This window comes from Crossiella sp. S99.2, assembly GCF_023094165.1.
GTDB lineage: Bacteria > Actinomycetota > Actinomycetes > Mycobacteriales > Pseudonocardiaceae > Crossiella.
This window is the reverse complement of the sequence record NZ_JALMDK010000003.1, coordinates 283121-395638: the sequence shown is the minus strand read 5'-3', so window position 1 is coordinate 395638 and position 112518 is coordinate 283121. Positions and strand designations below refer to the sequence as shown.

General features: G+C 71.1%; 113 protein-coding genes (2 of these 113 only partly in view). 65 read left to right on the top strand and 48 right to left on the bottom strand.

Features of this window, described 5'->3' with window-relative positions; all coding sequences use genetic code 11:
* The 5 genes from MZC64_RS13100 to MZC64_RS13080 all read left to right on the top strand — a co-directional run.
* Positions 1-286: the end of a FadR/GntR family transcriptional regulator gene (locus tag MZC64_RS13100; protein ID WP_247756938.1), read on the top strand. Its footprint begins 464 nt before the window's first position; only the last 286 of its 750 coding nucleotides appear in the window; its start codon lies off the left edge, out of view; it ends in the stop codon at positions 284-286.
* Between the two features lie 94 nt (positions 287-380).
* A complete protein-coding gene (locus MZC64_RS13095; protein WP_247756939.1) occupies positions 381-1754 on the top strand; it encodes a glutamine synthetase family protein in 1374 nt (457 codons plus the stop codon).
* Positions 1735-2469: a gamma-glutamyl-gamma-aminobutyrate hydrolase family protein gene (locus MZC64_RS13090; protein WP_247756940.1), complete on the top strand. Its 735-nt coding sequence runs from the start codon at positions 1735-1737 to the stop codon at positions 2467-2469. Before MZC64_RS13095 ends, MZC64_RS13090 begins: the two co-directional genes overlap by 20 nt.
* Positions 2466-3833, top strand: a complete 1368-nt coding sequence (locus tag MZC64_RS13085; protein ID WP_247756942.1) for an aldehyde dehydrogenase family protein — start codon at positions 2466-2468, stop codon at positions 3831-3833. The genes MZC64_RS13090 and MZC64_RS13085 overlap by 4 nt, the downstream gene beginning before the upstream one ends.
* Positions 3833-4597: a 3-oxoacyl-ACP reductase gene (locus MZC64_RS13080; protein ID WP_247756943.1), complete on the top strand. Its 765-nt coding sequence runs from the start codon at positions 3833-3835 to the stop codon at positions 4595-4597. Before MZC64_RS13085 ends, MZC64_RS13080 begins: the two co-directional genes overlap by 1 nt.
* Positions 4598-4664: 67 nt before the next feature.
* Here MZC64_RS13080 and MZC64_RS13075 read toward each other — a convergent pair whose 3' ends face one another.
* Positions 4665-5105 (bottom strand): S8 family serine peptidase, encoded by a 441-nt coding sequence (locus MZC64_RS13075; protein WP_247756944.1) that lies wholly within the window; start codon positions 5103-5105, stop codon positions 4665-4667.
* Here MZC64_RS13075 and MZC64_RS13070 point away from each other — a divergent pair, their 5' ends adjacent.
* Complete coding sequence (locus MZC64_RS13070; RefSeq protein ID WP_247756945.1) at positions 5106-5735, top strand: hypothetical protein; 630 nt, start codon at positions 5106-5108, stop codon at positions 5733-5735.
* 2 nt (positions 5736-5737) lie between these two features.
* On the opposite strand, the gene MZC64_RS13065 is transcribed toward MZC64_RS13070, so the two are convergent.
* Positions 5738-6577 carry a pentapeptide repeat-containing protein gene (locus MZC64_RS13065; protein ID WP_247757440.1) on the bottom strand — a complete coding sequence of 280 codons (840 nt, stop codon included), beginning with the start codon at positions 6575-6577 and terminating at the stop codon, positions 5738-5740.
* Positions 6578-6646: 69 nt separating this feature from the next.
* Between MZC64_RS13065 and MZC64_RS13060 the strand changes: the two genes are divergently transcribed.
* Positions 6647-7258, top strand: coding sequence for a flavin reductase family protein (locus tag MZC64_RS13060; protein ID WP_247756946.1), 612 nt, complete (start codon positions 6647-6649; stop codon positions 7256-7258).
* Here MZC64_RS13060 and MZC64_RS13055 read toward each other — a convergent pair.
* The gene (locus tag MZC64_RS13055) at positions 7216-8379 is read right to left on the bottom strand and encodes a Cmx/CmrA family chloramphenicol efflux MFS transporter (protein WP_247756947.1); all 1164 of its coding nucleotides are present in this window, start codon (positions 8377-8379) and stop codon (positions 7216-7218) included. The genes MZC64_RS13060 and MZC64_RS13055 overlap by 43 nt on opposite strands.
* A 190-nt stretch (positions 8380-8569) precedes the next feature.
* Between MZC64_RS13055 and MZC64_RS13050 the strand changes: the two genes are divergently transcribed.
* Complete coding sequence (locus tag MZC64_RS13050) at positions 8570-8998, top strand: protein-tyrosine phosphatase family protein (RefSeq protein WP_247756948.1); 429 nt, start codon at positions 8570-8572, stop codon at positions 8996-8998.
* Here the strand turns inward: MZC64_RS13050 and MZC64_RS13045 are convergent.
* Positions 8979-9686, bottom strand: coding sequence for an SDR family oxidoreductase (locus MZC64_RS13045; RefSeq protein WP_247797699.1), 708 nt, complete (start codon positions 9684-9686; stop codon positions 8979-8981). The genes MZC64_RS13050 and MZC64_RS13045 overlap by 20 nt on opposite strands.
* A 181-nt stretch (positions 9687-9867) precedes the next feature.
* Between MZC64_RS13045 and MZC64_RS13040 the strand changes: the two genes are divergently transcribed.
* On the top strand, positions 9868-12162 hold the full coding sequence (locus tag MZC64_RS13040) for a GH92 family glycosyl hydrolase (RefSeq protein ID WP_247756951.1): 2295 nt from the start codon (positions 9868-9870) through the stop codon (positions 12160-12162).
* A gap of 65 nt (positions 12163-12227) precedes the next feature.
* A complete protein-coding gene (locus MZC64_RS13035) occupies positions 12228-13091 on the top strand; it encodes an alpha/beta fold hydrolase (RefSeq protein WP_247756952.1) in 864 nt (287 codons plus the stop codon).
* A gap of 600 nt (positions 13092-13691) precedes the next feature.
* Here MZC64_RS13035 and MZC64_RS13030 read toward each other — a convergent pair.
* Positions 13692-14684: a tyrosine-type recombinase/integrase gene (locus MZC64_RS13030; RefSeq protein WP_247756954.1), complete on the bottom strand. Its 993-nt coding sequence runs from the start codon at positions 14682-14684 to the stop codon at positions 13692-13694.
* A 188-nt stretch (positions 14685-14872) separates the two neighbouring features.
* Here MZC64_RS13030 and MZC64_RS13025 point away from each other — a divergent pair, with 188 nt between their 5' ends.
* Positions 14873-15874, top strand: a complete 1002-nt coding sequence (locus MZC64_RS13025; RefSeq protein ID WP_247756955.1) for a DUF695 domain-containing protein — start codon at positions 14873-14875, stop codon at positions 15872-15874.
* A gap of 18 nt (positions 15875-15892) precedes the next feature.
* Here the strand turns inward: MZC64_RS13025 and MZC64_RS13020 are convergent, their stop codons facing one another.
* Positions 15893-16720 carry an MOSC N-terminal beta barrel domain-containing protein gene (locus MZC64_RS13020; RefSeq protein WP_247756956.1) on the bottom strand — a complete coding sequence of 276 codons (828 nt, stop codon included), beginning with the start codon at positions 16718-16720 and terminating at the stop codon, positions 15893-15895.
* A gap of 90 nt (positions 16721-16810) precedes the next feature.
* Positions 16811-17767: an AraC family transcriptional regulator gene (locus MZC64_RS48635; protein WP_247756957.1), complete on the bottom strand. Its 957-nt coding sequence runs from the start codon at positions 17765-17767 to the stop codon at positions 16811-16813.
* Positions 17768-17905: 138 nt separating this feature from the next.
* On the opposite strand from MZC64_RS48635, the gene MZC64_RS13010 reads away from it, so the two are divergent.
* From MZC64_RS13010 to MZC64_RS12965, 10 genes are all read left to right on the top strand, one after another.
* Entirely contained in the window at positions 17906-18346 is a 441-nt protein-coding gene (locus tag MZC64_RS13010) for a DUF1772 domain-containing protein (RefSeq protein ID WP_247756958.1), read from the top strand.
* Between the two features lie 732 nt (positions 18347-19078).
* A complete protein-coding gene (locus MZC64_RS13005) occupies positions 19079-19588 on the top strand; it encodes an SRPBCC family protein (protein ID WP_247756959.1) in 510 nt (169 codons plus the stop codon).
* 57 nt (positions 19589-19645) lie between these two features.
* A complete protein-coding gene (locus MZC64_RS13000) occupies positions 19646-19972 on the top strand; it encodes a DUF4333 domain-containing protein (protein WP_247756960.1) in 327 nt (108 codons plus the stop codon).
* A 176-nt stretch (positions 19973-20148) separates the two neighbouring features.
* Positions 20149-21051, top strand: a complete 903-nt coding sequence (locus MZC64_RS12995; protein WP_247756961.1) for a GNAT family N-acetyltransferase — start codon at positions 20149-20151, stop codon at positions 21049-21051.
* Between the two features lie 59 nt (positions 21052-21110).
* A complete protein-coding gene (locus MZC64_RS12990; protein WP_247756962.1) occupies positions 21111-21905 on the top strand; it encodes an LLM class flavin-dependent oxidoreductase in 795 nt (264 codons plus the stop codon).
* Between the two features lie 60 nt (positions 21906-21965).
* Positions 21966-22745, top strand: coding sequence for an enoyl-CoA hydratase/isomerase family protein (locus tag MZC64_RS12985; RefSeq protein WP_247756963.1), 780 nt, complete (start codon positions 21966-21968; stop codon positions 22743-22745).
* A gap of 42 nt (positions 22746-22787) precedes the next feature.
* A complete protein-coding gene (locus MZC64_RS12980; RefSeq protein ID WP_247756965.1) occupies positions 22788-24008 on the top strand; it encodes an MFS transporter in 1221 nt (406 codons plus the stop codon).
* Positions 24009-24049: 41 nt separating this feature from the next.
* The gene (locus MZC64_RS12975; protein WP_247756967.1) at positions 24050-24391 is read left to right on the top strand and encodes a metalloregulator ArsR/SmtB family transcription factor; all 342 of its coding nucleotides are present in this window, start codon (positions 24050-24052) and stop codon (positions 24389-24391) included.
* Positions 24388-24822 carry an SRPBCC domain-containing protein gene (locus tag MZC64_RS12970; protein ID WP_247756968.1) on the top strand — a complete coding sequence of 145 codons (435 nt, stop codon included), beginning with the start codon at positions 24388-24390 and terminating at the stop codon, positions 24820-24822. The genes MZC64_RS12975 and MZC64_RS12970 overlap by 4 nt, the downstream gene beginning before the upstream one ends.
* Before the next feature lie 496 nt (positions 24823-25318).
* Positions 25319-25609, top strand: a complete 291-nt coding sequence (locus tag MZC64_RS12965) for a hypothetical protein (protein WP_247756969.1) — start codon at positions 25319-25321, stop codon at positions 25607-25609.
* Positions 25610-25813: 204 nt separating this feature from the next.
* Here the strand turns inward: MZC64_RS12965 and MZC64_RS12960 are convergent, their stop codons facing one another.
* The 3 genes from MZC64_RS12960 to MZC64_RS12950 all read right to left on the bottom strand — a co-directional run bounded on the left by MZC64_RS12960 (position 25814) and on the right by MZC64_RS12950 (position 28074).
* A complete protein-coding gene (locus MZC64_RS12960; protein ID WP_247756970.1) occupies positions 25814-26368 on the bottom strand; it encodes a GNAT family N-acetyltransferase in 555 nt (184 codons plus the stop codon).
* A 148-nt stretch (positions 26369-26516) separates the two neighbouring features.
* Positions 26517-27455 carry a PDR/VanB family oxidoreductase gene (locus MZC64_RS48630; RefSeq protein ID WP_247756971.1) on the bottom strand — a complete coding sequence of 313 codons (939 nt, stop codon included), beginning with the start codon at positions 27453-27455 and terminating at the stop codon, positions 26517-26519.
* Complete coding sequence (locus MZC64_RS12950; protein WP_247756973.1) at positions 27448-28074, bottom strand: FMN-binding negative transcriptional regulator; 627 nt, start codon at positions 28072-28074, stop codon at positions 27448-27450. Before MZC64_RS12950 ends, MZC64_RS48630 begins: the two co-directional genes overlap by 8 nt.
* 105 nt (positions 28075-28179) lie before the next feature.
* On the opposite strand from MZC64_RS12950, the gene MZC64_RS12945 reads away from it, so the two are divergent.
* Positions 28180-29517 carry an aminotransferase class I/II-fold pyridoxal phosphate-dependent enzyme gene (locus tag MZC64_RS12945; RefSeq protein WP_247756975.1) on the top strand — a complete coding sequence of 446 codons (1338 nt, stop codon included), beginning with the start codon at positions 28180-28182 and terminating at the stop codon, positions 29515-29517.
* A 70-nt stretch (positions 29518-29587) separates the two neighbouring features.
* Here the strand turns inward: MZC64_RS12945 and MZC64_RS12940 are convergent, their stop codons facing one another.
* From MZC64_RS12940 to MZC64_RS12930, 3 genes are all read right to left on the bottom strand, one after another.
* Entirely contained in the window at positions 29588-32581 is a 2994-nt protein-coding gene (locus tag MZC64_RS12940) for an LGFP repeat-containing protein (RefSeq protein ID WP_247756977.1), read from the bottom strand.
* 155 nt (positions 32582-32736) lie between these two features.
* Positions 32737-33882, bottom strand: a complete 1146-nt coding sequence (locus MZC64_RS12935) for an epoxide hydrolase family protein (protein WP_247756978.1) — start codon at positions 33880-33882, stop codon at positions 32737-32739.
* A gap of 52 nt (positions 33883-33934) precedes the next feature.
* The gene (locus MZC64_RS12930; RefSeq protein WP_247756979.1) at positions 33935-34507 is read right to left on the bottom strand and encodes an HhH-GPD-type base excision DNA repair protein; all 573 of its coding nucleotides are present in this window, start codon (positions 34505-34507) and stop codon (positions 33935-33937) included.
* 30 nt (positions 34508-34537) lie between these two features.
* Here MZC64_RS12930 and MZC64_RS12925 point away from each other — a divergent pair, with 30 nt between their 5' ends.
* The gene (locus MZC64_RS12925; protein ID WP_247756980.1) at positions 34538-34918 is read left to right on the top strand and encodes a VOC family protein; all 381 of its coding nucleotides are present in this window, start codon (positions 34538-34540) and stop codon (positions 34916-34918) included.
* Between the two features lie 34 nt (positions 34919-34952).
* Here the strand turns inward: MZC64_RS12925 and MZC64_RS12920 are convergent, their stop codons facing one another.
* Positions 34953-35570, bottom strand: coding sequence for a TetR/AcrR family transcriptional regulator C-terminal domain-containing protein (locus tag MZC64_RS12920; protein ID WP_247756982.1), 618 nt, complete (start codon positions 35568-35570; stop codon positions 34953-34955).
* A 67-nt stretch (positions 35571-35637) separates the two neighbouring features.
* On the opposite strand from MZC64_RS12920, the gene MZC64_RS12915 reads away from it, so the two are divergent.
* Positions 35638-37026 (top strand): FAD-dependent monooxygenase, encoded by a 1389-nt coding sequence (locus MZC64_RS12915; protein ID WP_247756984.1) that lies wholly within the window; start codon positions 35638-35640, stop codon positions 37024-37026.
* On the opposite strand, the gene MZC64_RS12910 is transcribed toward MZC64_RS12915, so the two are convergent.
* The 3 genes from MZC64_RS12910 to MZC64_RS12900 form a co-directional block, all read right to left on the bottom strand.
* Positions 37011-37400, bottom strand: a complete 390-nt coding sequence (locus MZC64_RS12910; protein ID WP_247756986.1) for a VOC family protein — start codon at positions 37398-37400, stop codon at positions 37011-37013. The genes MZC64_RS12915 and MZC64_RS12910 overlap by 16 nt on opposite strands.
* A 50-nt stretch (positions 37401-37450) precedes the next feature.
* Positions 37451-38236 carry a S9 family peptidase gene (locus MZC64_RS12905; RefSeq protein ID WP_247756987.1) on the bottom strand — a complete coding sequence of 262 codons (786 nt, stop codon included), beginning with the start codon at positions 38234-38236 and terminating at the stop codon, positions 37451-37453.
* Between the two features lie 65 nt (positions 38237-38301).
* Positions 38302-38577 carry a hypothetical protein gene (locus tag MZC64_RS12900; protein ID WP_247756988.1) on the bottom strand — a complete coding sequence of 92 codons (276 nt, stop codon included), beginning with the start codon at positions 38575-38577 and terminating at the stop codon, positions 38302-38304.
* Between the two features lie 69 nt (positions 38578-38646).
* On the opposite strand from MZC64_RS12900, the gene MZC64_RS12895 reads away from it, so the two are divergent.
* Positions 38647-39021 (top strand): hypothetical protein, encoded by a 375-nt coding sequence (locus MZC64_RS12895; protein ID WP_247756989.1) that lies wholly within the window; start codon positions 38647-38649, stop codon positions 39019-39021.
* Here the strand turns inward: MZC64_RS12895 and MZC64_RS12890 are convergent.
* The 3 genes from MZC64_RS12890 to MZC64_RS12880 form a co-directional block, all read right to left on the bottom strand.
* A complete protein-coding gene (locus MZC64_RS12890; protein ID WP_247756990.1) occupies positions 39018-42176 on the bottom strand; it encodes a UvrD-helicase domain-containing protein in 3159 nt (1052 codons plus the stop codon). The two genes, MZC64_RS12895 and MZC64_RS12890, sit on opposite strands and share 4 nt — an antisense overlap.
* A gap of 37 nt (positions 42177-42213) precedes the next feature.
* On the bottom strand, positions 42214-42564 hold the full coding sequence (locus MZC64_RS12885) for a nitroreductase/quinone reductase family protein (RefSeq protein ID WP_247756991.1): 351 nt from the start codon (positions 42562-42564) through the stop codon (positions 42214-42216).
* 72 nt (positions 42565-42636) lie between these two features.
* Positions 42637-43383 carry an SDR family oxidoreductase gene (locus MZC64_RS12880; protein WP_247756992.1) on the bottom strand — a complete coding sequence of 249 codons (747 nt, stop codon included), beginning with the start codon at positions 43381-43383 and terminating at the stop codon, positions 42637-42639.
* A 117-nt stretch (positions 43384-43500) separates the two neighbouring features.
* Between MZC64_RS12880 and MZC64_RS12875 the strand changes: the two genes are divergently transcribed.
* Entirely contained in the window at positions 43501-43740 is a 240-nt protein-coding gene (locus MZC64_RS12875) for a TetR/AcrR family transcriptional regulator (RefSeq protein WP_185004968.1), read from the top strand.
* Here MZC64_RS12875 and MZC64_RS12870 read toward each other — a convergent pair.
* Positions 43725-44360 carry an MSMEG_1061 family FMN-dependent PPOX-type flavoprotein gene (locus MZC64_RS12870; RefSeq protein ID WP_247756993.1) on the bottom strand — a complete coding sequence of 212 codons (636 nt, stop codon included), beginning with the start codon at positions 44358-44360 and terminating at the stop codon, positions 43725-43727. The genes MZC64_RS12875 and MZC64_RS12870 overlap by 16 nt on opposite strands.
* A gap of 181 nt (positions 44361-44541) precedes the next feature.
* Between MZC64_RS12870 and MZC64_RS12865 the strand changes: the two genes are divergently transcribed.
* From MZC64_RS12865 to MZC64_RS12815, 11 genes are all read left to right on the top strand, one after another.
* Positions 44542-45723 (top strand): cytochrome P450, encoded by a 1182-nt coding sequence (locus MZC64_RS12865; RefSeq protein ID WP_247756995.1) that lies wholly within the window; start codon positions 44542-44544, stop codon positions 45721-45723.
* Positions 45720-46472, top strand: a complete 753-nt coding sequence (locus MZC64_RS12860; RefSeq protein ID WP_247756997.1) for a crotonase/enoyl-CoA hydratase family protein — start codon at positions 45720-45722, stop codon at positions 46470-46472. The genes MZC64_RS12865 and MZC64_RS12860 overlap by 4 nt, the downstream gene beginning before the upstream one ends.
* Positions 46473-46588: 116 nt before the next feature.
* Positions 46589-47437 carry a sucrase ferredoxin gene (locus MZC64_RS12855; protein ID WP_247756999.1) on the top strand — a complete coding sequence of 283 codons (849 nt, stop codon included), beginning with the start codon at positions 46589-46591 and terminating at the stop codon, positions 47435-47437.
* Positions 47438-47522: 85 nt separating this feature from the next.
* Positions 47523-48518 carry an RNA polymerase subunit sigma-70 gene (locus MZC64_RS12850; RefSeq protein ID WP_247757001.1) on the top strand — a complete coding sequence of 332 codons (996 nt, stop codon included), beginning with the start codon at positions 47523-47525 and terminating at the stop codon, positions 48516-48518.
* 75 nt (positions 48519-48593) lie between these two features.
* Positions 48594-49307, top strand: a complete 714-nt coding sequence (locus MZC64_RS12845; RefSeq protein ID WP_247757003.1) for an ABC transporter ATP-binding protein — start codon at positions 48594-48596, stop codon at positions 49305-49307.
* A complete protein-coding gene (locus MZC64_RS12840; RefSeq protein WP_247757004.1) occupies positions 49304-50059 on the top strand; it encodes a hypothetical protein in 756 nt (251 codons plus the stop codon). The genes MZC64_RS12845 and MZC64_RS12840 overlap by 4 nt, the downstream gene beginning before the upstream one ends.
* Positions 50060-50074: 15 nt before the next feature.
* Complete coding sequence (locus MZC64_RS12835) at positions 50075-51670, top strand: sensor histidine kinase (RefSeq protein ID WP_247757006.1); 1596 nt, start codon at positions 50075-50077, stop codon at positions 51668-51670.
* A 126-nt stretch (positions 51671-51796) separates the two neighbouring features.
* Entirely contained in the window at positions 51797-52453 is a 657-nt protein-coding gene (locus tag MZC64_RS12830; protein ID WP_247757008.1) for a response regulator transcription factor, read from the top strand.
* Positions 52454-52576: 123 nt separating this feature from the next.
* Positions 52577-52969: a hypothetical protein gene (locus tag MZC64_RS12825; RefSeq protein ID WP_247757010.1), complete on the top strand. Its 393-nt coding sequence runs from the start codon at positions 52577-52579 to the stop codon at positions 52967-52969.
* A 45-nt stretch (positions 52970-53014) separates the two neighbouring features.
* On the top strand, positions 53015-53410 hold the full coding sequence (locus MZC64_RS12820) for a hypothetical protein (RefSeq protein ID WP_247757011.1): 396 nt from the start codon (positions 53015-53017) through the stop codon (positions 53408-53410).
* Between the two features lies 1 nt (position 53411).
* Positions 53412-55757 carry a DUF4132 domain-containing protein gene (locus MZC64_RS12815; protein ID WP_247757013.1) on the top strand — a complete coding sequence of 782 codons (2346 nt, stop codon included), beginning with the start codon at positions 53412-53414 and terminating at the stop codon, positions 55755-55757.
* Here the strand turns inward: MZC64_RS12815 and MZC64_RS12810 are convergent.
* Entirely contained in the window at positions 55754-57028 is a 1275-nt protein-coding gene (locus tag MZC64_RS12810) for a sensor domain-containing protein (RefSeq protein WP_247757015.1), read from the bottom strand. The genes MZC64_RS12815 and MZC64_RS12810 overlap by 4 nt on opposite strands.
* Positions 57029-57198: 170 nt before the next feature.
* Here MZC64_RS12810 and MZC64_RS12805 point away from each other — a divergent pair, with 170 nt between their 5' ends.
* From MZC64_RS12805 to MZC64_RS12785, 5 genes are read left to right on the top strand one after another with little or no spacing between them, the layout of a single operon-like run.
* On the top strand, positions 57199-57588 hold the full coding sequence (locus MZC64_RS12805) for a VOC family protein (protein WP_247757016.1): 390 nt from the start codon (positions 57199-57201) through the stop codon (positions 57586-57588).
* A 4-nt stretch (positions 57589-57592) separates the two neighbouring features.
* Complete coding sequence (locus MZC64_RS12800) at positions 57593-58507, top strand: sigma-70 family RNA polymerase sigma factor (RefSeq protein WP_247757017.1); 915 nt, start codon at positions 57593-57595, stop codon at positions 58505-58507.
* A gap of 9 nt (positions 58508-58516) precedes the next feature.
* Entirely contained in the window at positions 58517-60061 is a 1545-nt protein-coding gene (locus MZC64_RS12795; protein WP_247757018.1) for a hypothetical protein, read from the top strand.
* A gap of 40 nt (positions 60062-60101) precedes the next feature.
* Positions 60102-60641, top strand: a complete 540-nt coding sequence (locus MZC64_RS12790) for a GNAT family N-acetyltransferase (RefSeq protein ID WP_247757020.1) — start codon at positions 60102-60104, stop codon at positions 60639-60641.
* Positions 60575-60943 (top strand): hypothetical protein, encoded by a 369-nt coding sequence (locus tag MZC64_RS12785; protein ID WP_247757022.1) that lies wholly within the window; start codon positions 60575-60577, stop codon positions 60941-60943. Before MZC64_RS12790 ends, MZC64_RS12785 begins: the two co-directional genes overlap by 67 nt.
* Positions 60944-61314: 371 nt before the next feature.
* Here MZC64_RS12785 and MZC64_RS12780 read toward each other — a convergent pair whose 3' ends face one another.
* Entirely contained in the window at positions 61315-61998 is a 684-nt protein-coding gene (locus MZC64_RS12780) for an HAD family phosphatase (protein WP_247757441.1), read from the bottom strand.
* A gap of 108 nt (positions 61999-62106) precedes the next feature.
* Here MZC64_RS12780 and MZC64_RS12775 point away from each other — a divergent pair, with 108 nt between their 5' ends.
* From MZC64_RS12775 to MZC64_RS12765, 3 genes are read left to right on the top strand one after another with little or no spacing between them, the layout of a single operon-like run.
* Positions 62107-63045, top strand: coding sequence for a PAC2 family protein (locus MZC64_RS12775; RefSeq protein WP_185004950.1), 939 nt, complete (start codon positions 62107-62109; stop codon positions 63043-63045).
* Positions 63042-64184: an MFS transporter gene (locus tag MZC64_RS12770; RefSeq protein ID WP_308301010.1), complete on the top strand. Its 1143-nt coding sequence runs from the start codon at positions 63042-63044 to the stop codon at positions 64182-64184. The genes MZC64_RS12775 and MZC64_RS12770 overlap by 4 nt, the downstream gene beginning before the upstream one ends.
* A gap of 37 nt (positions 64185-64221) precedes the next feature.
* Positions 64222-65019 carry an SDR family oxidoreductase gene (locus MZC64_RS12765; RefSeq protein ID WP_247757024.1) on the top strand — a complete coding sequence of 266 codons (798 nt, stop codon included), beginning with the start codon at positions 64222-64224 and terminating at the stop codon, positions 65017-65019.
* On the opposite strand, the gene MZC64_RS12760 is transcribed toward MZC64_RS12765, so the two are convergent.
* Together MZC64_RS12760 and MZC64_RS12755 are read right to left on the bottom strand one after the other, a co-directional pair.
* On the bottom strand, positions 65016-65576 hold the full coding sequence (locus MZC64_RS12760) for a TetR/AcrR family transcriptional regulator (protein ID WP_247757025.1): 561 nt from the start codon (positions 65574-65576) through the stop codon (positions 65016-65018). The genes MZC64_RS12765 and MZC64_RS12760 overlap by 4 nt on opposite strands.
* An 11-nt stretch (positions 65577-65587) precedes the next feature.
* The gene (locus tag MZC64_RS12755) at positions 65588-66409 is read right to left on the bottom strand and encodes a class I SAM-dependent methyltransferase (RefSeq protein ID WP_247797698.1); all 822 of its coding nucleotides are present in this window, start codon (positions 66407-66409) and stop codon (positions 65588-65590) included.
* 69 nt (positions 66410-66478) lie between these two features.
* Between MZC64_RS12755 and MZC64_RS12750 the strand changes: the two genes are divergently transcribed.
* The 3 genes from MZC64_RS12750 (at position 66479) to MZC64_RS12740 (ending at position 68995) form a co-directional block, all read left to right on the top strand.
* A complete protein-coding gene (locus MZC64_RS12750; protein ID WP_247757027.1) occupies positions 66479-67117 on the top strand; it encodes an RNA polymerase sigma factor in 639 nt (212 codons plus the stop codon).
* On the top strand, positions 67114-68079 hold the full coding sequence (locus tag MZC64_RS12745) for a CU044_5270 family protein (protein WP_247757028.1): 966 nt from the start codon (positions 67114-67116) through the stop codon (positions 68077-68079). Before MZC64_RS12750 ends, MZC64_RS12745 begins: the two co-directional genes overlap by 4 nt.
* A 67-nt stretch (positions 68080-68146) precedes the next feature.
* Positions 68147-68995, top strand: coding sequence for a helix-turn-helix transcriptional regulator (locus MZC64_RS12740; protein ID WP_247757029.1), 849 nt, complete (start codon positions 68147-68149; stop codon positions 68993-68995).
* A 42-nt stretch (positions 68996-69037) separates the two neighbouring features.
* On the opposite strand, the gene MZC64_RS12735 is transcribed toward MZC64_RS12740, so the two are convergent.
* The 3 genes from MZC64_RS12735 to MZC64_RS12725 are packed head-to-tail and all read right to left on the bottom strand — an operon-like array spanning position 69038 to position 70553.
* Positions 69038-69652 carry a GNAT family N-acetyltransferase gene (locus MZC64_RS12735; protein WP_247757031.1) on the bottom strand — a complete coding sequence of 205 codons (615 nt, stop codon included), beginning with the start codon at positions 69650-69652 and terminating at the stop codon, positions 69038-69040.
* Positions 69649-70146 (bottom strand): MarR family transcriptional regulator, encoded by a 498-nt coding sequence (locus MZC64_RS12730; RefSeq protein WP_247757032.1) that lies wholly within the window; start codon positions 70144-70146, stop codon positions 69649-69651. The genes MZC64_RS12735 and MZC64_RS12730 overlap by 4 nt, the downstream gene beginning before the upstream one ends.
* A complete protein-coding gene (locus MZC64_RS12725; protein ID WP_247757033.1) occupies positions 70143-70553 on the bottom strand; it encodes a nitroreductase family deazaflavin-dependent oxidoreductase in 411 nt (136 codons plus the stop codon). Before MZC64_RS12725 ends, MZC64_RS12730 begins: the two co-directional genes overlap by 4 nt.
* A 132-nt stretch (positions 70554-70685) precedes the next feature.
* Here MZC64_RS12725 and MZC64_RS12720 point away from each other — a divergent pair, with 132 nt between their 5' ends.
* The 5 genes from MZC64_RS12720 (at position 70686) to MZC64_RS12700 (ending at position 74975) form a co-directional block, all read left to right on the top strand.
* Entirely contained in the window at positions 70686-71252 is a 567-nt protein-coding gene (locus tag MZC64_RS12720) for a helix-turn-helix domain-containing protein (RefSeq protein WP_247757035.1), read from the top strand.
* Positions 71253-71361: 109 nt separating this feature from the next.
* Positions 71362-72738, top strand: a complete 1377-nt coding sequence (locus tag MZC64_RS12715) for a dienelactone hydrolase family protein (protein WP_247757037.1) — start codon at positions 71362-71364, stop codon at positions 72736-72738.
* Positions 72739-72859: 121 nt separating this feature from the next.
* On the top strand, positions 72860-73246 hold the full coding sequence (locus MZC64_RS12710; protein ID WP_247757039.1) for a hypothetical protein: 387 nt from the start codon (positions 72860-72862) through the stop codon (positions 73244-73246).
* Between the two features lie 13 nt (positions 73247-73259).
* Complete coding sequence (locus MZC64_RS12705) at positions 73260-74780, top strand: alkaline phosphatase (protein ID WP_247757040.1); 1521 nt, start codon at positions 73260-73262, stop codon at positions 74778-74780.
* 18 nt (positions 74781-74798) lie between these two features.
* Positions 74799-74975, top strand: coding sequence for a hypothetical protein (locus MZC64_RS12700; protein WP_247757041.1), 177 nt, complete (start codon positions 74799-74801; stop codon positions 74973-74975).
* Here MZC64_RS12700 and MZC64_RS12695 read toward each other — a convergent pair.
* From MZC64_RS12695 to MZC64_RS12660, 8 genes are all read right to left on the bottom strand, one after another.
* Entirely contained in the window at positions 74972-75751 is a 780-nt protein-coding gene (locus MZC64_RS12695) for a putative protein N(5)-glutamine methyltransferase (RefSeq protein WP_247757042.1), read from the bottom strand. The genes MZC64_RS12700 and MZC64_RS12695 overlap by 4 nt on opposite strands.
* A gap of 176 nt (positions 75752-75927) precedes the next feature.
* Positions 75928-76542 (bottom strand): suppressor of fused domain protein, encoded by a 615-nt coding sequence (locus MZC64_RS12690; RefSeq protein WP_247757043.1) that lies wholly within the window; start codon positions 76540-76542, stop codon positions 75928-75930.
* 17 nt (positions 76543-76559) lie between these two features.
* On the bottom strand, positions 76560-77345 hold the full coding sequence (locus MZC64_RS12685) for an alpha/beta fold hydrolase (protein ID WP_247757044.1): 786 nt from the start codon (positions 77343-77345) through the stop codon (positions 76560-76562).
* Positions 77342-78619, bottom strand: coding sequence for an alpha/beta hydrolase-fold protein (locus MZC64_RS12680; RefSeq protein ID WP_247757045.1), 1278 nt, complete (start codon positions 78617-78619; stop codon positions 77342-77344). The genes MZC64_RS12685 and MZC64_RS12680 overlap by 4 nt, the downstream gene beginning before the upstream one ends.
* 49 nt (positions 78620-78668) lie before the next feature.
* Positions 78669-81587, bottom strand: coding sequence for a BTAD domain-containing putative transcriptional regulator (locus MZC64_RS12675; protein ID WP_247757046.1), 2919 nt, complete (start codon positions 81585-81587; stop codon positions 78669-78671).
* Between the two features lie 5 nt (positions 81588-81592).
* Entirely contained in the window at positions 81593-82834 is a 1242-nt protein-coding gene (gene mshC, locus MZC64_RS12670; RefSeq protein ID WP_247757047.1) for a cysteine--1-D-myo-inosityl 2-amino-2-deoxy-alpha-D-glucopyranoside ligase, read from the bottom strand.
* A 268-nt stretch (positions 82835-83102) separates the two neighbouring features.
* Complete coding sequence (locus MZC64_RS12665; protein WP_247757048.1) at positions 83103-84278, bottom strand: MFS transporter; 1176 nt, start codon at positions 84276-84278, stop codon at positions 83103-83105.
* A gap of 22 nt (positions 84279-84300) precedes the next feature.
* Positions 84301-85188, bottom strand: coding sequence for a patatin-like phospholipase family protein (locus tag MZC64_RS12660; RefSeq protein ID WP_247757049.1), 888 nt, complete (start codon positions 85186-85188; stop codon positions 84301-84303).
* A gap of 266 nt (positions 85189-85454) precedes the next feature.
* Between MZC64_RS12660 and MZC64_RS12655 the strand changes: the two genes are divergently transcribed.
* Positions 85455-87053 carry an ABC-F family ATP-binding cassette domain-containing protein gene (locus tag MZC64_RS12655; RefSeq protein ID WP_247757050.1) on the top strand — a complete coding sequence of 533 codons (1599 nt, stop codon included), beginning with the start codon at positions 85455-85457 and terminating at the stop codon, positions 87051-87053.
* Positions 87054-87147: 94 nt separating this feature from the next.
* On the opposite strand, the gene MZC64_RS12650 is transcribed toward MZC64_RS12655, so the two are convergent.
* Positions 87148-87399, bottom strand: coding sequence for a hypothetical protein (locus MZC64_RS12650; RefSeq protein ID WP_247757051.1), 252 nt, complete (start codon positions 87397-87399; stop codon positions 87148-87150).
* Positions 87400-87549: 150 nt separating this feature from the next.
* Here MZC64_RS12650 and MZC64_RS12645 point away from each other — a divergent pair, with 150 nt between their 5' ends.
* On the top strand, positions 87550-88473 hold the full coding sequence (locus tag MZC64_RS12645; RefSeq protein WP_247757442.1) for an alpha/beta hydrolase: 924 nt from the start codon (positions 87550-87552) through the stop codon (positions 88471-88473).
* A 48-nt stretch (positions 88474-88521) separates the two neighbouring features.
* On the opposite strand, the gene MZC64_RS12640 is transcribed toward MZC64_RS12645, so the two are convergent.
* From MZC64_RS12640 to MZC64_RS12630, 3 genes are all read right to left on the bottom strand, one after another.
* Positions 88522-90486: a VWA domain-containing protein gene (locus MZC64_RS12640; RefSeq protein ID WP_247757052.1), complete on the bottom strand. Its 1965-nt coding sequence runs from the start codon at positions 90484-90486 to the stop codon at positions 88522-88524.
* An 86-nt stretch (positions 90487-90572) separates the two neighbouring features.
* Complete coding sequence (locus tag MZC64_RS12635; RefSeq protein ID WP_247757053.1) at positions 90573-91355, bottom strand: M15 family metallopeptidase; 783 nt, start codon at positions 91353-91355, stop codon at positions 90573-90575.
* Between the two features lie 29 nt (positions 91356-91384).
* A complete protein-coding gene (locus MZC64_RS12630) occupies positions 91385-92782 on the bottom strand; it encodes an ATP-binding protein (RefSeq protein WP_247757443.1) in 1398 nt (465 codons plus the stop codon).
* Positions 92783-92878: 96 nt separating this feature from the next.
* Between MZC64_RS12630 and MZC64_RS12625 the strand changes: the two genes are divergently transcribed.
* The 5 genes from MZC64_RS12625 to MZC64_RS12610 all read left to right on the top strand — a co-directional run bounded on the left by MZC64_RS12625 (position 92879) and on the right by MZC64_RS12610 (position 97194).
* Positions 92879-93607: a polysaccharide deacetylase family protein gene (locus MZC64_RS12625; protein WP_247757055.1), complete on the top strand. Its 729-nt coding sequence runs from the start codon at positions 92879-92881 to the stop codon at positions 93605-93607.
* A gap of 498 nt (positions 93608-94105) precedes the next feature.
* Positions 94106-95203, top strand: a complete 1098-nt coding sequence (locus tag MZC64_RS12620) for a winged helix DNA-binding domain-containing protein (protein ID WP_247757057.1) — start codon at positions 94106-94108, stop codon at positions 95201-95203.
* A 78-nt stretch (positions 95204-95281) separates the two neighbouring features.
* Positions 95282-95602: a metalloregulator ArsR/SmtB family transcription factor gene (locus MZC64_RS48625; protein ID WP_308300996.1), complete on the top strand. Its 321-nt coding sequence runs from the start codon at positions 95282-95284 to the stop codon at positions 95600-95602.
* A complete protein-coding gene (locus MZC64_RS48620; RefSeq protein WP_308300995.1) occupies positions 95595-96032 on the top strand; it encodes an SRPBCC family protein in 438 nt (145 codons plus the stop codon). Before MZC64_RS48625 ends, MZC64_RS48620 begins: the two co-directional genes overlap by 8 nt.
* 25 nt (positions 96033-96057) lie before the next feature.
* Positions 96058-97194, top strand: coding sequence for a hypothetical protein (locus MZC64_RS12610; RefSeq protein ID WP_247757058.1), 1137 nt, complete (start codon positions 96058-96060; stop codon positions 97192-97194).
* Here the strand turns inward: MZC64_RS12610 and MZC64_RS47730 are convergent.
* From MZC64_RS47730 to MZC64_RS12595, 3 genes are all read right to left on the bottom strand, one after another.
* Complete coding sequence (locus tag MZC64_RS47730) at positions 97177-99627, bottom strand: DUF6493 family protein (protein WP_308300994.1); 2451 nt, start codon at positions 99625-99627, stop codon at positions 97177-97179. The two genes, MZC64_RS12610 and MZC64_RS47730, sit on opposite strands and share 18 nt — an antisense overlap.
* A 617-nt stretch (positions 99628-100244) precedes the next feature.
* Positions 100245-101039, bottom strand: a complete 795-nt coding sequence (locus MZC64_RS12600) for an SCO1664 family protein (RefSeq protein WP_247757444.1) — start codon at positions 101037-101039, stop codon at positions 100245-100247.
* Between the two features lie 8 nt (positions 101040-101047).
* The gene (locus MZC64_RS12595; RefSeq protein ID WP_247757060.1) at positions 101048-101614 is read right to left on the bottom strand and encodes a DUF3090 domain-containing protein; all 567 of its coding nucleotides are present in this window, start codon (positions 101612-101614) and stop codon (positions 101048-101050) included.
* 142 nt (positions 101615-101756) lie between these two features.
* On the opposite strand from MZC64_RS12595, the gene MZC64_RS12590 reads away from it, so the two are divergent.
* From MZC64_RS12590 to MZC64_RS12580, 3 genes are all read left to right on the top strand, one after another.
* Positions 101757-103718, top strand: coding sequence for a prolyl oligopeptidase family serine peptidase (locus MZC64_RS12590; protein ID WP_247757062.1), 1962 nt, complete (start codon positions 101757-101759; stop codon positions 103716-103718).
* A complete protein-coding gene (locus tag MZC64_RS12585) occupies positions 103715-104644 on the top strand; it encodes an LD-carboxypeptidase (RefSeq protein ID WP_247757064.1) in 930 nt (309 codons plus the stop codon). The genes MZC64_RS12590 and MZC64_RS12585 overlap by 4 nt, the downstream gene beginning before the upstream one ends.
* A 352-nt stretch (positions 104645-104996) precedes the next feature.
* Entirely contained in the window at positions 104997-106199 is a 1203-nt protein-coding gene (locus MZC64_RS12580) for a S8 family peptidase (RefSeq protein ID WP_247757065.1), read from the top strand.
* A gap of 61 nt (positions 106200-106260) precedes the next feature.
* Here the strand turns inward: MZC64_RS12580 and MZC64_RS12575 are convergent, their stop codons facing one another.
* From MZC64_RS12575 to MZC64_RS12555, 5 genes are all read right to left on the bottom strand, one after another.
* The gene (locus MZC64_RS12575; RefSeq protein WP_374205703.1) at positions 106261-107085 is read right to left on the bottom strand and encodes a serine hydrolase domain-containing protein; all 825 of its coding nucleotides are present in this window, start codon (positions 107083-107085) and stop codon (positions 106261-106263) included.
* A gap of 137 nt (positions 107086-107222) precedes the next feature.
* Positions 107223-107912, bottom strand: coding sequence for an aspartate/glutamate racemase family protein (locus MZC64_RS12570; protein ID WP_247757066.1), 690 nt, complete (start codon positions 107910-107912; stop codon positions 107223-107225).
* A gap of 376 nt (positions 107913-108288) precedes the next feature.
* A complete protein-coding gene (locus tag MZC64_RS12565) occupies positions 108289-109599 on the bottom strand; it encodes a cytochrome P450 (protein WP_247757068.1) in 1311 nt (436 codons plus the stop codon).
* Positions 109600-109605: 6 nt separating this feature from the next.
* Positions 109606-110166, bottom strand: a complete 561-nt coding sequence (locus tag MZC64_RS12560) for an EF-hand domain-containing protein (protein WP_247757070.1) — start codon at positions 110164-110166, stop codon at positions 109606-109608.
* A 129-nt stretch (positions 110167-110295) separates the two neighbouring features.
* On the bottom strand, positions 110296-111438 hold the full coding sequence (locus tag MZC64_RS12555) for a hypothetical protein (protein WP_247757072.1): 1143 nt from the start codon (positions 111436-111438) through the stop codon (positions 110296-110298).
* Positions 111439-111505: 67 nt separating this feature from the next.
* On the opposite strand from MZC64_RS12555, the gene MZC64_RS12550 reads away from it, so the two are divergent.
* Both MZC64_RS12550 and MZC64_RS12545 read left to right on the top strand, forming a co-directional pair.
* Positions 111506-112069: a DUF1349 domain-containing protein gene (locus MZC64_RS12550; protein WP_247757074.1), complete on the top strand. Its 564-nt coding sequence runs from the start codon at positions 111506-111508 to the stop codon at positions 112067-112069.
* 86 nt (positions 112070-112155) lie between these two features.
* On the top strand, positions 112156-112518 hold the 5' portion of the coding sequence (locus tag MZC64_RS12545; protein ID WP_247757076.1) for an L-2-amino-thiazoline-4-carboxylic acid hydrolase. Its footprint extends 282 nt past the window's final position; 363 of the gene's 645 nt are visible here — the first part of the coding sequence; its start codon is at positions 112156-112158; the stop codon falls past the right edge of the window.

Below are 112518 nucleotides of genomic sequence, written 5' to 3'. Positions count from 1 at the left end.
CACCGCCACCCCGGAGACCTACCGGCACCTGGACTCCCGGTTCCACCTGGCCATCGCGCAGATCACCGGCTCGCCCTCGCTGGCCTCGGCGGTGGCGGACAACCGGATGCGGATCAACGAGCTGCTGGACGCGATCCCGTTGCTGGGACACAACATCGAGCACTCGCACGAACAGCACGAGCGGATCGTGGCTGCGGTGCTGGCCGGGGACGGCCCGGCGGCGCGGGCGGCGATGGCCGAGCACCTGGCCGGCACCGCGGCGCTGCTGCGGGCCTTCCTGAGCTGACCCGGTCCGAGCCGGCTGACCTGCGCGCTTGACAGTGGCGCCGGTCACCCACCATCCTGCAAAGGTCCAATCGCAGACCATTACGGAGGCGGTCGTGTCGCAGTCGGGAACCACAGCCCCGCTCTCGCTGGCCCGCCTGCGCGAGCTGGTCGACCTGGGTGAGATCGACACCGTGCTGCTGGCCATGACCGACATGCAGGGCCGGTTGCAGGGCAAGCGGATCGCCGCCCGGCACTTCCTCGACGACGTCGTCCCGCACGCCGCCGAGGCCTGCAACTACCTGCTCGCCGTCGATGTGGACATGAACACCGTCGGCGGGTACCGGATGTCCTCCTGGGAAACCGGCTACGGCGACTTCACCCTGCGCCCGGACCTGGACACGCTGCGCCTGGCCACCTGGCACCCGGCCACCGCGCTGGTGCTGGCCGACGTGGTCTGGGCCGACGGCTCCCCGGTCACCGCCTCGCCGCGGCAGATCCTGCGCCGCCAGCTGGACCGGCTCGCCGAACGGGGCCTGGTCGCCCAGGTCGGCACCGAGCTGGAGTTCATCGTCTTCGACGACAGCTTCGAGCAGGCCTGGAACACCGGCTACCGCAACATGACCCCGAGCAACCAGTACAACGTGGACTACTCGCTGCTGGGCACCTCCCGGATCGAGCCGCTGCTGCGCCGCATCCGCAACGAGATGACCGCGGCCGGACTGCGGGTGGAATCGGCCAAGGGCGAGTGCAACCCCGGCCAGCACGAGATCGCCTTCCGCTACGCCGAGGCGCTGACCAGCTGCGACAACCACAGCATCTACAAGACCGCCGCGAAGGAGATCGCCGCCCAGGAGGGCAAGAGCCTGACCTTCATGGCCAAGTACAACCAGCGCGAGGGCAACTCCTGCCACATCCACATCAGCCTGCGCGGCGCCGACGGCAGCCTGGTCTTCGCCGGCGATCGCCGGCACGGCATGTCCGCGCTGGCTGAGCACTTCCTGGCCGGGCAGCTGGCCCACCTGCGTGAGCTGACCCTGCTCTTCGCGCCGAACATCAACTCCTACAAGCGGTTCGTGCCCGGCAGCTTCGCCCCCACCGCGGTGGCCTGGGGCCCGGACAACCGCACCTGCGCCCTGCGCCTGGTCGGGCACGGCGGGGCCAGCCTGCGGGTGGAGAACCGGGTGCCCGGCGGCGACGTCAACCCGTACCTGGCCACCGCCGCGCTGATCGCGGCCGGGCTGGACGGCATTGACAACGCACTCCCGCTGGGCGAGGCGCTCACCGGCAACGCCTACGCCAGCGAGGCCGAGCACGTGCCCTCGACCCTGCCCGAGGCGGTGGAAGCCTTCGCGGGCAGCGAGCTGGCCCGCGCGGCCTTCGGTGAGGACGTGGTGGCGCACTACCTCAACGCCGCGCGCATCGAGATCGCCGCCTACCAGGCCGCCGTCACCGACTGGGAGCTGTTCCGTGGCTTCGAACGCCTCTGACGCGCCCGTCATCGGGATCAGCTGCTACCGGGAGAGCGCGGCCTGGGGCGTGTGGGAACGCCCGGCCGCCCTGCTGCCCGCCACCTATCTCGACGCGGTCAGCGCCGCGGGCGGCATCCCGGTGCTGTTGCCACCGGGTGCCAGCGCCGCCCGGGTGCTGCCCCGGCTGGACGGGCTGATCCTGGCCGGCGGCGCCGATATCGACCCCCAGCGCTACCAGGCACCACCGCACGAGCACAGCACCGGCATCCGCCCGGACCGGGACAGCGGCGAACTCGCGCTGCTCTACCACGCCCTGGACCGGCGCACCCCGCTGCTGGCGATCTGCCGGGGCGCGCAACTGCTCAACGTCGGCCTCGGCGGCACCCTGCACCAGCACCTGCCCGAGGTGCTCGGGCACCGCGACCACCAGCCAGCGCCCGGCCGCTTCGGCCGCACCACGGTGCGCCTGGAACCGGGCTGCCCGCCGGCCACCCTGCTCGGGGAGAAGATCGAGGTCTCCTGCTACCACCACCAGGCCATCGACCGGCTCGCCCCGGGCCTGGAGGCGGTCGGGCACGCCGCCGACGGCACCATCGAGGCCGTCCGCCAACCCAGCCACCCGTTCGCGCTCGGGGTGCAATGGCATCCCGAGGAGGACACCACCGACCCCGCACACCCCAGCGCGCCGCTGTTCGCCGCGCTGGTGACCGCAGCCCGAGGAGCGACCGCGTGAGCGCCACCCACGACCTGATCAACCCGGCCACCGGCGCGGTCTTCGACACCGTCGCGCTGGCCGATGCGGCCGCCACCGACGCCGCGATCGAGCGCGCGGCCAAGGCATTCCCGGCCTGGCGCGCGGTCAGCCCCGGCGACCGGGCCCGGCTACTGCACCGCTTCGCCGAAGCCGTGGACGCCGACCTGGAGCACCTGGCCGCGCTGGAGGTCCGCAACGCCGGGCACACCATCGGCAACGCCCGCTGGGAGGCGGGCAACGCCAGGGACGTGATCCGCTACTACGCCGGCGCCCCCGAACGGCACTTCGGCCGCCAGATCCCGGTGGCGGGCGGCCTCAACGTCACCTTCCACGAACCCCTGGGCGTGATCGGGGTGATCGTGCCGTGGAACTTCCCGATGCCGATCGCCGCCTGGGGCTTCGCCCCCGCACTCGCGGCCGGGAACACCGTGGTGCTCAAGCCCGCTGAGCTGACCCCGCTCACCGCGGTCCGGCTGGCCGAACTGGCCCACCAGGCCGGGATCCCCGAGGACGTCTTCCAGGTGCTGCCCGGCGCCGGCCGGGTGGTCGGCCAGCGGTTCGTCACCCACCCCAGTGTGCGCAAGGTGGTCTTCACCGGGTCCACCGCGGTCGGCAAACAGATCATGGCCGGCTGCGCGGACCAGGTGAAACGCCTGACCCTGGAACTCGGCGGGAAGAGCGCCAACATCGTCTTCGCCGACGCCGACCTGGACAAGGCCGCGGCCACCGCCCCGTACGGGGTGTTCGACAACGCGGGCCAGGACTGCTGCGCCCGCTCCCGGATCCTGGTCCAGCGCGAGGTCTACGACCGGTTCCTGGAACTCCTGGAGCCCGCGGTCAAGGGCGTGGTGGTCGGCGATCCGGCCGACGCGGCCACCGAGATGGGCCCGCTGATCACCGCCGCGCACCGCGACCGGGTCGCCTCCTACGTGGATGAGACCACCGTGGCCTACCGCGGCCAGGCCCCCGCAGGCGACGGGTTCTGGTATCCGGCCACCGTGCTGCTGCCCCGGGACGAGCGGGACCGGGCCTGGCGGGAGGAGATCTTCGGGCCGGTGGTCTCGGTGCTGCCCTTCACCGACGAGGCCGACGCGCTGCGGCTGGCCAACGACACCGAGTACGGCCTGTCCGGCTCGATCTGGACCCGCGATGCCGGCCGCGCGCTGCGGGTGGCCCGCGGGGTGGAGGCCGGGAACCTCTCGGTCAACTCGCACTCCTCGGTGCGCTACTGGACGCCGTTCGGCGGGTTCAAGCAGTCCGGACTCGGCCGTGAGCTGGGCCCGGACGCCCTGGACGGGTTCACCGAGGTCAAGAACGTGTTCGTCAGCACTGAGGAGAACTGATGGGACGGCTCACCGACCGCGTCGCGGTCATCACCGGCGCGGCCAGCGGCATCGGCCTGGCCACCACCCGCCGCTTCGCGGAGGAGGGCGCCACGGTGGTGGTCGTCGACATCGACGAGGCCACCGGCAAGCAGGTCGCCGACGAGGTCAGCGGCCTGTTCGTGCGGGCCGATGTCACCAGCGCCACCGACGTCGAGGCGCTCTATGCCACGGTGTTCGAGAAGTACGGGCGCATCGACATCGCCTTCAACAACGCCGGCATCTCCCCGCCGGAGGACGACTCGATCCTGACCACCGGCCTGGATGCCTGGCGCAAGGTGCAGGAGGTCAACCTGACCTCGGTGTACCTGTGCTGCAAGCACGTGCTGCCCTACATGCAGCGCGCGGGCAAGGGCTCCATCATCAACACCGCCTCCTTCGTGGCGGTGATGGGCGCGGCCACCAGCCAGATCTCCTACACCGCCTCCAAGGGCGGCGTGCTGGCGATGTCCAGGGAACTGGGTGTGCAGTTCGCCCGCGAGGGCATCCGGGTCAACGCCCTGTGCCCCGGCCCGGTGAACACCCCGCTGTTGCAGGAACTCTTCGCCAAGGACCCCGAACGCGCCGCCCGCCGCCTGGTGCACATCCCGATGGGCCGCTTCGCCGAGCCCGCCGAGATCGCCGCCGCGGTGACCTTCCTGGCCAGCGACGACTCCAGCTTCATCACCGCCTCCCAGTTCCTCGTCGACGGCGGCCTCACCGGCGCCTACGTCACCCCGCTGTAGCCCTGACGTGTGCCTCCCACCCCGGTCCCAGTGGTGTGGGAGGCACACGCTCCGGCTCCCCGCCCGATCAGGGCAGGTGCAGCAACCGGTTCGGAGAGTCGGGTCCGCCGTTGCGCACCACACCCGTGGTGGAGCCGGAGATCAGTGCGGCCTGGACCTGCGCCGGGGTTGCCGACGGGTGGGCCGAGAGGTACCGCGCGACCGCGCCCGCCACGTGCGGGGCGGCCTGCGAGGTGCCGTCATAACTCGTGCTGGCCGTGTCGCTGGTCTTGAACGCCGAGACGATGCCGACGCCCGGTGCGAACAGGTCCACGCAGGCGCCGTGGTTGGCGAAGTCGCCCTTCACATCGGTCCGGCTGGTGGCCGAGACGGTGATCGCCTCGGGCAGGCGGGCCGGGGACTGCTTGCAGGCGTCGATCGGGTTGCCGTGCTCGGTGTGCCCTCGGGTGGGTTGCGCGCGTTGCTGGGGCCGCCGAAACCGCGGGGCAGCAAGGTCCGGCGCTCGCACATGCAGCCCATCGGCGCGCCGGTGCGGCTGAGCGCGGCCACCCAGGCGTTGCTGGCGCAGGTCGACACCAGTTCGGATGCCGCGCTGACCCGGATCAGCCAGCACGATGTGTGCGTGATCGGCGCGGACCGGCGCAAACGTTCGCTGCGGGTCCGCCAGATCCTGCGCGCCGACCGGCAGGGCGCGGACCGCTGGGTGGTCGCCTACTTCGTCGACACCGAGCGCGACCAGCTGCCCGAACTGCTTCCGGTGCGTGGGTGCGCGGTGGGCAAGCAGGTCACCGACCTCGACGCGGGCATCCTGGTCGCCGAGCTGCTCTTCGACGTGCCACTGGCCCGCGGCGACACCTTGATCATGGAGCACGAGTTCCGCTACCACCGCGCGCCGGCGTTGACCGCGACCGAGGACAGCTACACCCGGGGCCTGCGGCTGCCGACCCGCGAGTACGTCTTGGAGGTGCACTTCGACCCCGCGGTCCTGCCCGCCGACTGCCAGGAACACCGCCGGGACGCCGACGGCGGCCCCGCCGCCTGCCGCAAACTCGAGCCGGACCGGCACGGGCGGGTGCACGCGCTGGCACTGGGCTACGGGCCGGGGGAGTTCGGCATCCGCTGGAGCTGGCCGGGCTGACCTCAGCGCCGTCGCCGGGTCCCCGCCGCCCGGCCAGGTCGCGCCGTAGGGGCAGTGGTGCTCCAGTGGGTGGGCCGGTCCAGCCCGGCGGGCAGCCGGGTCGCGGTGTCGCCCTGGGCGGCGTTGACCTGGAACTGGGTCAGGAACAACGCCTCGGACAAGTCCGCGCCCCGTAGGTCGGCGCCGCGCAGGTCAGCCCCGATCAGATCGGCCAGACCCAGGTCGACCTCGCGCAGGTTGGCCCCGATCAGATAAGCGCCACGCAGGTTCGCCCCGCGCAGCCGTTTGCGGCGCAGGTCCGCGCCGATGAGATCGGCCCCGCGCCGCTCCGGGCCCGGCGCCTCGGCCCGGACCAGTTCGCTGACCCGGGACAGCAGTGGATCCGCCCGCTGCCACCGCGAAGCCACATCCAACGCGAGCAACTCGGCCGGGGGCAGCCCGGCCAGCCGCGCCAGCTCAACGCGCAGCTCGTCGAGTTCGGTGTGCAGGGACAGCGCGGCGGGGTGGCGCTGGGCCTCGGTGAGATGCCAGAGCAGTTCGTGCAGTTCCCGCACGATGGGGAAGACCGCGAACATCTCCTGGGCGTGTTCGGGGGAGGAGCGCCAGTCCTGGCCGCCGTAGGTGTGCTGGGCGACCTGCTGGCCGGCGCCGAAGCAGTCGTAGACGGTGCAGCCGGGGAAACCGCGGTCACGAAGCTGGGTGTGGATGCCGCAGCGGAAGTCGGCGAGCAGGTTCGGGCAGGGCGTGCCGGCGGGTTTGGTGATGGCGAAATCAGCCGAGGCTGCATAGGCGGGCACAACACAGCACAGTCCGAAACAGTTGGCGCAATCGGCTCGCAACATCACCCCGCGACTCTAGGCCGCCGGTTGCTTCGGCCCGCGCCGAAGGGTCCCGGTCCTAGCGTCACCGCCATGCGCACCATCCACCCGAAGATCCTCTACTTCGGCACCCCGGTCGTCCTGCTGAGCACGGAGAACCCCGACGGCAGCGCCAACCTGGCCCCGATGTCCTCGGCCTGGGCCCTGGGCCACACCATCGTGCTCGGCCTGGGCGAGCAGGGGCAGACCGCCCGGAACCTGCGCGCGCGGCCCGAACTGGTGATCAACCTGCCCGGACCTGACCTGTGGCAGGCGGTGGAACGACTCGCCCCGCTCACCGGCCGTGACCCGGTCCCGCCCGGCAAACCCGGCCACCGCTTCGAGCCGGCCAAGTTCGCCGCCGCCGGACTGACCGAGCTGCCCGCGCTCAAGGTCCGGCCGCCCCGGGTGGCCGAATGCCCGCTCCAGCTCGAAGCCGTCGCCACCGAGCTGCGGCCCGGCGGCGACGGGGACTTCGTGATCGTGCAAACCCAGGTGCTCGCCGTGCACGCCGACCCCGAACTGGTCGTGCCCGGCACCGAGCACATCGACCCGGCCCGGTGGCAGCCGCTGATCTACAACTTCCGCCACTACTTCGGCCTCGGCGAGCACCTGGGCCACTCCTACCGCTCCGAGACCGCCCGCTCGCCCGCCAGCACCCGCTGAGCCGCGAACCCAGCCACCAGCGCCACACCGGCCAGCCCGGCACTGACCCACAACGGCGCCCGGTACCCGTACCCGGCCGCGATGGCCAGCCCGCCGGCCCACGGACCCAGCGCCGCGCCGACGTTGAACGCGGCCGTCGCACCAGCCCCGGCCAGCCTCGGCGCACCGGCGGCGGCGTAGAGCGCCTGGGAGATCAACGTGGAGCCGACCGCGAAGGACAACGTCCCCTGCACCAGCACCAGGACCAGCGCGAGCACCGGCTCGCCCGCCGTCAGCGCGAACAGCACCCACCCACACACCAGCGCCACCCCGCCCCCGGCCAGCACCAGCCGCGGCCGGGAATCCGCGATCCGCCCACCCAGGCTCACCCCCAGGAAGGAGCCGATCCCGAACAGCGCCAGCACCGCGGGCACCCAGCCGGCATCGATCCCGGCGACCTCGGTGACCGTCGGCGCGAGATAGGTGAACGTGCAGAAGGTAGCGCCGTTGACCAGCGCGCCCAGCACCAACATCAGCCCCAGTCGCGGCCGCCGCAACGCACGCAGCTCACCGAGCACCCCCGGCGCGTTCCCGGCCCGGCCCGCCGGGACCCAGCGCAGGATCGCCACCAGCGCCGGCGCCGAAGCCAGGGCCACCGCCCAGAACGCCGAGCGCCACCCCCATGCCTGACCCAGCAACGCCCCCGCGGGCACCCCCGCCACACAGGCCAGGGTCACCCCGCCCAGCAGCACCGCGGTCGCCCGGCCCTTGGCGTTGGCCGCCACCAGACCGGTCGCGGTCGCCAGGGCCACCGCGAGGAAACCGGCATTGGCCAGCGCCGCCACCACCCTGGTGGCCAGCAGCACCGGATAACTCGTGGTCAGCGCCCCCAGCACGTGCACCACCAGGAACACCGACAGGAAGGCCAGCAGCGCGTGCCGGGGCGGCCAGCGCAGACTCAGGATCGCCATCAACGGCGCGCCCACGATCATCCCGGCGGCAAACGCCGAGGTCAGCGCACCAGCGGCCGGGATGGTGACATGCAGATCAGCGGCGAGGTCCGGCAACAGACCGGACAACATGAACTCCGAGGTGCCCTGCGCGAACACAGCGAGGGCAAGCAGATACAACACAACAGGCACAGCAGGACTCCGCAACCACAGTGGATCGACAAGGAAGATCGACCGCGGTCCGGCCGGTGGCCGTGCAGGAGCACGCCACCGGGGGACCGGTGGCTACCGTCTGGAAGCCTCGGGGCTGCGCACGAGCGGCAGGCTACAACCCTGGCCAAAACCCGGTCGACGGAATTACCACCCGGACTAAGGTTTGATCATGTTGACCGGAGCGATCACCCTGCCCGACGGAGCGGTCGTGCGCGGCCGGGGCCTGCGCCACCCCATCCCCGACGGCCCACAACCCGATTTCGGCCTCTACCTGGGCAGCCCCCGCCTGCGCGCCCGCCACGACGACACCCTGACCTGGCCCCGGCACTGGCTGGAGTGGCCCGACTTCCGGCTGCCCCGCGACCACGCCGAGGCCATCCGCCGGATCACCGCCCTGCACGCCGCCGCCCGCTCCGGACAGCGGGTGGAGGTCGCCTGCAACGGCGGCGTCGGCCGCACCGGCACCGTCATCGCCTGCCTGGCCATCCTGGCCGGCGTGCCACCCACCGAGGCGGTGGCCTGGGCACGCGCGCACCACAACAAGCACGCGGTGGAAACCCCGTGGCAGAAGCGCTGGGTCAGTCGCTTCCCCGGGTAGCCCCCGGCCGCAGCACCAGCTCGGTCGCGCACGCCTCGCGTGGCGCGGCCAGCACCGCGCGCACGGTCTCGGCCACGGTGGCGGGGGAGAGGTAGCGCTCCGGCTGGTACCGCAGCCCCTCCACCGCGCACACATCCCGCTGCATGTCGGTGGCCACCCGCCCCAGGAACACCGTGGTCACCCGCAACCGCGGCTCCTCGGCGCGCAGCGAGTCGGCGAAGGCACGCAGCGCGTACTTGCTCGCCGAGTACGCCCCGCGCGCCGCGTTGGCCTGCAACCCGGCGGTGGAGTTGATCAGCACCACGTGCCCGCCCGCCTTGCGCAACGCAGGCAGCAGCAGCCGGGTCAGCTCGACCACGGCGAACACGTTGACCTCGAAGGTCCGCCGCCACAGCCCACCGTCGCACTCCTCGATCCGCCCGGTGGCCAGAACCCCGGCGTTGTGGATCAGCGCGTCCAGCCGCTCGATCCCGGGCGGCACGTGCAGCGCGCGCGGATCGGCCAGGTTCACCGGCCACGCCTGGGCATCCGGCAACTCCCTGGCCAGCCGGGTCAGCGCGGGCGATCCCCGGCCACCCAGCACCAGCCGGTGGCTGTCCCCCAGCGCGGCGGCGATCCGCGCGCCGATGCCCCGGGAAGCGCCCGTGACCACCGCCGTCGGCTGGTCCTGAGCGCGGGTCGGCGGCACCGGCGCCCCTTCTCCCTCGATGAGCACGGGCAAGTCTGAGTTCGTGCCCCTGCCAGGCGGAAGACTCCCGATGGGTGGTGCCGCCAACCACCCGTTCGACGCCTGTCCGTTACGTCCCCAGCGCGCCATTCTTGTACTCGCACCGGGCTGACAACGTTGTCAGCACCGTCGAGGAGGACGCGTGAGAACTCGCAACCGTCGCGCTGTCATCGGCGCACTCGCCGCCATCACCCTGCTGGCCACCGCCATCCCCGGCGCCGCCGCGGCCGAGGACACCCTCATCGCCGACCCCACCCAGCACGTCGACCCCATGATCGGCACCGGCAAAGGCGGCCCGGTCGTCGGCGAGATCAACACCTTCCCCGGCCCCACCGCCCCGTTCGGGATGATCCAGTGGAGCCCGGACAACGGCAACTACGCAGGCTACAACTACCACCTCGGCCCGATCCGCGGCTTCAGCCTCACCCACGCCTCCGTCGGCTGCGGCGCCTTCGGCGACATCCCGATCCTCCCGGTCGCCGGCGAGATCGGCGCGACCCCATGGAACCGCACCGAGAAGTTCTCCCACCGCACCGAACGCGCCGAGGTCGCCCACTACGGCGTCACCCTCGAAGACTCCGACATCCGCGCCGAACTCACCGCCAGCACCCGCGCCGGACTGGGCACCTTCACCTACCCCGAAGGCGCCACCGCCCAGGTCCTGGTCAAAACCGGCGCCAGCCTGGCAGGCAACAGCGCCGCCACCGTGCGGATCAGCGCCCCCGACGAGATCACCGGATCCGCCACCACCGGCCGGTTCTGCGGCGAGAGCGGCAACCAGTACACCGTCTACTTCGCCCTCAAATTCGACCGCCCCTTCACCGCACACGGCACCTGGGACGGCAGCACCGTCACCCCCGGCGGCACCAGCGCCAACCACCCCAAATCAGGCGCCTACCTCACCTTCGACACCAGCCGGAACCGGCAACTGCGCGCCAAGGTCGCCCTCTCCTACGTCAGCGCCGACGGCGCCCGCGCCAACCTGGCCGAAATCCCCGGCTGGCACCCCGAACCGGTCCGCGCCGCCACCCGCGCCCAGTGGCGCGAACACCTCGGCCGCATCCGGATCGGCGGCGGCACCCCAGCCCACCGCAAGACCTTCTACACCGCCCTCTACCACTCCCTGATCCACCCCAACACCTTCAACGACCTCGACGGCCGCTACATCGGCTTCGACAGCAAAGTCCACCAGGTCGAACCAGGACGCACCCACTACGCCAACTTCTCCGACTGGGACACCTACCGCAGCCTCGCCCCACTACACGGCTGGCTCTACCCCGACCGCGCCGGCGACATGGCGCAAAGCCTCGTGCTCGCCGCCGCGCAAGGCGGCTGGCTACCGCGCTGGCCCATGGCGAATGGCTACACCAGCGTGATGAACGGCGACAACAGCGTCCCGCTCCTGGTCAACCTGCACGCCTACGGCGCCACCGGCTTCGACACCCGCACCGCCCTGAAATACATGCTCAAAGGCGCCACCAAAGCCGAACCCGTCCAGTGGGGCTACGTCGAACGCCAGGGCATCGAGGACTACCAGAAACTCGGCTACGTCCCCAACGACCGCGCCCTGGTCGGCCACGTCCGCAAAGGCGCCTCCCAAACCCTCGAATACGCCGTCGACGACTTCGCCATCTCCCGCTTCGCCCGCACCCTCGGCGACCCCGCCACCGCCGCCACCTACGCCAAACGCGGCGAGTACTGGCGCAACCTGTTCGACCCCAGCACCGGCTACCTGCGCCCCAAGGACAGCAACGGCCAGTTCCCGGCCGGACCCGGCTTCGTGCCACCCCCGCCCGGCCAGTTCGGCCAGGACGGCTTCGAGGAGGGCAACGCCGCCCAGTACCGCTGGTTCGTCCCACACAACATCGCCGGACTCATCACCGCCCTCGGCGGCAAGACCAAAGCCCAGCCGCTGATGGACGAGTTCTTCACCAAGGTCAACGTCGGCCCCAACCAGCCCTACCAGTGGTCCGGCAACGAGGTCGACTTCTCCACCCCCTGGCTCTACAACTACATCGGCCAGCCCTGGAAGAGCCAGGCCGTCATCCGCCGCATCCAGAGCGAACTCTTCGCCCCCACCCCCGACGGCCTGCCCGGCAACGACGACCTCGGCGCCCAGTCCTCCTGGTACGTCTGGTCCGCCCTCGGCCTCTACCCGGTCACCCCCGGCACCGCCGACCTCTCCGTGCACACCCCGCTGTTCCCCGCCATCCAGCTCCGCCCGCACAACGCCGGCGAACTCCACATCACCGCACCCGGCGCCGGATCAGCCCGCCCCTACATCACCCAGCTCCACCTCAACGGCGAGAACTGGGCCCGCACCTGGCTGCCCCAAAACCTCGTGCGCACCGGCGGCCACCTCGACTTCCGCCTGCGCGCCACCCCCGACCCCGACTGGGCGAACACCCCCGACGCGGCGCCACCGTCCTACCAATGACAGACCTGACCGAGATGATGCTTCCGGGCCGATGAGTTTCCGCTCCCGGAAGGGTCTCTACTGCTATGACAACCACGCACACCCTCGAGTTCGCCGGCGCCCAGCTCGTCTACGACGTGCACGGAGAACTGCCCACCGCCGACGGGCGGGCGCCGCTGTTCATGATCGGCCAGCCCATGGCCGCCGACGGCTTCCGGGCCCTGATCTCCTACCTGCCCGAGCGCACCGTGATCACCTACGACCCCCGCGGCCTCGGCCGCAGCACCCGCCAGGACGGCCAGGTGGACCACACGCCCACCGGCCAGGCCGAGGACGTGCACGCCATCATCGAAGCCCTCGGCGCGGGCCCGGTGGAGATGTTCGCCAGCAGCGGCGGCGCGGTCACCGCCCTCGCCCTGGTCGCCGCCCACCCCGACGCCGTGACCACCCTGGTGGCCCACGAACCGCCACTGATCCAGCTCCTGCCCGACGCCGCGGCCGCCGAACGCGCCGCCGACGGCTGGAAGCAGGCATACCACGCCAAGGGCTGGGGCGCGGGCATGGCCGGCTTCATCGCCGTGACCTCCTGGATCGGGGAGTTCACCGACGAGTACTTCGCCCTGCCCCCGGCCGACCCCGCCCAGTTCGGCATGCCCACCGAGGATGACGGCAAGCGCGACGACCCACTGCTCTCCGGCCGCTCCGAGGCGGTCATCCGCTACCAGGCCGACGTCGCCGCCCTGCTCGCCGCATCCACTAGGGTGCTCATCGCCGTGGGGGAGGAGACCGGCGACGCCCTCACCGGACGCACCTCAGTGGCCGCCGCCGCCCTGCTCGGCCAGGAAGCCACCGTCTTCCCCAGCCACCACGGCGGCTTCCTCGACGGCGAATACGGCTACCCCGGACAGCCCGAGGCATTCGCCGCCACACTCCGCGAGGTACTCGGCTGAATCCGTTGCACCCCAACGAGTCCACAAACCGCAGCAGCGGAAAAGGTCGCGGCGGCCCCGGGGAATTCCCCGCGGGCTACCGCGCCCGCCGCTGCACCGGAACCGACCTGGCCGCACAACGCGCACACGCCACCGGCTCGTCCAACAACCAGCCCGCCGCCGACAACCACGCCACCACCGGCCCCGGCAAATCCGGCCCCGCCGCACACACCAACGGGCCATCACCACAACCCTGGCATTCCACATTCAGCACCGGGCCACGCGGCGCACAACCCACACAGAAACGCCGCACCCGCACCACACCCGCCGCATCCACCAGCAGCCACACCACGGACAGGTCAGCGCGCAGCTGTTCCCTTTCCATCCGGTGCGAAACAACCCGGCCACATTCCGGACACGACCGGAGAACCGCGGTCGAACCCTGCGTCAAGCCGTGCCCTGGGCTGGTCACGGCGCCACCTCCAGAGGAACGGGGGAGCGTCACAACTGTGGTTACCCAACCACGATAAGTGACGATCACCCCATTCCCAAGCATCTTTTCCGCAACTCGGTGAACAACGACCGTAATCCGACCCAATTCCGGATGAAACCCACCCAGGATCAGTCCCCGACAACCGGCTCACCACCCACCCCGGCCGCCTCGGCAAGCGCCCGGTAAGTGCGGTTGCCCAGCACCGCCGCCCGCTGTTCCCGCCCCGTCGCCTCGATGTAGTTCTGGCTCGTATTCAGGTTCGCATGCCCCAGCAACGCCATAATCTCCGCCGCGTTCGCCCCGTCCTCGGCCAACCGGGTGGCAAAGGTGTGCCGCAACGCGTGCAGGTTCGCCCCCGTCGGCACCCGATCGTGAATACCAGCCGACCGATAACAACAGCTCACCAGATACTGCAACGCACCCCGCCCGATCGGCTCACCCTGCAGATCCAGCAACAACGCCGACTCCCGCCCGAACCGGGCATGCGGAAACCGCCCCCGGCACGACGCCAGATACCGCGCCACCACCGCCTCCATCGGCGCACTGATCGGAATCGACCGCTCCCGGCTGCCCTTGCCCCGCACATGCAACCGCTGCTCACCCGGCCGCCCCACCACACTGCTCACCAGCAACGCCCGCATCTCCGCCGACCGCAACCCGGTCACCAAACCCAGCCCCACCACCAGCAAATCCCGCTCCGGCCACGGATCCCGCGACTTCCGCTCACCCGAAGCCACCGCCGAGAGCAACTGCTCCGGCGTGTCCTCACCCCGCAACGGCTTCGGCATCGACACCCCAGGCCGCGGCCGCGCCACCGCCCCCATCGGATTCCCCGCCACCAGACCATCAGCCACACAGAAATTCATGAACTGATTCCACGTCGACCAGGCCCGCGACACCGACGTCTTGGCATGGGTCTCCGCGAACGACCCGAACGCCTCCCGCAACGCCCCCGCACCCACCTGCGCCAGCTCCAGCGCCGGGGGAGCGCACCCGGCGGCCCCGGCCAGCAACACCGAGATCCCCGCCAGATCACGCCGATACGCGGCAGTGGTGTGCGGCGAGTCCTTACGGGACCGCCGCGCGAGGAAGAACGACTCCTGGGCCTGCGACAACAACACACCCAGAGGAATACCGCACACCACCGACAAAGATCGACACGGCCGGTGACCAACCCCCTACCCACCCCCGGCCCCGCTCACCCAGCGTCAACACCGACACCCACGCCGCCACACCCCCGAACCACCCCGCATTCGCCCGCCCCATCGGTTACGTTGACCGCGCAAGCGTCCGACACCCACACGGCTGGATGGTGGAGATGCAGGGCATCGAGGACTTCTGGCACTGGTGGCAGCAGGAAGGCGCCACCCTGCTCGCCAACGCCATCCACTCCGGCGACTTCGCCGACCTGCCCGAACAGATGGCCCACCTGGTCAACGCCATCAACAAGGACCTGCAATGGGAACTCGGCCCCGGCCGGGACGCCCAGCACTCACTCTGCGTCACCGCCAACGGCGACCCGGCCCTGCGCCCCCTCACCGAACGCTGGCTACGCGCCGCCCCCGCCCCCGACGCCACCTGGGAATACCGCGCCGCCCGCCAGGCCGACCCCAACGTGCTCAACCAGCAACTCGACTTCGCCGACTGGGAACTCGACCTCGAACAAACCCGGCTCTCCCTCACCGTCGACGAACAATCCCTGCTCGTCGACGTCACCGTGCACCACCCGCAGTTCCCCAACATGCCCGAGGACGCCGCCCTCCAGATCGCCTTCCTCACCCTCACCTGGCTGCTCGGCGAAGACGACCTCGAACGCTGGATCGGCGAGGTCAACACCGCCGCCGAACAACCAGCCGACGCCCTCCCCGCCGACGCCCTGCCGGAAACCGTGCACGCCATGGCCGCCCGCCACCCCGAACCCAGCTGGGTGGTCATGGAAGGCGAAGGCCAGGACGGCGCCCGCCTCACCGCCATCGCCATGCGCCCCATGCGCTGGATCGACCACCCACTGCTGGACCTGCACGCGGGCATCACCCTGCGCTACCCGACCCAGGACCCCCGCGACCTGCCCACCAGCGCCGGCCTCACCGACCTGCAGGACCTCGAAGACGACCTCATGCGCCGGCTCGACGGCGCCGCCCTGCTGGTCGCCCACGAAACCGGCCGCGGCAACCGCACCCTGCACCTCTACTGCGACTCCACCGACACCGCCGCACTGGCCACCATCACCACCTGGGTGCACGGCCAGCCCACCGCCACCCTGGACACCCAGTCCGACCCAGCCTGGGACCAGGTCGGCCACCTCCGCTGACCCAGCCCAGCGGGGGAGTCACAGCTCCGAGGCGCCCCACTCCAGCACCGACAACTCATCGCCGACCGAGAGCTTCCCGGACCGCAGCACGGCGAACTTCACCCCGAAGGCCACCCCGCCCTGCGCCGCCCGCCGGTACTTCGCCAGCGACCGCAACGGCTCCGGCCCCCGCTTCACCCCGGACTCCTGGTCCACCGTGGTCACCGCGCACCGGATGGCCAGCTTGGTGTACCCCAGCTCCACATCCCCGATCCGCAACCGCCGCAGCCCATCCTCCGCATGCGGATCAGCCCACCCGTCGACCACGATGTTCGGCCGGAACCGCGCCATCGGCAACGCCACCGCCCCCGCGGCCACCATCCGCTCGTTCAACCCGGCCAACGAATCCACCGACAACAGGTGCACCGCACTGCTGTCGGCGAAACCCGAGGTCCCCGGCGTCAACCCGTCCGTGGCCCGATCATGCTCCGGCGGCACCCGCACCAACCGGCACGGATCACCCACCACCGCCGACAACCACGCCGCCGCGACCTCACCCTGATCGATCGCCCGATACGGATCGCCGAACATCTCCACCGGCCGCCGCGGACCCACCGCGTCCACCACGACGTCCACCGACTCGAACCCCTCGGCCGACAACCGCAGCACCTCACCGCCGCCCAGCACCTGCGGGCACACCAGCGCCAGCCGCGGATCCCGCCGCTGCGACCGGAACACCCCCTCCGGACTGACCACCATGAAACTGCGGTCGTAGGACAGCCCCGCCGGGTTCACCAGCGCATCCGGCACCGAGACGCCCGCGCAGCCCTTGATCGGGAAGTAGTTCAACTCCAACACCCTCGCCACCACCCGGACGCTACCGGCCGACCCCGTCAACGCGATCCGAATATCGCCGCATTCACCTCCGGCAGAACTAGATCCTCCACCGCACCCGGCCTAGCCCAACAACTCCACCACCGGCCCCGCCCGCCGCACCGACCCGGGGGAGACCCCGGCGATCCGCTTGAACGCCCGGCTGAACGCCGCCTCCGACTGGTACCCCAGCTGCCGCGCCACCGCGGCCACCGACGCCTCCCCGGACCGCAACCGCCCCACCGCCACATGCATCCGCCACCGCGTCACGTACTGCATCACCGGCTCACCCACCAGCTCGGTGAACCGCGCCGCGAACGCCGAGCGCGACATCGCCACCGCCGAAGCCAGACTCGCCACCGTCCACGCCCGCGCCGGCTCCCGGTGCACCAGCGCCACCGCCCGCCCCACCTGCGGATCCCGCAACGCCCCCAGCCACCCCGCCCGCGCCGCCGGATCACTGCCCAGCCAGCTCCGGATCGCCTGGATCACCAGCACATCTGCCAGCCGGGTGATCACCGTCTCGCCCCCTGGCCGCAGCTCCCGCGCCTCGGCCGCCAGCAACCGCAACGTGGCATCCAGCGCCGGATCGGCCACCGCCATCAACCGGGGGAGCCGCGCCATCAGCCCATACCCGGTCGGATGATCAAAGCGCACCGCCCCGCACACCAGACTGGTCGGCACACCACCACCGCCATGCCGCAGGATCGCGTACCGCTCGCTGACGTACTCGTGCGGGATGTCCTGGATCACCGGGGGAGCAGGCAGCCCCGGCTCACTGCACAGCTCATGCCCTTGCCCGTGCGGCACCAGCACCAGCTCGCCGGGGGAGACCTGCCGCGGCGGCTGGCCCGGCACGGACAGCCAGTACCGGCCCGCGGTGACGACGTGGAACCACAGACAGTCAGCCATCGGCGGCAGGTCCAGCCGCCACGGCTCGGTCAGCTCGGACCGGAAGTACCAGGCCCCGTCCATCCGCAGGTGGTGCAGGGCCGCGCCGAGCGGATCGGCGGGCGGCGCCGGGGGAGAGGTGAGGTCCACCCGTCCGAGTATCCGCACCCGGCTGGCCCAGCGTCCACGCCGGCTGGACGAAGGAGCAGGAAACCGCGCGCATCAAGCATGGATCATCCGCCATCTGAGACTCAAACTGGACGCACTGCACAACACTGGGAGGACACCATGATCGCGCTGACCGTCATCGCCGAGACCACCACCGCCATCCTGACCGGCCTGTTCTTCACCTTCTCCGCCGTGGTGATGCCCGCGCTGGCCAAACGCCCGGCCCCGGAGGCCGCCGCGGTCATGCAGCAGATCAACCGCACCATCGTGAACCCGCTGTTCCTGCTGGCCTTCCTGGGCGCCCCGATCACCAGCGCGGTGCTGGCCGTGCTCAACGGCTTCCCGCTGCTGCCCACCATCGCCGCCGTGCTGGTAGTAGGGGGGATGCTCGCGGTGACGGCCATCGTGAACGTGCCGATGAACAACGCCCTGGACGCCGCCGACCCGGCCACCCCGGCGGGGCAGGAGCTGTGGCGCGGCTTCCTGCGCCGCTGGACCGGGTGGAACCACCTGCGCACGATCGCCTGCCTCGGTGCCACGGTGCTGTACGCCCTGGCGTGACGAAATCCGCCAGACTGCTGACTCCCCCGCGATTTTTCTGGTTTCGTGCATAATAGCGGTTATGCACGAAACACCCATCTGACCAGCGCCGATACCGACTCCATGCCCTGCGGGGGATGCGTTCGCCCGTTGGCTGCCCGAGTTCGCCAGAACGCTCGCTCCGACGAAACTCCGCTGACGCACCGACCCGACCTGCCACTGGACGGCTCTGACTGGACGGCCTGGCGGAGACCGTCGGGGGAACGTGTCGCCGCAGAACCTGGGATCACCTCGAATCCGCAAGGTTCCGGGGTCAACTAGCGTCACAGTGACGTAATGACCCGGTATGCCCGGGTTACCCGGAAACGACAAGCTGAGGCTTCAGTGGCCGCCGAAGGCACCCATCGGCTTGGCCGGTCAGTAGAACGCTCGCCCATCGCCGCGCCGCCTGGCATTCCGGCCGCGTGCCGAGCGCGACGGCCGGACCGCGGGTCGGCTCGTCAGCGACGCGACTGAGCGACGGCGCGTGAAGCCAGCGCGCACGTTGACGAGCAAGCCAGAAATCAGCCTGATCTGCCCCTCTCGGCGCCTGCTGGTTTCTGACCGATAATCTACATTATGTTAAGTAGCGGTTCTGGAGCCCACTCCTTCGAGTGAAGCCGCTGCCCAAGCCGGTGAAGTCCACTTGTGTCGTTTCCCTTCCCTGCCGTTCGTCGGACTACCGACAACAACCGCACCAGAGGGAGGAAACCCATGGCTGGCAAGGTGACCGGCGCGCGGACCGAGGTCGAACTGACCGTCGAAGTCTCGCCGGAGAAACTATGGGAGATCATCACCGACGTGTCCCGGATCGGCGAGTTCAGCCCGGAGTGCAAGGGCGGGGCCTGGCTCGACCACGACTCCCCCGGCCCCCGGGTCGGCGCCCGATTCTCCGGTCGCAACGAGTTCGGGAACGGCTTTGTCGGCGAGGTGACCTGTGTGGTGACCGAGTCGGAGCCGGGCCGGGTCTTCACCTGGGTGGTCCTCGACGGCGAGGAGGATCCGGCGCGACCGGGCACGACCTGGCGTTATGAACTGTCCGCCGCCGAGTTCGGCGGCACGATGGTCCGGCAGACCTTCGTGCACGGGCCTGGGGACACCGGACTGAGGGTGATGGTCGCGGAGTTGACGCCGGCAGCGGCCGAAGCCGGGGTCCAGGAGCGGCTGGATCAGATCCGGGAGCACATGACCGAGACGATCACCGCGATGGCCGAGCGGGGTTGAGCCGAGCGGCAGCCAGACGACAGCGAAGCTTCAGACCGGCCAGATACCGTTTACTTCATGATCAGACACGGCCTGGCCAGGTGTGGGGTGCTGCTGGTGACGGCGGCGCTGGCCGGGTGCGCGGGCCCCAGCCGTGGGGCCACTCCCCCGGGCACGCCGCCGGTGCCGGTGTTCGAGCAGGACCGGCTGGAGTTCGCGGTGCGGTCGGTGCTGGTGGACAAGTACGAGGTGACCGGGCTGGAGATGGTGCGCTGTCCTGGCCGGCAGCCGATCGAGGACGCGCGGGTTTTCTCCTGCCTGGCTGTGCTGTCCGGGCAGTCCAAGCAGGTGCGGGTGACGGTGCGCGGGGCCAATGGGACCTTCGAGGTGGATCGGCCCGGGTAAAGCGTTCGTCCCGGACGGGTGAGCTTTGTTAGGGTTCCGGCACGCTCTCCGAGCCGAGGAAAGGGAGGTGGTAACCGTGATCGCACGTCCGTTGTTGATCTGGTGCTCCCCCTTCGCTGCGAGGGCGTCGAAGTTCTGACTGGGGAGCGCTGAGCTTTCCGAAGGGACTTCATTTCATGACCGATCTGGTCATTCGTTCGATCGAGCCCGGCGAGGAGCGGCTGTTCGCCTCGCTCCCGGATCCTGCCCTGGTGGGCAGGGCGCGGTTCGGACAGGACTACCTCACCATGGCCGCTACCGGCGCTTACCGGCCGGAGTGGACCTGGGTGGCGTTGCGGGACGACGTGGTCGTGGCGCGCGCTGCCTGGTGGGGTGGTCCGAAGGACAGCAAGCCGATCATGCTCGACTGGTTCGACTTCACCGATGCCGAGGCCGCGGCGAAGCTGTTGACCACCGCTCCCCTGCGCGCGGAGTACGAGCTGCGGTTGCCGCCGGGCTGGCGGGCTGATCCGGCGGCGCGGGCCGCTGGTGAGGGCCGGATCGCCGCGGCGGAGGTGGCCGGGTACCGGGTGCTGGTGGAGCGGTTCCGGTACCTGTGGACGCCGGAGTGCGGGGTGCCGGAACGGCCTGGCCGGTTGGTGTTCCGGCCTGCTCCGGATGAGGAGTCCGTGCTGCAGGCGTTCCGGTTGATCCATCAGGGCAGCCTGGACGCGCATGTGCGGCTGCGGATCGAGGAGGACGGCCTGGAGGCGGCGGCGCAGGAGGAGCTGGACTACCTCAAGTGGCTGCCGAGTCCGCGCAGTGCCTGGTTGCTGGCGTACACGCCCGCGGGTGAGCTGGTGGGTATCACGGTGCCCGGTCATACCCCGTCGGACCCGGTTGTCGGGTACATCGGGGTGGTGCCGGAACAACGCGGGCATGGTTATGCGTTTGACCTGTTGGTCGAGGCGACGCAGGTGCATGCCGCGGCCGGGGTGGACCGCATCGCGGCCGCCACCGATCAGACGAACACGCCGATGGCGGCGACGTTCGCCCGTGCCGGGTATCCGGTGCAGATGGAGCGCGTCGACCTGGTGTGAGTGTGCGGGGCGGTCCTTCGGGGCCGCCCCGCACTGCTGTCTGGGGCAGGATGCGCGGTATGCGGTTCGCGATCTATGTGCCCTGTTATGGCCCGTATGGGGATCCGGCGTTGCTGGTGGAGTTGGCGGTGGCCGCCGAGCAGGCCGGGTGGGACGGGTTCTTCATGTGGGATCACCTGGTGGCGGCGCCGCCGGTGGCTGATCCGTGGGTGACGCTGGGTGCGGTGGCGGCGCGGACCAGCCGGATCCGGTTCGGGCCGATGATCGTGCCGCTCCCCCGTCGGCGGCCGTGGAAGCTGGCGGCCGAGGCGGGCACGTTGCAGCGGTTGTCCGGTGGGCGGTTGCTGCTGGGGCTGGGCATGGGGGTGCCGCGGGATTACGCGCAGTTCGGTGAGGCTGAGCCCGCCGCGGCGCGGGCCGGGCGGTTCCGCGAGGGCGTGGAGTTGCTGGAGCGGTTCTTCGCCGGTGAGCGGGTGCGGCATGAGGGGGTGAATTTCCAGGTCAGTGACGTGGAGTTCGCGCCGGTGCGGGTGCCGTTGTGGACGAGTGGGTTGTGGCCGCGCAAGGCGCCGTTCCTGTCCGCGGCGCGGGTGGACGGGTTGTTCCCGATCATCCGGGATGAGGAGGGGTTCGTGTTGCCGACGCCGGAGCAGGCGGGGCGGATCAAGGCGGACTTTGTCGCCTCGGGTGGCCGGGCGGAGGCGGATCTGGCGTTGTGGGGCAGCGGGGTGCAGCCGTCGGCGGGGTTGGTGGCGGAGTACGCCGAGGCCGGGGTGAGCTGGTTGTTGTGGGATGGGTGGCGGCGTTCGGTGGCGGAGTTGCGGGCGGTGGTGGCCGCCGGTCCCCCACGGTGAGACTGTCTTGGGTTGAGCCCGATTCCGATGCCCTGCCCCAACAGTTGACGGGAGTCACACGTGCAGTTGCTTCGTCTTGACCGGGAGCCGTCCGGGTTGGCTGTGCTGACCATCGACGCGCCGCCGTTGAACCTCTACACCGCGCAGCTGCAGGAGGAGTTGCTCTCGGCCGTGGACGCGTTGGCGGTGGATCCGCCGCGGGCGGCGTTGCTGCGGGCGGCGGGCAAGGTGGTCAGTGGCGGGGTGGATGTGTCGCTGTTCGCCGAGCAGGCCGATGCGGGGCAGGCGAAGGTGTTGTTCGACCGGATGCTGGAGCTGCCGGAGCGGATCGCGGCGTTGCCGTTCCCGACGGTGTTCGCCGCGCACGGGTTGTGCCTGACGTGGACCTTCGAGGTGGCGCTGGCCTGTGACCTGCTGGTGGCCAGTGAGCGGGCGAGTTTTGGCCTGGTGGAGAACGTGATCGGGTTGACTCCGACGATGGGTGGCACGCAGCGGCTGGCGGCGCGGGCCGGGGTGGCGCGGGCGAAGGAGTTCGTGTTCACCGGGGACCGGTATCCGGCGGAGACGTTGCGGGAGTGGGGTGTGGTGAACCGAGTGCTGCCGGCGGAGGGGTTCGCGGAGGCGGCGGTGGCGCTGGCGACGCGGTTGGCGGGTGGGCCGACCCGGGCGCATGCGGCGACCAAGCGGGTGCTGGCGCATTTCGAGCGTGGTGGGGTGGCGGAGGCGAACCGGGAGGTCACCGGGATCGCGGCGGCGTTGTTCGACACCGAGGATCTGCGGGCTGGGGTGCGGTCGTTCCTGAGTGAGGGTCCGGGGAAGGCCACATTCACTGGTAGGTGAGGTGCGGGACTCCCCCGTGGCGGCTTGGCGCAACCTGTGCTGGTGCCGGCACGTCCAGTGATCATGGGGCTGGGTGCGGGTTTTGCCAGGTTGTGGGTGGTGGGCACGGTCTCGGCGGTCGGCGATGGGGTGACGATGGTGGCCGGGCCGTTGCTGGCGGCGGCGTTGACCAGGGATCCGGTGCAGGTGGCCGGGCTGGCGGTGGCGCAGCAGTCGGCGGGGCTGGTGTTCGGGTTGCCGGGTGGGGTGCTGGTGGATCGGGTGGGCCGGCGGCGGGTGCTGGTGGTGGCGGCGCTGGTGCGGTCGGTGGTGCTGGCGGTGCTGGGGTTGGTGTTGCTGGCCGGGCAGGCGTCGTTGTGGTTGCTGTACCTGGTGTTCTTCGTGGTCGGGTGTGCGGGGGTGGTGTTCGAGAACGCGGCGAGCACGCTGGTGCCCGCGCTGGTGGCGCCCGCGGGGTTGGCGCGGGCGCACGGGCGGTTGCTGGGGTCGGCGGTGGTGGGGCGGGATCTGCTGGCCAAGCCGGTGGGCGCGGTGTTGTTCGCGGTGGCGGTGTGGGTGCCGTTCCTGGTGGATGCCGGGGTGTTGTTGCTGGTGGCGGCGTTGTGTGTGCGGTTGCCGGCGGGGGTGGCGGGGCGGGGTGGGCCGCGGGGGTCGCTGTGGGCTGAGCTGGTCGGTGGGGTGCGGTGGTTGGTGCGGCACCGGGTGTTGCGGATGTTGACGGCGGTGATCGCGGTGTCGAATGTGGCGCTGGGGGCGATGGCGGCGGTGCTGGTGCTGATCGCGCGGGAGCGGCTGGGGCTCGGGGAGGTCGGGTTCAGCCTGTTGCTGGTGGCCGTGGCGGTGGGTGGGTTGCTGGGTGGGTTGCTGGCGGATCGCCTGATCGGGTGGCTTGGCGTGCCGGTGTTCCTGCGGGCGGGGTTCGGGCTGGAGGCGGTGGCGCACCTGGTGCTGGCGGTGAGCCGGGAGGTGCTCGTGGTGGCGGCGGCGCTGGTGGTTTTCGGGGGTTATCTGGTGGTGTCCTCGACGGTGGGGGCGGCGTTGCGGCAGTCGTTGGTGCCCGCTGAGCTGCTGGGACGGGTGCACAGCAGTTATCGGTGGCTGTCCGGGGCGGCGATGCTGGCGGGGTCCGCGCTGGGTGGGGTGCTGGCCCGGTATTTTGGGTTGGCCGCGCCGTTCTGGTTGGGTGCGGCAGGGGTCGGGTTGCTGGTGGTGGTGTTCCCGGTGCGGGTGTTCCGGGGGGTCACCCTCGCCACCACCAGGTGAATCCATTTTTGATTATATAAACCCCATGGTATGTTGCTCATGTGCCAGCCCCATTCGAAGTACTCGCCGAACCCACCCGCCGCCGCATCCTCGACCTGCTCCTGGAACGCCCCCGCCTGGTCGGTGAGCTGACCGAGCAACTCGGCCTCACCCAGCCCGGCACGTCCAAGCACCTGCGCGTGCTGCGCGAGGCCGGCCTGGTCAACGTCCGCCCGGAGGCCCAGCGCCGCTGGTACGAGCTGCGCCCGGAGCCCCTGGCCGAGATCGACGCCTGGATCGCCCCGTACCGCAAGCTCTGGACCGAGCGGCTCGGCATCCTGGAACAGCACCTCGACACCCTGCCCGAAGGCCAGACCCCCAAGCCCCGCAAGGAAAACTCATGACCACCCCCTCCTCCCCCGGCGACACCACCCGCCTGCCCGATGGCCGCCTCGCCCTGCGCCTGGAACGCCACCTGTCCCACTCCAGGGAGAAGGTCTGGCACGCCCTCACAGCACCGGAACACCTCAGCGTCTGGTACCCCTTCCCCGCGGTCGAACTGGACCTGCGCCCCGGCGGCGTGATCCGCTTCGACAACGGCGAGGGCGGCACCCTGGACGGCGAGGTGCTGGAGGTGGATCCGCCGAGGGTGTTCGCCTTCCGTGAGGTGGACGACCAGTTGCGGTTGGAGCTGTTCGAGGAGCCCGCCGGGTGCCGTCTGGTGCTCACGCACACCTTCGCCGAGACCGCGGGCTACGAGAACTACACCACCGGCTGGATCAACTGCCTGGACGCCCTCACCGCCAACCTCACCACCCTGTCCTCCCCCACCTGACCGCCGGGGCGCCCAGGTGCCGGCCCTGCCTCCGGTCCCCTCCCCCATCGCTGCCGCCGGTCCGCGTGCCCAAGCTCCGGCCCGCCCCCTCCGGCAAGTCCCAGTCGGAGGGTGGCAATCCCGCGCGTGGTTCTGCCGGGAGAATCGCGCAGGCGGCCGACGGCGTCACGTCGGCTCCGGTTGCCCGTGCCGCATCCGCCAGCCCGGCCCGGTCGTCGGAGCCGAAGGTGCGGTAACGGATCAGCCCACCCCGGCGCAGCGCGTCCGGCCAGAACCGCAACCGCCGGATCACGGCCGCTGACCCGATCCTCCGCACGAGCACCGTGCTGCCCCCGGGGTCCGGATGTGGGCGGCGGGATCACCGGCAGGTGAATCAACGCGATTCGCCCGCGTACCAAAGGAAAGTTGTGATCGGTAGTCGGACCCGCCAACCAGACTGCTTCCTGGCCGGGGCCCGGAGGAGACCATCGGCCGCGCCTTGAGGGGGACGTTGGCGGTGACCTGGGGGAAGTGGCAGAACTACTGGTGGCGTCTGATGATGCTGGAGGACAACGGGTACGGGGGCTGGCAGCCAATGCGGTCCGAACGCCCATTGCTCAAAGTGCCCAACGCCGATATGGCGCGCATGTCGCTGGAGACGTGGGTGGAGGCGATCCTCGAAGACGCGGCGGACAGCTTCAGCGAGTTCGACGGGGAGGTGCGGGTGGAATGCTTCACGGTGCCTGATCCGGGACCCGATGACGTTCCGGTGATCTCGAAGCAGATGCGGATCTACGAGGAGAACTGACGCAGTTTTCCTACGGTGGCACCGTAGCCACCCCGAAGGACGTGCACGACTGCGACGCGGTCGAGACCGCCGCTGACTTCGTCGCCTACCTGGCGCTGCTCGCCGAGGACATCGAGCCGCAGGAACAGGCCCGGCACGCGGCGATCGCGGCCGGGTACCTACGTGGGGGCCGCCGGGATATGGGAGAGACCTGCCAAGCGGCCGTCACCGGTGCTCAGCGCGCCATTGCGGCGCGAGCACCGACCATACCTCGAGGTCAAAGCGCTTTCCCCGGTGCAGCATGGCTTCGCGGAGCACGCCGTCGCGGGTCATGCCCAGTCGGCGGGCCACCGCGATGCTCGCCAGGTTGCCCGTCTTGACCTGCCACTCCACCCGGTGCGCGCCCCTGGTGTGCACCGCCCAGTCGATGATCGCGCGGGCGGCCCGGGTGGCCAGGCCCTTCCCGGTGCCCGCCGGCTCGAGCCAGCAGCCCACCTCGACGACTTCGTGCTTGAGGTCCATTCTGCGGAACAACACGCCGCCCACCAGGGTGTTGCCGGTCCAGATGCCGTAGATCCGGCCGGTGTCGGTGGCCGCCTTGTCCGCGTACGCGCGCAGCAGTGCCCGGCTGGAGTCCAGATCCGTCGCGCCGTCGGCAAGGGCGATGTACTGCCCGATGAACTCCCTGCCACGATCGAGGTGGGCCAGGAACTCCTCGGCGTGCCACGGTTCGAGCGGGCCCAAGCGGGTGCCATCAGGGCCAAGCGGGACCGAGAACATCACGGGCCTCCATGATCGACAGGATCCTGCCGGGACGCCGGCCCTCGGGGATCATGCGGGAAAACTGGGTTTCGACCGGCGGCGCTTGGGCCGGGTCGTTCGACACCAGCAGGCGGCTGGGCCTTGGCCACTCCTGCTTGGTGGCCGTTCACAGGTCGATGACGACGTGTCCGCGTGCCCGGGAAACGCAGGGGGTGAGCATGTCGTTCCGTTCGTCGTCGGTGAGGACCGAATCACGGTGGTCTATGGTCCCGGATGAGTATTCGAGGACACACGTGCCGCATTCGCCCTTTTCGCAGGAGTAGTCGATGGGCACTCCTTCCCGGAGCAGTGCCCGCAGCATGGTTTCGCGTGCTCCGACCCGCACCACGCGCGCGGGCTCGGCGGTGAAGCGGACCTCGAACGACTCACAGTCAGCCGGTTCCGGGTCCGCGGGCGTGAAACTTTCGCCGCGTACGCGGCCGGTGGGCCAGTCGGCTGTCGCCATGGTGATCGCGTCCATCAGTCCCTGGGGACCGCAGTGATAGACCGTCGAGCCGGTGGGCAGGGACCGGACCAGTTCCGCCACATTCAGGCGAACGCCTGCCGCACTGTCATACACAATGATCCGCCCGCTCGACTCCCGCAGTGCATCGAGATACGGGGCGCTCGCCAGGCCACGCACGCAGTAGTGCGTCTCTGTCGTCGCCCCTTCGGGAAGGGCTTGCAGAAGTCCGAGAATCGGGGTCAGGCCAATGCCACCGGCGATGAAGACGTGATGACTTGCCGAGGTGTCGATCTGCATTCCGTCGACCGGCGGTGAGATGGACAGCTGGTCACCGATCGTCAGATCGTCGTGGAACGCCACCGAACCGCCGCGTCCATCGGCACGCCTGCGGATCGCGATCCGATACCGGGTCAGGTTATCCGGGCAGCTGATCAGCGAGTACTGGCGGCGGACTCCCCTGGGGTGGCGAACCTGGATGTGGGCTCCTGGAGTGAATCCGGGCAGCTCTCCGCCGGCGGCCGGGGACAACGTCAGTTCTCGGACATCGGCGGCGGGGAAATCCTCGGCCCGCACCACCACGGGGATCGCCGGGTCAGGCACTGTCCAGTCCGTTCGCTGTCATCGCCGCCGCGGTGGCTCGCTCAGCCAGAGTTCCGTTCGCCAGACCGCGAATCACCCCGGAGCGATCTTCGGCGGAACGGTTCTGACTCAGCTTCGCCTTGCCGATGACGCGATCGATCCGCAGTTCCACTCCCACGATCCCCCGCAGTTGCATGGCGATGAACTTCTCCGGGGCATCGGTGACCTGCCATTCCGTGGGGCGGCCCGCCTCGTGGCGCCTGGTCAACTCGGTGACGTGGTCCAGCAGCCATTCCTTGTCCTCGTGCGCGTCGAGCTGCCCGTACACGTAGAGCACCTCGTAGTTCCAGGTCGGAACCACCTTGGGGCGGACCGGCTTCGACGGGTAGTACTCAGGCGTGACATAGGCGTCCGTCCCGGGGACAACGGCCAGTGATTCGGCGTGGCCGGTGTACTTCCAGTGTGGATTCGCCCGGGCGACGTGACCGACGAGCGAGTGGTTGGTTTCGTTGTACAGCAACGGCATCGACGTCACCTCGAGTCCCTCCGGTCCGGGTGTGACGAGGTGGCCGAAGGTGCGGGCGTGTAGCGCGGCCACGATCGCCTCCTCCGGCAGCGCGTAGTGGTCGGACAGCTCCATGGTTCTCCCTCCCGCCGCAGTCACCCGACCGCGGCCCGGTTTGTCACGTGACAAAGAGTCAAGCACAGGATTGGCGCTTTTGTCACGTGCCAATAGACTGGCGGCGTGAGTGACGCAGCGGAACCACACGTGCCGCCAGGCATCGCCGGCACCACCGCGGGAGAGATCTCCGGCAGCGTCCGCGACCTGGTCGATGCGGGCAGGCTCCGCCCCGGGGATGCGCTACCCCCGATCCGGGATCTGGCGGATGGTCTGGGGGTGCATCGCAACACCGTGGCCATCTCCTACCGGCTGCTCGTCGCCGCCGGTGTCGCGGAAACGCGTGGTCGCCACGGCACCCTGATCCGCGCGTTGCCCGCGCTGGAAGCCGAAGGCGGGACAGCGTCCGCTGGCCAGGTCGACCTGGCCAGCGGCAACCCCGACCCCCGGCTCCTGCCTGACCTGATGGGCGCGTTGGCGACGATGTCGTATTCGGCACCGCTATACGGGGTGCCGACTACTGACCCGGCCCTGGAGGACTGGGCCCGGGACACGATGGGCGCCGACCTGCCGCACTCCTCGTTCGGGGTGACCGTCACCAACGGCTCCGTCGACGCCGTGGAACGACTCCTGACCGCCCGGCTCACCCGAGGTGACGCGGTGGCGATCGAGGATCCGTGCTTCCTGGCCAGCGTCGGTACCCTACGGATCAACGGCTTCCGCCCCCTGCCCGTCGCGGTGGACACCGAAGGCCCCACTCCCGACGGACTGCGCCGAGCCCTGCAAGACGGCGCCCGAGCGGTGGTGCTCACACCCCGCGCGCACAACCCGACAGGAATGAGCCGCACCGCCGCCCGCACGGCTGAGGTGCGCGCCGTACTGGCCGACTATCCGCACGCCATGATCATCGAAGACGACCACTTCTCCGCCATCTCCCACCAGCCCTACCACCGCCTCATCACCGACCAGACCTCCCAGTGGGCACTGGTCCGGTCGGTGTCCAAGTTCCTCGGACCAGACCTGCGCCTGGCCATCGTGGCCTCCGACCTCGACTCGGCAGCGCAGCTGAACGCCCGCCTGCGGCCCGGCACCACCTGGGTCAGCCACCTCCTGCAGCGACTGACCGCCACCCTGCTCACCGATCCACGGGTGGCATCGCGGCTCAGCCAAGCACGACGCGCCTACACCCAGCGCAGTGCCACGCTCGCGGAATCCCTGGCCGACAACGGCATCACCGTCCACACGCCGACAGATGGCGTGAACCTGTGGATTCCGCTCGAAGTCGAGTCATCGGCCGTCATCAAGGGCCTGGAGGACCAAGGGTGGACGGTTCGCGACGGCGCCCAGTTCGCGGCCACGCCGACGTCGTCCCACAACGCGATCCGGGTGACAACCGCCGCGATCACCCCGGCGCAAGCGCGACGATTCGCCGCGGCACTGGCGCACACACTGCGGGAGCAATGACCTCCTCGGTCAGCGGCGATCGCCCCGGCACTGGGGTGCCGGGGCGATCGCGGAGCAGGCGGGCCCGGGGTCAGCCGCAGGTGCCCGGGGTGATCTTCGGGTTGAGTGGGTCCCGGTAGTCCAGGGTGGTGGTGGAGTGGCACTCCGGGTGGGTGATCTCCAGGAAGCCCTCGTGGCCGCGGCTGCGCAGGATCGGGCCGGAGACCAGCGGTGCGGCGGACCAGTGCGGCTGGGCCTGGCCGTCGATGGACTTGATCAGGGTGTCGTAGTTGTCGGTGGTGTTGAGCTTGAACTGGTAGCGGTGGCCGTCGGCGGTGGTCATGACACCGGCCTCCTGGGTGCTGATCTCGTTGGTGAGGTTGGGATTGCGCTCCCGGGTGCGGGTGTGGAAGGCGGTGAAGTCCATGGTGGTGGACTCGACGGCGTGCAGGACGCCGACCACGCCGTGTGCGGCGCTGGCCTTGTCCACGGAGTTGAGTGCGACGTAGACGCCCAGGTTGCCGCAGGCGGGGGTGTTGAGGTTGAGGAACTCCCAGCGGGCCTCGACCACGCGCTGGGCGCACTCGCGCAGGAACTGGGGCACCACCAGGCGCAGGCCGCAGGCGAAGCCGCCTGCCACGCAGGTGTTGACCCGGTCGCGGTCGGCGGGGCCGCCGCTGTTGTGGAAGCCGTCGAAGCGGATCAGGTCGTCGGTGCGGGTCTCCCGGCCCGGGGTGTTGCGGGTGGGCATCAGGGTGGTGGCCTGGGCGCGGCCGTAGAGCTTGCTGCCGCGGACCTCGTCCATGCCGTAGCCGCTGTTGCCCCAGATCCCGCCCGCGGTGAGCTGGAAGGACGGGGAGCTGGCGTAGATCTCCACCCCGGGCATGGCCGAGTCGGCGGAGAAGCTCAGCTTCGGGCGCGGGCCGTGCTGGAAGGAATGCTGGTAGCCGACGGACTTGTCCATAGCGCGCTGGATCGCCGCCCGCGGCGGCACATAGCCGGAGACGCCGACGATGAGGGCCTCGCCGCTGAACTGGGGCGGGATGTGGTCGCCGGTGTTGGCCAGCAGGCCGGTCCAGAGCTGGAAGAAGCCGGTCTGCGGGTCGGAGTTGGCCGCGTAGTAGCTCTGGTTGTCCGCATCGGCGCGGTCGGCGATGCGGCGGAACGGGCCCGCGCGGCGCAGCTGGTTGCTGCTGAGGGCGAACTTGGTGGTGGCGTAGTCGAGCACGATCTGGGCCGCGGTGCGGATGGCCGGGTCCTGGGCGTGGTCGAACAGGTTGAGCAGCGCGTTGAGCGAGTACCGCTGGTAGGGGCGGGCGTTGTACTCCATGAAGTCGTGCTTGGCGAAGGTCTGCAACTGGCGCAGCAGGTGCTCGCGCAGCCCGTTGGCGGCGTTGTCGTAGCGGGCCTCGCCGGTGGCCTCGCGCAGGCGCTGGTTGCTCAGGTAGCGGGAGCTTTCGATGAGCAGCCGGTGGTTCTCGGTCTCGGGCACATCGACCAGCCCGCAGACGGTGATCTTCTCGTCGTCGACCGAGTGCGGTCCGTTCTCGGTGAGCAGGTGCTGCAGCAGGTGTTTGCGGGTCAGCGGGTAGAGCAGGTCCCAGTACTTGCTGCTGATCACGACCAGACTTTTGAGCACGGCGTCGTAGTCGGCGTCGCGGTGACAGGTGGGGATGTCGTCGGTGGAGGAGCCGGTCATGTACGGCTGGGTGTGCCGCAGGGCCCGGTTGACGAGTTCCTGGCTGGGGGCCTGGTTTCCGCACTGGCTGGTCACGCCCTTGCGGCGGAGCCGGTCCAGGTGCGCCATGAACGCGATGCCGGTGTTCTCCCCGGCCTTCTCCCCCGTCGGGCTGAGCACGCTCTGGCAGGCCTGGTACTCGGTGACCAGCTCGCGGCGCTTGTCCAGGTGCCGGGGCGCCTCAGCGGGCTGGGTGGCGGTGAAACCGCGCAGGTCGACCCCGCCGGAGAAGCGGACGGTGGTGGCGGCGCGCTGGGTCCAGCCCTGTTTGCACTGGGCGCCGCCGATGGCGTTGTCGCAGCCCTGGAGTTCGACCTGGATCTCCCCCGCGACCTCGGCGTCGAAGCTGAAGTGGCCCTCGCGGCGGCGGTCCTGCCGGTACTTCACGTCGGCCTGGCGGGGATCGCGGCCGGGCTGGTACCAGCGCACGATGAAGAAGTCGTAGAAGAACCCGTCGGTGGGGCCCCACTCGACGTAGACCCGGTTCTGCACCGAGTAGGTGGCCACCACCAGGTTGCCGCCCTGCGCCGGTGATTCGGCGAGCTGGCCGTGTGCGAAGCCCTGCACCCGGCCCTTGGGGCCGGTGAAGGCCGCGCCGGTGGGGCAGCCGAGTTTGCCGGTGGCACCGCCCAGTTCCCGCCAGCGGCGGCCCAGGTTGCCCTCGACCGCGGGCCCGGGACAGCCGGTGGGGGTGCCTGCCAGGTCAGGCAGGGTGACGCTGACCGGGATGGCCGCGCCCTGGCTGCACTTGAAGCCGGACTGGCCGGGGCGTTTGTCGCAGCCGGTGACGGTGAAGTCGTAGCGGCCGGGGCCGCGGGTCAGCGGCATGGTGAAGGTGCCCCAGGTGCGCGGGCCGCCATAGACGTCCTCCACCCGGGACAGCCCCTGGTGGAACCAGCTGATCAGGAAGCCGTCGTAGCTCCACGGATCGTTGGTGGGGCCCCAGTCCACGGTGACGTCGTTATGCACCCGGTAGGCCGAGACGACCAGGTTCGGGCCCTGGTCAGGGGACCAGACGACCTCGCCGCGCTCGAAGCTCTGCTTGCGGCCGCGACGGCCGGGCACGTCCTGTTCCGGGCCGGTCGGGCAGCCCAGCGGTCCGGCTTCGGCGTTGAGGGCCTGCCAGCGCTCGCCGATCAGGCCACCCGCGGTGATCGCGCAGGCGAGCGCGGTGGCCGGCTGGGCGGGGGTGGGTGGTGGCGGTGGTGTGGTGGGTGCGGCCGCGGCGCTGGGCACGAGCATCCCGGCCGCCAGCGCCGGTGCGAGCAGCAGCCCCCACCAGCGCCGCACGCGCTGTCCTGACACGGTGGTCTCCCCTTGGTCATCCCTGGGCGCGAACTCGCGCATCCTCCGAGTTTTCCCACCGGAAGTGCGCTGCGGCGAGGAGATGCCGTATTCCGTTTTCCCGGGAAACTCGGGATACCGGGGCGGAGCTGGGGAAAGCGGGATCTACGGGGCCGGTCCCGTGGGTGCCGGGACCGGCCCCGTAGAGGCTTACTTGATCACATCGGGAGCTGGTCGCGGAAGAAGTTCCGCACATCCGACACGAAAAGGTCTGGTTCCTCCATCGCCGCGAAATGCCCGCCGCGCGGCATTTCCGTCCACCGGGTCAGGGTCGGGAACTGCTTCTCCGCGAGTCGCCGGACCGGCTGGGTCAGGTCGTGCGGGAAGACCGCCACGGCCAGCGGCTGGGTGAGCGGGGGCTGGCTGCCCCAGCTGCGCGCGGACTCGTAGTAGAGCCGGGCCGAGGAGCCGGCGGTGCCGGTGAGCCAGTACAGCATCACGTTGGTCAGCAGGTGGTCGCGGTCCACCGCGTCCTCGGGCACCGACTTGGAGTCGGTCCACTCCTTGAACTTCTCCGCGATCCAGGCCAGCTGGCCCACCGGGGAGTCGGTGAGGCCGTAGGAAAGGGTCTGCGGCCGGGTGGACTGGATCTTCATGTACCCGGACAGCTCGTCCTGGTAGCGGTGGAGCGTGGCCAGTTTGGCCAGCTCTTCCTCGGTCAGGTCGGTGACCTCGGGGTCGGGGCGGGTGATGAGCATGTTCAGGTGCACCGCGTGCACGTGCGCGGGGTCGGCGATGGCGATGGCCTGGCTGATCGCCGAGCCCCAGTCCCCGCCCTGCACGCCGTAGCGGTCATAGCCCAGGCGGCGCATCAGCTCGGCGAAGGCGGTGGCGATCCGGGCGACATTCCAGCCGGTCTCGCGGGTGGGGCCGGAGAAGCCGTAGCCGGGGATGGAGGGCAGCACCAGGTGGAAGGCGGGGCTGCCCGCGGGCGCGCCGTGGCCGCTGGGGTCGGTCAGCGGGCCGATGACGTCGAGGAATTCCACGATCGAGCCCGGCCAGCCGTGGGTCATGATCAGCGGCACCGCGTCCGGCTCCAGTGAGCGGATGTGCAGGAAGTGCAGGTGCTGGCCGTCGATCTCGGTGGTGAACTGGGGGAAGGAGTTGAGCCGCCGCTCGTGTGCGCGCCAGTCGTAGCCGTGCCGCCAGTACTCGGCCAGCTCGCGCAGGTAGTCGAGCGGGACCCCGTAGTCCCAGCCCGTGCCGGGCAGCTCCTCCGGCCAGCGGGTCAGGTCCAGCCGCGCGTGCAGGTCGTCGAGCTGGGACTGCGGGATGTCGATGCGGAAGGGGTCGATCTCGCTCATAACCCCACGCTAGCCACCGAAGAGGACAACTTCGGTCCTCTTCAGTCAGCGGTTAAGCCTTGGCCGCGGCTTTGGCCGCTTTCTTGAACTCGCGGACCTCGGTCAGGGTCACGGTGTCCACCACGTCGGCCACACTGCGGCGCGAGCCGTCCTCGCCATAGGCGCCCGCGGCCGTACGCCAGCCGGCCGGGGTCACGCCGCGCTGTTTGCCCAGCAGCGCCAGGAAGATCCGGGCCTTCTGATCGCCGAAGCCAGGCAGCGCCTTGAGCCGCTTGAGGACTTCCTTGCCGTCCGGCTTGCCTTCGGTCCACAGGCGTTCGACCTGGCCGTCGTAGTGTTCGACCAGGTAGCGGGCCAGGTCTTGGAGGCGTTTGCCCATCGAGCCTGGGAAGCGGTGCACGGCGGGAACCTGGGACATCACCGCGGCGAAGGCCTCGGGGTCCAGCTCGGCGATCTGCCGCACGTCCAGCTGGCCGAGCCGGTCGGCGAGCACCCGCGGGCCCTTGAACGCCTTCTCCATCGGGATTTGCTGGTCCAGCAGCATGCCGAACAGCAGCGCCAGGTGGCTCTCGGTGAGCAGGGCGTCCGCGGCCGGGTCCTGGGCCAGGCACAGCGTGCGAGTCATGGCGACAAGGATGGCAGTAGCCTCCGGCGGGTGCGTCCCTTGGGTGTGCTCCAGTGCCTCGTCCTCCACTGCCCGGCCCCGCGCCGGCTGGCCGCCTTCTACCAGGAGCTGCTGGGTGGGGAGGTCAACCGGCCCGATCGGCGGTGGGCGGTCAACGCCGACTGGTCCACGTTGCACCTGCCCGATGGCCGGGTGCTCTGTTTCCAGCGTCAGCCGGGCCATCGGCGACCGGTCTGGGGTGATGAGCGGCGGCCGCAGCTGGCGCATCTGGACATCGATGTGGCCGATCTGGCCGCCGCGCACGAGCGGGTGCTGGAGCTGGGCGCGACCTTGCTGGACAGCGCGCTGGGCCGGGGCTGGCAGGTCTACGCCGATCCGGCCGGGCACCCGTTCTGCCTGCTGGGCCACTGAAACCGCCACGGGTGTGGCACCACGGCTGGGGTGGTCAGCCGGCCAGGCCGCGCACGATGAGCTCCAGGCCCTGCCGGTAGCGGCGGTCGAAGTCGCTGAACAGTTCCTTGCCCGCGGCCACCGTCAGCGGGGTCGCGGCGGCGTCCATCCGGGCGGTGCGGGCGGCGAAGTCATAGCGCGGGTCCCGTTCGGCCGGGGTGGGCTGCACGGCCTGTTCCTCGATCACGAAGCCCACGGTGAAGTGGTAGATCGTGGTCAGCCCGGAGATCGCCGCGGACAGGCTGAACCCGGCTGTGGTGAAGGTCGACAGCGCCCGTTCCATCGACTCGTAGGCGCTGGTGTCGGTGAGGTGGGTGCCGGCGACCATGCGCGCGCCGTCGCGGTGGGCCAGCAGCGCGCGGCGCAGGGTGACCCCGCTGCGCCGGGCGATCTCCCGCCAGTCCAGACCGTCCTCGGGGGCCTCGTAGGTGGCGCGCAGCACCTGGGTGGCCATCTCGTCGACGAGTTCCTGCTTGTTCTTGAAGTGCCAGTACAGCGCCGGGGCCTGGACTTCGAGGCGGGTGGCGATGCGGCGCAGGGTCAGCGCGTCCAGGCCGACCTCGTCGAGCACCTCGAGCGCGGTGCGCACCACAGTGTCGCGATCCAAAGCCATGCTTGACAGCTTAACGCCGTTCAAGCAACCTTAACGCCGTTAAATTTAACGACGTTAAGGAGTTGTCATGGACCCCGTGCTGATCGTGGGCGCCGGACCCACCGGCCTGACCCTGGCCGTCGACCTGGCCCGCCGCGGTGTGTCGTTCCGCCTGGTCGAGGCCAGGACCGAACCCTTCCCCGGCTCCCGCGGCAAGGGCATCCAGCCCCGCACCCAGGAGGTCTTCGAGGACCTCGGCCTGCTCGACGCGCTGGTCGCGCACGGCGGCCCGTACCCGGTGATCCGCGCCTACCGCGGCCGCGAGGTGCTCCATGACCAGCGCATCGACGAGCTGCGCGAGCCGACCGAGCAGGTGCCTTACCCGAACATCCTGATGAGCCCGCAGTGGCGCACCGAGCAGCTGCTGCGCGACCGGCTGGCCGAACTCGGCGGCCGGGTCGAGTTCGACACCCCGCTGACCGGGGTCACCCAGGACGCCGAGGGCGTCACCGCGACCGTGGGCGGTCGGTCGATGCGCGCGGCCTACCTGGTCGGCGCGGACGGCGGCCGCAGCTTCGTGCGCAAGACCCTGGGCGTGGACTTCCTCGGCGAGACCCTGGAAACCCAGCGCATGCTGGTCGGCGATGTCCGGCTCACCGGGCTGGACCGCGAGTTCTGGCACGCCTGGCCCGGCGAGTCCGGGGCACTGGCGCTGTGCCCGCTGCCCGGCACCGACACCTTCCAGATCTACGCCCCGCCCCCAGGCGACGGCGCCGAGCTGCCCACCCTGCCCGCGCTGCAGGACCTGGTCAGCGCCGCCAGCGGCCGGGAGGAGCTGCGGCTGACCGAACTCGTGTGGCTCTCGCTGTACCGGGCCAACGTGCGCATGGTCGACCGGTACCGGGTCGGGCGGGTGTTCCTGGCCGGGGACGCCGCGCACGTGCACTCCCCCGCGGGCGGCCAGGGCCTCAACACCGGCGTGCAGGACGCCTACAACCTCGGCTGGAAACTGGCCGCCGGATCCGAGGAGCTGCTGGCGAGCTACGAGCGGGAACGGCTGCCGGTGGCCGCGGCGGTGCTGGGACTGAGTTCCCGCCTGGTCCAGCGCGACGCCACCGAAGGGATGCGGCGCGGCAAGGAAACCCACCAGCTCGACCTCAGCTACCACGGCGGACCCCTTGCTCCCGCCGGGGTGGAGACGGCGACCGGGCTGGCTGCCGGGGACCGCGCGCCGGATGCCCGGCTGGCCGGCGGCGGCCGGTTGTTCGAGCTGTTCCGGGGCCCGCACCAGACCCGGCTGATCTTCGGCGGGTCACGGCCCGGCGCGGACAGCCCCGGCGAGCGCAGCGTGGTCATCGCCGAGGACTCGGTCCGCGCGATCTACGGCGTGCCGGTGGGCTCGACCGTGCTGGTCCGCCCGGACGGCTACCTCGGCGCGATCGAGGTTCCGGCGCTGACCGGTCAGGGCGCGGGCTGATAGGTGCCGAAGCACCACACGTTGCCCTCGGCGTCGGTGACCGCGTACTCCCGCGAACCGTAGGGCTGGTCGGTCAGCGGCATGCTCACCTGCGCGCCGGCCGCGACCGCCTTCCTGTGGTGAGCGTCCGGATCGGCCACCGCCAGGTAAAGCACCGAACGGCCGGTGTCGAACGGGCTGGGCTCGGCCGAGCGCTGGCCGATCATGATCATCCCGTTGCCCCAGGACAGTTCGGCGTGGCTGATCACGCCCTCGGGCGAGCGGGAGACCATCTTCTCGCCGAAGCCGAGTACCGAGGTCAGGTAGCTGACCGCGGCATCGGCGTCGGTGTAGCGCAGGGTCGGGTAGATGCTGGGCAGGTTCGGATCGGTCATGGCTCTGACGGTAGGCCCGCTGCCGGGTGATCGCTTGAACGAATGGCAGCTCAGAGGTGGCGGCGGAACCAGGTGGTCAGCCCGGTGTCGACCACGCGGGCCAGGGGCAGCTGGGGTGCAGGTTCAATGCCGGGTTCCTCAGCCAGTGGGTGCGCCAGGCCGGGGATGGAGAGCAGTTCGGCTCGGTCCCCGGCCGCCTCGACGAGTTCGAGCGCGTCGGCCCGCAGCGCCGGGTGGTCCAGTTCGCCGCTGACGACCAGCAGCGGCGCCCGCCCGGCGAGGACCTGGGCCTGGGGGATGAAGTCCAGGCTGTCGACGGCTTTCGTGGACTCTTCGTCGTAGGGGTAGTCGCCGGGGAACAGGTCGACGACCGAGCGCATCCGGATGGCGGCGTTGACCACGGCGGCGGCGAAGATCGGGGTGTCGGTCTCGGCGAGCACCCGCAGTGCGACGGCCCCGCCCAGCGAGCCGCCGAGCACGCCGATCGGGCCGTCGGTCACCGGCAGCTGCTCGCGGAGCGCGGCGAGCGCGGCCGGGAACTCCTCGGTCGCTTGCTTGACGAAGGCGTGCAGGAAGGACATCAGCGGGTCCTCGCGGATCAGCGCCAGGCCGGCGTCCATGCTGCCGTCGACCATCCGCGCCCCGCACATCGGCATGCCCAGGTGCACCCGCCAGGCGGGCAGCTCGTGCATCGGCAACGCGGCGGCGAAGGCGGCGTCCGAGCGCGGCGCGTCCAGCATGTGCCAGGTGACGATCAGCGGCGCGGGGCCATCACTGGCCGGGGGCAGGGCGGTGTACGGCACGCCGGCGGCCGTGCCCGTGATCGGTGAGTGCATACGGCCACCGTAGATCCACTGCCGCGGCCCCGGGATCGGTTACGCCACCAGCGGAATCGCCTGGCTCAGTTGAGCGGGACCCACCCGCTGCGCGGCCGGGTGGGGAGGGGCGTTACCCGGCGGGCGGGCCCGGCCGCGGTGCCGGGCACCACCGCGGCGAAGCCGATGGCGCTGAGCACGTGCACGATGCCGGTCTGGATCCGGGTGGAGGTGGACGGGCTGTAGGCGGGCCCGGAGCAGAACCCGCCGCTGCACACCGTCGGCTGCTCCGCCGCGCAGCCGGTGGCGCCCAGCAGCATCGTTGTCGTGAGCACGGTCGCGGACATCCAGCCTCGCCGCATCGGGACCCCTCCCCTTCGTCTGTGGCTACCGTGCCGGACGTTAACCATGGTGCAAGGGGAGGGGTCCCGATGGACACAGCGGTGCGCACACCACGGGGACTGACCGCGGCCAGGGTGATCATGTTCGCCCAGGCGGTGGCCTCGCTGGGCACCTGGGTGGTGCAGCTGCTGACCATCTCCACCCGCCTCGACCACGGCCAGACCGTCACCGGGTTCGCCTGGGTGGTGGTCGTGGCCAACCCGCTGATCGCGCTGCTGGTCTTCCTGGCCGCGCTCAGGCTGCTCGCCAGCCCGGCCTGGGCCCGGCCGCTGGCGGTGACGATGCAGGTGGTCGGCATGGTCACCGCGGCGATCACCGCGTTCACCGGCTTCTACCAGGGCGTGCTCGCGATCGGGCTGGCCATCGCGGTGATCGTGCTGATCAGCCGCCACCCTGCCGACTAGAACAGGCTGATCTGCCGCGGTTTGCGCTTGCGCGGCACCGCCTCGCCGTGCCGTTCCAACAGGTCCGGGCCCAGCACCGCCAGGAACGGGGAGACCGGCAGGTTCCGGTCCGCGCCGTGGCGGTGCCGCTGGGCGGCGTGGCTGAGGTAGAGCCGGTCCTGGGCCCTGGTCATGCCGACGAAGAACAGCCGCCGCTCCTCGTTGACGTGCTCGGCGTCCAGGTCGGTCGCGCCCTGCCAGCGCAGCGGCAGCAGACCGTCCTCGCAGCCGATGAGGAAGACCACCGGGAACTCCAGGCCCTTGGCCGCGTGCAGGGTCAGCAGCGAGACCCGGTCGGCCCGCGGATCCATCGAGTCGACCTCCGCGCCCAGGGACAGCTCGGTGCGGAAGGCGTCCAGGTCGTGTTCGTGCGCCCGGCTCAGCGGGGCCAGCAGATCCAGCGCGGTGTGGATGTCCACGGCCCGTTCGTCCAGCTCGGCCGCCGGGATCCGGCTCAGCGCGGCCTCGGCGGCGGCCCGCACCCTGGCCGGGACATCGGTGGCCTGCTCGGGGCCGACGAAACTCAGCTCGCGCAGGATCTCCGCGACGCCGGGGCGGTGCAGCAGCCGGTCGTGCGAGCGTTTCTGGAACGGCACCCCGGCCCTGGTCAGCGCCTCCACCACGGCGCGGGCCTGGCTGTCGGTGCGGTAGAGCACGGCGAAATCGCTGAAGGACAGGCCACCGTCGCCATCCCCCTGGACCCGGCCGCTGTCCAGGGAGTGGAAGGAGGATCCGCCGAGCAGCTGGTCGATGGTGCGGGCGAGGAAGGCGGCCTCGGTGGTCTCGTCGGCGGCGGTGTGCAGGCCGATCAGCGCGTGCTCGGCGTGGCTGCCGCAGGCGAGCAGTTCCCGGCCCGGCACCAGGGTGGTGGGTTCGATCGCCTGGCGGGCGCCGGTGATGATGTGCTTGCCGGAGCGGTAGTTGCGGGTGAGCTGCACGGTCGCCGCGCCGGGGAAGTCCTGCCGGAACCGCAGGAAGAAGCCGACGTCGGCGCCGCGGAAGCGGTAGATGGCCTGGTCGGGGTCGCCGATGGCGGTCAGGTTGGCCCGTTCCCCCGCCAGCAGCCGCAGCAGCCGGTACTGGAGTTCGTCCACGTCCTGGTACTCATCCACCGAGATCCACCGGTACCGGTCGCGGTAGGACTCGGCCAGTTCCGGATCGGCTTCGAGCAGGGCGACTGGCTGGGTGATCAGGTCGTCGAAGTCGACCAGGTCCCTGGCGCGCAGGGTTTTGGTGTAGCGGTCGCGCAGGTCCGCATCCCATTCGGTCTTGCCGTCGAGGAGTTCGCGGGCGGTCTTCTCCGCGCCGGTGATCTCGGTGAGGATCGCGAGCTGGTGCTCGGTGCCGGCGATGGTGAAGTTGGCCGACAGGCCGAGGCGTTCGTGCAGCTCACGCAGGAAACGCACACCCAGCGCGTGGAAGGTGCAGATGGTCAGCCGCCCGGCGTGCCCGGGGGCGAGGGCGGCGAGGCGTTCGCGCATCTCCTCGGCGGCGCGGCGGGTGAAGGTGATCGCCAGGCACTGTTCCGGTGGCACGTCGTGCGCGGTGACCAGGTGGGCGAGGCGGTGGGTCAGGGTGCGGGTCTTGCCGGTGCCGGGTCCGGCGATGATCAGCAGCGGGCCGCCAAGGCGTTCGGCGGCGGCGCGCTGATCGGGGTCCAGGCCGTCGAGCAGGGACGGCACGGCCACGGGATCGGACTCAGTGGCGGCTTCCGGCGCGAGATCGGCGGGTTCAGTCGTCTCGGGCTCGGGTTCCGGCTCGGCGAACAGGTCCGGTTCCGGGTCGGCGCGGCGGGCGGGTGCGGTGGGTTCCGGCGCGAAGAGGGAGTCCTCGAACAGGGCGAAGGTGTTGGCCTCGGTGCGGCGGCGCAGTTCGCCCGGCTCGAACATCCGGATCACGCCGTACTCGCCGTCGAAGCCGGAATCGCGGAAGACCTTGCCCTGCCGCAACCGGCCGATCGCCTCGCCCAGCAGCTCGTGCTGTTCGGCGATCAGGTGCAGCGGCACCTCGTCCAGGATGGCCAGTTCCGGGCCGAGCGCGGTGGTCAGCGCGTTCAGCTCGGTCTGCACCTTCTTCGACTTCGGCCCGACCCCGACGATCTCGCTCATGATCTCCGGCAGCGGCACCAGGTTGCGGAACCCGGCCGCGCCCTCGGGCCGGAAGCCCAGCGGCCGGTCGGCCAGATCGTTGATCCGGCTCAGCACGCCGACGGTGAGCGGCTTCTTGCACTCCGGGCAGCGGCCCTGGTGCGCGCGGGTCTGCGCCGGGTCGAAGCGCACATCGCATTTGCGGTGCCCGTCGAGGTGGTACTTGCCCTCCTCGGGGAAGAACTCCGCGGTCCCGGCGAAGCCCTCGCCGGTCTCCAGGGCGCGGCGCAGCGCGAAGTAGTCCAGGTCGGTGTCGAAGACGGTGGCCTCCCGGCCCAGCATCGGCGGGGAGTGCGCGTCGCTGTTGCTGACCAGGCGGTACTTGTCCAGGCCGGAGACCTGCCAGTTCATCTCCGGGTCGCTGGACAGGCCGGTCTCCACCGCGAAGATGTGCTGGGCCAGGTCGAGGTAGCAGTCCTCGATGGCGTCGAAGCCGGATTTGGAGCCCAGCACCGCGAACCACGGCGTCCACACGTGCGCTGGCACCAGGTAGGCGTCCGGGCTGGCCTCCAGGGTGATCTCCAGCAGGTCGCGGGAGTCCAGGCCGAGGATGGGGCGGCCGTCCGAGCCGAGGTTGCCGATCTTGCCCAGGCGCTGGTTGAACCGGGCAGCGGCCTCAAGGTCCGGCATGTAGATGAGGTGGTGGACCTTGCGGGTCTTGTCGCCGCGCTTGTAGATGGTGGAGATCTCCACCGAGAGCATGAACCGGACCTCGGTGCCCGCGCAGCTACCGGGCAGGGTCCGGTTGATGTCGCGGTCGAGGTCGGGTTTGAGCCGGTACAGCCCGGGTTCGGCGGGCTCCAGGGTCTCGGTGAGGTGCGCGTACCAGGCGGGGTGGGTGAAGTCGCCGGTGCCGACCAGGGCGATGCCCTTGCGTCTGGCCCACCAGGTCAGGTGTTCCAGGTCGCAGTCGCGGCTGCAGGCGCGGGAGTACTTCGAGTGGATGTGCAGGTCAGCGTAGAAGCGCACACGGCGATCTTGCCAGCCCGCACCGACACCCTCGTCTTCAGACTTCCCGACGGCGCAACGTGATCACCGGGATCGTCCTGGCCCCGGCCCTGACCTGGTACTCCGCCAGCGCGGGGGTGCGGCGGACCGCGGTGGACCAGATCCGGTACCGCTCCGGGCCGGTGGTGACCGCGGCGACGGCGGGGAAGGTCTCGCCGTCGAGTTCGACGGTGACCTCCGGGTGGGTGAGGACCTGGTGGAACCAGTCCGGGTGCTGGGGCGCCCCACCGACGGCGGCGAAGACGACCAGGCGGTCACCATCGGTGTGGTAGGTCAGCTTCGGCCGTTCCGGGCCCGCGGCGAGCGTCAGCGTGCGCTCGGCGGCGTTCGCGCTGCTCAGGTAGGTCATGGCGGCAGCGTAGGCGGCGGCCCTGACGCCGCGCTTACCGCGAACACAACGCCGGGACAGCCCGCGCAACGTCTAGAGTCCGCCCGCCACCCGGACCACCGCACCGGTGGTGAAGGAGGAATCCGGGCCCAGCAGCCAGGCGATGGCCGCCGCGATCTCGCCGGGCTCGCCGGGCCGTCCGGCCGGGATGCGCCCGGCCAGGCGTTGCGGGCGGTCCGGATCGCCCATGGCGGCGTGGATCTCGGTCTGGATGATGCCAGGGGCGACCGCGTTGACCCGGATGCCCTCGGGCGCGAGTTCCTTGGCCAGGCCCACGGTCATCGAGTCCACCGCGCCCTTGGTCGCGGCGTAGTGCACGTACTCGTTGGGGCTGCCCAGGGTGGCCGCGGCCGAGGAGATGTTCACGATCGCCCCGCCCGCCCCGCCCGCGGAGGCGGCCATCTGCCGGGCGGCGCGCTGGGCGCAGAGCAGGTAGCCGACCACGTTGACCTCCACCACCCGGCGCAGGGTGTCCCCGGACAGGTCGGCCAGCCTGCCCAGCGGTCCGGTGATGCCGGCGTTGTTGACCAGCCCGGTGACCACGCCCAGCTCCTGCCCGGCCAGGTCGAAGAGCCGGTCCACATCGGCTTGCACGGTGGTGTCGGCGCGCACCGCCACGCAGCGGCCGCCCGCGCCCGCGATCTCCCTGGCCAGTTCCTCGGCCGGTCCGCTGGCCTGGACGTAGCTGATGGCGACCCGGTGGCCGTCGGCGCTGAGGCGGCGGGCGGTGGCCGCCCCGATGCCGCGACTGCCCCCGGTGATCACGGTGACGGGTGGCATGGGCTGCTCCAATCGGTTGCGCGCGTGGACGCCTGGTGTCAAGACCGAAACACAACGGTTCTGCTGGTGCACGTTTTGCGTAGTTTGGGACTGGCTTGTCTCAGGCACACTCATGTGATGACGCCTGGGGGCCAGCAACCACGCCGGCCGGGTCGCCCGGCCAGGTTGACACGAGAGGCGGTGGTCGCCGCCGCGGTGGCCATCGCCACCGAGGAGGGGCTCGCGGGGGTGAGCATGCGCCGGGTCGCCGAGCGGATGCGCTGCTCCCCGATGGCCCTGTACCGCCACATCAAGGACAAGGAGGAACTGGTCGAACTGGTGCGCACCCGGTTACCCGATGATCACTCCAAGCGGTAGAGCAGGCTCTCCCGCTGGCTTTGCTCGACCATCGCGATGGTGATCTCGGGCGAGCGCAGGTGCGCGTGGGTGACCTCGGCCGGAGTGGGCTGGGTGCTGGGATCGGGCCAGCCCTCCGGCTGCCAGGCCTTCGAGCGCACGAACGCCTTGGGGCAGTGCGCGTAGACCTCCTCGGCCCGCAGCACCAGCGCGGTGCGCGGGGGCTTGCCGACGGCGGTGAGGGAGTCCAGGAGTTCCGGGCGGGCGCTGATGCAGGCGGCGCCGTTGATCCGCAGGGTCTGCCCGCGGCCGGGGATGACGAAGAGCAGCCCGGCCCGCCCGGTCTCCAGCACGTTGTGCCAGGTGTCCAGGCGCTTGTTGCCGGTGGCGTCCGGGATGGCCAGGTGCTTGTCGTCGAGCACGGTGACGAAGCCGGCCGGGCCGCCGCGCGGGGTGACATCGCAGTCGCCCGCCGCGCTGGTGCTGGAGAGGAACACCAGTGGGGAGCAGGCGATGAACCGGTGGGCCATCTCGTCGATCTCGCTGATCTGCTTGCGCGCGGCCAGCGGCGAGGGCGCCTCGTAGATCGCGCGCAGCGCCTCGGGTGAGCGGATGGCGTCGGTGAACAGGTCCCCAGTCATGCCGCCCAGGCTAGCCGCGGATGATCGGATGGCACGCGCCGGTTTCCCGCACAAGTCCCCGCCGCCGATGATCACAAGATCGGGTGATCTTGCGCCGGGTACGCCCCCGGATGCGTTTCGATTCGGCGTGAGCGGACCCGCCTCGGGGTCGATCGCAGGAGCGAAAGGCGCCGACGCGCAGATGACCGACGTCCTGGTGCAGGCGAGTCCGCCCGCCGAACTGCTGGCCCGCCGGGCCAGTGATCCCTACCCGTACTTCCGCTGGCTGCGCGAGCACGCCCCGGTCTTCGCCGAACGCAAACGCGACGGCCGCCTCATCTGGCACATCTCCCGCCACGACGACGTCCGCGCCCTGCTCGGCGATGAGCGCCTGAGCAAGAACCCCGACGCCGTCCCCGGCTACCGGCCGGGACCCGAGGGGCTCAACAAGCACCTCGTGCACGCCGACCCGCCCGAGCACACCCGGTTGCGCCGCCTGGTCAGCACCGCGTTCCTGCCCCGCCGGATCGCCGCGCTGGAACCCTTCATCCAGCGCACCGCCGAGGACCTGCTGGACCGCCTCGACCCGGACACCGGCATCGACCTCATCGGCGAGTTCGCGCTGCTGCTGACCTTCACCCTGATCTGCACCATCCTCGGTGTGCCCGAGCAGCTGAACACCCCCGCGACGCGGACCCTGCTCACCAACACCGTGGTGCCCACCGCGGGCCGGCGCACCGACGACCGGCTGCGCGCCTTCCTCGCCGAACTCATCGCGCACAAACGCCACCAGCGCACCGGCGAACTCGACCTGCTGGGCGCCCTGGTCGGCGCGCGGGAGCAGCTCTCCGAGGAAGAGCTGGCCGGCACCGCCTACCTGCTGCTGCTCGTCGGCCACGACACCACGGTCAACCTCATCGGCAACGGCATGCTCGCCCTGCTCCGCCACCCCGGCCAGCTCCAGGCGCTGCGTGCCGACCCGGCCCTGATCGGCACCGGCCTGGAAGAGCTGCTGCGCTACGACTCCCCGGTCCGCGACGCCACCTTCCGGGTGGCCGCCCAGCCGATCCGCCTGCACGACCGCCTCATCCAGCCCGACGACATCGTCAGCCTGCTGATCGGCTCGGCCAACCGGGACCCGGCCCGTTTCCCCGACCCCGACCGCCTGAACCTGACCCGAGACCCCAACGACCACCTGACCTTCGGCCGCGGCCCGCACTTCTGCATCGGCGCCGCACTGTCCAGAATGGAGGGTGCGCTCGCGGTGAACCTGGTGCTGCACAAGCTGGGCGAGATCCGCCTGGCCGCCCCCGAACACGAACTGCGCTGGCGCCCCTTCCGCGTCATGCGCGGATTGGAGAGCCTGCCGGTGGTGCGCCGATGACCGTCAACACCGAGACCGTGGACACCGTCCTGGTCATCACCCTCAACCGTCCCCAGGCCCGCAACGCCATCAACCACGCCACCGCCCTCGCGGTCAGCGCCGCCCTGGACCGCCTGGAGTCCGACCCCAGCCTCACCGCCGCCGTCCTGCACGGCGCGGGCGGCCACTTCTGCGCCGGCATGGACCTCCGCGCCTTCGCCGCGGGCGAGGACATCCCGGTGATCGGCGAGCAGGGCCTGGCCGGCCTGACCCGCCGCCCCCTCACCAAACCCCTGCTCGCCGCCGTCGAGGGCTACGCGGTGGCAGGCGGTTTCGAGCTGGCCCTGGCCTGCGACCTCATCATCGCCGCCCAATCCGCCCAGTTCGGCCTCCCCGAGGTCAAACGCGGCCTGATCGCCGGCGAAGGCGGCGTCACCCGCCTCCCCCAACGCCTCCCCCACCACATCGCGATGGAACTCCTGCTCACCAGCGACCCCCTGCCCGCCGCCACGGCGGCGAGTTACGGCCTGGTCAACCGCGTGGTGCCCGACGGCGAAGCTCTGGCCGTGGCCCTGGAGCTGGCGGCCCGGATCAGCCGGAACGCGCCGCTCGCGCTGGCCGCGGTGAAACAGATCGTGCGTCCGGCGATCGAGCGGGACGCGTTCGCGATCCAGGATCCTTGGTATCACAAGGTTTCGGCGTCGATGGATGCCCGGGAGGGGGCGGCGGCGTTCAGCGAGAAACGGGCGCCGCGGTGGCAGGGCTGTTGATCAGCCACCCGCGCCGGTCACCGCGCACGACCATCGCGGACGGCCCAGCGCCGCCACCCACCGCCGAGGGTGCACACTGACGTCGTGACCAGCGAGAACACCGTCACGGAGCGCGCATGACCGGCTGCGCGGCGTGGCTGGCCGAGCCGGTGGCGGCCACCGGGCCGACTGCCGCGACCTGGCTCTGCCTGGAACAGCCCGGCCCCTGGGGGCGCAAGGCGCTGCTGGAAAGCCGGCTTGATCCGGCGCTCGGGGCGGAGCTGATCCGGCGCACTGAGGGCACCGGGGTCAAGGTGTTGTTGATTCGCTCGCCTGGGCGCAGCGATCCCGCGCGGCCGCGGCGGGTGTTCCTGGCGCGGACCACACCCGGCGCGACCAGCCTGCACACCGCCACCCTCGCCGACCCGCGTGCGCTGCTCGACCTGGACTTCGCCGACCCCCGCCTGGGTGAGCCCACCGCCGAGCCGCTGCTGCTGATCTGCACCAACGGCCGGCGGGATCGGTGTTGCACCCAGCTGGGCCGGCCCATCGCCGAGGAACTTGACCAGGGGTTCCGGCCCGCGATCTGGGAGTGCAGTCACCTTGGCGGGCACCGGTTCGCGCCCACCGGGCTGGTGCTGCCCACCGGGTACAGCTACGGCCGGCTCGATCTGGCCACCGCCCAGGCCGCGTTGCTGGGGGCGCGTAAGGGGCAGGTCGAGACCGCGGGGTTGCGGGGGCGGAGCACGTGGAGCCGGCGGGGGCAAGCCGCGGAACTCGCGGTGCGGGCGGCCTCGGCCGAGCTGGATCCGGATGCGCTCACGGTGTTCGAGGAACAGGATGAACCGGTCCGGGTCGAGCACCTGGACGGGCGGCGATGGCTGGTGGAGGTCGCGGAACGGCCGTTGCCCGCGGCGCCGGCCAGTTGTGGTGAGGAACCCGCGCCGCGGTCCGCCTTCGCCGCGGTCCGGCTGCGACCGGTCTGACCTGCGCGGAGATTACTTTGTGCGGGCAGGTCGGTCATAACTGGTGACGCGCCGGACAGCGGCGCACGTAACCCGGGGAGGCGTTGTGGACGTCGCGGTCACCATGAACGAGCAGGACTTCGGACAGCTCGTCGAACGGCACCGGCACGAGCTGCGGGTGCACTGCTACCGGATGGTCGGCTCCTTCGAGGAGTCCGAGGACCTGGTCCAGGAGACCTTCCTGCGGGCCTGGCACCGCCGGGAGACCTACCAGGGGCGGGCCACCTTGCGGGCCTGGCTGTACAAGATCGCCACCAACGCCAGCCTGGACGCCATCGCCAAGCGGCCGGCCCCGCAGCAGACCGCGGTGGCCGATCCGGAACTGGCCACCACCAGTGAGGTGTCCTGGCTGCAGCCCTACCCCGATCAGCTCCTGGAGCCGGCCGCGCCCGCCGCGGACGAACCCGACGCCGTGGTGGTGGCCCGGGAGACCATCGAGCTGGCCTACCTCACCGCGCTGCAGCACCTGCCGCCCCGCCAGCGGGCCGTGCTGATCCTGCGTGATGTGCTCGGCTGGGCCGCCGCCGAGACCGCCAAGGCCCTGGACACCACCGTCGCCTCGGCCAACAGCGCCCTGCAGCGCGCCCGCGCCACCCTCAAGGAACACCTGCCCCGGCGGCGCGCGGACTGGACAGTGCCCGCCGAACCCTCCGCCGAGGAACGCGACATCCTGGCCCGCTTCATCGCCGCCACCGAATCCGCCGACATGACCGCGATGGCCCAGCTGCTGCACGCCGACGCGCTGCACACGATGCCGCCGCACCCGTTCTCGATGCGCGGCCGGGACGAACTCATCGCCCAGTGGAGCACCGTCATGCCCGGCGGCTCCGACTCCTGGGGCCAGTGGGCCGCGCTGCCCACCTGGGTCAACCGGCAGCCCGCGGTGGCCAACTACGTGCTCAAGCCCGGCGCGACCGAGTACACGGTGGCCGCCCTGGACGTGCTGCGGGTGGAGGACGGGCTGGTCGCCGAGGTGACCACCTTCGAGGGGAAGTTGATCACCGCCTTTGGTCTGCCCGCGACACTGCCGATCACCCGCTAAGCCCAGACGAAGGTCAGCTGCCCGCTCGACTTTGGGCAACTGACGGAGTGACCTGCGCTTTTCTACCGTTGTGTCATGTTTGAGGCAGAGAACGTCAGCAAGCGGTTCGGGCGCCGCACGGTGTTGGACGGGGTGTCCTTCGCCGCGGCGCCCGGACAGGTCACCGCACTGGTCGGGCACAACGGCGCGGGCAAGACCACCCTGATGCGCAGCGCGCTGCGGCTGGCCCGGCCCGACGCAGGCCGGCTGCTCGTGCTCGGCAAGAACGTCCGCGACTACCCCTCGGTCGGGCGGGTCGTGGGCAGTTCCCTGGACGCCTCCGCGTTGCCGCCCAACTGGACCGGCAGGCTCGCGGCCACCCTCATCGCCGACCTGCTCGGCCTGCCCGCGCACGCCGCCGAGGACATGCTCGCCCGAGTCGACCTCACCAAGGCCGCCGGGGACCGCATCCGCACCTACTCCCTGGGCATGCGCCAGCGCCTGGCCCTCGGGCTCGCCCTGCTCGGCGACCGGCCGGTGCTGCTGCTGGACGAACCCACCAACGGCCTGGACCCGGTGGCCCAGCGCTTCGTCCGGGACACCCTGGCCGAACGCGCGCTGGCCGGGGCGACCGTGCTCGTCTCCAGCCACGACCTGCTCGCCCTGGAGACCTACGTCGACCGGGTGGTGCTCATCCGGGAAGGCCGGATCGTGCTGGACGAGTCGATCCAGGTGCTGCGCGCCGCAGGCGCCAGCCTGGAAGAGCTGTACCTGCAGGCCCACGACACGGAGCTGAGGAAAGCCGGATGACCACCCTGACCCCTGCGCCCATCGGCCTGCCGCTGCTGGTCAAAACCCACCTCGGCACCCTCCGGGCGCACCGCGCCGGACTGCTCGCGCTGCTGCTGCCCGCGGCGCTGGGCACCGCCGTGCTGATCACGGTGCTGGCCAACATCAGCTCGTTCACCCCGGAGAAGCAGACCACCGGGCTCGCGCTCTACCTGAGTCTGCTGGTGCTGCTCGCCCCGGTCGCCGGGGCCGTGCTCGCGGTCGACCCGTGGGCCCGCCGCGGCGTGGCCGTGGTGCTGGGCGTCAGCTCCGACCGCGGCCGCTGGTTCAGCGCCCAGGCCATCTCCGCGCTGCTGGCAGGCGTGCTCGGCTTCGGCCTGGCCACCGCGCTCGGCGGGATCACCGTCGCGGGATTCGCCGCCGCGGGCGGGCAGAGCGTGGGCAGTCTGGACGCGCTGCTGCTGGAGGGCTTCGGCAGCCTGCTGCTGGCCTACGCCTTCGGTTTCGCCCTCGGCGCGGCCACCCGCAGCGTGCTGTTCAGCCTGCTCATCGCGATCGCGGTGCCGTTCGTGCTCAGCGCCGTGCAGGGCCTGGCCACCCTCTCCCCGCTGGCCACCGACATCCTGTCCTGGCTCAACATCAACGCCGCCTTCTCCCGGCTGTTCAACCCGGGCGAGCTGCCGCTGTGGCAGGCGATCACGCTGACGGTGCTGGCCATCGGCGGGCCGCTGGCCATCGCGGTGAGCCGCAACGCCACCGCCGACCTGCGCTGAAACTAGACTGCCCAGATGGACACCACTGCCCGGCAGCCGTGGTTGGGCATCTCCGGCTGGCGGCAGTGGACCCTGGAAAGCGGGCTCTACCTGCTGGTCGGGATCTCCGTGCTGCTGCTGCCGCCCTGGCCGCTGGCCACCGAGGTCGCCATCCCGGCCGTGACGGTCACCGCGGTCTCGCTGTTCCTGCGCCGCCGCTTCCCGGCCACCGCGCTGGTCGTGGGCGCGCTCGGGGTGGGCGCGGTGGGCATCCCGCTGGCCTACGCGGCGGGCAGGCGGATCGGACCGCTGTACAAGCTGCTCGCCGCCGCCCTCGGCCACTTCGCGGTGGCCGCCGCGGTCTCCCCGCTCTACGGGGAGAGCGTGGTGTCCAGCATGATGGTCCTGGGCTTCAACGTGATCATGACGTTGTGGTTCATCCTGCTGCCCGCGGTGCTGGGCCGCAGCAGCGCCCGGCGCAGCCTGCTGGTGGAGGCGTTGCGGGAACGCGCGGTGTACCTGGAGCGGGAACGCCGCTCGCTGGTCGCCGAGGCGCGGATCCGGGAACGCACCCGGATCGCGGTGGACATGCACGACAGCCTGGGCCACCACCTCACCCTGATCTCCCTGCAAGCGGGCGGGCTCAAGCTCGCGGCGAGCCAGGATCCGGCCCAGGCCGAGGCCGCCGGGATCCTGCACGACACCGCGCGGCGGGCCATGGAGGAGCTGCGGGAGATCATCGGCGTGCTCGGCCAGGACAGCCAGGACGTGCCACTGCACGCCCGCCGCCTGGACCAGCTGCCCGAACTGCTGGAATCCGCGCGCAGCAGTGGCGCCAGGGTCAGTCAGGCCGAGACCGGCCAGGCGGTGCCGCTGCCCCGGCCGATCGAGAACGCGATCTACCGGGTCACCCAGGAGGGCCTGACCAACGCGCTGCGGCACGCCCCCGGCGGCGCGGTCACCGTCCGGCTCAACTACGAGTCCGACGCGGTGATCATCGAGGTGGTCAACACCGCCGCCACCGCCGCGCCGCGGGGTGGCGGCAGCGGGCAGGGGCTGACCGGGTTGCGGGAGCGGGTGCGGCTGGCCGGGGGCGTGCTGCACGCCGCGCACACCGCCGACGGCGGGTTCCGGGTCGCCGCGGTGCTGCCCTTCGAGGGCGAGCCGGCCGCCGAGACCGAGGAGGACCTCGACGCCCCGCTGACCACCGTGCCCGCCACCCATCCGCTGGCCCGCACCGAGGTCAGCACCCTGATGCAGACCATCCGGCACCGCCCGGTGCTCACCGGCCTTGCCATCAGCGGACTCGTCCTGTTCAGCCTGATCTCCTTCGTCGGGGCCATCGTGTGGGTGATCATCCGCAACGGCGAGATGCTGGTGCCCGAGCGGTTCCACGAGGCCAGGCTCGGGGAGACCGAACAGGTCATGGTGGAACGCTTCGGCGAGGCCAGTGTGGGGGCCGAGACGCGCATCGGCGACCAGGCCGGCCCGCCGCCGGAGGGCACGCGCTGCCGGTACTACTACGTGGAGGGCTCCGAGTTGCCGGAGAACCGGACCGAGGCGTTCCGGTTCTGCTTCCGGGACGGGCAGTTGACCCAGAAAGATCGGTTGGTCGTCAAGCGGCCGTTCTGATGTGCCCCGTCGCTGCCGCTCGCCCCGGCTGGATCATTTCCCCGTCGCCGCAGCTCGCCCAGGTCGAGTGTGCGAGCATCTCCCAGCACAGGGCGAGGGCCGGGCGCGGCCAAGTGGGAGGCACACGTGGTCCGGGTGATCGTCGCCGATGACGAACCGCTGGTGCGTGCGGGCATCAAGCTCGTGCTGTCCGCGGCCGAGGACATCGAGGTGATCGCCGAGGCCGGTGACGGCCGTGCGGCCATCGCCGAGGTCACCGCGCGCTCCGCCGACGTGCTGCTGCTCGACATCCGGATGCCCGGCATGGATGGCCTCTCCGCACTGGCCGAGCTGACCAGGCTCGCCCCGGACACCCGGGTCGTCATCCTCACCACCTTCGGCGAGTCCGAGTACATCGGCCGGGCGCTGGACGCCGGGGCCGCCGGGTTCCTGCTCAAGGACTCCGCGCCCGAGGAACTCATCCGCGCCGTGCAGGTGGTGGCCGCCGGTGAGGCCTACCTGTCCCCGTCGGTGACCAAGTGGGTGATCGGCCGGGTCTCGGCCACCGGCGGCACCGCGAAGGCGGTGGACGCCCAGCGTCGCCTGGACGTGCTCACCGACCGCGAACGCGAGGTTCTCGAACTGCTCGCCCAGGGCTTGTCCAACGCCGACATCGGCGGGCGGCTCTACATGAGCGAGGCCACGGTCAAGATGTACGTCAGCCGGGTGCTGGGCAAACTCGACTGCTCGAACCGGGTGCAGGCCGCGATCCTGGCGCATGAGGCCGGGCTCGGTGGCACCTGAGATGGATCCCGGGGTAGACCTTCGTGAGCGCGGCCCCAGACTTCAGAGTGATGTGGTCAGCGCCCCCGCCGGAGGAGTCTGGCTGAGTCGGCGGCAGTGGTGGGGGAAGGAACAGTCGGGGTGATGAACCGGAGAGTCCGCAACGCCATGGGGATCGGTGTGGGCGTGGTGCTGACGGTGACCCTGGTCGCCTTCATCGCCGGCTGCTGGATCCTCAAGGCCTGGGACGGCATGGCCCTGGAGCGCAGCACCTACGACGCGGTCAGCGTGGGCCAGAGCAAGGCCGAGGCGGACCGGATCCTGCCGCACGGCAGTTCCAAGATGCTGGCCCGCTACCGCCAGCAGGGACCGCCGAAACCACGCGGGGCCAACTGCAGGCACTTCCTGTCCAAGGACGAGCAGCCCAGCGGGCGCGGCGGGATCGTGGTGTACCGGTTCTGCTTTGTCACCAACACCGTGGTGGAGAAGAGCCGGTTCGAGGCGGTCAAGGACAACCACAAGAACCCCCGCCCCTGAGGCCCCGCGCCCGGATTGTCGGTGGCGGCTGCCATAGTCCGCGCCGTGGGGATGAACATCGTCATTACCGACGCGACACCGACCGGGCAGGAGACCGCCCGGCTGCTGCTGGCCGGGGTGCCCAGCCCGATCACGCTGCGGGAGCTGATCCGCTTCCGGGTCCGGGAGGAGGTCGCCCGGCACAACGCGCGTCCGGCGGCCCGCTTCGCCGGGCTGGTCACGCCGTCGGCGGCGGAGACCGCGCTCAACGGCTACCGGTCCCGGCGGCCGCGCCGGCTGGACTGGGAGGCCGCCGCGGACACCGCGGTGCGGGCGTTCGGGCGCAACGGGTTCTTCGTTTTCGTCGGCGACCGCCAGGTCGGTGACCTGGACGAGCCGCTGACCCTGACCGAGGCCGATGAGGTGAGTTTTGTCCGGCTGGTTCCGCTGGTGGGGGGCTGAGGTGTCCTGGAAGGACCACGAGAACCGGGCCAGGGACCTGATGGTCCCGCTGCGCGAGGGCCGGTTCGAGGGCTGGGCGCTGGGGCTGGCCGAGGAGCCGCCGGAGCGGATCGGGTCGGTGCTGATGACGCTGGTGCGCCTGACCGCGAGTGGGCTGGTGAGCAACGGTCACTGGTGGGAGCTGCGCGAACTGGTCACCTCGGTGCTGCGCGTGCCGTTCACCGTCACCCCGGAGGACGCCGAACAGGCCGCCGCGGTGGCGATCAAGGCCAAGCACGGGGATGTCCTGGTGCCCTTCCGGGTCGCCGCGGCGCTGGCCCGGCAGGCCGGGTCGGTGGCGGCCACCCGGGCGTTGCTGGCCGCGCTGAACCAGCGGGCCGATCTGGCCCCGGAGGACCGCGGTTCGTTGCGGTCCCGGCTGGCCGCGGCACTGCCCGAGGAACAGGGCGCGGAGCTGGATCTCTCGGTGCTCTTCGGCGAGGACGGCTGGGCGATCGCGGTGCGCGCGGAGCTGGCCGGGCACGACCCGGCGGCCGCCACCGCCGTGCTGCGCCAGCTGGCCACCGCGACCGGCAGCAAACCCACCAAGACCTGGACCACCGGCACCGCAACGGTGTTCGCCCAGCCCGGCACTCTGGCGGTGCTGCGCACCCTGCTGGACCGGGTGGCCGACGCCGAACCCGTGCCGGTGGACTGCGTCTGGGGCGAGCAGCTGCCCATCGTCGTGCACGACCGCAACGCCGACCTGGTCCGCGCCGCGGCCTGGGCGGCCGGTCAGCTGCGGCCGGACTGGGCGGTGACCGCGCTGGTGCGAGTGGCCCAGCGATCGCTGAGCACCGGGGACGGGTGGATCACCAGCCAGAAGGTGCCCAACTCCGCCTACTTCGCGCTCGGCCTACTCGGCAGCGCCGAGGCTGTGCAGGCGTTGCTGCGTCTGGACGCGGCCACCCGCAACAACGGCGACCGCAAACTCATCGCCGCCGCGCTGACCGCGGCAGGCGCGCGCCTGGGGCTCTCCCCCGGGCAGCTGGCCGAGCGGCTGGTGGACGACGCCGGATTCGACGCCGACGGTGTGGTCGAGCTGGACCGCAACGACGTGCGGGCGCGAGTGCTGCTCGGCGAGGATCTCGGGATCACCGTGCGCTGGCAGGACGGCGCGGACTGGGTGGCCAAACCGCCCGCGGCGGCCGAGGAGTCGGCGGTGCGGGCGCTCAAGCGGCGGATCACCGAGGTCAAGGCCGTCCTCGCGGGCGAGCGGCGCCGGCTGGAGGGTCTCTTCGCCGAGGACCGCGAATGGGACCAGGCCGAGTGGCGGCAGTACTACCTGGACCACCCGCTAACCGGCCGGATCGCCGCCCGCCTGCTGTGGACCGTCGGCGAGACCACCGGACTGCCCCAGCACGGGCGGCTGCTCACCCTGGACGGCGAGATCGACTTCCCGGCGGGCCCGGTGCGGCTGTGGCACCCGGCGCGGGCCGCCACCGAGCAGGTCGCGGCCTGGCGGACCTGGTTGCTGGCCAAGGAATTCCGGCAGCCGTTCAAGCAGGCATTCCGCGAGGTCTACCTGCTCACCGACGCCGAACGCGCCACCGGAACCTACTCGAACCGGTTCGCCGCGCACGTGCTGCGCTACGCCCAGACCTACGCGCTGTTCAAGGAACGCGGCTGGGTCGCCAACTACCTCGGCCCCTACGACGGCGGCTACGAGGGCCGGGCCCGCCGGGAGTTCCGGGACGCCGGCCTGGTCGCGGTCTTCGAGCACTTCCCCACCGACGCCAACGCGCACGGCCCGGCCGAACTGTGCTCCACCGACCGGATCTGGTTCCACCGCGCCACCGACCGCGCCAAGACCCCGCTCACCCTGGACGAGGTCCCCGAACTGGTCTTCACCGAGGCCATGCGCGACGCGGACCTGTTCGTCGGCGTGTGCTCGATCGCCCTGGACCCCAACTGGGTGGACCGCGGCGAGGACCCGCACTTCGGCTACTGGCAACAGGTCAGTTTCGGCGAGCTGAGCGCGCGGGCCCAGGTCCGCCGGGAAGTCCTAGCTCACCTGCTGCCCAAACTCGCGGTGGCCGACCGGGTCGAGCTGACCGAGCGGTTCGTCCGGGTGCGCGGCAACCTGGCCAGCTACCGGGTGCACCTGGGCTCGACGAACGTGCTCATCGAGCCCGACGACCGCTACCTGTGCATCGTGCCCGGCAACCGCGGCAAGGGCGGCAAGGTGCTGCTGCCCTTCGACGGCGACGACCAGCTCAGCGTGATCCTGTCCAAGGTGCTGTTGCTGGCCAAGGACGACCGGATCACCGACCCCACCATCACCAGCCAGCTGAACAACCGGGTTTAGGCGTCGCCGCTGACCACGGTCGGCACCGGCTCGCACGGCAGATCCATCACCACCACGGTCGGCCCACCAGCCGGGCTGGTCACCATGACCCGCCCGTCGAAGGCGGACAGCCGCCGTTCGATGCCGCGCAGGCCGGTGCCGCCACTGGGGTTCGCCCCGCCCTGCCCGTCATCGCCGACCAGCACGTGCAGCTGGCCCTCGGAGTGGGTCACCCGCACCCACGCCTTGGCCGCGCCGCTGTGCTTGACCACGTTGGTCAGCGCCTCGGCCACCGCGAAGTAGGCCGCCGACTCCACCGGCGCGGGCAACCGGCCAGGCAGTTCGATCTCCACATCGGTGGGCAGCGGATTGGCCAGCACCAGCGCCTGCACCGCCCCGGCCAGCCCGCGGTCGGCCAGCACCGGCGGGTGGATGCCGCGCACCAGGTCCCGCAGCTCCGAGAGCGCCTGGGTGTTGGCCTGCCGGGCCTCGGCCAGCAGTTCCTGCGCGGCCTTCGGATCCTTCGCCATGAGTTGCTCGGCCATACCCAGACTCATGCCCATGGCGACCATCCGGGCCTGCGCCCCGTCGTGCAGGTCGCGTTCGATCCGGCGCAGTTCGGCGGCCTGGGTGTCCACCGCGTCCGCCCGCGATTCGGCCAGCTCACGCACCCGGGTGACCAGCATGGTCTTCTCGGTGGGGGCCAGCAGCGCCCTGGCCAGGATGGCGTAGCCGCGGAAGATCCACTGGCTGCCGATGTACCACAGCGCCAGGTAGACCAGGCCGTGTCCGGTGCCGACGAAGAAGGCCGAGACCCAGGAGTCGATGGTCCAGAAGGTCAGGGTGAAGCTGGTGCCCTCGGGCAGGAACGGCCAGATGAACCAGGGCAGTGCGATGATCCCGCCCAGCCCGGCGAAGAACAGGGCCAGCACGATCGCGCAGACCGCGATGCCGACCAGGAGGTTCAGCGGCAGCCAGGCGAAGTCCCGCCAGCTCGCCGGATCGCTGACCACGTGCCGCAGCAGCCGAAAGAACCCCTTGTCGGTGCGCGGCCGGTACGGGCGGCCGATCCGGACGCCGAGCACGGCGCCCGCCCAGCGGCGGTGCAGGTCGGTGTAGCCGCGCAGGATCGCGAAGCACAGGATCGACATGGGCAGGCCCAGCCACACCGTGTACAAGGCGAAGGAGGCCACCACCAGACCGAACAGCGCGATGCCCAGTCCCGCGTAGACGACCAGCGGAATCGTCCAGCTCAGCAGGGCGAACCTGCCCACGCGGTGTGCCACGGCCATCCGTCAGTTCCTCCCCAGTGCGACTGTTGCCCGCTCATTCTCGCTGGTCGCCCCAGACCGGCGCAGTGGTGGTGGACCTACCGTCATGGTGGTGCGGGGATCCCTCCGGTTACCTTTGCCCGCCCGCTCCCGTCATACCGGCGACACCGACAGTGGAGTGGAGGACCAGGATGCTGAAGAACATCATGTTCGTGACGGTCTGCGTCACCGATCAGGACCGGGCGCTGGAGTTCTACACCGAGGGACTCGGCCTGGAGAAACAGATCGACTACCCGGGGGCGGAGGGCCGCTTCCTCACCGTGGGCGTGCCCGGCGGTCCGGTCCAGATCATCCTGTGGTCGCACGAGCCGGACCCGCGGGTCGAGGCGTGGCAGCTCGCCGCGCCCGGTCCGCTGGTCCTGGAGTCCGACGATCTGCGCAAGGATTTCGAGGTGATGCGCGGGCGTGGCGTGACCTTCGACCGGTCCGAACCGGAGGACTACCCCTTCGGCGTGCGCATCGCGGCGGTGGACCCGGACGGCAACCGGATCTCGCTGCGCGAACCGCGCCGGGCCCGGTGACCTGATGACCGACCCCAGCCAGGCGAACCTGGTGGCCGCGGCGTTCCAGGCCCAGCGCGACCGGCTGCGCGCCCTCGCCTACCGCGTGCTCGGCTCGCACGCCGACGCCGAGGACGCGGTTCAGGAGGCCTGGCTGCGGGTCGCCCGCCAGGACACCGCGACCATCGACAATCTGGCGGGCTGGCTGACCACGGTGGTCGGCCGGATCAGCCTGGACGTCCTGCGCTCCCGCCAGACCCGCCCGGAGACCGTCTACGGCGACCAGGTGCCCGGATACGTGATCACCGTCGATGACGGCCCCGAACCGGCCGAGCACGTCGCGCTGGCCGACTCGGTCGGGCTCGCGCTGCTGATCGTCCTGGACTCACTCGGACCGGGCGAGCGGCTGGCCTTCGTGCTGCACGACCTGTTCGGGGTGCCCTTCGCCGAGATCGGCCAGATCCTGGGCAAATCCGCCGACGCCACCAAGATGATCGCCAGCCGGGCCCGCCGGAAGGTGCGGGCCACCGAGCCGCCGACGGCGCCCAGCCGGGAGCAGCGCGCGGTGGTCCAGGCCTTCCGCGCGGCCGCGGCCGGTGGCGATTTCGCGGCGCTGCTGCGCGTGCTCGACCCGGATGTGCGGCTGGCGGTGGACACCCCGGGCGGGGTGGTCGTCACCCTGGGCGCCACCGCGGTCGCCGCCGGCGCGCGCCTGGCCGCGGGTGCGGTCGCCCGCCATCAGGCGGTGCTCGTCAACGGCCTGCCCGGGTACGTCTCCTGGCGGGAGGACGGCACCCCGCTCTCGCTGATCTCCTTCACCGTGGCCGACGGCCGGATCATCGCCATCGCGATCCTGGTCGATCCGGCCCGGCTCGCCGCCCTGCGTCTTCCGGACAGTGGTGGTGGGGAACGGCCCGGCGTTGTCGGTGCCGACCGCTAGGTTGCCCGGGTGGCCTTACGGGGGATCTTCATCAAGGACGACTACCTGCCCGAGTACGGTACCCTGGTGCTGATCGACGCCTTCCGCGGCGGTGATCCGGAGCCGCCCGAGGGCGGCGAGCAGCTCACCGACGGCGCCCTGGACCTGCAGCCGGGCGGGACGGTGGCGGTGGCCGGGTGGGGGTGGCTGCACGGCAACGCCTTCGACGGCTACCACCGGGTCGCCCTCGAACTGCACGACGCGGCCCCGCCGCCGGAGCGGGTGGCCTGGACCGAGGTGGTCGAGACGCCCTACCTGAGCTACTCCGGGTTCGTCGGGCTGACCTTCCTCACCGGCGGACTCATCGAGGAGGGCCTGGACCTGGGTGCGCCGGGTGCCTACCGGGTCCGGGTGTCCAGCCGGGCCGCCGAGGACGAGGGGCTGCTGTGGCGGTTGCAGTTCTGGCCGGCCGAACCGGAACCGCCGCGCTGGCACGCCCGCGGCGAGCGCAGCGCGGACCGGCCGAAGTGGTTCGTCACCGACCTGATCATGATGGGCGCGTGGAGCGAGCTGACCGGGCGGCGCTGGCGGCTGGCCGAACTGGCCGAGTGGCTGCTGGTGGACCGCGCCACCGTGCTCGACGCGCTCGAACAGGTCGCCGACCGGGGCACCGTGGTGGCCACCGGGGACCTGCTGGGCGAGTTCGCGCTGACCACGAACCCGCCCCGGGAACCCGGCTACACCAGCGGCGTCACCCAGCTGCCGCCGCCCGGCGCGCCCTGGGACTCCCCCGGGTACCGGCCGCCGCCGGGTCCGCCACCGCTGGCCGGGCTCCTCGGCCAGGACGGCACGCTGACCCGCTGGGTCGACGGCGAGACGGTCACCTGCCCGACCGTGCCCAATCCCCGGCGGGCCCTGGACACCCCGTACGGCGTGGTCGTCTTCGGCGAGCAGACCGTGCTGGTGCGGCCCGGCGGCGAACTGCTGCGGCTGGGTAGCGGGCACCTACCCGGCACGGCACGGCTGGACCCGGACGGCAGGCGGCTGTGCGTGGACGAGCACCACATCGGCCGCCAGTCCTACCGGCGGCGGCATCACCTGGACCTCCTCGACGGCGCGCGCAGGCTGGAGTGGCTGCCCGAGTACGAGTGGCCGACCGGGCCGGTCAGCCAGGCCGACTCGCGGTCCGGGCTGATGCTCACCGTGGCCTCCGCCGACGATGTGGTGCTCACCGGGCCCGGCGGGCTGCGCCGGGAACTGTGGCTGCCCAGCACGGTGCGGCTGGCGCCCGGCGGCGCGGGCCTGTTCACCACCAGCCACGCCCCGCCCGCGCTGACCTGGTTCGACCTGGCCGAAACCGATCCCACCGGGGTGGTGCGCTGGCTGCCCGGCGGGATCCCACCCGACCGCGGACTCGTCTGGGAGACACCCACGCAGGTGGTGGTGACGGTGGAGCTACGGGACTGGGCGCAGGTCGGGGCCCGGCTGCTCCGGGTCGAGTTGCGGCGCGGCGAGTACCAGGCCGTGCCCGGGGAGGGCGTGCTGGTGGTGGAGCCATGGTTCAGCGTGGGCTAAAAGAATTTGCCGCCGGCGGCCCCGGGGCGATGCTGCTCGCATGATCGCCCCGACCACGCCGTTCGAGCGGCTCACCCCGGCTGACCTGCCCGCCTGCACCGCGCTGGCCCTCGACCGCGAGTGGCCGCGGGAGGAACGCAAGTGGCGGTTCCTGATGGGCGTCGGCGAGGTGCACGCGCTGCGCGCCCCCGACGGCGGCCTGGCCGGGACCGTGGTGCTCACCCGCTACCGGGCCGAGCTGATCGCGGTCAGCATGGTCCTGGTCGCCGCCCGCTTCGCCCGCCAGGGCCTGGGTAAACGCCTCATGCGGCACGCCATCGACCAGGCGGACGGGGCCACCCTGGCGCTGACCGCCACCGTACAGGCCTCGGCCTGTACGAGCAGCTCGGCTTCACCTCGCACGGCCGGATCCAGTCCCACCGGGGCCGGTTCCAGGCCGAACCCGGCGCCGCCGGGCACAGCCGCGCGGCCATCCCGGCCGACCTCACCGCGATCCTGGAACTGGACCTCGCGGTGTTCGGCGCCGACCGCTCCCCGGTGCTGCGCCGCCTGCACGCCTTCGCCGAACATCTCCGGGTGATCGAGGTCGACGGCAGGCTGGCCGGGTTCGCCTCGGCCTGGCGCAACGACGACCACCTGATGCTCGGCCCGGTGGTGGCCCAGCGCCCCGAACTGGCCAAGGCCCTGCTCACCGACCTCGCCCTGGCCGCGGGCGAGGCCGAGGTGCGCATCGACGTCGACGACGTGCACACCGGCCTGGCCGACTGGGTGGTGGCCCGCGGACTGACGCCAGGGTTCGCCTCGACGATCATGACCCACGGTGGCCCGCTGCCCGCTGACCGGAGTCGCCTCTACAGCCCCCTGATGCAGGCACTGGGCTGAGCCATCCGGCCGCATCATTTCCCGGTGACCTGCGGATATCGAAAATCCAACTTATTTCGATGGCAGCCACCCTGGGAGTTGGGCATTATTGGTGTTGCACCACATTGTTTGGTGACAACAGAACTGGGGAGCGTTTCCATGGGGGAAAAATGGGGATCGCTCGGCAATGCCAGGGGAAGGCAGAGCCGGCGGGCGCGACAGCACACGCGGGGCTGGGACCAGTCAGCCCGTAAGAGCAGGCAGAGGGGTGAAAGGTGACCAGCACCTGACCTGACCTGAACTGCCGAGCCGGCGGCCGGGAAATGCACGTTGCGTTTTTCCGGCCGCCGGAAACGGTGATCTATTCGTTACTCAAGCTTGGCAACCTTTTATCAACCAGCGGTGTCGTCATTATGTTCCGCAGGTAATCCGGCCAACGTGGCCAGGTCGAGGTTCTCCAGGGTGTCGCGGAAGACGCGTCGGGGGCCTGGCTCGACCGGCACCTCACACGGCACCACCAGCACCGTGCACCCGGCCGCGGCCGCCGAGGCCGCGCCGGTGGGCGAATCCTCCACCACCACGCAGTCGGCGGGGGCGACCCCGAGGCGGGCGGCCGCGGTCAGGTACGGCTCCGGATGCGGTTTGGTCCGGCTGACCTCGTCACCGCACAGGGTGAAATCGAAGAACTCCCGGCCGATGCTGTCCAGGGCCACCTCGGTCAGCTCCCGCTGGGTGGAGGTCACCAGCGCGGTCGGCAACCCGCTCGCGCGCACCATCCGCAGCGCCGCCAGGGCGCCGGGCCGCCAGGGCAGGCCCAGGGTGAACAGCTCGGCGGTGCGCTTGGTCAGCCAGGCCGAGGCCGCGGCCAGCTCCGGCTCGACGTGGTCGAGGCCGAGTTCGGTGAACAGCATCGCGATGGTGCGCTCCTGGCTGGAGCCGACCATGGCCTGCCGGGTGGGCAGGGACAGCGCGCCACCGAGTTCGGCGGCCAGATCGTCCAGGGCGATGTCCCAGACCTTCTCCGAGTCGACCAGGGTGCCGTCCATGTCCCACAGCACGGCGGCCGGGAAACCCATGGTCCTGGCGGGTCGCGGCAGGGCTTCTAACAGCGGCGACACGTCATGATCAGACATGCCGACAGCCTACGGGCCCGCACCGGGGGTGCTGGGCCTTAGTCTTGCCCGGTGACAGATCCCGAAGAGCGCCCCGCAGCATCCGAGGACACCCAGGCTGACCCGCCGACCCTCGTCAACCCGGTGCTCATCGCGGCTTTCGAAGGGTGGAACGACGCAGGTGACGCGGCCAGCACCGCGATTGAGCACCTCCAGCTCACCTGGGACGCCACCCCACTGGCGGAGATCGACCCGGACGACTACTACGACTTCCAGGTGACCAGGCCCACTGTGCACATGGTGGACGGGGTCACCCGGCGGGTCGAGTGGCCCACCACCAGGCTGTCGGTGTGCCGCCCGCCCGGCGCGGACTTCGACGTGGTGCTCATGCACGGCATAGAGCCGAACATGCGCTGGCGGGCCTTCTGCGCCGAGCTGCTGCACCACGTGGAGAGCCTGGGCGTGACCACGGTGGTGACCCTGGGCGCGCTGCTGATGGACATCGCGCACACCCGTCCCGTGCAGGTCACCGGCACCGCCTACGACGCGGAGTCGGCGGCCACCTTCGGGCTGGAACGCTCCCGCTACGAAGGGGCCACCGGCATCGTCGGGGTCTTCCAGGACGCGTGCGTGCAGATGGGCGTGCCCGCGATCTCCTTCTGGGCCGCGGTGCCGCACTACGTCTCCCAGCCGCCCTCACCCAAGGCCACCCTGGCGCTGCTGCACCGGGTGGAGGAGGTCCTGGACCTGGAGGTGCCCCTGGGCGCACTGCCGGAACAGGCCGAGGAGTGGGAGCGCACGGTCTCGGAGATGGCCGAGGAGGACGAGGACGTGGCCAGCTACGTCCGGTCCCTTGAGGAGCGCGGCGACCCCGACGGCGACATGAACGACCGGCTCACCGAGCTGAGCGGGGACGCCATCGCGGCGGACTTCGAGCGGTACCTGCGCCGTCGCGGCGGCCGGGGCGGACGCGGTGATCAGCCGGGGCCGCACGGTCCGGGCGCGCGCTGAGCGGGTTACCCGGGCGCCTCGCGGTCGCCGGGCTGTACGCGGGCGGGTTCCTTGGCCCGTTCGGCGGCGGCGTGGTGGCCTCGATGCTGCCGGAGCTGGGCGAGGCGTTCCAGCTCTCCGCCGGGGCCGCCTCGGCCTCGCTCACGGTGTACATGATCCCTTTTGCCGGGTTCATGCTGTTCTCCGGCACCTGGGGTCAGCGCTGGGGCGCCCGCCGCACGGTGATCACCGCCTACCTGGTGTACGTGGCCGCCTCGCTGGGCTGCGGGCTGGCCCAGGACGAGTACCTGTTCCTGGCCGGGCGCGCGGTGCAGGGGGCGGCCAACGCCTTCGTCACTCCCCTGCTGCTGGGCGCGCTGGCCGCGATCACCCCGCCGACCCGGCTGGGCCGCACGCTGGGCTGGTTCGCCTCCATGCAGGCCGCCGGGCAGACCTCCGCGCCGCTGATCGGTGGGCTGGCGGCCGAGGTGAGCTGGCGTTATGCCTTCCTCGGCGTGGCCGTGGTGGCGGCCGGGCTGGCCGTGCTGGGCTTGCCGGGCGGCGAGTCCGGACCGCGGCGCTCGGCCAGTCTGCGCACCGCGTGGCGACCGGCGGTGCTGCGCGCCGGCCTGGTCGCCGGGATCGGCTGGGGCTGCCTGGGCGGGCTGTCCTACCTGGTGGCGCTGCGCCTCGACGATGACTTCCAGCTCTCCGCCGGCACCAGGGGACTGGTGCTGACCGGGTTCGGCCTGACCGGGATCCTCACCGCGCGGGCGGTCGGCCGGGCCATCGACCGCTTCGGCGCCCGCCGCTGCGTGCTGACCGGCACGGTGCTCGGCGGCGTGCTGCTGGCCGGGGTCGGCCTGGTGCCCTCGCTGCTCGCGGTCGGTCTGCTGTGGGCGGCGGCCGGACCGGCCATGCAACTGATCATGGTCGGGCTGAACGCGCTGGTCCTGGCCGGAAACGGCGACAACCGCGGCGGAGCCGTGTCCGTGGTGCAGTCCCTGCGCTTCGGCGGCGGCGCCCTGTCCCCCGTGGCCTTCGTCCCCGTCTACCACCTGGACCCCCTGGCCGCGTTCCTGCTGCCCGCGGCCCTGCTGCTGACCACCGCACCTGTGGTACTTCCGCGGATACCGCCTGGTCAGGGCACTGGAAAATAGCTCGCCACAGTCGTGGTGACGCACTAGCCTGCCCCTCGTGGCCGATCTTGGACGTGACCCATTCCCGCTGCGCGGCCGAGTCGCCCTGGTGACCGGCGTGAGCCGGGTCGCCGGCATCGGCTACGCCACCGCCCGCCGCCTGCACGCCTACGGCGCCGACCTGCTGCTGCACCACCACAGCCCGCACGACGCCGACCAGCCTTGGGGCGCGCAGCCCCTGGCCGAGGTCCTCGACGGGGTGCGCGCGGCCGGCCAGGGCCGGGTCGAGGAGATCAGCGGCGACCTGGTCGTCCCGGACGCGCCGGCCCGGATCGTGGACGCGGCCATCGAACGGTTCGGCCGCCTCGACATCCTGGTCTGCAACCATGCCCGCAGCGGCGGCGACGGCACCCTGCGCGAGATGACCGCGGCCAAGCTCGACGAGCACTACGCGGTGAACACCCGCTCCACCCTGCTGCTCACCCAGCGCTTCGCCCACCACTTCCAGGCAGGCCACGGTGGCCGGGTGGTGTTCCTGACCTCCGGCCAGCAACTCGGCCCGATGCGCGGCGAGGTGGCCTATGCTGCGGCCAAGGGCGCGCTGGCCGCGATCACCGCCACGGTCTCCGATGAACTGGCCGAGGCGGGCATCACGGTCAACGCGGTCAACCCGGGCCCGGTGGACACCGGCTGGGCCACTCCCGACCTGGCCGAGTTCGTCGCGAAGAGTTCCCCCGCCGGCCGCTGGGGCCACCCGGACGATCCGGCCCGGCTGATCGCCTGGCTGGCCACCGACGAGGCCGAGTGGATCACCGGCCAGGTGCTCAACAGCGAGGGCGGCTTCCGCCGCGGCTAACGCGGGTGAATGCCGTCCAGGGCGAGGGTCAGCAACCGGCTCGCGGTGGCCGCGCCGTCCGGCGCCTGCTCGGTGAGCAAGGAGATCGCGCTGACCAGCGTCAGCAGATCCCCGAGCCCCACCTCGTTCCGCACCGCCCCGGCCCGCTGCGCCCGCCGCAACAACTCACCCCCCGCTTCGCTGATCATCGCGTGCCACCCCACCCTGTCCCCCACCGCGGGCAACACCGAGGCCGCCAGTCCGCGGTTGGCCGTGGCCAGCGCCGCGAAGTCCTGCAACCAGCTCACCAGCGCCGCCCCCGGCTCCAGGGTCCCGGCCAGCACCTCGGCCCGAGCACACAACCCCTGGACCCGATCCCGGAACACCGCTTCCAGCAAGGCACGGCGAGCCGGGAAATGCCGGTGCAACGTCGCCGACCCAACCCCGGCCTGCCGGGCGATCTCCTCCAGAGACGCCTCGGCACCGTCCCGGGCGAAGGCCACCTCGGCCGCGGCGAGAATCCGGTCATAGTTGCGTTGCGCGTCCGCGCGCATCGGCCGCTCCGGCACAGAGGTCATCCTAACCATGATCAGAACCGATACCGGAGCAGCCTGCTGACCCGCCGCAACGGCCCGAACCGATCCGCGAACCGCGCCGCGAGCTGGTAGAGGTGCGGCAGCCGGTTAAGCCCCCGCAACCGCACCGCAGCCACCTCCTCAGCCAACCGAACCCCTGGCACCAGCCGCTCCAACTCCCGCGCGTCGTCCAGGCCCCACCGGAACCGCGCCCCCATCCGCCGGAGCAGCGGACTGAGGTTCCCGACCCGGGTGCTGAGCCGGTTCATCGCGTCGAAGTGGAGTTCGCCGCGCGGGAAACGGCCGGTGACCCGGCGCAGGAGGGGCAGTAGTTCGGCTTCGGTGAGGTACATGGTCAGGCCCTCGGCGACCATCAGGCCGGGGCGGCCGGTGGGGAGCTGGTCGAACCAGGCGGGGTCGGTGACGGAGGCGCCGACCAGGTGGTAGCCGGCTTGCGCGGCCGGCGGGAAGAGCCTGCGGCGCAGGTCGACGACATCAGGAAAGTCCACCTCAAACCAGTCCACAGTGGACGGTGGAGCCAGCCGCAGGTACCGGCTGTCCAAGCCACAGGCCAGGTGCAACACCACGGCATCCGGATACCGCCGCAGGAAGGTCCCCACCCACTCGTCGAACTGCCGGGCCCGCATCGCCACCGCCATCGCCGAGGCCCGGTCGACCCGCAACCCGCCGAAGTCGTAGTCGATCCGCGCCACCAGCCGCTCAGCCACCTCATCCCGCAGAATCGGCTCCGGCTCCCGGCTGTGCAACGCCCGCCCGTAGAGCGTCACGAGATTGGTCTCCCGCACCTCGCGATAGTCGATCTTCTCCCGGTCCACCCACCCGATGATCGTCGCGTTCGCACCGCCCCGCATCCCCGGCGCCCTCGGTTTCGGGATTTTTCGCGGATGGTGGGAACCTGGGGGGCGGGGCGGACAGGAGGGGGTGTGGGGATATCCATTCGGGCTCGGTTGCGTGCGGGTGATCCGGACGCCTTTGCGGAGTTGTTCGATGAGCATGCGGGGGTGGTGCATCGCCATGCGGCCCGGGTCACCGGGAATGCGTCGGTGGCTGAGGATGTGGTGTCGTTGACCTTTCTGGAGGCTTGGCGGGCCCGGGCCCGGCTGGATCCGGAGGGGGAGTCGGTACGGCCCTGGTTGTTCGGGATCGCGACCAATGTGCTGCGCAATGTGACCAGGGCGGCTCGGCGGCATCAGGTCGCGCTGGGGAAACTGCCGCCGCCGGAGGTGGTGCCGGACTTCTCCGAAGAGCTGGTCGGGCGGTTGCATGACGGGGAGTTGGTGGCTCGGGTGACCGCGGCGCTGAAGAAGTTGCGGCGGGCTGAGCGGGAGGTGTTCACCTTGTGCGTGTGGGCGGGGCTCGACTACGCCGAGACCGCCTCGGCACTGGGAATTCCGGTGGGGACGGTGCGGTCCCGGCTTTCCCGGGCGCGGACCCGGTTGCGGGCCTGGGTGGCGGAACCGGGGGGCCGGGGCGGACAGGTAGCCGGTGACCTGGGACTTTCACCTGTGGAGAGTGGACTGTGAGCCTTGATCAGGAGCGGGCCGAGTTGACCCGTCTGTTGCCACCGCCGGGGGATCCGGAACTGTCCGAGCAGCGGCATGCCGAGTTGCGGGCGGAGTTTCTGCGCCGGGTGCACTCCCCCGCGCCGCGGTTGCGGTGGGCGCGGGTGCGGTGGCCGGTGCTGGCGATTCCGTTCGTGGTGGCGGGTTTGGTGGCCGCGGTGGTGTTGGTGGCGCCGGCGATTCGGGACGCGCCGCCGGTGGGGTCGAACTCGCAGCTGGCGCGGCCGCCGGTGCGGAATGCGGCCGAGTTGCTGAGCAAGGCCATCGAGGCGGTGCGGGCCCGGCCGTTGGTGGTCCGGCCCGATCAGTACCTCTACGTGGACAGCTTCAATCAGTGGCGAGGGAGGCTGGTGGGCGAGGACGGGAACGTCCAGGAGCTTCCCGGACCGGAGTTCAACCGGCTGGAGAAGTGGTACCCGGGCGCCACGAGCGTCCGGGGCGCGTCTCGGGATGACGGTGGTGAACTGCGGGAAGGGCAGAGCTGGGACGAGTCGGACCGGAACATTCCCCCGGTCAGCACGCTGCCCACCGACCCGGACAAGCTACTCGCCCAGTTCTACGGGGAGGTCCAGCCGGATCAGCAGCCCAGGGACTGGCGGGTGTTCAAGCGGATTCACGAGTTGCTGATGATGGGGAACGTGCCGCCGGATGTGCTGGTCGGGCTGTACCAGGCGGCGGCCCGGATTCCCGGGGTGCACCTGGTGGGCGAGACGATGGACGTGAAGAGGCGGGCCGCGGTCGCGGTCGGGTTCGTTGTTGGCGACGTGCGGGTCGACTGGTTGTTCGACCGGACCACCTTCGAGTACCTCGGGCAGCACAGTGTGGCGCTCAAGGCTGACCAGTACCACCAGGAGGGGCAGAGCTTCGGGCCGGTGCTGATCATGCGGCGGGCTGTGGTGGATCGGCCGGGGCAGACGGCGTGATCACCTCATCGGGTCACGGGGCGGGCTGAGCCTGCTCGCAAATTTGCGTACAGGTATACGTGGGGTCATGTCCAGCCCGAAGCACGCCATCCTGCCTGGGCGCAGTGTCGGCGGTGAACTCCGCGCCCTGCGCAAACAGCGTGGGCTGACCTGCGTCCAGGTGGCCGCGGAACTGGGCTGGCAGGCCTCCAAGATCTCCCGGATGGAGACCGGCAAACAGGGCGTGACCCCGGCGGACGCGGCCTCCATGCTGGCCATCTACCGGGTGGTCGGGGTGGAGCGGCAGCGGTTGCTGACGCTGGCCGAACGCGATGGCGAGGACGCCTGGTGGGAGCTGAGCGGGCCGCTGTCGGAGGAGGTCAAGACGCTCATCCGGCTGGAGAACGAGGCGATCCGGATCGACAGTTGCCAGCCGCTGCTGGTGCCGGGGCTGTTGCAGACCGCCGACTACACCCGGGCGCTGATGAAGGCGGGCGGCCTGCCGGAGACCGAGGTCGAAGGGCGGGTGGCAGTGCGGATGGGGCGGCAGGCGGTGCTCAGCCGGGACGTGCCGCCGGAGTACCACGCGATCATGGACGAGATGGCGTTGCGGCGGGTGCTGGGCAATCCGCGGGTGATGGCCCGCCAGCTCCGCCAGCTGGTGGACACCGCCGAGCGACCCTCGGTGACCCTGCAGGTGCTGCCCTTCGACCTGGGTGGGCACGCGGGCCTGGACGGGCCGTTCACCCTGCTCGACTTCGCCGAGCAGGGGCCAGTGGCCTTCCTCGATCACAAGATCTCCGGGTTGTTCCTGGACAAACCGGAGGAGCTGGCCTTCTTCCAGCACGAGGTGGACAAGCTGATCGAGGTCGCGTTGAGCCCCGCCAGGTCGGTGGAGTTCATCGCCGGCCTGGCCAGGCAGTACGAACAGGCGTGAAGGAGCCGCACCGATGGACGAGCGCGCGCCGGCGGGTCTTACTCAGCTCGGTTCCCGCCACATGCCGAACAGCGGTGGCGCCGCCGGCGGCAGGTCGAGTTTCTCGGTGACGGTGAAGCCGAACCGCTCGTAGTAGCCGACGTTGTCCCGCACGCATTCCAGGTAGGCGGGCGCGCGCAGGCCGGTGAGGCGGGCGCGCAGCAGCGCGCCGCCCACGCCGGAGCGCTGCCGGTCCGGGTCGGCGGCCAGCAGGGACAGGTACCAGTGCGGCTCGGCTGGGCGGGCGGCGGCCAGGGCGTGATCGACCGCCTTGCCGCGGCGGAGGAACTCGCGGAAGTTGCCGGGGCCCATGGCGGTCAGGATGGCCGGGATCAGCAGGAGTTTGTGCCATCGGCCGCCGTGGGCCGGGCCGGGTGGGGCCCACACGCCGCCGCCGAGTAATCGGTCCTGTTCGTCGAGTGCGACCTGCACGCCGCCGCCGGGCAGGTACTGGCGGCGCAACGCCTCGGCGGTCAGGCCGCCGTGCACCCGCGGGCGGCTGGGCGGGTCGAGGTAGACCCAGGTGATGAACTCGTCCTGGGCGAAGGCGCGGACCAGCAGGCCGGTCAGGGCCGGGAGGTCGCCGGGTTCGGCGGGGCGGATGTGGATCTCGGTCACGGGGCGGCTCGTTCCGCCTGCCAGCGGGTGATCAGGTTGGGCAGTTGCTCACGCAGGTAGGCCAGGAACTCGCCGGTGACCGCCATCCGCCTGCCCGCGGGGGTGTCCGGGCCGAGCGCGGCGGTGCCCTCGGTGGCCGCGGCCAGCAGATCGTCCAGGGCCCGGTTCTTGCGGGAGAGGGTGTCGTACCAGAACTCCTCGCCGACCCGGAAGACATCGCGGCGCTGCCCCGGCTCCCGGTCCCGGATGACCAGGCGGGTCTCGGTCAGGAAGCGCACCGCCCCGGACACCGCGGCCGGGCTGATCTCCAGCCGCTGGGCGATCTCCGCCGCGGTGTGCGCGCCCTGTTCGGAGGCCATGATCAGGGCGAAGACCCTGGCCGCCATCCTGGGCATGCCGCCCTCGGTCATGAGCAGGGCGAAGCGCTCCACGAACCGCGCCACCGCCTCCTCATCGCGCGGCCGCTCGGCCTCGGCGAACTCCGCCGCGCTCACGGGTGCCGCCGCAGCAACAGCACCGGGATGCGGCGGCTGGTGCCCGCCTCGTACTCGGCGAAGGACTGGTTGCGCGCCACCGCCTTGGCGTACCAGCGGACCCGCTCGGGCTCCTCGGCGATCTCGGTCGCGGTGAAGGCGAAGGTCTCCGCGCCGATCTCGGCGGTGCCGACCGGGTTGGCCTTGAGATTGTGGTACCAGGCCGGGTGCTGGTCCGCGCCGCCGTTGGAGGCCACCACGCCGAGCTGGTCGCCCTCCTGGAAGTACAGCGTCGGGCTGGTGCGGGGCAGCCCCGATCTGGCCCCGGTGGTGGTGAGCAGGACGAGGTCGGCCCCGGCGAACATGCCGCCGACCTGGCCCGCGTTGGCCCGGAACTCCTCGATCAGCTTCCGGTTGAACTCGTTCATACCCAGGGTTTACCACGATCAACGAGACGGTGGCGGCGGTTGTCCACAGGCCAGGAACCTGTCCACAACTTCGCGGAACCAGTTGCAGAGAAATGTGTGCACAGATTCCTTTGCACAGGTATGGTCACTGGCATGACCGAGTCTCCCCGGGAGCTGACCGACCCAGCGGCGCTGAAGGCCTACGCGCATCCGCTGCGGCAGCGCATCCTGCGGGAGCTGCACCGCAACGGACCGGCCACCGCGACCACCCTGGCCACCGCGCTCGGGCAGAACACCGGGGCCACCAGCTACCACCTGCGCCAGCTCGCCCGGCACGACTTCGTCCGCGAGGACACCGAACTGGGCCACGGCAAGGAACGCTGGTGGCGGCCGGTCTCGAACGACATCCGCTTCCCGCGGTCGGCGGGTCAGTCGCCGGAGGTGCAGGCCGTGCTGGCCAAGCTCGCCGACGACGGACTGGCCGCGGACCTGGCCACCTACGCGCGCTTTGCCGAGCGTCGCGCGGAGTTCGGCGAGTGGGCCGACGCGGTGCCCTACTCGCGGGGCGCGGTCACGCTGACCCCGGCGGAGCTGACCCGGTTCTTCGCCGACTACCTCGACCTGCTCAACCGGTACCGGGCCGAGCACGATCCGGACGCCCCGAACTCCCGCCGGCTGCTGGTCAGGTGGGTCGCCTTCCCCGATCCGGGGGACGGCTGAGAAAGAAGTAAGGCCGGTGTCGCCGAGTTGCCGCTCGGCGACACCGGAACAACGGAAGCACGCGCCATTTCCCGTGTACGCAACCTCCGCAAGGAAAGGAGAGCACTCCGTGCTGCTCCGGATCAAGCTCGCCACGCTGCTGGCGACCGTCGCCACCCTCGCGTCCTGCCCACCCTTATACGCACAGCCTGTGCATGCCCAACCAGCGGCCAAGGCGGAGCAGACCAGTTTCACCAGGGACGGCCTGTCTTTCCCGGCCATCGTCACCTCCCCCGTCACCCCCGGCCGCCACCCGGCGGTGGTGCTGATCAGCGGTTCCGGGGCCACCGAGGCGGACAACATGCTGCCCGAGGCACAGGCCTTCGCCAGAGCCGGGATCGTCGCGCTGACCTACCGCAAGCGCACCGAGGGCTACTCGAAGGTGCACCGCGACTACACCCAGCTCGCCGATGACGCCCTGGCAGGGATGACGCAACTGTTGAAGAACCGCCCGGATGTGGATCCGGCCCGGATCGGCCTGCTCGGCTTCTCCGAGGGCGGCTGGGTGGCGCCCCTCGCGGCGACCCGCTCGGACGCGGTGAAGTTCCTGATCACCGTGGGCGCCAACGGATTGACCCCGGCCCGGCAGGAGACCTGGGCGGTGGCCAACCGGGTCCGCTGGCACGGCATCCAGGGCTCGATGGGGCGCATGCTGCACACCGCGATGCGCCAGGTCACCGAGGGCGGGGTGTTCCCGGAGCCGTTCTACGACCCGGTGCCCACCCTGGCCAAGGTGACCGTGCCGGTGCTCGCGGTCTGGGGCGGCCACGACGTGCTGACCCCGCCGGGAGAATCCCTGGAGGTCTACCGGGACACCTTCGCCCGCACCGGGCACCGCCACCACACGCTCAAGACCTACCCGGACGGTCAGCACCGGATCCTGGGCACCGACGACCGCGGCTTCACCAAACGCGCGGACTACCAGCCCGGCTACCTGAACCTGTTGGGCGAGTGGGTGAACACGGTCGCCTTCGGCCCGCCAGTGTCCACTGTGGACGCTCCGGCCAAGCAGGACGCGCGCGCCCTGCCGCGGGAGCCGCTCGGCTGGTGGGAGGCGGGCTGGTTGCAGCTGGCCGTGCTGGCGCTGCTGCTGATCGCCTTCCTGGGTTACGGGATCGGCGCGCTGCGGCGCACCCGCTCGGTCCGCCCGGCGCGCTGGCTGGCCGGACTCGGCTCGGCCGCGGTGCTCGGCGCGCTCGGCTATGTGGGATTCCTGTTCACCAGCAACGCTTTCCACGTGGGTGGTCCGATCATCCTGGGTCGTCCGCTGCCCTGGCTGGCCGTGCAGCTGCTGTGGGTGGCGACTGTGGTGGCCGGGGTGTGCACCGCACTGGCCTGGCGGCGGGAGAAGGCGACGGTGACCGCGCGGTTCCGGCTGCCGCTGCTGCTGGCCGGGACCGCGGTGCTGGTGCCGTTCGGCCTGTACTGGGGCCTGTTGCTGCCCTGATCCGCAACCGCTGAACGGCGCTACCGTGCCCCGGACACCTCATGTTAGGAACTGACTGTTCCTGCGGCAAGGTTGCCAATGGGTAACCATGCCGTGCCGTCCCCCACCACGGCAGGTGTCCATGCGGAGAACACTGTTACGTCCCTTGGTCGTCGGCGGCGTCGCGTTAGCGGCGACGCTGTCGGCGACCCCGGCCGCGCTGGCCGATTCCAGCCGCTGCACCGCGGACGCGGCGTGTGCGGGCAAGGCGAGTTTCAAGTCCCTCGGCGAGGTCTTCACCCTCACCGACCAGGTCGGCGACGGGCACTCCGCGGTGCTCCTGTACTGGCTGCCCGACGGCACCGGCCCGCACCTGGTGTGGAACCCCAACGGCAAGGGCACCAGCGTCACCGCGAATCTCGAACTGGGCGAGGGCAGCTGGGTGCACTACCGGGTCTGCCTCGGCGAACACGGCAGCAAGGACGTCCTGGAGAACACCTGCGGCGCCCCCATCACCGACCGAGCCTGACCGGAGGATCCCGATGTCGCTGAACCGTCGCCTGTTCCTGGTCACCGGCCTGGCCGCCACCGGAGCCCTGGCCGCTCCCGGAATCGGACTCTCCGACGCCCCCGCCCGCAGGCTCGCGCCGCTGGCCGACCCCTTCACCCTGGGTGTCGGCTCCGGCGAACCGCGGCCGGACGGCATGGTGCTGTGGACCCGCCTCGCGCAGAACCCCCTGGACCCCGACGGTGGCATGGGCGCCGCCGCGGTGGAGGTCGAATGGCAGCTGGCCACCGATGCCGCGATGACCGCGATCGTGGCCTCCGGCAAGGAAACCGCGATCGCCGCCGAGGGCCACAGCGTGCACGCCGAACCACGCGGCCTGCAGCCGGGCCGGGAGTACTTCTACCGCTTCAAGGCAGGCACCGCCCTCTCCCCCGTCGGCCGCACCCGCACCGCGCCCGCCGCGGGCACCGAACCGGCCAAGCTGACCTTCTCCTTCGCCTCCTGCGCGCACTTCGAGGAGGGCTGGTACCACGCCTACCGCTACCTGGCCGCCGACCGCCCCGACCTGGTGCTCTTCCTCGGCGACTACATGTACGAGAAGCCGTCCGGGCAGGCCACGAAGGTGCGTGGCTACACCGATTTCGACGAGACCGACACCCTCGGCGAGTACCGGATCCGCTACGCCCAGCACCGCCTGGACCCGATGCTGCGGGCCGCGCACGCCGCCGCGCCCTGGCTGGTCGTCTTCGACGATCACGAGCTGCGCAACAACTGGGCAGGTGGGCACACCGAACCGGCCGCGGCCCGCAGGCAGGCCTCGTTCCAGGCGTTCTGGGAGAACATGCCGTTGCCCAAGGCGATGAAACCGGCCAGCGGCAAGATCAACCTGTACCGGGGTGTGGCCTGGGGTTCGCTGGCCCGCTTCCACATGATGGACACCCGGCAGCACCGCTGGTTGCAGGCCCCGGCGGGCAGTTGCGCGGAGATCACCAAGGAGGCCCGCACGCTCACCGGCGCGGCCCAGGAGAAATGGCTCCTCGACCGGCTGGCGGTCAAGGACTCGCGCTGGGACATCCTGGGACAGCAGGTGTTCTTCGCCCAGCGCGACACCGACGGCGCGGCCGGGACCTGCGATGTCAGCACCGACGCCTGGGACGGCTACCGGCGCAACCGGGAACGCCTCACCCAGGGCTGGATCGACCGCGGCGTGCGCAACCCGGTGGTGCTCACCGGCGATGTGCACCGGGCCTGGGCGAACAACCTGCGGCTCAACTACTTCCAGCACTCCTCGCCGATCGTGGGCGCCGAACTGGTCACCACCTCCATCACCTCGCACAGCTCCACCACCGTGCCGGGCGGGCTGGCCAAGAACCCGCACCTCAACTACGTCGGGCACACCCGCGGCTACGTGCGGGCCACGCTGACCCCTGCCCAGCTCACCGCGGAGTTCATGCAGGTCTCCTCGGTGCTGGAGAAGGATCCGGCGAAGGTGACGCTGTCGGTGGCGCGCCGGTTCGCGGTGCTGGACGGCAAGCCGGGCGTGCAGCGGCTCTGAGGCGGTTACCGTGGGGACATGGCACAGCTCGGTGAACTGTTCCCCAGCCGCAAGCTCGGCAAGGTGACCTCGGACGAGGACGACAACGGCGAGAAGTTCGAACGCGGACCCCTGGACCTGGAGTCCGGTGTCGTGCGGTTCGGCCGCCCCGCACCCCGCAAGGCGGCCGAACCCACGGACAACCAGGAGAGTTAGGCCGGGCGCTGGCCGATGACCACGGTGGCGCCCGCCTCCTCGTCCTCGGCGATCTCCGGGACCAGGCCGTGCCGGGCGAAGGTGGCCGCGGTGTGCGGGGCCTGGCGGCTGCTGGTCTCCATCAGCAGGTGACCGCCGGGAGCCAGCCACTCCAGGGCGTCGGCGGCGACCCGGCGTTGCACGTCCAGGCCGTCCGGTCCGCCGTCCAGGGCCACCCACGGTTCGTGCAGCCGGGCCTCGGCAGGCAGCAGGCCGATCGCGTCGGTGGGCACGTACGGCGCGTTGGCGACCAGCACGTCGATGCGTCCGCGCAGGTCGGCGGGCAGTGGCTGGTACAGATCGCCCTCGTACACCGCGCCGAGCAGGTTGCGGCGGGCGCAGCGCACCGCGGCCGGGTCGATGTCGGCGGCGTGCGCCTCGACCTCGCCGAGTTCGGCCTCGATGGCCGCGGCGACCGCGCCGGAACCGCAGCACAGGTCCACCAGCACTGCCCCGGTCTTGGCCAGGGCCACGGCGCGGCTGACCAGGAACTCGGTGCGCCGGCGCGGCACGAACACACCGCGGTCCACCACGATGCGCAGCCCGTGGAACTCCGCCCAGCCCAGCACGTGCTCCAGGGGTTCACCGGCGATCCGGCGCAGCACCATGGCCTCGACCTCGGCCGGGCCGGTGGCGGTGTCGTGGATGAGCCGGGCTTCGTCCTCGGCGTAGACGCAACCCGCGGCACGCAGCCGGGCAATGGTGCTGAGGGTGGTTCGAGCAGAGAGGGTCGTCATGAACGCGCCTTTCGGGATGCCGATAGGGGCGCTCGGGATCGACGCGGTCAGGCGGACCGCGGGACCGGGTGGCGAGAGCACCCCGCTGCACAAGCGGTAATGGGTCCCACCTCCTCGGTCGATCCGGTGTTGAGGCGGCCAAGGCTACACCAGCGCCGCCCTACGGTCCCAGGTGGTCAGGCGCGGGCCGGGTCGGTGATCAGCAGCGGATTGCCGATGGCGAGTCCGGCGAGCACGGTGTCCGCGCCGTGCTCGCGGATCCGGGTTTGTTCGGCCGGAGTGAGGCCGACGGCCTGCAGGAACAGCACCTTGCCGTTGGGGGTGGCCAGTTCGCCCAGGTCGGGGTCCACGGTGAGGGCGTAGCCGGTCAGGCCGGTGGGCGGGGCGTCCGGCAGGGTGGGGTGACCGGTGGCGGGGCGGCGCAGGTCGAGGCGGTGGCCGGGTTCCAGGATGACCAGGCGGGTGTTCACGTGCCGGGCCAGGTGCTGCACGATCTCGAACGGCCAGCCAGGGGCGGTGGTTTCCGGGCCGCGGCGCACCCGCAGGGTCAGCTCGAAGCCCCAGCCGGAGAACTCCGGGTCCTCCTCGGGACCGGCCTGGTGCAGTTCGCTGAGGCCGTAGCCGATGTAGTGCCAGTGCCCGTCGGCCGGATAGGCCACGCAGCCGGCGAGTGCGCCACCGGGTTCGCCGCGGCCGGGCCGGTAGCCGACCCGGCGCGGCACCCGGTCCGGGTAGAGCCGGGCCAGGGCGGCCTCGATCGCGTCCTGGCCGGGCGCCGGGCGGTCGGTCATCGGCGCATCATGCCGGTTCAGCCGGTCCGGCGCAGGAAGCCGCGCACGGCCGCGGCGAATCCGGCCGGATCGTCGTCGTGGATCCAGTGCCCGCACCCGGGCAGCTCGACCAATTCCACCCCGGGCCGGACCATGTCGGCGGCCAGTGCGGCGGGCAGCATCGGGCTGTGTTGCCCGCGCAGCAACAGGATCGGGCAGCGCACGGCCAGCCAGTCCGGCCAGTGGTCGCCGAGTCCGCCGCGCTGGGTGGCGGCCAGATCGGCGTAGTCGAAGCACAACCGCCAGCCCTGGGCGGTCTCGATCGCGCTGGCCATGAAGTAGTCCACCACCGGCACCAGCCTGGCCACCGCCGCCCGCAACTCCGCCGCGGAGCCGGCCAGCAGCGGCCAGCCGGTGAGGTCCAGTTCGGGGTGTTCGACCTCGGGTGTCCGCATGACCGCGCCGAAGTCCTCGACGATGAGCGAGCTGACCAGGTCCGGGTGCCGGGCGGCGAGCTGGAAGGCGTTGAGCCCGCCCAGGGAGTGACCCAGCACCGGCAGCGGCCCCAGATCGAGGTGGCGCAGGAACTCCGCCGCGTCAGCCACGAACTCCGCCCGTCCGAAGTCGCCGCCGTGCGCGCTGTTCCCGTGTCCGCGCTGGTCCAGCGCGAGCACCCGGAACTCCTCGCCCAGCTCGGCCGCCAGTCGCGCGAACTGGCTGCCCCGCCCGAAACTCCCGTGCAGGGCCAGCACCGGCCGTCCCGGACCGCCGAAGTCGACGTGACCGAACCGCCGTCCCTGGAGGTCCACAGTGGACTCGATCATGCCGAGGCTCCGGGCAGCAGCGTGCACAGGCCGCGGATCACGTTGCGCCGGAAGGAGACGAACTCGTGCCCGCCCGGCGCCTCGACGTAGTCGACCCGGTTTCCCTTGGCCCGCAACACGGTCCGGAAGTGCCGGTTGGCCGCGCGCGGGTCGACGCCGGGGATCCACGGCACGTTCCCGGCTTCCAGGATCCCGCAGTCCAGCCAGAACCGGACCGGCACGGCGGGCGCGTCGGCGTACTGCCGGGTGAGCCATTCCGGTTCGCCGTCCTTGCCGCCGAGGGTGGCGGCGATCGGGTGGTCGGCGTAGCCCCACCAGAAGGAACCGGAGCTGGACAGCACGTTGCCGTAGACCTCGGGCCGTTCGAGGGCGGTGTAGGCCGCGGCCAGTCCGGTGAGGCTGTTGCCGGCCAGGACGGTGCGGGCCGGGTCGGTGGTGACGTCGAACTCGCGCAGCAGCGGCGGCAGTTCGTCGGCGAGCAGCATGGTCAGCGCCGGGTTGCAGGTGCTCTCCCGCAGCCGCGCGGTCGGCCGGTCCGCGACCTCCGGGGTGTGCACGAAGGCGACCACGGCCGGGGCGAGCGTGCCGTCGGCGATCCGGTTGTCCAGCGCGGTCGGCAGAGCGGCGACCCGGGTCCAGCACTCCCCGTCGAGCATGACCACCAGCGGGAACGGCCCCTCGCCGACCGCGGGCCGGTACACGGTGACCCGCCGCTCGTTGCCGAGTGCGGCCGAGGTCAGCCGCAGTTCGGTCAGGGTGCCCGCGGGCGCGCCTGCCGGGGTGAACCAGGGGGCGGGTTCGGTGCCGGGGAGTTCCAGGATCGAGTCCCACTGGTGCTCGGGCAGGTCCAGGCGGCCGGCGATGAGGCCGGTCTGCGGGTAGAGCCGCTTGGCGTTGAAGGGATCCGCCCGCCAGCAGTCGACCTGGCGGCGCAGCGCCTCGAAGGCGTCGCCGATCAGGTCACCGGCGGGCGGTTCGTCCACAATGTACTGATAGCTGCTGGTGACCTCGGCGGGCACGGTGGTGGACAGGTGCCAGATGTCGGTGCCCTCGACGCGGTGCATCGGGTGCGAGGGCGCGAGGTGGTCGGGGAAGAGCTGGCCGGCGCGGATCGAGACGCGTTCGGCGGGGCCCAGCCAGACGAAGGTGACGAGCACGGAGCCGGGGGCGCCGGGGGCGGCTTCGATCAGCGGGCCGCCTGCGGTGCGGAGGTGGGCGGCGAGGTCGTCGGGGGTGGCGGCGAGCGCGGCGAGCGTCGGGCTGGTGATCGTCACGGCGGTCTACCTTCGGGCACCGGCGGCCGTGGCGCAACCGGGTTCCGGGCTAGCTGAGTCCGGCCAGGAACTCCGCCGCACGCCGCATGCCCAGCAAGCTGCCGACCTGCCGGAACTGCTCCGCCGCCCGCTCCCCCAGTTCAACGGCCTTCGCGATGGCACCGAGGGCCGCGTGCACCTCGGCGCACTCCAGCACCGCCCGCGTGGCGAATACCCTGGGGTCCGACCGGCCGGACTGGTGCTGGGCAGGCTCGATGATCGGCAATGCCTCCCGCGCCCGGCCCATCGCGCGCAGCGTCTCCGACAACCGGATCCGAGTCTCGCCGAGGATGCCTCCGGTGTCGCGGTCGAGTTCGGCGAAAGCCTCCTGGTGACAGCCCAGGGCTTCGGCGAGGCGACCGGCTCGGCGGTGCAACACGCCGAAGACGTTGAGTGCCCCTGCCCGCAACCGATGGTCGTGGGCGTCAGCGATCCGGTCGTATACCTCGTGTGCGATGGCGTGGGCCTCAGCGTCTTGTCCGACTTCGGCCAGGACTTCGGCGAGCCAGATCTTCATCGACATGGCGCTGTGCCAGAACTCGCCCTGATCGGTGATCTCGACGGCCTCACGGAGTCTGGCGATGGCGGGTTCGAACCGACCACTTTCCCAGTGCCCGGTGGCCAGACAGGCCAGGAAACCGGACCGGTCGCCCACGTTGGACTCCAGGGTCAGGCCCAGTTCGGCCTGGCGGATGAGTTCATCGATCTCACCTACCGCCCACAGCCCGTTGACCAGGGTGTAGATCGCCCGGACCTGCGCGTCGACATCCCCGGCCGCGGCGCAGCGCCTGCCGAGTTCGCCTGCTTGAGCGAGCAACTCGGGCGACCAGCCGTGCCGGAACCCGGCGATCAGCAGTCGACTGGACTCGACGGTGCGTTGCGCGGGCTGTCCCTCGGTCAGCTCGTAGGCGCGGTCGATCAGGTCGGCGGCGAGGTCGTTGGAACCGAGGGTGATCAGGTGTTCGCCCAGGTTGAGCGCCAGTTGGGCCTCGGCGTCCGGATCGCCGTCCTTGGCCGCGGCCTGGTGCCCGGCGGCACAGACCGCGGTCAGCTCACTGGAGAGGCCATGGCGCAGCAGATCCGGCACCATCGCGGCGGCCAGCTGGTGGCAGGCGCGGTAGGGGCCTTGCTGAGTGGCGTGCTCCACGGTGGCCAGCAGGACCGCGCGTTCGGCGACCAGCCACTGCGGGGAGGCAGCTGTCGCCGCACTGGCGTAGTGATCGACGAGCCCGTCCAGCGCTTCCGGGCCGTCCACGTCCGCCGCACCGAGTTCCGCGGCGTAGAGGCGCAGCAGGTCGTGGCTGGTGTGCCGGTCGTGTTCGGCGGTGAGCAGACCCGCGGTGGTCAACTCGGCCAGCAGCGGGCCGGCGTCAGCGCCGCAGAGCGCGGTGGCGGCCGGAGTGGTGATGTCCGGACCCGGGATGAGGCCGAAGAGGCGGAACAGGCGGCGGGCGGCTGGGCTGAGGCGTTGGTAGGACTGGGCGAAGACGCCGCGGACGGCGGCGTCGGGGTCGCCGGTGATGGACAGCGCGGAGAGCCGGTTGCCCGCACGCAGCCGGGTGACGTGGGTGGCCAGGTCGGCTTCGTCCAGGGCGTTGGCGGCGGCGATGCGCAGGGCCAGCGGCAGGCGGCCGCACAGGTCCAGGAGGTCGCGGGCGGCGTCGGGTTCGGCGCTGACCGCCTCGCCGAGCAGGCTGGTGAGCAGGTCCAGGGATTCCTCGGTGGTGAGGATGCCGACCGGGCAGGCGTGCGCGCGGGGCAGGGCGAGTTCGGCGCGACTGGTGGCCAGCACGGCACAGTCACCCAGGTCGGGCAGCAGGTCCGGGTCGGCGAGGTTGTCCAGCAGGACCAGCAGTCGCCTGCCCGCGGTGACCTCGTGCAGCAGGGCGGCCAGCGCGGGGGCGTCGGCAGGGAGTTCGGCCGGGGGCAGGCCGAGGGCGCGCAGCAGGCGGGCCAGCACCTGGGCCGGGTCGGTGATGGCGCCGGTGGTGTAGCCGCGCAGGTTGACGTGCAGCAGGCCGTCGGGGAACCGGGCGCGCAGGCGGTGGGCCAGGTGCACGGCCAGTGCGGTCTTGCCGACGCCGGGCGGGCCGGAGAGCAGCACGGTGGCGCCGGGGCGCAGCGCGCTGTCCAGGTCGGCGAGCAGGCCGGTGCGGCCGATGAACGCGCCAATATCGCCGGGCAGCTGGTTGACCGGCCGCCAGGCAGGGGCGGGGGTGGCCTCGCCGGTGAGGATGGCCTGGTGAGCGGCGCGCAGGGCCGGACCGGGTTCGGCGCCCAGTTCGGCGGTCAGCAGGGCGCGGGCGCGCTGGTAAGCGGTGAGTGCCTCGCCCTGGCGGTCGCCTTGGCGCAGGGCGAGCATGAGCAGCCGCCAGAAACCCTCGTGCAGTGGGTGCCGGGCGGTGAGCACCTGGAGTTCGGCCACCAGGTCGGCGTGCTGCCCGGCGGCCAGGTCCAGTTCGATCCGGCGTTCCAGGGCCCGCAGGCGATCGGCTTCCAGGCGGGGGGCTTCGAGTTCGTGCAGGCCGTCGGCCGGAATGCCCTGCAACGCGGGTCCGCGCCACAGTTCCAGGGCCTCGTGCAGCCGCTGCCGCTCCCCCGGCCCCTCGGTCAGCAGCGCCCGGAACCGGTGCACATCCAGGGTTTCCGGCGGCACCGCGAGCCGGTATCCGGTGGGCTCGGTGTGCAGCAGATCCGCGCCGAGCTGCCTGCGCAGCCGGGACACGTAGGTCTGCACGGTCGCCTTGGCCCGCGCACCGGCGCCCTCGGGCCAGAGTTCGCGGACCAGGTCGCCGACCGGGACCGTGCGGCCCGCCCGCAGCAGCAGGCAGGCCAGCACGATCCGGTGCTTGCTGGCGTTGATCTCGACCGGCCGCCCGTCGATGATCACCTCAAGCGGGCCGAGCAGGCGGAAGTCGAGAGCGGGCACGAAGGCTAGAGTGCCACGCCCAGCAGCGCGTCGACCGCCGCCCGCACCAGCGCGGGCGCGCCAGGGTCGCCGCCGGCCCGCTGTTCCAGGGCTTGCGCCGCCCAGGCGTCCACGGCGGCGAGCGCGCGCGGGGTGTCCAGGTCGTCGGCGAGGTGGTCGCGCAGCCGGTCCACCAGGGCCTGGCCGTCGGGCCCGGCGGCCAGGGCGACCGCGGCCCGCCAGGTGTCCAGGCGTCGCTGGGCGGTCTGCAACAGCGTGTCGCTCCACGGCCGGTCGGCGCGGTAGTGGTCGGCGAGCAGGCCAAGGCGCACGGCCATCGAGTCGACCTTGTCCGCGCGCAGCCGGGAGACGAAGACCAGGTTGCCGCGGGACTTGGACATCTTCTCCCCGTCCAGCCCGATCATCCCGGCGTGGCTGTAGTGCCGGGCGAAGGGCTGGAACCCGGTGAGCGCCTCGGCGTGCGCGGCGCTGTACTCGTGGTGCGGGAAGATCAGGTCGGACCCGCCGCCCTGCACGTCCGGGCCCGCGCCGAGCCGGTTGAGCGCGATCACCGAACACTCGATGTGCCAGCCGGGACGGCCACGGCCGAACTCGGAGTCCCAGGCGGGCTCGCCCGGTCGGTCCAGCCGCCACAGCAACGCGTCCAGGGGGTGCCGCTTGCCAGGGCGGTCGGGGTCGCCGCCGCGTTCGGCGAAGTAGCCGAGCATGGTCGGCTCGTCGTAGTTGGACTCGTAGCCGAAGCGGCCGGTGGCGTTGTGGTCGAAGTAGATGTCGGCGTACTCGTCGTCATCGACCCGGTAGGCCGCGCCGGCGGCGAGCAGTTTGCCGATGGCCTCGGTGATCTCCGGGATGGCCTCCACCGCGCCGACGTAGTGCCGCGGCGGCAGCACCCGCAGCGCCTCCATGTCCTCCCGGAACAACGCGGTCTCCCGCATCCCGAGCACCACCCAGTCGTCCTGGTCCCGGATGGCGCGTTCCAGCAGCGGGTCGTCGATGTCGGTGACGTTCTGCACGTAGTGCACGTCGTGCCCGTTGTCCAGCCACAGCCGGTGCACCAAGTCGAAGGCCAGGTAGGTGGCGGCGTGGCCGAGGTGGGTGGCGTCGTAGGGGGTGATGCCGCAGACGTAGAGCCGGGCGGTGTCGCCCGGGGTCGTCGGCCGGACCTCCGCGGTGGCGGTGTCGTAGAGCCGCAGCGGGCGGGGGGAACCGGGGAGCCGGGGTACCGGAATTGACGACCAGGTCTGCATTCCTCAGACGATAATCAACAGTTCCGCATGAGTCACAGCCCACCGCGCTTCCGCGTGATCCTCCCAACATCAGGGAATTAGCAGTTACATTGGCGCGCTCCGCGCGCTGGATTTTTCGCTCTTGAGTCGCCTCGTCGTGTACCCGCCGCACGCGAAGCAAGCTTCGGATGCGTCGGGCACACGACAAGGCAACGCGAAAAATCGGCACCCCGCCGCCGGTTAACAGCCCGCCGTGTCGCTGCGCGCCACGCCTTTTCGCGAGCCGTTCCTAGCGACGTACGGCAGCCACTGGTAGAGAGCGGCCCAGCAGCGGCAGCGCGGCGGTGGCCAGGGCGAGGACCCCGGCGAGCACCAGCCACGGAATCGCCGGGCCGAACGCGGTCAGGCCGATCACCGCGGGCGCGACCACGTTGGACACGCCGAAGGAGTACTGGAAAGTGGCCACGTACCGGCCGCGCGCGCCGGGCGGGGCGCCGGCCTCGGCCAGGGCGGTGGAGGTGGGCGCGTGCACCAGGTTGCCCACGCAGAACACCAGGGTGATCACCAGCAGGTAGGCCAGGTTCCACGGCGCGGGCACCAGCAGCGCGGCCGCGGTGGCCAGCGCCCACACGATCCACAGCACCCCGGCGCCGAACAGGGCGGTGGTGCGCGGGATGTCGCGCAGCCAGTGCACCACGGCGACCTGGAAGAGCAGCCGGAACACGGTGCTGACGATGATCACCGCGCCGATCGTCCAGGCCGGGGCGCCCAGCACCAGGCGCAGGTAGACCGGGACGCCGAGCACGAACAGGTCGACGGCGAGCGCGAAGGCGAAGTTGACCAGGATCAGGCTCAGGTAGGGCCGGTCGCGCAGCAGCTGCCGGAAGCCGCCGTCGCCGGGTTCGCTGGGCACGTGCGCGACCGGCCGGACATAGCGCAACAGGATGGCCGCGCACGCCAGGAAACTGATCGCGTTGCCCGCCGCGACCACCCGATATGCCCAGTCGCCCTGCCCGATCAGCAACCCGGCCACCCCCGCGCCCACCCCGAAGCACACCGACATGATGACCCCGGCCAGCGCGAACGGCCGGTCCTTGGCGATCTCGGTGGACAGGTCGGCGATGAGCACGAACACCGAGCAGTAGAAGCCGCGCTGCCCGGTCGCCAGCAGCGCCGCGGCCAGGAACGCCTCCGGCACACTTGTCGCGACCAGGTACAACACCGCCCCTGCGGCCTGCACGAGTTGCGCGGTGACCAGCACGGTCCGCGGTCCCCACCGGTCGACCAGGTGCCCGGCCAGCGGGGGCACCAGCAGGCCGACCGCGGTGGCGGCGGCGCCGATGATCCCGGCGGTCGGCAGGTCCAGGCCGATGACGAAGGTCAGGTACAGCACCGTGATCGGCAGGAACACCCCGGTGCCGAAGGAATCCACCCCGAGCGCGACCAGCAGCGCTTTTCTCCCCATGTTGCCCAGACAACCAGATCGGTCAGGGCGTGCCGGGCGTCGGCCCCGCGGGATGTCCGTACAGGCCGGGCCCGTCCACCCGCAGCCCGGACAGGAACTCGGTGCACTCGGCGTAGGAGCTGGCGATCAGCTCGCTGGTGAACCGGAAGTCCAGTGGGGTGACCGGGCGGGCGGGGGCGCCGGGCAGGTAGACGATCGGTGTGGACTCCGCGCACCGGGTCGCCTCCAGCACGGCCTGGTTGCGGGTGGCCAGGGTGGCCCAGAACAGCAGGGTCTCCGGCAGTGAGCCGGGCACGCCGGGCAGGTGGCCGGGGAAGGCGCAGTCGAGCACGATCAACGATTTCGCGCCCATGCTCAGCGCTTGCCGCACGGGCACGTTGGCCAGCACTCCCCCGTCGTAGAGCACCTGCTCGCCAATGCGCACCGGCGGGTAGATGCCGGGAATGGCGGCACTGGCCAGGATCGCCGGGACCAGGTCACCCTCGTGCAGCAGGACCGGCAACGCGGTGACCGCGTCCACCGCGACCGCACCGAAGGGCAGTGCCAGGTCGCTGAACCGGGTCGCCCCGTCCAGTCCTTCGGCGAGCACCTCGGCCAGGCCGGTGTTGCGGAAGAGGTGATTGCGCCCGGCCCGCAGTGTGCGCAGTTGCTTGAGCGGGCCGCCGGGGAAGACCCGGGAGCGGGTCATCTTCGCCCACATCCGGGTGAGTCGTCCCGCCGCGTGCTCCGGGTCCAGGGCCAGCAGCGAGCCGTTGACCGAACCGACCGAGGTGCCGATCACCAGATCGGGGCGGATGCCGTGTTCGGCCAGCGCGCGCAGCATGCCGACCTGGATGGCGCCCAGGCTTCCGCCGCCGCCGAGGACAAAACCGACCGGGGTCGGCAGGCCGTGATCCAGCACGGCGAGCATCGTCTCATGTGGACTGGACGAAATAGGGTTGCGGCGCGATCCGGGCGGTCCTAACGTAGAACGCGTCCCATTGCCGTCCCAGGGAGTACAGGTTGACCGGCTGAGGTTACGAGTCACCGCGACGTTGAGGCATGTCCGCCTCCGCCCGTGCTCGGACCTGGCCGCTCCCTTCTTGGACGCGTTGCCTCCCTCCTGAGTTGTGCCGTCGCCGTGCGCTCGTCCGTCGCCCCCTTCTTTTTTTCGCGACGACTGCCCGGGAGGTGCGCATGAGCGCATCCATTGTGTGTTCCGCGCTCGGATTCCGTTGGCCGGACGGGGATTCCGTCTTCACCGACCTCAACCTGCTCATCGGCGAAGGCCGCACCGGGCTGATCGGGGTCAACGGTTCCGGGAAATCCACCCTGCTGCGGCTGCTCGCCGGTGAGCTGACCCCGGCCGCCGGGTCGATCAGCATCGCCGGCGACCTCGGCTACCTGCCGCAGACCATCACGTTGGACGCCACCAGGAGGATCGATGACGTACTCGGTATCACGGCGCAGCGCCAAGCCCTCGCGGCGATCGAGTCCGGTCGCGGCACCGAAGCCGACTTCGGGATCGTCGGGGAGGACTGGGACGTCGAGGAACGCACCAGGGCCACCCTCGACCGGCTCGGCCTCGGCCACCTCGACCTCGACCGCACCGTCGGAGCCGTCTCCGGAGGTGAGTCCGTCCTGCTCGCGCTTGCCGCGCTGCTGGTGCGACGGCCGCCGGTCCTGTTGCTCGACGAACCGACCAACAACCTGGACCTTCGTGCCCGCCGCCTGGTGCACCGCGCCGTAGCGGACTGGCCAGGGGTGCTGGTGGTGGTCTCGCACGACCGGGAACTCCTCGATCTGGTGGACCGGATCGCGGACCTGCGCGAGGGCGAAGTCCGGTACTACGGCGGCAATTTCTCCGACTACGAGGCCGCGGTGGCCGCCGAGCAGGAGACCGCGCAGCGGCTGGTGCGCGCGGCCGAGCAGGACCTGCGGCGGCAGCAGCGGGAACTGGTCGAGGCGCGCACCAAACTGGACCGGCGGCAGCGCTACGGACAGAAGATGAATGAGCAGAAACGGGAGCCCAAGATCGTGATGGGCAACCGGAAGCGGGCCGCGGAGGTCTCGGCGGGCAAGCACCGGAACATGCATCTGGAGAAGCTGGCCGAGGCCAAGGACCGGGTCAAGGAGGCCGAGGAGGCGGTGCGGGTGGATGAGGAGATCCGCATCCGGTTGCCGCACACCGAGGTCCCGCCCGGCCGCGAGGTGCTGCGACTGTCCACAGTGGAATTGCGCAACGGTCCGGTGCTCGATCTGGACCTGCGCGGGCCGGAGCGGATCGCGCTGGTCGGGGCGAACGGCTCCGGCAAGACGACCTTGCTGCGCACCATCGCGGGCACCCTGGCACCGGTGTCCGGGGAGGTGGCGCTGAAGGTGCCGATGCGCTGGCTGCCACAGCGCCTGGATGTGCTCGACGACCGGTTGTCCACGATCGACAATGTGGCCGCGGCCGCCCCGGATGCCTCGGCGCAGTCGATCAGGGCGCAGCTGGCCAAGTTCCTGCTGCGCGGCCGCAAAGCCGAACAGCGGGCAGGCACGCTCTCCGGCGGCGAACGGTTCCGGGCCTCACTGGCCACCCTGTTGCTCGCCGAACCCGCCCCGCAGCTGTTCCTGCTGGACGAACCGACGAACAATCTGGACCTGGCCAGCGTCGCCCAGCTCACCCAGGCCCTGACCGCCTACGCGGGCGCTCTGGTGGTGTCCAGCCACGACATTCCGTTCCTGCGCGGCCTGGGCATCACCCGCTGGCTGCACCTGGACGGCGACCTGACGGAGGTGGACCCGATGTGACCCACCCACAACGGCGAACACTCGCGCGGGCGGCGGAGCCCGAGTTGGAACTGGTCGCGGGCAACCGCGGCCGCACCCAGCTCGGGCTCGCCGTTCAGTCGGTCTTGGTGCCCGGCGGGTATCCCTGCTTCGGGTCCCACGGTTCCGGCCGCTTGCCCGCGAACAAATGCACGTGGCCACACGATTCGCAGATCAGGCCGAGTGCCGACCGGTTGGCCCAGGCCAGGCCGAGGAACTCCGCGCCAGTGGTGTTGAGCTTCACCTCACGGGACCAGAACTCCCGGTCCCCGCAGACCAGACAGCGCAACGCGCGCCCACGTACGGTGGCGAGCCGAGAAGTCGACATACCCCACATCATGCCAGAACGCGCCTTCACGGTGATCAAGGAAAGCGGTGCCGGCCGCTTCCGCTTGACCTTCACATTGATGTGACGGTCGCAGACTCGCCGGGCGGCTGGGACTCGGCCGCTGTGCACCCGTGCTGAGGAGGACCCGTGATGGTCTCGATCGATGTCCCCGCCTTCTACCGGGAATGGGCGACCCGCAGCGGCGAGGTCATCAACGCGGCCGCCGGAGAAGGGTCCGCCACCCTGGCGGACACCCGGCTCGCCTACCGGAAGTTCTTCCAGGACAGCTTCCCGGCGCCCGACGGGGTGACCTTCGACGCTGTCGACGCCGACGGGGTGGCCGCCGAGTGGGCGACCCCAGCGGACGCCGTCACCGGCCGGCACCTGATCTACCTGCACGGTGGCGCCTACCTCGTGGGAGATCCGCAGGGCTATCGCGGTCTGGTCGGCACTATCGCCCAGCGCCTGCGTGCCCGCGTCCTGGTGCCGGACTACCGGCTCGCGCCGGAGGCGGTCTTCCCCGCCGCGGTCGAGGACGCCGTCACGGCCTACCGCTGGCTGCTGGCACAGGGCGCCCGGCCGGAGCACGTGGTGGTCGCCGGCGACTCCGCCGGCGGCGCGATGGCGATCAGCGCCCTGGTCGCGGCCCGGGACCAGGGGCTCCCCCTGCCCGCTGCCTCGATCGCGCTGTCCCCCTGGGCGAACCTCGAACACACCGGGGCCACAATGCGCACCCTCGACGGCATCGACCCGTCGGTCAACCGGGCCGGACTGCGCCGCGCCGCGGACCTCGTCCTGGGCAACACCCCACCGAACAGCCCCCTGGCCTCACCGGTCTTCGCCGACACCCGCGGACTGCCACCGGTCCTGATCCAGATCGGCGGTCACGAGGTCATGCTCAGCGACGCCATCCGGCTCGCCGCCAAACTGGCCGAGGACGCCGTCCCCGTCCGCCTGGACATCGCACCCCGCATGGGACACGTCTGGCACCTGCTCACCGGCCACCTCCCCGCCGCCGACAAGGCAATCGCCAACGCCATCACCTTCGCCCAAGACCACCTGCCAGCCCCCTGACCTCCCGGCGTGTTGGCCGTTCTCGTACGGGGCGTTGGCCGTTGTGGGTCAGCGGGCGCGGCGGTTGCGGAGGTAGTCCGAGACCACCGCGGCGCCCAGCCCGTCCAGGTCCGGGGCGACCACCCGGCCGTTGCTGCGCCGGGCCATCAGGTCCACGAACCGGGTCAGCCGCGGGTCCTCGCCGAGCCGGAACACGGTGAGGTTGCTGCCCAGTCTGGCCAGCGCGTCGAGTTCGGCCAGGGTGCGGGCCAGGGTTTCCGGGCGGGGCGGGTAGTCGAAGACCGCCTCGCCGTCGGGTTCCAGGTGCGCGGTCGGCTCGCCGTCGGTGACGACCAGGACCACCGGCTGCGCGTCGGGATGGCGGCGCAGGTGCCGGCCGGCCAGCAGGAGCGCGTGGTGCAGGTTGGTGCCCTGTTCCCACGCGCCTTCCAGGGCGGTCAGCTCGCCGATCCCGGTGGTGGCCGCCTCCCGGCCGAAGGTGATGACCTGCAAGGCATCCGCGCGGAAGCGGGTGCTGATCAGGTGGTGCAGGGCCAGCGCGGTGCGTTTCATCGGCAGCCACCGCCCGTCCTGCACCATCGACCAGGAGGTGTCCACGCACAACGCGACCGCGGCCCTGGACCGGTGTTCGGTCTCGGCGATCTCCACATCGGCCACGTCCAGGCGCACCGCCCGGTCCCGCTGGGCGGCGGCGGTGCGCAGCACGGCGTTGCGCACGGTCCGGCCGACGTCCCACGGTTCGGTGTCGCCGAAACGCCACTGCCGGGTGGCGCCGCTGAGTTCCCCGGCGGCGCCCGCGGCCTGGCTGGCCCGGTCGCCGCGGCGGGTGCGGATCTGGTCGAGCACATCGCGCAACGCGGTGTCGCCGAGCTGCCGCATGGCCTTGGGCGTGAGCCGCAGGTCGCCGTCGGGGGCGCGTTCGAGCAGGCCGCGGTCGCGGAGCTGGCGTTCGAGTTCGGCCAGCCGCCGCATGTCCACGGTGGATTCCCGGCCGAGCTGGCGGGCCAACGCTTCCAGGTCGATGTCCTCCAGGCGCGCGCCGGGGTAGGACTGGGCGAGTTGTTCGGCGAGCTGGTCGAGTTCGGCCAGGTCCTGCAGGGCGGCCGCGCCCTCGGCCATCCCGAGTGGATTCTCGCCGCGGAACCGGCCGCGTCCGGTCCAGTCCTGGCCGGGCCGGAGTTGCCGGAGCTGGTTGTCGAGCTGTTGCAGGGACTGGGCCAGGCGCGGGTCGCCGAAGGCCTGCTGGGAGAGCTGGGCGAGTTCCTCGCGTTGCCGCTGGGACAGCGAGTTGAGCAGTCGCTGGGCGGCCGCGGCCCTGGCGGCGAGCAGGTCGACGAGTTCGTCGACGGTGCGCGGGTTCTCCGGGAAGAACTCGCCGTGCTTGGCCATGAACTCGGCGAACTTGTCCTCGATGTCGGGTGCGCCCTGGGCACGCTGGCCGAGCAGCGCGGACAGGTCGTCGAGCATTTCCCGCACCCGTTCGACGTCCTCGGGTGTGGTGGCCTTGAGCGCCTCGCTCATGCCACGGAAGCGCTGGTCGAGGGCCTCCTGCCCGAGCAGCCGCTGGATCTCCTGGTAGCTCTCGCGGGCCTCGCTGGAGCGCCATTCGTATTCGGCGAGTTCGCGCACGGCCCCGGCCGGGCTGCTGGGCAGTTCGTCGAGCTGGAACTCCTGGAACCGGGCGTTGTCGTCCAGATCCCGCGCGAGGGCCTGCCGTTCCTTGGTCAGCGCCTGCTGCAGCAGCTCCCTGACCTGTTCCAGGGTGCCGTCCAGGCGGTGTCGTCGTTGCAGTTCACTGCGCTTGCGCCAGAGCCGCTGGGTGATCTCGTCGAGGCCGTGCTGCTCGGGCAGGCCGCGGCGGAGCAGTTCGCGCAGCGCGGCATCGGGCGAGCGGCCCTCCATGACGTCCCGGCCGATCTCCTCCAGCGCCGCGCGCAGGTCGGGCGGTGGCGCCAGCGGGTCGGGCCCGCCGGAGAACGGCCCGTACCGGTAGCGCCGAACCGGATCGCTCATGTCCGTCAGCCTACGCCTGCCGATCCCCCGCCCCGCAACGGAAAAACGGCAGGCCACCGCGGGGACGGCGGCCTGCCGCGCGCGGGTTACCGGCGGCCGACCGGGAAGTCGAAGTAGGTGCCAGGGAAGGGTTCGTTGTTGAGGGTGAAGTGCCACCATTCCTCGGCCAGGTTGCGGAACCCGGCGGCGATCAGGGTGCCGCGCAGCAGGTCGCGGTGCACCCGGGCCGGGCCGGTGATGGCCGGATTGTCGGTGTGCGACAACGGGTCGAAGCAGTCGTAGCCGGTGCCCATGTCCACCGTGTTGTCCGGGAACCGCTGCCCCACCGGCGCGAAGCACGGCACCAGGGGCTCGCCGGGCCGGTAGGGGCGCTGCGGGCGGGCCGGGAGCTTGACCAGGGTGACATCGAGGGTGCTGCCGCGGCTGTGCCCGGACTTCTCCGCGATGTAGCCGTCGGCGAAGAGCCGGGACTTGTCCACGTTGGGGTAGAACTCGGGTTTCATCCGCTCGTCGGCGAGGTCTTTGGCCCAGCGCACGAAGTGGTCCACGGCCCGCTGCGGCCGGTAGCAGTCGTAGACCTTGAGCGTGTAGCCCTGCCGCAGCAGGGTCCGCTGGGCGGTGCGCAACGCGGTGGCGGCCTGCCGGGTGAGCACGCACAGCGGTTGCCGGTAGCCGTCGATGCGGTCGCCGACGAAGTTGTGCCGCCCGAAGTAGCGGATGTCGTGCCGGATGGTCGGGTCGACCTCGTGCAGGTTGACGAAGCCCGGCGGCAGCCCGCCCCCGGCCGCGGTGGCCGGGGGTGTGAGCGTGGCGCAGGCGGCCAGGGCGAGCAGGGCGGAGCCGAGGGCTCGGCGCAAACGCGGGGACATCGGCCTGTTCTACCAGCCCCGGCCCGGTTTCAGCCGCCGTAGACAGCGTCTCCTGATTCCACGTCCTTGGCGAGGTTCCGGGACAGGTAGAGCGACTCCAGGGCCAGTTCGACCACGGCGGCGATCCGGCCGGGCGGGTCGGTGGCCTCGACGCCGAAGCGGGCGGCGACCTCGTGCAGCACCGGCAGTTCGGGCAGCGCGGCGAGGACCTCGGCGGCGCGCACGCGCGGTCCGGTGCGCACCGGGTGTCCCTCGGCGACGGCCTCCACCAGCGAGCGCAGGTCGATCCCGGCCAGTGAGGTGCGGGCGGTTTCGGCCAGGGAGCGGCGCAGCAGGTGGGTGAGCAGCTCCTCGGCCTCCTCTTCCAGGCCGGCGTGGAATTCGAGCTTGCCGCGCAGCACCGGGGTCACCGCGTCCAGGTCCACCGGCCGGGCCACCGCGGGCCACTCGCCGGTGCGGGCGGCGCGTTGCAGGGCCGCGGCGGCCACGGTCTCGGCGGCGGCGACGGCGAAGCGGGCCGAGACCCCGGAGCGCTGGTCGACCGCGCTGGACTCGCGCAGGTGTCCGACGAAGCGGGCCAGGACCTCCAGGAGCGGGTCGCCGACCTCGGCGACCAGGTCGGCTTCCTGGCGGACCAGGTTGATCTCGTCGTCGAGTTCGCTGAGGTAGTGGGTGCGGATCTCGGCGCCGAAGCGGTCCTTGAGCGGGGTGATGATGCGGCCGCGGTTGGTGTAGTCCTCGGGGTTGGCGGTGGCCACCAGCAGCAAGTCCAGGGGCAGCCGCAGGGTGTAGCCGCGGACCTGGATATCGCGTTCCTCCATCACGTTGAGCAGCGCGACCTGGATGCGTTCGGCCAGGTCGGGCAGCTCGTTGATGGCCACGATGCCGCGGTGGGCGCGCGGGATGAGCCCGAAATGGATGGTCTCCGGGTCGCCAAGGCTGCGGCCTTCGGCGACCTTGACCGGGTCGACGTCGCCGACCAGGTCGCCGACGGAGGTGTCGGGGGTGGCGAGTTTCTCGGCGTAGCGCAGCGAGCGGTGCAGCCAGGCCACCGGCAGCTCGTCGCCGAGTTCGGCGGCGCGGCGGCGGGAGGCGGGGGTGATCGGGTCCAGGGGATGTTCGGCGAGTTCGGCGCCCTCGATCACCGGCGTCCACTCGTCCAGGAGATCGGTGAGGGTGCGGGCCAGGCGGGTCTTGCCCTGGCCGCGCTCACCGAGCAGCACCACGTGGTGGCCGGCCAGCAGGGCGCGTTCCAGCTGCGGCAACACGGTTTCGTCGAAGCCGACGATGCCGCGCCACACCGGACGCTGTTCGCTCAGCGCGGCCAGCAGGTTGGTCCGGATCTCCTCGGCCACACCGCGCGGCTGGTGCCCGGCGGCGCGCAGGGCGCCCGCGGTGCGCGGCAGATCGGCGGGAGCCGTAGGCACACTGGTGTTCACTCGCGCGACGGTACGCCTGTCCGCGGGCTGCCCGCCGCTGGATATCGATGATCAACCTTGGGGGTGCCCGTGCGTCCTGGGGACATGCGGAAGTTCCGACCTCGCCGGTGGCTGGTGTGGACCCTGGTGATCATCCTGGTGGTGTCCGGTTCGCTGTGGGGCACCTGGGAGCTGTCCAGCGCGCGCTCGTTCCAGTTCTACGGCGGGCTCACCGACCGGGTGGACACCGGGGAGAAGGTGGTGGCGCTGACCTTCGACGACGGCCCCACCGAGCGCACCCCGGAGGTCCTCGCCGCGCTGGCGGCGGCGAAGGTGCGGGCCACCTTCTTCGTCACCGGCCGGGAACTGGCGGCCAATCCCGGGCAGGGGGAGGCGATCGTGCGGGCCGGGCACGAACTGGGCAACCACAGCTACTCGCACGAGCGGATGGTGCTGGTCGGCGAGGACTTCGTGCGTTCGGAGGTGGAGCGCACCGACGCGTTGATCCGGGCGGCCGGGCACACCGGGCCGATCCATTTCCGGCCGCCGAATGGGAAGAAGCTGATCACGCTGCCGCGGTACCTGGCCGCGCACCAGCGTCAGACGATCATGTGGGATGTGGAGCCGGAGTCCGACGGCACCAACGCCGCCGACCCCGCCGCGATCTCCCAATCAGTGCTGGACAAGACCCGCCCGGGGTCGATCATCCTGTTGCACGTGATGTACCCGGTGCGTCAACCGTCCCTGGCCGCGGTGCCAGGGCTGATCTCCGGGTTGACCGCACGCGGCTACCGCTTCGTCACGGTCTCCGAGTTGCTCGCCCTGCGTCGCTGACCGGGCGGCAACGGCAGCGCGACCGGGGCTTCGACGACCCGGCCACGCTGTGCCGCGGGGTGTTTCCACCAGCCCGAGCACCCCTGGGTGCACGGGTGGGACAGTTGCGCGAACCGGAAACTCCCGTCCGCCTGGGGCACCGGCTGACTCCACGTGATGAACCCGGTGTCCGCACACCAATGGCATTGCGGCACTAAATCGGGGTCACTGCTTGGGGATGTCTCCGGTTCCACCGCATCTCCCGCATGGGCCGTAGTCGTTGTCGACGTCCACTCCGGAACCCGCACACCGGGGGCAGGTCTCGAACTCGAACCGCATCCTCTCACCCACATCCGCCTTGGAGCCGTTGCCGCGCAGTCACGATCGGGTCGAAAACACGCCACGGCCCACACCACGTTTCGTGCATGAGACGCCGGGCTTTCCCGGGAATGACGACCACGTATGGGTGAAGCGTCCCTTACCCGGGTGGACGGGATTCGAACACGGCATGCTGTCGGCATGGCCACCAAGGTGACGCGCACCCAGGCCCTGGCGTACCGGATGGCCGCCCAGGGCCTGCACCGCGAACACACCCAAGCACGCGAACTGGACGTGCTGTCCCTCGGCGTGCAGGACTCCCGGGGTTCGGCCCGGCTGGCCCTGGCCGCCCGATTGCCGGGCCTGCCAGAGCTGACCGATGACCTGGCGCTGCTCTGGTCGGTCCGCGGCGCCCCGCACCTGCACCGCCGCGCGGACCTGGCCGAGCTGTCCGCGCACCTGTGGCCGCGCGAGGAGAAGGACGCCTTCGCCCGGCTGGCCGCGGAGCGGAAACCGTTGAAGGAAGCCGGAATCCCGTCGCTGACCGCGTTCGGTGAAGCGAGCGCCGCGCTACGTCAGGCGGTCACCGGGCCGATGTCCAAGGGCGAGGTCAGCGGCGCGGTCACGCGTCTGTTGCCCCCGGCCTACTCCTATGACTGCCGGACCTGTCAGTCCCGGCACATCTACGGCGGCCTGTTCCAGACCATCGGCCTGTTCGCGGGCGTGCGCCACGACCTGACCAGCACCACCCTGGTCGTCAGCCCCCTTGAGGACCGCGCGCCCATCCCGGAGAACTCCGCCGGCGCCACCCCGCTGATCACCGCGTACCTGCGCCTGCACGGCCCCGCCACCAAGGCCGACGCCGCCGCCTACCTCGGCACCTCCCAATCCGCGCTCACCCCGGTCTGGCCCACCGACCTGGCCGAGATCGACCTGGACGGCGCCCAGACCTGGCTGCCCGCCGACGCCCTGCCCCTGCTGCGCGAGCCACCCCAGGACACGATCGTCCGCCTGCTGCCCCCGCTGGATCCCTACCTCCAATCCCGCGACCGGGAACGCCTGGTGCCGATGGAGGCGCACCGCAAGGAGATCTGGAAGATGATCGGCAACCCGGGCGCGGTGCTGGTCAACGGCGAGATCACCGGCATCTGGCGCGCGAAGACCACCAGCAAGCGCCTGGACCTGACCAGCACCGCCTTCCAGCCGATCACCAAGTCGCACCGCGCCGCCGTGGACCGGGAGGCCGAACTGATGGCCACCGTCCGCGGCCTGCCCGAAGTCCGCGTCACCCACGCCTGACCCTTGACACGCAACCAGGCGGTTGCCTAATCTTGCCGCCAGAAAGGCAACCGCCTGGTTGCCAATGGAGGCGCCCGGATGGACTTCGACGCGGTGTTCAAGGCCCTGGCCGACCCCACCCGCCGCCGCCTCCTGGACGCCCTGCACACGCACGACGGCCAGCGCCTGCACGAACTGTGCGCGGGCACCGGCCTCACCCGGCAGGCGGTGACCAAACACCTGGCCATCCTGGAGGCCGCCAACCTGGTCGCGACCACTCGCTCCGGCCGGGAAAAACTGCACTACCTCAATCCGGCCCCGCTCAACGACATCACCAACCGGTGGCTCGGCAAATACAACCGGCAACACCTACAGGCCCTGGCCACCCTCAAGAAAGCCTTGGAGGACAACGATGAGTGACCTCGACTTCATCTACGTCACCTACATCAAAACCACCCCGGACACCTTGTGGACCGCCCTGACCACCGGCGAATTCACCGAGCAGTACTACGGCGTGCACCTGGTCTCGGACTGGCGGCCCGGCTCCCCCATCCACTGGCGCAACGAGGACGGCAGCCTGGGCACCTCCGGCGAGACCGTCCTGGAAGCCGATCCGCCACACCGCCTCAGCTACACCTTCAAGGTTGGCGCGGACTACCCAGACCTGCACGCCGAGGACACCTCCCGGGTCACCTTCACCCTGGAACCCGACGGCGAGACGGTGAAACTCACCCTCACCCACGACCGGTTCGACCCGCGCGGTCAGGTGCGCGCCTCGGTCTCGCAGGGCTGGCCCGCGATCCTCTCCGGCCTCAAAACCCTTCTGGAAACCGGCGAACGCCTGCCCTGACAGTGCCCGTGGCTATCGTGTCGAGGTGACCACGGACGTCCTGCTCAGCCACCCCGGCCTGGACCTGGCGGCCCCGGCGATCGTCGACGGCCTCCTGGAACCGGGCGCGCAGTCCGCGCAGGCGCTGCTGGTGCTGGGCAAGATCGCCCGCACCCGGTTCTGGCTGCCGCCGGCGATGGTGAACCGGCTCATCGCCGAGTCCGACCCGGTGTTCACCGCGGACGGGCGGATCCTGCGCGCCGAGTCCTTCTCTCCCTGCTGCGGCGTGCACGCCCGTCTGGACCTGCGCCCGGTCGGGCAGATCGGCACCGGCTGCACCAACGTCGAGTTGTCCGAGTCGACCCGCTCGGTGCTGGCGGGCGTGGCGGGCCAGGAACCACTGCACCTGACCGTGCGCGGCGACGGCATCGCCCTACGCACCCTGGACGGCGCCGAGCAGGAGTCCCGGGTGCCGCTGCCCGATCGCTGGGTGGCCGGCTTCGCCGAGATCGCCGCGGTCACCGCCCACGCCACCCCGCGCGCCGAACTGGGTCAGGCCGAAGCCCGCGCGTTCCTGCGCCGGCTCCCGACCAAGCCCACCACCACCTGGGCGGTCCGCTCCGGCCGCGGCCTGCGACTCACCGCCAGAGGCGGCCCGGAGGCCATCCCGGCCACCGGCCTGCACCGGCTGCGCGTGATCGACCCCCTGGTCCGCTTCACCGAGGGCCTCTCTGTCTACACCACCCCCGGCGCCGAGGTCGCCAGCTGGGTGCTGCACCTGGACCGCGCCCGCCTGACCGTGACCCTGTCCCCCACCCCGTCCCGCGGTTTCTCCGGCGAGGGCGGCTGGCTGACCGCACTGGCCGCGGGCCTGGCCGCCGAGGACGACCTGGTCACCGGCCGCACCGGCCACGACGTCGTCGACGGCACCTGGTTCGCCCGCCCGCTGCCCTCGGGCCGGGCCCCCGGCAACGCCCGCCTGACCAAGGCGAAAGCCCTGGTCGAGGCGGGCGCGGTGCGCGCGCTGCCGGAAGGCGGTTACGAGATCGCGCACGGCAGCTCGGTGCAACGCGTCCGCCTCGACCCCGCGGGCTGCACCTGCGCCTGGTTCGCCGACCACCAGGAGAGCCGGGGCCCGTGCTCGCACCTGCTGGCCGCCCGGTTGTCAGCGGGCCAGTCGTGAAGCCGCCTTCGCCGCCTTCGACGACCCACTGAACCCGCCCAGCCACTCCCTGGTCTCCACGCTGATCGCCCCGGCGCCCCACTCGACCTGGTCCGCGGCCAGTTCCAGCAACGCGAACACCCCGCGCAGCCCCGGATCCAGCGCGGGCAGCAGAGCGTCCACAGTGGACAGAACCGCGGCCGGATGCTCCCCAGCCACCACCGACAACCGCTTGACCAGCCGCGTCGGCGTCAGCTCCGCACCCAGCACACCCAGCGCGCGCCCCAGGGCCCGCGGCCCCAGCAACCGCTGCTCGAACAACGCCACCGCGACGTCCACCCCCAGCTGAGCGCCCTCCTCACGCCGGGTGTTGAGCGCGGCCGCGATCATCATCACCCCGGCGAACCCCGGCGCCGAGGGCCGGTCCAGATACGGCGTCAGCCCGGCCACCTCGGTGGGACTGGCGACCTCGAAGTCGTAGTAGAACAGGTGCTGCGCCACCGAGGCGTCCACCCAGTCCCGGTCATAGGGCGAGGCCAGCACCTCATGCGGCAGGGTGAACCCGTCCCACACCCCGTCCCACGGCCACTCGGTCGCCCAGCCCAGCCACTGCCCCTTGGGCCACACCGGCTCCGGGCTCTCCTCGAAGAACAACTTGGTCAGCCCGTAGGAGTCCTTGCCCACCCGCGCCGACCACACCACCTCCGGCCGCGGCTCGCCCCGCAGCGCGGCGAGCGGATCAGCCGCCGCCGGATACCGCGCCCGGGTCGCCGCCAGCCCCACCCAGTCCTCCGCGACCACGCCGTCCCCACCCAGCGCGTACCGCACAACCTCCGCGTAAGTCCCGCTCAACCCGGCCGCCAGCGCCAGCGCCTCGGCCCGCCCCTCCGGCGCCAACCGCAGCAACGCGTCCACCACATCGTCCTGGGCCGCCTCCGGGTGTTCGATCATCCGCGTCACGAACACCACCGGATCCAGCCAGCCACCCTCATGCGTGGCCGCCGACACCGGCACCGCGGTCCCCGCCAGCACCGCCGCCACCCGATGCCGCAACGGCCGCTGCCACCCCGAGCCCAGCTCCGGCGGCGCGACCTCCTGCCCCGCCAACCCCAGCACCAACGAGCCCACCAGGTGCTGCATCAGACTCGGCTGCCGCGCACCCAGCACCTTCTTGGCCCGCTTCACCAACGGCGCCAACGCCCCCGCGACATCCCCACTGACCCGCTGCGCCCCGTCCAACACCGCCAGGAACAAATCCGCCTGTCCCTCATCGGCCAGCAACGAGGAAAGCCCCTCCGCCAACGCAGCGGGCGAGTCCGGCACCACCAACGGCCGCACCAGCATCCGCCGCTGAGCCCACGGCACCACCACCGGCTCCGGATACTCCGCGACCGTCACCGGCGCCGGCGCCTCCCGCGGCACATCCAACCGCACCGCCGCCAGCTCCCGCACATCCGAGGCCTCATGCCCCATCCCAGCCCGAAACACCTCAGCCGCAACGCCGGCCAGTTCCGGTCGCCGCCGCACCACACCCCCCGCCAACCGCACCGCGAGCTTGGCCGTCCCAGTCCCCCGCCCCGCGGCCGCCGCGGGCAGATGCTGCAACACAACCTCGTCATCCAGCAGCCCAGCCTTGTTCACCGCGACCAGTGCCTTCACCGCGAAGGACACCGTCCGCGGCAACCCACTCCCACACAACCGCGCATACCGGTGCTGCAACTCGGCCCGCTCGGCCGGGGTAGGCGCCAACGCCTCATGCAACGCCGCATACCACTGAGCCCGATACGCCGTGAAGTCCCGCCCCAGCACATCCACGGTCAGTGCCAGCAACCGCCCGCGGTCAACATCCCCACTCCGGCTCAACTCCACCAGCGCGGGCGCCCACTTCTCCTGCTCCGCCACATACTTGTCATAGGCGGCAAAACTCGAATCCCCCGCCCCCTCCACCAGCAACAACTCCCACACCTCGGCCAAGGCCCCCGGCTCCCCCCGCAACCGATCAGCCAGCCTCGCCTCCCCCTGCCCCCAAGGCCACGCGAACCACCCCGCGAAGTACTCCGCGGTCCGCACCGGCTCAAGCTCCCCAGCCCGAACCAACTCCCGCACAACCCCCCACCCCACCGGCCCCCGCACCGCCCGCTCAGCCAGCACCGCCCGCTCGGCAGGGGCCTGCTCCAGCAACACCCGCCGCAAGATCCCCGGATCCCCGACCCGCAACTCCCCCCACAACGGATCCCGCGCCGAAACGGCCACCATCAACGCCACCGACGCCCGCTCGGCTCCCTGGGGATCCCGCGCGCCAAAGGTCCCCGGCGGCCCCTCGACAATCTCCCACCCGTCCCGCAACACGGCCGTCAACTCCGGCACCAGTTCCCGCCGCCGATCCCGCGACAACCCCAGCACCCGGGTCAGCACATCCGCGGGCCCACCAGCCAACACCTCACTCAGCAGCACCCGGCCAACCTAACCCCCAGCCCCGACAAGAGCCCGCGCAATCACCCAGGTCACAGCCCCGACCACGGCCCGCACATCCCACCCGGCAGACCCCACCCGGCACACGCCACCCAGCGCGCCCCACATCCGCACACCCATCCCCGCACGCCTCGCCCGTCATCCGGCCGCTGGCGCCGGAGCCGACAGCCCTCCCCACGGCCGACCGAGCCTGCCGACCTCGGCCATCTCCCACTCGGCCAGCTCCCATGACTCACCCGAGCCCGAATCTGAGCCCGAATCTGAGCCCGAGCACCAGCCGATCCGAGCCTCCGGCCCTCCGCCCCGCCACCGCTCACTAGCGGAACGCTCAAACCCCCGTTTTGGTTGCCTCGCCGTCTGGATCTTCTACCCCGAACGGGTGAAAGATCCTCAGCGACCTGGGCCTAAGCACCGCCACAACACCCAGATTCCTCGAAACCCACGCGAACTCCGAGCGTCCCACCAGCACGTCAGCATCCGCAAATTCGCCGCCCACCTGAGCCAATGCTCAGCTGAGCCAACACCTGAGCCAGCCCGAGTCAGCACCCACCCAAGCCAGCCCCCAGACCGCCTAAACCAGACCGTCCAAACCCGATCGCCTAAAAAGCAGGCCAAGGAATCGGCGGCCAGTCACCACCCGGCGCCGGAAAAACCCCAGCCCCCAGCAATTTCTCCGTCCGTTCAGCCAGCATCCGCACCTCGGTGATCGTCAGGTGCTCGTGCAACGACTCCCCGAACTCCCCACCCAGCCCGGCCAGCAACCGCCGCAATCCATCCACCGCCGCATCCCCCAGCGGCTCCCCCAGCCACCCCCACAACACCGTCCGCAACTTGTCCTCGGCGTTGAGGCAAATCCCGTGATCGACCCCGTACACCGCGCCGCCGACCTCGTGCAGCACGTGTCCGCCCTTGCGGTCGGCGTTGTTCACCACCACGTCCAGCGCGGCCAGCAACCGCATCCGCGGGTGGTCGGCATGCGCCAGCGCCGCGGGGTCGCCGTAGCGGTCGTGCGCGCGCAGCACTTCCTTCCAGCCCGGCGGCACCTCCGCGGGCGGCAGCAGGTCGACCAGGTCCGCCTCGGGTTCGGTGTCGACCCACAGCTGGACCATGCCCTCGCCGAACGGGCCTGGCCGCAGGATGGTCGGCGGCACCAGCCCGAAACCGGCCGCCTCCGACACCAGGTAGGTCGCCACCTCGCGGCCGGCCAGGGTGCCGTCCGGGAAGTCCCACAGCGGGCGTTCGCCGCGGATCGGTTTGTACACGCACTGCGCCTGCACACCGTTGTGCTCGATGCCGCAGAACAGCGTCGCGTTGGAGGCGTCGACCAGCCTGCCCTGCACGTCCAGTGTCCCACGGGTCAGCAGTTCGACCGCGCCGTCATCCCCAGGCCGCACCGGCGTGCTCAGCTCGGCTCGCCGCGGCGGTAGCCGTTCTGCCGCGGGCACACGTGGCCTTCGGCGTCGAGCGGCTCGTTGCACAGCGGACAGGGTTTGCGGCCTGCGCCCACCACTCGTTCGGCGCGCTGGGCGAACGCCCTGGCCTGCACCGGGGTGAGGAAGACCCGGACGGCGTCGGGACCCTCCTCGGTGTCGTCGAGCACGACCGACTCGTCGATCTCCTCCTCGGTGACGGCGAGCAGTTCGACGACGACAGCGCTGGCTTCGGCGTCCCAGCCCAGACCCATGGTGCCGACGCGGAACTCCTCCTCGAGGGGCACTTCGAGGGGTTCGGTGTCGACGAGGTCGTCCGGCGCGTCGGGCGGCACCTCGGCGCTGAAGCGCCGTTGTACCTCCTCAAGCAGCGCGCCCAGCCGTTCGGCCAGCACCGACACCTGCTGCTTCTCCAGCAACACGCTGACGGTACGGCCGTTCTCGCTGGCCTGGAGGTAGAACGAGCGGTCGCCTGGTTGCCCGACGGTTCCGGCGATGAACCGTTCGGGCTGGCGGAAGAGGTGAATGACACGTGCCATGGCACCACTGACCCTAGGCCACGGCCCCGAGCGCGGCAGAGGCATCCCCACCATCCGGGATCCGCGACGCGAATTCACCTGCTGACGATCACTCCGGTGATCTTCTGTCGACATCGGACGGTAGCCGGTTAGGCTCGCGATCGTGGTCACCGTACTGGGGTATGGCAACTGGACATCGCCGATCAGCGCCGCCGACGCGAGCGCCGTCACCGCGCCGCCGCACTGGGTGCGCGCGCACGGTGGCTTCACCTACTGGACCGAGGGCAGGCCCACCGAGGGCGGCCGGGTCACCCTGCTGCGCGGCCGGGCCGGCGAGCAGGCCGAGCAGGTGCTGGCGGCGCCGTGGAGCGCGCGCAACCGGCTGCACGAGTACGGCGGCGCGCCCTACACGGTGCTGACCACCGGCGACGGTGACCGGGTGGCCTTCACCGACTGGGCCGACCAGCGGATCCACCTGGTCGACGCGGCCAGCGGCGAGCCGGTCCCGCTGACCCCGGTGCCCGAGCGCGAGCACGGCTTCCGCTACGGCGACCTGCGTCCCGGCCCTGACGGCGCCGAGATCTGGTGCGTCCGGGAGACCATCACCGGCGACCAGCCCACCGACCTGCTGCGCGAGCTGATCGCGATCCCGGTCTCCGGCGCGGCCGCCACCGACCCCGCCGCGATCCGGGTGCTGGCCGCCAGCCACCGGTTCATGAGCGCGCCCCAGGCCAGTCCGGACGGTCGTCACCTGGCCTGGATCGGCTGGAACCACCCAGCCATGCCCTGGGACGGCACCGAACTGTGCGTGGCCGAGCTGACCGGCGACGGAACCGCCGGACCGCACCAGGTGGTGGCGGGCGGACCGGCCGAGTCGGTCTGCCAGTTCGAGTGGGCCGACGACCACTCGCTGTACGCGATGACCGACCCGGACGGCTGGTGGAACCTCCACCGAGTGAGCCTGGACGGCACTCAGCGCGCCCTGCACCGGGTCGAAGCCGACTACGGCGGTCCACTGTGGACACTCGGCGCGAGCTGGTTCGTCCCGCTCGACGACGGCAGACACCTGTTGCGCGGCAGACACGGACTCGCCGTGCTGACCGAGGACACCGGCGAGCTGACCGCGCTGGACCTGCCGCTTCCGGTGTGGCGCACCACGTTCGCCCGGGACGGCCACCTGGTCACCGGCGTCGCCGCGGGCCCGGCCGCCGCACCCGCCGTCGCCCAGGTCGACCTGCGCACCGGGCAGCTGACCACGCTCACCGGCCAGCCCGCGGGACTGCCCGACCCGGCCTACCTGCCACCGGTGGTCGAGCGGATCTTCGCGGGCCCGGACGGCGTCGGCATCCCCGCCTACGTCTACCTGCCGCACAACCCCGACTTCACCGCGCCGGAGGGCGAGCGCCCGCCGTTCCTGGTGCACGTGCACGGCGGCCCCACCGGCGAGGTCTCCCCCACGCTGAGCGCCGATTTCGCCTACTTCACCAGCCGCGGCATCGGCGTGGTCGCGGTCAACTACGGCGGCTCCAGCGGCTACGGCCGCGCCTTCCGGGACCGGCTGCGCGAGGCATGGGGCGTGGTCGACGTCCAGGACTGCGCCACCGTGGCCGAGGCCCTGGCAGCCGAGGGCACCGCCGACCCGCTACGGCTGGGCATTCGCGGCGGCAGCGCCGGCGGCTGGACCACCGCTGCCTCACTGACCTCGGTGGCCACCTACCGGGGTGGGGCGGCCTACTTCCCGGTGCTGGACCTGCTGTCCTTCGCCGGTGGCGGCACCCACGACTTCGAGTCCCGCTACCTCGACGGCCTGGTCGGCGCACTGCCTGAAGCAGAGGCCCGCTACCGGGAGCGCTCCCCGTCCAACCGGGTGGACCAGCTCGCCGGGCCGATCCTGCTGCTGCAGGGCCTGGAGGACCAGGTGTGCCCGCCGGAACAGTGCGACCGGTTTCTGGAAGCCTTGGCGGGCAAGGGGATCCCGCACGCCTACCGCAGTTTCGAGGGTGAGCAGCACGGGTTCCGGCGGGCGGAGAACATCCAGGCCGCCCTAGAAGCCGAGCTGTCCTTCTTCGGCCAGACCCTCGGGTTCAGCCCGGCCGGAGTGCCCGCGCTGGAATTGCGTTCGTGAGCGGGTTGCGGCGACCGCCACGGGTGCCGCGCGCCGGTCACGTGGCGGTGATCGCGCCGGCCGGGCCGGTCCCCCCTGCCCAGCTCGACACCGGCATCGAACAGCTCCAGTCCTGGGGACTGACGGTCTCGGTCGGCGCACACGTCCGGGACACCCACCCGGAGCTGGACTACCTGGCCGGTCTGGACGCCGACCGGGCCGCGGACTTCGTGTGGGCGTGGACGCGGCCGGAGATCGACGCGGTGCTGTGCGCCCGCGGCGGCTACGGTTGTCAGCGGATGGTCGACCTGGTGCCGTGGGCGGAGCTGAAGTCGTTGCCGCCCAAGGTGTTCGCCGGGTCCAGCGATGTCACCGCACTGCACACCCGGATCGCGGCCGAACTGGATCAGGTCACCCTGTTCGCACCGATGACCGCCAGCGCCATGTTCACCGACGACCTGCCCGCCCGCGAACACCTGCGCTGGTCGCTGCTGGATCCGGCCGCGGTCGGCAAACTCGGGCGCGGGGCCGAGCCGATCACCGGCGGCCAGGCGCGCGGGGTCACCGTCGGCGGCACACTCAGCCTGCTCGCCGCCGACCTCGGCCTGCCCACCGGGCACGGTTGGCGGCCGCCGCCGGGGTCCCTGGCGGTGCTGGAGGACGTCACCGAGGACCCGTACCGGCTGGACGGCCTGCTCACCCACCTGCTGCGATCGGGCTGGTTCGACGGGGTCACCGGCATCGCGCTCGGCTCCTGGACCTCCTGCGGACCGATGCCGGAGGTGCGGGCGGTGCTGGCCGACCGGCTCGGCGGACTGGGTGTGCCGGTGGCCTGGGAAGTCGGGTTCGGCCACTGCACGAACCAGCTCACCGTGCCGCTGGGTGTGTCCGCGTTGCTGGACGCCGACGCGGGCACCCTGCTGCTGGACGAGCCCGCGCTGATCTAGAGATCCCGGCCGGAAGCTACGCCACGTGAGCGGTGCCGCCGCTGAACGGCTCAGCCGGGTAGTGACCGATGGTCAACGACAACGCACGCGCCCGCTTGCCCGTCCGCGTGAACCCCACCGGTTCAAACCTCGAATTCGCCTGCAACTACCCGCGCGAGTCCACCACACTGGATGACCTGAGCCCTGCTTTTTCATCCGGTGCGGTGGACTCGCGGGCACTCTGCGCAATGGACACCGGTGTTGCGTTACTCCACGCCCCAGCCCCGCTCCGTCGGGGAATGCCCAGTTCGCGCCGACAAGACCACGCTCGGTAGGTGGGAACTCACCCCTCCGTCGACCGATCGGGGAAGTCATGAAACGCACGGCCCGAGTACTCGCCGCCGCGGCGCTCCTGGTTCTCGCCGCGTCCACCACCGCCGTCGCCGCGCCCTTACCGGCCAAACCCGCGCCCAGCCCGGTGACCAGCACCAGTCCAGAGATCATCCCGGACCAGTTCATCGTGACCCTGGCCAAGGGCGGCACCCTGGACACGTTGGACAAGCTGATCGACCGGTTCGGGCTCGGCATCGAGGTGAAGTTCCGCTACAGCGGCCTGTTCCTCGGCTTCGCGGCCAAGATCAGCTCGCTGGTGGTGCCGCTGCTGCGCGAGCTGCCGGAGGTCGAGACGGTGGTGGCGGACGCCGAGATCAAACTCGATCTGCCGCCGGCCAACGGCGCGTCGCCCCGGGCCGTCGGCTCCTGGGGCCTGGACCGGATCAACCAGCGATCGCTGCCCCTGGACGGCGCGTACACCGTGTCCCGCAACGGATCCGGCGTCACCGCCTACATCGTGGACACCGGCATCCAGTTCAGCCACCCGGACTTCCAGGGCCGGGCGCGCCCCGGTTTCGACGCGATCGGCGACGGCCGCAACGGCAACGACTGCAACGGCCACGGCACGCATGTGGCGGGCACGGTCGGCGGCCAGGTCTTCGGCGTGGCCAAGGCGACCAGGCTGGTGTCGGTGCGGGTGCTGGGTTGTGACGGCCGAGGCAGCTGGTCGGGCATCATCGCCGGCCTGGACTGGATCGGCGCGAACGCGGTGCGGCCCGCCGTGGCCAACCTGTCCCTGGGCGGCACCCCGGGCATCGCCCAGGTCGACGACGCGGCGAACCGCTTGTCCGACAAGGGCGTTTTCGTGGCGGTGGCCGGCGGCAACTCCACCGACGACGCCTGCAAGTACAGCCCGGCGCGTGCGGCCCGGCCGATCACCATCGGCGCCACCACCCGCACCGACGGCTACGCCACCTACAGCAACCGCGGCCAGTGCATCCAGCTGCTGGCCCCCGGCACCGACATCACCTCGACCTGGCTCAACAACCAGGCCATGACGATCAGCGGCACCAGCATGGCGACCCCGCACGTGGCCGGCGCGGCGGCGCTGTTCAAGCACACCTTCGGCGACCGGTCCCAGAACGAGATCATGAACTGGCTGTGGAACAACGGCACCCCCGACAAGATCGGCGGCACCCCCGCCGCGACCCCGAACCGACTGCTCTACACCGGCGGCCTGTGATCAGGCGCGGCGCCAGGGCGGAGGCGCGAGCGACCGCGCCTCCGCCCCACTTCTCAGCCTGTCAGCGCCCCAGCTCGGCGAGCACCCCGTCGTTGAACGGCGTCCACGCCGCCACCGCCCACGGCCCGAAATCGCGGTCGGTCAGCGCCACACACGCGACCCCCGCCGCCGGATCCACCCACAGGAAGGTCCCGGCCTGCCCGAAGTGGCCATAGGTCCGCGGCGAGTTCCGCAACCCGGTCCAATGCGGCGACTTCTCCCCCCGGATCTCCAACCCCAGCCCCCAGTCACAGGGCTTCTTCATGCCATAACCAGGCACAACACCGTTGAGCCCGGGAAAGGCCACCGAGGTCGCCTCAGCCACGGTCGCCGCCGACACCAACGTCGGCCGCTGCAACTCGGCGGCGAACCGGGCCAGATCAGCACACGTCGACACCGCCCCGGACCCAGCCGACCCGGTCAACACCGACCCGGTCATCCCCAACGGCGCGAACACCGCCTCCTGGAGATACTCGGGAAACCCGATCCCGGAACTCTTCTCCAGGGTCTCCGCCAGCACCTCGAACCCGGTGTTGGAGTAGATCCGCCGAGCCCCCGGCTGCGCCTGCACCGCCGCGGAGTCAAAGGCCAGCCCCGAAGTGTGCGCGGCCAGATGCCGGACAGTCGCCCCCACGGGCCCCGCGGGCTGATCCCACTCCAGCGCCCCCTCCTCCACCGCGACCAGCACGGCGTAGGCGGTCAACGGCTTGGTCACCGAGGCCAGCCGAAAACTCCGATCCTGCGGTCCGTAGGTGCCCAGGACCGCGCCGTCCGCACGGACCACAGCCGCCGCGGCATGCTCCACCGGCCACTGTGCGAGGACACCCAGACTCGTCAGGCTGCTCATGCCCCTCAACCTAGGCAAGCACCCGCGAGGTCGCCCGTTCGGGGGTCAACGCACGCTCCACCTGCGGGCCTCCGCGCCAAAGCCAGTACCACCAATCCCACCCGGCTCACCCGCCCGCCGCATCTAGCCCACCTGCCTCACCCCAACGCCAGCTCAACCGCCGCCATCGCATGCAGCCGGGTAGTCGGAAACAACGGCAACTCCGAGTCACCCTCCGCCACCAGCAACTCGATCTCGGTGCACCCCAGGATGATCCCCTCCACCCCAGCCGCAGCCAACCGAGCCATGACCTCCCGAAACGCGACCCGCGACGCCGCCAGCACAACCCCCCGGCACAACTCCTCGTAGATCACCCGATGCACCAACTCCCGGTCCGCGGCCCCCGGCACCACCACCTCAAGCCCATGCCCCGCCAACCGCTCCCGGTAGAACTCCTGCTCCATCGTGAACGCCGTCCCCAGCAACCCGACCCGCCGCACACCCCGCGCGAGCACCGCCGCCGCGGTGGTGTCCCCCAGGTGCAGCAACGGAATGTCCACGGCGGCGGCGATCTGGTCCGCGACCTTGTGCATTGTGTTCGTGCACACCACCACGAAGTCCGCCCCGGCCCGCTCCAAGGCCCTGGCCGCCAGCCCGAGCCGCTCCCCGGCGCCATCCCAGTCCTGCACCCGCTGGAGTTCCTCGATCTCGGCGAAGTCCACCGAGTACAACACGCACCGCGCCGAGTGCAGGCCCCCGAGCCGATCCCGGACCAGTTCGTTGACCAGGCGGTAGTAGATCGCGGAGGACTCCCAGCTCATGCCGCCGAGCAGGCCGATAGTGCGCATGCCCGCCACGGTAGCCGCTGCCCGACTCGATGATCACGACCGCGGTCGCGGGTGCACGAACACACCCACCCGCGTGCACTCGCGCCGGCACACACGGACCACCACCGGCCACCACCGGCGACCAGCGACGCCCGAATCCCGGCTCGGCGCAACGCCGAGCACAACCAGATTCAACCAGCATCCACGAGCAGCGACGTGGTCTCGGCCGTGACGGTCTCGGTCGCCCAACCGCGCCTCCGGCCCTCCGCCCCGCACACCGCTCTCTAGCGGAACGCGGAAACCCGCGTTTTGGTTGCCTTCATGTTTCACTTTCCCACTCAATCAGGTGATCCATCTCCCTCCATCCCAAGCCCGACCAGCCAAAACCCCACCTCAACTACCGCCGTTCGAGAATCATCGGCAGCGACACCGGATGATGTGTTGTATAGGCCACCGACCGCACCCGATACCCCGGCACCGACCGCACCCGCCACCCCGCCGCGATCGTCGCCGTCGCGATCATCATCTCCGCGATCGCGAACCGCTCCCCGATGCACCTGTGCCGCCCCCCGCCAAATGGCAGATAGGTACCTGGCGCGGGCGGACTCGCCCACCGGTCCGGATCGAACACCAGCGGTCGCGGGTGATAGCGGGGATCGCGATGGAGTGCCAGCGGGCTGTACACCACCTCGGTGCCGGGGCGGGCCAGCGCCGGACCGAGTTGGACCTCTGCCTGGGCGGCGCGCATCGACATCGGCACCGGGTTGTGCAGCCGTAACGTCTCGTCGACCACCCGGCGCAGGTACGGCAGGCGGGGCAGGTCGGCGAAGGTGATCGACTGGCCGGCCAGGACGGTGTCCAGTTCGGTGTGGAGCTGGGATTCGACCGCCGGGTGCCGGGACAGTTCCAGGAACAACCAGGACAGTGTGACCGCCGCGGTCTCGGTTCCTGCGACGAGCAGGGTCATGATCTCGTCGCGGGCCTGTTGGCGGCTCATGCCCTTGCCGGTGTCGTCGTGGCGGGCGTTGAGCAGCATGGACAACAGGTCGCCACCGTCGGTGTCGTCGTGGGCGTGGCTGGACACGATGCGGTCGATGATCGCGTTGAGGCGCCGGCCGGCTTCGTCGTAGTGGCGGGACAGCGCGGCGGGCAGCCAGGGCAGCGGGTTCAGTGAGCGGGTGACCGCGCCGCGCAGCACCAGGGGCAGTGACCGGTGGATCTCCGCGGCGGCCTCCTCACCCAGGTCGCTGCCGAAAAGGGTTTTGCCGATGATGTGCGGGGTCACCGCGTACATGGCCTGTTCCCAGGCGATCCGCTGCCCCGGCTTCCACCCCTTGATCATCCGCTCCACCTCGGCGCGCATCACCTCGCCGTACCCGGCCAGGCGCTGCTGGTGGAAGGCCGGGCTCATCAGTCTGCGCTGACGTAGGTGGAACTCGCCGTCGGAGGTGGCCACGCCATTGCCGAAGAACGGGCGGGTCTTGCGGAAGATGCGGCCCTTGGCGAACTTGTCCGCCTCGGTGACGAGCACCTGGTGGATCAGCGCCGGATCGGTCAGCAGCAACGCTTCCATCGGGCCGAAGTAGATGCGCACCACCGGTCCGAGATCGCGCAGCGAGGAGTAGAAGCCAACCTGGTCACGCGCCAGATAGGGCAGGTGACCGAGGCCGGGCAGCCGGTGGGGGGCGACGGGAAGGATGCTGGTCATGGCCGGTCAGGTCTGGGCGAGCCAGTTCTGCGCCAGGGTGCTGGCGCCGACACCTTCGGGATCGTCGCCGACGTAGGTCTCGCGGCTGGCCGCGAGCCATTCCTGGCGGCTGATCTTGCCGTCGCCGTCGGTGTCGATCTGCTGGAACAGCGCGGTCGCGCCCTCCTTGGGCAGGCCGCTGGCGACGTAGAGCGTGACCAGCTCCTCCTCATCGAGAACTTCGTCACCGTCCGTGTCCGCCGCGTCGAAAGCGGTCAGTCCGACCGAGAGCACCCGGTCCAGGTACCCGGGCTCGGCCATCATGCCCTTCTCGAAAGCGGCGATGAACGAGGGCCGGTCCACCCTGCCGATGTCGCCGTGGCCGGCGTCGTGCTGCAGCTGTGCCCACCACCGTCGATAAGCCTGCAGGTAGAGCACGCATTTCGGGTCTTCGACGGTCATCCCGAGGCGGGCGATCACGGTCAGCGCGATGCGCTCCATGTCCGCCCACTCAATGCGGCCGAGACCGCTGTGGTCGAACACGTCGAACAGCGCGCCGATGTTCTCGCGCTGCAACGCACTGAGCATGGTCGTCTCCTGAAGCCGTGGCGAACTGGTCACGCAGAGATACAGCATGCCAAGACTCAGTGACGTGTTCGAGCGCTGAGCGGGTCAACCGCGTCATCCGCCCGCATCAGGTGAACGTGGACTCCCCGATCAGCTTATGAACGGAAGATGCACGCCATCAATGGCGAAGAACCACGTGCTCCAGTCGGGAAAACGGCGACTCAGACGCTGGAAGTGGTCACTGAGCGCATCCGGATAGCTCCAGTCACCCAGCAGCAGCTCCGCGCCGGCCACGATTTCCGGCAGATCGGCGGCGAATCGGGCCTGGCTCATGCTGGGCGCGCGAGGCCCGCCGGGCTCCTCGACCAGGTCGGGATCGGCGGCGAACATGCTGTAGCAGGGGAACCGATCCTGGTCGGGCAGCACCGAGTAGAACGGCACGCCGTTGAAGTAGTACTCGGGCCACCGGTTCCCGGACAGCGCCAGCCACGGCACACCGAGGGTGCCCGCGGTGAAGGAGAAACCCGAGTGCGGGGACACCAGCAGGTCGCAGGAGGCCAGCGCGCCCAGTTGTTCGACCAGGGGCACGTCCACCGCGGCCACACTGGGGAAGGCGGTGCGCAACCGGTCGAGTTCGCCGGCGCCGAAGCTGGTGCCGGTGCGCCCGTCCCCGGTGTCGAGCTTGCCCAGGAAGCAGAACCGCGCGCCAGGGAACTTCTCCGCCAGCCCACCGAGGATGAGCTCCCAGGAGGCGATCGACGGGTAGTACTCGCGGGGCGCGCTGCCGCCGGGCAGCACCGCGATCTTCACCGGCGCGTCGCCCAGCAGCGCCGCGCCCCGGTCCAGCTCGGCCTGGGGCAGGCGCAGGCGCAGTTCCTGGTGGGGCAGGTAGGACGGGCCGATCTTGACCAGGCCCGCGTAGCCGGTGCCCTTGACCGCGCGGAAGTGGGTGGCGGCGGTGTCGTAGTAGCGGGCCAGGCCGGGGAACAGCTCCCGCTGGACGTCCTGGGTGCCGCGGAGGTCGCCGACCACCCAGTCCCAGTCCCGCGGGGTCCCGGCCAGCGCGGCCGCGGCGTCGAACTCGCCGTCGAAGAGGTCCACCTCGACCTCGAACACCTGGTCCACGCAGTCACAGCAGGAGGCCAGCTCGACCGGGGTCTTCTTGTTCAGCACCAACGCGATCCGCCGATCCGGATCGGCCAGGTGGTAGCCGTGCGCGTAGTGCAACGCCTCGATCGCGTGGCCGACGTTGTGGGCATAAACGAAATTCACCAGAACGGACTCGGTAGCCATCGCCGCCGATCATGCTCCCGCCGTCCGGCCGGAGCCAACCGAGTTTCCGCCACCCTAGGATCGCGAGATGAGTGCGGCGGACTTCGGCAGCAGCGACTGGGCCTGGCTCAACGAGCCACCCAAATGGAGTGTGGCGGACGGGCGGCTGACCGTGCGGACGGCATCGGACACCGACTTCTGGCGCGTCACCCATTACGGTTTCATCCGCGACACCGGGCACTTTCTCGGCCGCCGGGTCGCCGGGGATTTCACCGCGTCGGTGACCTTCCGCGGCGACTACCACGACCGCTACGACCAGGCCGGGTTGATGATCCGCCTCGACGAGCGGAACTGGATCAAGACCGGCATTGAGCTGGACGGCCGGCTGTGGCTGAGCGCGGTCGCCACCAGGGAGTTCTCCGACTGGTCGGTGCTGCCCGCGCCGAGCGGACTGCGCGAGGTGCGGTTGTCGGTGGAGCGCTCCGGCGACGCGGTGACCGTGCGCTACGGCGTGGACGGCGCGGCCCCGGAGACCATGTTGCGCCTGGCCTACCTGCCGCCGAAACGGCCGGCCTGGGTCGGCCCGATGTGCGCCTCCCCGGACGGCACCGGGTTCACCGCCACCTTCACCGATTTCACCCTGAGCACCTAGAGGCTGTGCCATAGTGGCCGACGTCAACCATTAGTCAGCGCCAGGTCGGTTGGTGGAGCGCGCTGGGACCTTGAGAGAGGACCAGTATGTCCACCAACCAGTTCGACTCGCTCGACGCCGCCTATGTGCCGAATCCCGCGGTCGAGATTCCGCCGCTGATCGAGGCTTTCCTGACCTGGCTCGCCGAGCGGGTCCCCGGGTTCGACCCGGCCGCGACCAGGGCGCTGGGCGCGGAATTGGCCGCGGCCCAGTCCCATCGGATCGTGGATGAGGCGGCTCGGCACAACCTCGCGCTGACCACCATGGTGGTGGCCGCTTTCCGCCTGCTGCCAGGCGAGATCGACCGGCACACGCTGGTGCGGCGTGCGCTGGCCGAGCCGCTCGCCGAGCAGATCGCCCAGGGCACCCGGTACGCCCTGGACTACGCCGAGGACGCGTTCAGCACCATG

Bases quoted from the DNA above. Each gene is read 5' to 3' on its own strand.
- MZC64_RS12575 (WP_374205703.1), bottom strand. From the start codon at position 107,085: ATGAGCAGCCTGACGAGTCTGGGTGTCCTCGCACAGTGGCCGGTGGAG.
- MZC64_RS12685 (WP_247757044.1), bottom strand. From the start codon at position 77,345: ATGATCGAGTCCACTGTGGACCTCCAGGGACGGCGGTTCGGTCACGTC.
- MZC64_RS12650 (WP_247757051.1), bottom strand. From the start codon at position 87,399: ATGTCGACTTCTCGGCTCGCCACCGTACGTGGGCGCGCGTTGCGCTGT.
- MZC64_RS13035 (WP_247756952.1), top strand. From the start codon at position 12,228: ATGACAACCACGCACACCCTCGAGTTCGCCGGCGCCCAGCTCGTCTAC.
- MZC64_RS12570 (WP_247757066.1), bottom strand. From the start codon at position 107,912: ATGCGCACTATCGGCCTGCTCGGCGGCATGAGCTGGGAGTCCTCCGCG.
- MZC64_RS12655 (WP_247757050.1), top strand. From the start codon at position 85,455: ATGAGCGCATCCATTGTGTGTTCCGCGCTCGGATTCCGTTGGCCGGAC.
- MZC64_RS12555 (WP_247757072.1), bottom strand. From the start codon at position 111,438: ATGGCTACCGAGTCCGTTCTGGTGAATTTCGTTTATGCCCACAACGTC.
- MZC64_RS12690 (WP_247757043.1), bottom strand. From the start codon at position 76,542: ATGACCGACCGCCCGGCGCCCGGCCAGGACGCGATCGAGGCCGCCCTG.
- MZC64_RS12640 (WP_247757052.1), bottom strand. From the start codon at position 90,486: ATGAGCGATCCGGTTCGGCGCTACCGGTACGGGCCGTTCTCCGGCGGG.
- MZC64_RS12915 (WP_247756984.1), top strand. From the start codon at position 35,638: ATGGACCCCGTGCTGATCGTGGGCGCCGGACCCACCGGCCTGACCCTG.
- MZC64_RS12780 (WP_247757441.1), bottom strand. From the start codon at position 61,998: ATGGGTTTCCCGGCCGCCGTGCTGTGGGACATGGACGGCACCCTGGTC.
- MZC64_RS48620 (WP_308300995.1), top strand. From the start codon at position 95,595: ATGAGTGACCTCGACTTCATCTACGTCACCTACATCAAAACCACCCCG.
- MZC64_RS12885 (WP_247756991.1), bottom strand. From the start codon at position 42,564: ATGACCTACCTGAGCAGCGCGAACGCCGCCGAGCGCACGCTGACGCTC.
- MZC64_RS13070 (WP_247756945.1), top strand. From the start codon at position 5,106: ATGCAGCCCATCGGCGCGCCGGTGCGGCTGAGCGCGGCCACCCAGGCG.
- MZC64_RS12800 (WP_247757017.1), top strand. From the start codon at position 57,593: ATGACCGACCCCAGCCAGGCGAACCTGGTGGCCGCGGCGTTCCAGGCC.
- MZC64_RS12875 (WP_185004968.1), top strand. From the start codon at position 43,501: ATGACGCCTGGGGGCCAGCAACCACGCCGGCCGGGTCGCCCGGCCAGG.
- MZC64_RS12635 (WP_247757053.1), bottom strand. From the start codon at position 91,355: ATGTCCCCGCGTTTGCGCCGAGCCCTCGGCTCCGCCCTGCTCGCCCTG.
- MZC64_RS12855 (WP_247756999.1), top strand. From the start codon at position 46,589: ATGACCGGCTGCGCGGCGTGGCTGGCCGAGCCGGTGGCGGCCACCGGG.
- MZC64_RS12825 (WP_247757010.1), top strand. From the start codon at position 52,577: ATGAACCGGAGAGTCCGCAACGCCATGGGGATCGGTGTGGGCGTGGTG.
- MZC64_RS12805 (WP_247757016.1), top strand. From the start codon at position 57,199: ATGCTGAAGAACATCATGTTCGTGACGGTCTGCGTCACCGATCAGGAC.
- MZC64_RS12660 (WP_247757049.1), bottom strand. From the start codon at position 85,188: ATGCTCGCCGTGCTGGATCACGGCCTGCCGACCCCGGTCGGTTTTGTC.
- MZC64_RS12940 (WP_247756977.1), bottom strand. From the start codon at position 32,581: ATGCGCGAGTTCGCGCCCAGGGATGACCAAGGGGAGACCACCGTGTCA.
- MZC64_RS12960 (WP_247756970.1), bottom strand. From the start codon at position 26,368: ATGTTCTCGGTCCCGCTTGGCCCTGATGGCACCCGCTTGGGCCCGCTC.
- MZC64_RS13050 (WP_247756948.1), top strand. From the start codon at position 8,570: ATGTTGACCGGAGCGATCACCCTGCCCGACGGAGCGGTCGTGCGCGGC.
- MZC64_RS12990 (WP_247756962.1), top strand. From the start codon at position 21,111: ATGCGGTTCGCGATCTATGTGCCCTGTTATGGCCCGTATGGGGATCCG.
- MZC64_RS13000 (WP_247756960.1), top strand. From the start codon at position 19,646: ATGATCAGACACGGCCTGGCCAGGTGTGGGGTGCTGCTGGTGACGGCG.
- MZC64_RS13060 (WP_247756946.1), top strand. From the start codon at position 6,647: ATGCGCACCATCCACCCGAAGATCCTCTACTTCGGCACCCCGGTCGTC.
- MZC64_RS12595 (WP_247757060.1), bottom strand. From the start codon at position 101,614: ATGGCACGTGTCATTCACCTCTTCCGCCAGCCCGAACGGTTCATCGCC.
- MZC64_RS12840 (WP_247757004.1), top strand. From the start codon at position 49,304: ATGACCACCCTGACCCCTGCGCCCATCGGCCTGCCGCTGCTGGTCAAA.
- MZC64_RS12810 (WP_247757015.1), bottom strand. From the start codon at position 57,028: ATGGCCGTGGCACACCGCGTGGGCAGGTTCGCCCTGCTGAGCTGGACG.
- MZC64_RS12760 (WP_247757025.1), bottom strand. From the start codon at position 65,576: ATGACCTCTGTGCCGGAGCGGCCGATGCGCGCGGACGCGCAACGCAAC.
- MZC64_RS12665 (WP_247757048.1), bottom strand. From the start codon at position 84,278: ATGGGGAGAAAAGCGCTGCTGGTCGCGCTCGGGGTGGATTCCTTCGGC.
- MZC64_RS12645 (WP_247757442.1), top strand. From the start codon at position 87,550: ATGGTCTCGATCGATGTCCCCGCCTTCTACCGGGAATGGGCGACCCGC.
- MZC64_RS12900 (WP_247756988.1), bottom strand. From the start codon at position 38,577: ATGCGGCGAGGCTGGATGTCCGCGACCGTGCTCACGACAACGATGCTG.
- MZC64_RS12705 (WP_247757040.1), top strand. From the start codon at position 73,260: ATGTCGCTGAACCGTCGCCTGTTCCTGGTCACCGGCCTGGCCGCCACC.
- MZC64_RS13005 (WP_247756959.1), top strand. From the start codon at position 19,079: ATGGCTGGCAAGGTGACCGGCGCGCGGACCGAGGTCGAACTGACCGTC.
- MZC64_RS12935 (WP_247756978.1), bottom strand. From the start codon at position 33,882: ATGAGCGAGATCGACCCCTTCCGCATCGACATCCCGCAGTCCCAGCTC.
- MZC64_RS12580 (WP_247757065.1), top strand. From the start codon at position 104,997: ATGAAACGCACGGCCCGAGTACTCGCCGCCGCGGCGCTCCTGGTTCTC.
- MZC64_RS12695 (WP_247757042.1), bottom strand. From the start codon at position 75,751: ATGACGACCCTCTCTGCTCGAACCACCCTCAGCACCATTGCCCGGCTG.
- MZC64_RS12725 (WP_247757033.1), bottom strand. From the start codon at position 70,553: ATGAACGAGTTCAACCGGAAGCTGATCGAGGAGTTCCGGGCCAACGCG.
- MZC64_RS13025 (WP_247756955.1), top strand. From the start codon at position 14,873: ATGGTGGAGATGCAGGGCATCGAGGACTTCTGGCACTGGTGGCAGCAG.
- MZC64_RS12910 (WP_247756986.1), bottom strand. From the start codon at position 37,400: ATGACCGATCCGAACCTGCCCAGCATCTACCCGACCCTGCGCTACACC.
- MZC64_RS12550 (WP_247757074.1), top strand. From the start codon at position 111,506: ATGAGTGCGGCGGACTTCGGCAGCAGCGACTGGGCCTGGCTCAACGAG.
- MZC64_RS48625 (WP_308300996.1), top strand. From the start codon at position 95,282: ATGGACTTCGACGCGGTGTTCAAGGCCCTGGCCGACCCCACCCGCCGC.
- MZC64_RS13010 (WP_247756958.1), top strand. From the start codon at position 17,906: ATGATCGCGCTGACCGTCATCGCCGAGACCACCACCGCCATCCTGACC.
- MZC64_RS12880 (WP_247756992.1), bottom strand. From the start codon at position 43,383: ATGCCACCCGTCACCGTGATCACCGGGGGCAGTCGCGGCATCGGGGCG.
- MZC64_RS12710 (WP_247757039.1), top strand. From the start codon at position 72,860: ATGCGGAGAACACTGTTACGTCCCTTGGTCGTCGGCGGCGTCGCGTTA.
- MZC64_RS12620 (WP_247757057.1), top strand. From the start codon at position 94,106: ATGGCCACCAAGGTGACGCGCACCCAGGCCCTGGCGTACCGGATGGCC.
- MZC64_RS12835 (WP_247757006.1), top strand. From the start codon at position 50,075: ATGGACACCACTGCCCGGCAGCCGTGGTTGGGCATCTCCGGCTGGCGG.
- MZC64_RS13065 (WP_247757440.1), bottom strand. From the start codon at position 6,577: ATGTTGCGAGCCGATTGCGCCAACTGTTTCGGACTGTGCTGTGTTGTG.
- MZC64_RS12560 (WP_247757070.1), bottom strand. From the start codon at position 110,166: ATGCTCAGTGCGTTGCAGCGCGAGAACATCGGCGCGCTGTTCGACGTG.
- MZC64_RS12750 (WP_247757027.1), top strand. From the start codon at position 66,479: ATGGTGGGAACCTGGGGGGCGGGGCGGACAGGAGGGGGTGTGGGGATA.
- MZC64_RS12895 (WP_247756989.1), top strand. From the start codon at position 38,647: ATGGACACAGCGGTGCGCACACCACGGGGACTGACCGCGGCCAGGGTG.
- MZC64_RS12740 (WP_247757029.1), top strand. From the start codon at position 68,147: ATGTCCAGCCCGAAGCACGCCATCCTGCCTGGGCGCAGTGTCGGCGGT.
- MZC64_RS12865 (WP_247756995.1), top strand. From the start codon at position 44,542: ATGACCGACGTCCTGGTGCAGGCGAGTCCGCCCGCCGAACTGCTGGCC.
- MZC64_RS12870 (WP_247756993.1), bottom strand. From the start codon at position 44,360: ATGACTGGGGACCTGTTCACCGACGCCATCCGCTCACCCGAGGCGCTG.
- mshC (WP_247757047.1), bottom strand. From the start codon at position 82,834: ATGCAGACCTGGTCGTCAATTCCGGTACCCCGGCTCCCCGGTTCCCCC.
- MZC64_RS12920 (WP_247756982.1), bottom strand. From the start codon at position 35,570: ATGGCTTTGGATCGCGACACTGTGGTGCGCACCGCGCTCGAGGTGCTC.
- MZC64_RS12860 (WP_247756997.1), top strand. From the start codon at position 45,720: ATGACCGTCAACACCGAGACCGTGGACACCGTCCTGGTCATCACCCTC.
- MZC64_RS12790 (WP_247757020.1), top strand. From the start codon at position 60,102: ATGATCGCCCCGACCACGCCGTTCGAGCGGCTCACCCCGGCTGACCTG.
- MZC64_RS12905 (WP_247756987.1), bottom strand. From the start codon at position 38,236: ATGCACTCACCGATCACGGGCACGGCCGCCGGCGTGCCGTACACCGCC.
- MZC64_RS12970 (WP_247756968.1), top strand. From the start codon at position 24,388: ATGACCACCCCCTCCTCCCCCGGCGACACCACCCGCCTGCCCGATGGC.
- MZC64_RS12625 (WP_247757055.1), top strand. From the start codon at position 92,879: ATGCGGAAGTTCCGACCTCGCCGGTGGCTGGTGTGGACCCTGGTGATC.
- MZC64_RS12565 (WP_247757068.1), bottom strand. From the start codon at position 109,599: ATGACCAGCATCCTTCCCGTCGCCCCCCACCGGCTGCCCGGCCTCGGT.
- MZC64_RS13080 (WP_247756943.1), top strand. From the start codon at position 3,833: ATGGGACGGCTCACCGACCGCGTCGCGGTCATCACCGGCGCGGCCAGC.
- MZC64_RS12700 (WP_247757041.1), top strand. From the start codon at position 74,799: ATGGCACAGCTCGGTGAACTGTTCCCCAGCCGCAAGCTCGGCAAGGTG.
- MZC64_RS12950 (WP_247756973.1), bottom strand. From the start codon at position 28,074: ATGGAGCTGTCCGACCACTACGCGCTGCCGGAGGAGGCGATCGTGGCC.
- MZC64_RS12995 (WP_247756961.1), top strand. From the start codon at position 20,149: ATGACCGATCTGGTCATTCGTTCGATCGAGCCCGGCGAGGAGCGGCTG.
- MZC64_RS12720 (WP_247757035.1), top strand. From the start codon at position 70,686: ATGACCGAGTCTCCCCGGGAGCTGACCGACCCAGCGGCGCTGAAGGCC.
- MZC64_RS12930 (WP_247756979.1), bottom strand. From the start codon at position 34,507: ATGACTCGCACGCTGTGCCTGGCCCAGGACCCGGCCGCGGACGCCCTG.
- MZC64_RS12845 (WP_247757003.1), top strand. From the start codon at position 48,594: ATGTTTGAGGCAGAGAACGTCAGCAAGCGGTTCGGGCGCCGCACGGTG.